At 64.7% G+C, this 115,343-nt stretch carries 103 protein-coding genes, 2 pseudogenes and 1 riboswitch (1 of these 106 running past the window's edge); of the genes and pseudogenes, 61 read left to right on the forward strand and 44 right to left on the reverse strand.

Annotated features, from left to right (window positions below):
* Positions 1 to 801: pseudogene (locus AOT87_RS29135) on the forward strand (hypothetical protein); the annotation flags it as partial.
* 73 nt (positions 802 to 874) lie between these two features.
* On the opposite strand, the gene AOT87_RS00325 reads toward AOT87_RS29135, so the two are convergent.
* Positions 875 to 1,291 carry a type II toxin-antitoxin system VapC family toxin gene (locus AOT87_RS00325; RefSeq protein WP_007168492.1) on the reverse strand — a complete coding sequence of 139 codons (417 nt, stop codon included), beginning with the start codon at positions 1,289 to 1,291 and terminating at the stop codon, positions 875 to 877.
* Positions 1,288 to 1,539, reverse strand: a complete 252-nt coding sequence (locus AOT87_RS00330) for a ribbon-helix-helix protein, CopG family (RefSeq protein ID WP_007168493.1) — start codon at positions 1,537 to 1,539, stop codon at positions 1,288 to 1,290. Before AOT87_RS00330 ends, AOT87_RS00325 begins: the two co-directional genes overlap by 4 nt.
* A 206-nt stretch (positions 1,540 to 1,745) precedes the next feature.
* Between AOT87_RS00330 and AOT87_RS28940 the strand changes: the two genes are divergently transcribed.
* The 4 genes from AOT87_RS28940 to AOT87_RS00355 all read left to right on the forward strand — a co-directional run bounded on the left by AOT87_RS28940 (position 1,746) and on the right by AOT87_RS00355 (position 4,280).
* Positions 1,746 to 1,952, forward strand: a complete 207-nt coding sequence (locus tag AOT87_RS28940) for a hypothetical protein (protein WP_198528444.1) — start codon at positions 1,746 to 1,748, stop codon at positions 1,950 to 1,952.
* 388 nt (positions 1,953 to 2,340) lie between these two features.
* The gene (locus tag AOT87_RS00340) at positions 2,341 to 2,736 is read left to right on the forward strand and encodes a hypothetical protein (protein ID WP_007168495.1); all 396 of its coding nucleotides are present in this window, start codon (positions 2,341 to 2,343) and stop codon (positions 2,734 to 2,736) included.
* Positions 2,733 to 3,404 carry an RES family NAD+ phosphorylase gene (locus tag AOT87_RS00345; RefSeq protein ID WP_007168496.1) on the forward strand — a complete coding sequence of 224 codons (672 nt, stop codon included), beginning with the start codon at positions 2,733 to 2,735 and terminating at the stop codon, positions 3,402 to 3,404. The genes AOT87_RS00340 and AOT87_RS00345 overlap by 4 nt, the downstream gene beginning before the upstream one ends.
* Positions 3,405 to 3,920: 516 nt before the next feature.
* Entirely contained in the window at positions 3,921 to 4,280 is a 360-nt protein-coding gene (locus AOT87_RS00355; RefSeq protein ID WP_234796433.1) for a hypothetical protein, read from the forward strand.
* 22 nt (positions 4,281 to 4,302) lie between these two features.
* Here AOT87_RS00355 and AOT87_RS00360 read toward each other — a convergent pair whose 3' ends face one another.
* Positions 4,303 to 5,757, reverse strand: coding sequence for a PPE family protein (locus AOT87_RS00360; protein WP_057969395.1), 1,455 nt, complete (start codon positions 5,755 to 5,757; stop codon positions 4,303 to 4,305).
* Positions 5,758 to 5,968: 211 nt separating this feature from the next.
* Entirely contained in the window at positions 5,969 to 6,859 is an 891-nt protein-coding gene (locus AOT87_RS00365) for an alpha/beta hydrolase (protein WP_057969396.1), read from the reverse strand.
* 106 nt (positions 6,860 to 6,965) lie between these two features.
* Here AOT87_RS00365 and AOT87_RS00370 point away from each other — a divergent pair, with 106 nt between their 5' ends.
* The 5 genes from AOT87_RS00370 (at position 6,966) to AOT87_RS00390 (ending at position 10,419) form a co-directional block, all read left to right on the forward strand.
* On the forward strand, positions 6,966 to 7,709 hold the full coding sequence (locus AOT87_RS00370; RefSeq protein WP_057969397.1) for a 3-oxoacyl-ACP reductase family protein: 744 nt from the start codon (positions 6,966 to 6,968) through the stop codon (positions 7,707 to 7,709).
* Positions 7,710 to 7,737: 28 nt separating this feature from the next.
* Positions 7,738 to 8,175 (forward strand): SRPBCC family protein, encoded by a 438-nt coding sequence (locus AOT87_RS00375; RefSeq protein WP_057969398.1) that lies wholly within the window; start codon positions 7,738 to 7,740, stop codon positions 8,173 to 8,175.
* A gap of 68 nt (positions 8,176 to 8,243) precedes the next feature.
* Complete coding sequence (locus AOT87_RS00380) at positions 8,244 to 8,843, forward strand: TetR/AcrR family transcriptional regulator (protein ID WP_057969399.1); 600 nt, start codon at positions 8,244 to 8,246, stop codon at positions 8,841 to 8,843.
* The gene (locus AOT87_RS00385; RefSeq protein ID WP_057969400.1) at positions 8,840 to 9,610 is read left to right on the forward strand and encodes a glucose 1-dehydrogenase; all 771 of its coding nucleotides are present in this window, start codon (positions 8,840 to 8,842) and stop codon (positions 9,608 to 9,610) included. Before AOT87_RS00380 ends, AOT87_RS00385 begins: the two co-directional genes overlap by 4 nt.
* Positions 9,607 to 10,419 (forward strand): enoyl-CoA hydratase/isomerase family protein, encoded by an 813-nt coding sequence (locus AOT87_RS00390; protein ID WP_057969401.1) that lies wholly within the window; start codon positions 9,607 to 9,609, stop codon positions 10,417 to 10,419. The genes AOT87_RS00385 and AOT87_RS00390 overlap by 4 nt, the downstream gene beginning before the upstream one ends.
* Here the strand turns inward: AOT87_RS00390 and AOT87_RS00395 are convergent.
* From AOT87_RS00395 to AOT87_RS00425, 7 genes are all read right to left on the reverse strand, one after another.
* The gene (locus AOT87_RS00395; protein ID WP_057969402.1) at positions 10,416 to 11,060 is read right to left on the reverse strand and encodes a helix-turn-helix domain-containing protein; all 645 of its coding nucleotides are present in this window, start codon (positions 11,058 to 11,060) and stop codon (positions 10,416 to 10,418) included. The genes AOT87_RS00390 and AOT87_RS00395 overlap by 4 nt on opposite strands.
* On the reverse strand, positions 11,057 to 11,842 hold the full coding sequence (locus AOT87_RS00400; protein ID WP_057969403.1) for an enoyl-CoA hydratase-related protein: 786 nt from the start codon (positions 11,840 to 11,842) through the stop codon (positions 11,057 to 11,059). The genes AOT87_RS00395 and AOT87_RS00400 overlap by 4 nt, the downstream gene beginning before the upstream one ends.
* Entirely contained in the window at positions 11,839 to 12,993 is a 1,155-nt protein-coding gene (locus AOT87_RS00405) for a thiolase domain-containing protein (protein WP_030094287.1), read from the reverse strand. The genes AOT87_RS00400 and AOT87_RS00405 overlap by 4 nt, the downstream gene beginning before the upstream one ends.
* Positions 12,990 to 14,060 carry a lipid-transfer protein gene (locus tag AOT87_RS00410; protein ID WP_030094288.1) on the reverse strand — a complete coding sequence of 357 codons (1,071 nt, stop codon included), beginning with the start codon at positions 14,058 to 14,060 and terminating at the stop codon, positions 12,990 to 12,992. Before AOT87_RS00410 ends, AOT87_RS00405 begins: the two co-directional genes overlap by 4 nt.
* A complete protein-coding gene (locus AOT87_RS00415; protein ID WP_057969404.1) occupies positions 14,053 to 14,529 on the reverse strand; it encodes a Zn-ribbon domain-containing OB-fold protein in 477 nt (158 codons plus the stop codon). The genes AOT87_RS00410 and AOT87_RS00415 overlap by 8 nt, the downstream gene beginning before the upstream one ends.
* On the reverse strand, positions 14,526 to 14,981 hold the full coding sequence (locus AOT87_RS00420) for an OB-fold domain-containing protein (RefSeq protein WP_030094290.1): 456 nt from the start codon (positions 14,979 to 14,981) through the stop codon (positions 14,526 to 14,528). The genes AOT87_RS00415 and AOT87_RS00420 overlap by 4 nt, the downstream gene beginning before the upstream one ends.
* A gap of 113 nt (positions 14,982 to 15,094) precedes the next feature.
* Entirely contained in the window at positions 15,095 to 16,060 is a 966-nt protein-coding gene (locus AOT87_RS00425; RefSeq protein ID WP_131727287.1) for an ABC transporter substrate-binding protein, read from the reverse strand.
* A gap of 228 nt (positions 16,061 to 16,288) precedes the next feature.
* Between AOT87_RS00425 and AOT87_RS00430 the strand changes: the two genes are divergently transcribed.
* The 6 genes from AOT87_RS00430 (at position 16,289) to AOT87_RS00455 (ending at position 22,375) form a co-directional block, all read left to right on the forward strand.
* Entirely contained in the window at positions 16,289 to 17,278 is a 990-nt protein-coding gene (locus tag AOT87_RS00430; RefSeq protein ID WP_030094292.1) for a hypothetical protein, read from the forward strand.
* Between the two features lie 163 nt (positions 17,279 to 17,441).
* Positions 17,442 to 18,293, forward strand: a complete 852-nt coding sequence (locus AOT87_RS00435; protein WP_234795839.1) for a hypothetical protein — start codon at positions 17,442 to 17,444, stop codon at positions 18,291 to 18,293.
* Positions 18,290 to 19,054, forward strand: a complete 765-nt coding sequence (locus AOT87_RS00440; RefSeq protein ID WP_030094294.1) for a hypothetical protein — start codon at positions 18,290 to 18,292, stop codon at positions 19,052 to 19,054. The genes AOT87_RS00435 and AOT87_RS00440 overlap by 4 nt, the downstream gene beginning before the upstream one ends.
* Positions 19,051 to 20,097 carry a hypothetical protein gene (locus tag AOT87_RS00445; protein ID WP_057969406.1) on the forward strand — a complete coding sequence of 349 codons (1,047 nt, stop codon included), beginning with the start codon at positions 19,051 to 19,053 and terminating at the stop codon, positions 20,095 to 20,097. Before AOT87_RS00440 ends, AOT87_RS00445 begins: the two co-directional genes overlap by 4 nt.
* A 43-nt stretch (positions 20,098 to 20,140) precedes the next feature.
* Positions 20,141 to 21,232 carry a CaiB/BaiF CoA-transferase family protein gene (locus AOT87_RS00450; protein ID WP_030094296.1) on the forward strand — a complete coding sequence of 364 codons (1,092 nt, stop codon included), beginning with the start codon at positions 20,141 to 20,143 and terminating at the stop codon, positions 21,230 to 21,232.
* A gap of 69 nt (positions 21,233 to 21,301) precedes the next feature.
* Positions 21,302 to 22,375, forward strand: coding sequence for an alpha/beta hydrolase (locus AOT87_RS00455; RefSeq protein WP_057969407.1), 1,074 nt, complete (start codon positions 21,302 to 21,304; stop codon positions 22,373 to 22,375).
* Here the strand turns inward: AOT87_RS00455 and AOT87_RS00460 are convergent.
* The 3 genes from AOT87_RS00460 to AOT87_RS28945 form a co-directional block, all read right to left on the reverse strand.
* On the reverse strand, positions 22,364 to 23,542 hold the full coding sequence (locus AOT87_RS00460) for a pyridoxal phosphate-dependent aminotransferase (protein ID WP_057969408.1): 1,179 nt from the start codon (positions 23,540 to 23,542) through the stop codon (positions 22,364 to 22,366). The genes AOT87_RS00455 and AOT87_RS00460 overlap by 12 nt on opposite strands.
* Before the next feature lie 54 nt (positions 23,543 to 23,596).
* Complete coding sequence (locus tag AOT87_RS00465; protein ID WP_057969436.1) at positions 23,597 to 24,004, reverse strand: hypothetical protein; 408 nt, start codon at positions 24,002 to 24,004, stop codon at positions 23,597 to 23,599.
* 106 nt (positions 24,005 to 24,110) lie between these two features.
* Entirely contained in the window at positions 24,111 to 24,548 is a 438-nt protein-coding gene (locus AOT87_RS28945; RefSeq protein ID WP_057969409.1) for a hypothetical protein, read from the reverse strand.
* Between the two features lie 217 nt (positions 24,549 to 24,765).
* On the opposite strand from AOT87_RS28945, the gene AOT87_RS00475 reads away from it, so the two are divergent.
* The 6 genes from AOT87_RS00475 to AOT87_RS00500 all read left to right on the forward strand — a co-directional run bounded on the left by AOT87_RS00475 (position 24,766) and on the right by AOT87_RS00500 (position 35,829).
* Positions 24,766 to 25,974 (forward strand): acetyl-CoA C-acetyltransferase, encoded by a 1,209-nt coding sequence (locus tag AOT87_RS00475; RefSeq protein ID WP_030094301.1) that lies wholly within the window; start codon positions 24,766 to 24,768, stop codon positions 25,972 to 25,974.
* 15 nt (positions 25,975 to 25,989) lie between these two features.
* On the forward strand, positions 25,990 to 28,149 hold the full coding sequence (locus AOT87_RS00480; RefSeq protein WP_057969410.1) for a 3-hydroxyacyl-CoA dehydrogenase NAD-binding domain-containing protein: 2,160 nt from the start codon (positions 25,990 to 25,992) through the stop codon (positions 28,147 to 28,149).
* Between the two features lie 542 nt (positions 28,150 to 28,691).
* On the forward strand, positions 28,692 to 30,083 hold the full coding sequence (locus AOT87_RS00485) for a condensation domain-containing protein (protein ID WP_057969411.1): 1,392 nt from the start codon (positions 28,692 to 28,694) through the stop codon (positions 30,081 to 30,083).
* Between the two features lie 51 nt (positions 30,084 to 30,134).
* Positions 30,135 to 31,334, forward strand: a complete 1,200-nt coding sequence (locus tag AOT87_RS00490; RefSeq protein WP_030094304.1) for a serine hydrolase domain-containing protein — start codon at positions 30,135 to 30,137, stop codon at positions 31,332 to 31,334.
* Positions 31,331 to 32,695, forward strand: a complete 1,365-nt coding sequence (locus tag AOT87_RS00495; RefSeq protein WP_057969412.1) for a hypothetical protein — start codon at positions 31,331 to 31,333, stop codon at positions 32,693 to 32,695. Before AOT87_RS00490 ends, AOT87_RS00495 begins: the two co-directional genes overlap by 4 nt.
* A 2-nt stretch (positions 32,696 to 32,697) precedes the next feature.
* Complete coding sequence (locus tag AOT87_RS00500) at positions 32,698 to 35,829, forward strand: MMPL family transporter (RefSeq protein WP_057969413.1); 3,132 nt, start codon at positions 32,698 to 32,700, stop codon at positions 35,827 to 35,829.
* Here AOT87_RS00500 and AOT87_RS00505 read toward each other — a convergent pair.
* Positions 35,756 to 36,424 (reverse strand): TetR/AcrR family transcriptional regulator C-terminal domain-containing protein, encoded by a 669-nt coding sequence (locus AOT87_RS00505; RefSeq protein ID WP_030094307.1) that lies wholly within the window; start codon positions 36,422 to 36,424, stop codon positions 35,756 to 35,758. The two genes, AOT87_RS00500 and AOT87_RS00505, sit on opposite strands and share 74 nt — an antisense overlap.
* A gap of 65 nt (positions 36,425 to 36,489) precedes the next feature.
* On the opposite strand from AOT87_RS00505, the gene AOT87_RS00510 reads away from it, so the two are divergent.
* From AOT87_RS00510 to AOT87_RS00535, 6 genes are all read left to right on the forward strand, one after another.
* The gene (locus tag AOT87_RS00510; protein ID WP_057969414.1) at positions 36,490 to 37,959 is read left to right on the forward strand and encodes an FAD-dependent monooxygenase; all 1,470 of its coding nucleotides are present in this window, start codon (positions 36,490 to 36,492) and stop codon (positions 37,957 to 37,959) included.
* A 1-nt stretch (position 37,960) separates the two neighbouring features.
* Positions 37,961 to 38,962 (forward strand): LLM class F420-dependent oxidoreductase, encoded by a 1,002-nt coding sequence (locus AOT87_RS00515; RefSeq protein WP_057969415.1) that lies wholly within the window; start codon positions 37,961 to 37,963, stop codon positions 38,960 to 38,962.
* A gap of 246 nt (positions 38,963 to 39,208) precedes the next feature.
* Positions 39,209 to 40,864, forward strand: coding sequence for a PA14 domain-containing protein (locus AOT87_RS00520; protein ID WP_165589996.1), 1,656 nt, complete (start codon positions 39,209 to 39,211; stop codon positions 40,862 to 40,864).
* 42 nt (positions 40,865 to 40,906) lie between these two features.
* Positions 40,907 to 41,392, forward strand: coding sequence for an SRPBCC family protein (locus tag AOT87_RS00525; protein ID WP_030094311.1), 486 nt, complete (start codon positions 40,907 to 40,909; stop codon positions 41,390 to 41,392).
* 23 nt (positions 41,393 to 41,415) lie between these two features.
* Positions 41,416 to 42,765, forward strand: coding sequence for a PA14 domain-containing protein (locus tag AOT87_RS00530; protein WP_057969417.1), 1,350 nt, complete (start codon positions 41,416 to 41,418; stop codon positions 42,763 to 42,765).
* A 27-nt stretch (positions 42,766 to 42,792) separates the two neighbouring features.
* A complete protein-coding gene (locus tag AOT87_RS00535) occupies positions 42,793 to 43,938 on the forward strand; it encodes an acyltransferase (protein ID WP_081343146.1) in 1,146 nt (381 codons plus the stop codon).
* On the opposite strand, the gene AOT87_RS00540 is transcribed toward AOT87_RS00535, so the two are convergent.
* A complete protein-coding gene (locus tag AOT87_RS00540) occupies positions 43,898 to 45,550 on the reverse strand; it encodes a DNA repair helicase XPB (RefSeq protein WP_030094314.1) in 1,653 nt (550 codons plus the stop codon). The genes AOT87_RS00535 and AOT87_RS00540 overlap by 41 nt on opposite strands.
* A 64-nt stretch (positions 45,551 to 45,614) precedes the next feature.
* Here AOT87_RS00540 and AOT87_RS00545 point away from each other — a divergent pair, with 64 nt between their 5' ends.
* On the forward strand, positions 45,615 to 46,013 hold the full coding sequence (locus AOT87_RS00545; RefSeq protein WP_030094315.1) for a DUF2628 domain-containing protein: 399 nt from the start codon (positions 45,615 to 45,617) through the stop codon (positions 46,011 to 46,013).
* Positions 46,014 to 46,034: 21 nt separating this feature from the next.
* On the opposite strand, the gene AOT87_RS00550 is transcribed toward AOT87_RS00545, so the two are convergent.
* Positions 46,035 to 48,260 carry a helicase-associated domain-containing protein gene (locus tag AOT87_RS00550; RefSeq protein ID WP_057969419.1) on the reverse strand — a complete coding sequence of 742 codons (2,226 nt, stop codon included), beginning with the start codon at positions 48,258 to 48,260 and terminating at the stop codon, positions 46,035 to 46,037.
* A gap of 63 nt (positions 48,261 to 48,323) precedes the next feature.
* Between AOT87_RS00550 and AOT87_RS28210 the strand changes: the two genes are divergently transcribed.
* The 5 genes from AOT87_RS28210 (at position 48,324) to AOT87_RS00570 (ending at position 51,302) form a co-directional block, all read left to right on the forward strand.
* Entirely contained in the window at positions 48,324 to 48,497 is a 174-nt protein-coding gene (locus AOT87_RS28210) for a hypothetical protein (protein WP_044104154.1), read from the forward strand.
* Between the two features lie 80 nt (positions 48,498 to 48,577).
* Positions 48,578 to 49,012: a cyclic pyranopterin monophosphate synthase MoaC gene (moaC, locus tag AOT87_RS00555; protein WP_057969420.1), complete on the forward strand. Its 435-nt coding sequence runs from the start codon at positions 48,578 to 48,580 to the stop codon at positions 49,010 to 49,012.
* Positions 48,997 to 49,482 carry a MogA/MoaB family molybdenum cofactor biosynthesis protein gene (locus AOT87_RS00560; RefSeq protein WP_057969421.1) on the forward strand — a complete coding sequence of 162 codons (486 nt, stop codon included), beginning with the start codon at positions 48,997 to 48,999 and terminating at the stop codon, positions 49,480 to 49,482. Before moaC ends, AOT87_RS00560 begins: the two co-directional genes overlap by 16 nt.
* The gene (locus AOT87_RS00565) at positions 49,479 to 49,907 is read left to right on the forward strand and encodes a molybdenum cofactor biosynthesis protein MoaE (protein ID WP_057965687.1); all 429 of its coding nucleotides are present in this window, start codon (positions 49,479 to 49,481) and stop codon (positions 49,905 to 49,907) included. The genes AOT87_RS00560 and AOT87_RS00565 overlap by 4 nt, the downstream gene beginning before the upstream one ends.
* Positions 49,908 to 49,994: 87 nt before the next feature.
* Entirely contained in the window at positions 49,995 to 51,302 is a 1,308-nt protein-coding gene (locus AOT87_RS00570; RefSeq protein ID WP_070940353.1) for a lipase family protein, read from the forward strand.
* Between the two features lie 2 nt (positions 51,303 to 51,304).
* On the opposite strand, the gene AOT87_RS00575 is transcribed toward AOT87_RS00570, so the two are convergent.
* From AOT87_RS00575 to moaA, 5 genes and pseudogenes are all read right to left on the reverse strand, one after another.
* Positions 51,305 to 52,012 (reverse strand): class I SAM-dependent methyltransferase, encoded by a 708-nt coding sequence (locus AOT87_RS00575; protein WP_057969423.1) that lies wholly within the window; start codon positions 52,010 to 52,012, stop codon positions 51,305 to 51,307.
* A gap of 5 nt (positions 52,013 to 52,017) precedes the next feature.
* Positions 52,018 to 52,812 carry a class I SAM-dependent methyltransferase gene (locus AOT87_RS00580; protein ID WP_057969424.1) on the reverse strand — a complete coding sequence of 265 codons (795 nt, stop codon included), beginning with the start codon at positions 52,810 to 52,812 and terminating at the stop codon, positions 52,018 to 52,020.
* A 127-nt stretch (positions 52,813 to 52,939) separates the two neighbouring features.
* Positions 52,940 to 53,870: pseudogene (locus AOT87_RS29460) on the reverse strand (transglycosylase family protein).
* Between the two features lie 10 nt (positions 53,871 to 53,880).
* A riboswitch (cyclic di-AMP (ydaO/yuaA leader) is annotated at positions 53,881 to 54,053 on the reverse strand.
* A 296-nt stretch (positions 54,054 to 54,349) separates the two neighbouring features.
* The gene (locus tag AOT87_RS00590) at positions 54,350 to 54,598 is read right to left on the reverse strand and encodes a MoaD/ThiS family protein (RefSeq protein WP_030094324.1); all 249 of its coding nucleotides are present in this window, start codon (positions 54,596 to 54,598) and stop codon (positions 54,350 to 54,352) included.
* Positions 54,599 to 55,591: a GTP 3',8-cyclase MoaA gene (gene moaA, locus AOT87_RS00595; RefSeq protein WP_057968774.1), complete on the reverse strand. Its 993-nt coding sequence runs from the start codon at positions 55,589 to 55,591 to the stop codon at positions 54,599 to 54,601.
* A gap of 92 nt (positions 55,592 to 55,683) precedes the next feature.
* Here moaA and AOT87_RS00600 point away from each other — a divergent pair, with 92 nt between their 5' ends.
* Complete coding sequence (locus tag AOT87_RS00600; protein WP_030094326.1) at positions 55,684 to 56,097, forward strand: cold-shock protein; 414 nt, start codon at positions 55,684 to 55,686, stop codon at positions 56,095 to 56,097.
* Positions 56,098 to 56,125: 28 nt separating this feature from the next.
* Entirely contained in the window at positions 56,126 to 56,818 is a 693-nt protein-coding gene (locus AOT87_RS00605; RefSeq protein WP_057968775.1) for a DNA alkylation repair protein, read from the forward strand.
* On the opposite strand, the gene AOT87_RS00610 is transcribed toward AOT87_RS00605, so the two are convergent.
* A complete protein-coding gene (locus tag AOT87_RS00610) occupies positions 56,815 to 57,318 on the reverse strand; it encodes a DUF2771 domain-containing protein (RefSeq protein WP_057966606.1) in 504 nt (167 codons plus the stop codon). The genes AOT87_RS00605 and AOT87_RS00610 overlap by 4 nt on opposite strands.
* On the reverse strand, positions 57,315 to 58,982 hold the full coding sequence (locus AOT87_RS00615) for an MFS transporter (protein ID WP_109398628.1): 1,668 nt from the start codon (positions 58,980 to 58,982) through the stop codon (positions 57,315 to 57,317). The genes AOT87_RS00610 and AOT87_RS00615 overlap by 4 nt, the downstream gene beginning before the upstream one ends.
* A 37-nt stretch (positions 58,983 to 59,019) precedes the next feature.
* Here AOT87_RS00615 and AOT87_RS00620 point away from each other — a divergent pair, with 37 nt between their 5' ends.
* Positions 59,020 to 59,757, forward strand: a complete 738-nt coding sequence (locus AOT87_RS00620; RefSeq protein WP_057966604.1) for a DUF3027 domain-containing protein — start codon at positions 59,020 to 59,022, stop codon at positions 59,755 to 59,757.
* On the opposite strand, the gene AOT87_RS00625 is transcribed toward AOT87_RS00620, so the two are convergent.
* Positions 59,754 to 60,215 carry an SRPBCC family protein gene (locus AOT87_RS00625; RefSeq protein WP_046252616.1) on the reverse strand — a complete coding sequence of 154 codons (462 nt, stop codon included), beginning with the start codon at positions 60,213 to 60,215 and terminating at the stop codon, positions 59,754 to 59,756. The genes AOT87_RS00620 and AOT87_RS00625 overlap by 4 nt on opposite strands.
* Positions 60,216 to 60,256: 41 nt before the next feature.
* Positions 60,257 to 60,502: a DUF2530 domain-containing protein gene (locus tag AOT87_RS00630; protein WP_030094332.1), complete on the reverse strand. Its 246-nt coding sequence runs from the start codon at positions 60,500 to 60,502 to the stop codon at positions 60,257 to 60,259.
* 80 nt (positions 60,503 to 60,582) lie between these two features.
* On the opposite strand from AOT87_RS00630, the gene AOT87_RS00635 reads away from it, so the two are divergent.
* From AOT87_RS00635 to AOT87_RS00650, 4 genes are read left to right on the forward strand one after another with little or no spacing between them, the layout of a single operon-like run.
* Entirely contained in the window at positions 60,583 to 61,014 is a 432-nt protein-coding gene (locus AOT87_RS00635) for a MarR family transcriptional regulator (RefSeq protein WP_030094333.1), read from the forward strand.
* Positions 61,015 to 61,048: 34 nt separating this feature from the next.
* A complete protein-coding gene (locus tag AOT87_RS00640) occupies positions 61,049 to 62,371 on the forward strand; it encodes an MFS transporter (RefSeq protein WP_057968772.1) in 1,323 nt (440 codons plus the stop codon).
* Positions 62,372 to 63,184 carry an RNA methyltransferase gene (locus AOT87_RS00645; protein ID WP_057968771.1) on the forward strand — a complete coding sequence of 271 codons (813 nt, stop codon included), beginning with the start codon at positions 62,372 to 62,374 and terminating at the stop codon, positions 63,182 to 63,184.
* Complete coding sequence (locus AOT87_RS00650) at positions 63,181 to 63,492, forward strand: DUF2537 domain-containing protein (RefSeq protein WP_227457819.1); 312 nt, start codon at positions 63,181 to 63,183, stop codon at positions 63,490 to 63,492. Before AOT87_RS00645 ends, AOT87_RS00650 begins: the two co-directional genes overlap by 4 nt.
* 12 nt (positions 63,493 to 63,504) lie before the next feature.
* On the opposite strand, the gene sepH is transcribed toward AOT87_RS00650, so the two are convergent.
* From sepH to AOT87_RS00670, 4 genes are all read right to left on the reverse strand, one after another.
* The gene (sepH, locus tag AOT87_RS00655) at positions 63,505 to 64,317 is read right to left on the reverse strand and encodes a septation protein SepH (protein WP_046252620.1); all 813 of its coding nucleotides are present in this window, start codon (positions 64,315 to 64,317) and stop codon (positions 63,505 to 63,507) included.
* Positions 64,318 to 64,629: 312 nt separating this feature from the next.
* Positions 64,630 to 65,091, reverse strand: a complete 462-nt coding sequence (locus AOT87_RS00660) for a lipoprotein LpqH (RefSeq protein ID WP_057969893.1) — start codon at positions 65,089 to 65,091, stop codon at positions 64,630 to 64,632.
* Positions 65,092 to 65,181: 90 nt separating this feature from the next.
* Entirely contained in the window at positions 65,182 to 65,490 is a 309-nt protein-coding gene (locus tag AOT87_RS00665) for a DUF202 domain-containing protein (protein WP_057966633.1), read from the reverse strand.
* Positions 65,487 to 65,831, reverse strand: a complete 345-nt coding sequence (locus tag AOT87_RS00670; protein WP_046255521.1) for a DUF202 domain-containing protein — start codon at positions 65,829 to 65,831, stop codon at positions 65,487 to 65,489. The genes AOT87_RS00665 and AOT87_RS00670 overlap by 4 nt, the downstream gene beginning before the upstream one ends.
* 106 nt (positions 65,832 to 65,937) lie before the next feature.
* Between AOT87_RS00670 and AOT87_RS00675 the strand changes: the two genes are divergently transcribed.
* Both AOT87_RS00675 and AOT87_RS00680 read left to right on the forward strand, forming a co-directional pair.
* On the forward strand, positions 65,938 to 67,167 hold the full coding sequence (locus AOT87_RS00675; protein WP_057969892.1) for a saccharopine dehydrogenase NADP-binding domain-containing protein: 1,230 nt from the start codon (positions 65,938 to 65,940) through the stop codon (positions 67,165 to 67,167).
* Between the two features lie 67 nt (positions 67,168 to 67,234).
* The gene (locus AOT87_RS00680) at positions 67,235 to 68,095 is read left to right on the forward strand and encodes a PaaX family transcriptional regulator C-terminal domain-containing protein (RefSeq protein WP_057969891.1); all 861 of its coding nucleotides are present in this window, start codon (positions 67,235 to 67,237) and stop codon (positions 68,093 to 68,095) included.
* Here AOT87_RS00680 and AOT87_RS00685 read toward each other — a convergent pair.
* Genes AOT87_RS00685 through AOT87_RS00695 form a run of 3 tightly spaced genes read right to left on the reverse strand, consistent with a single transcriptional unit; the run spans position 68,088 to position 70,594 of the window.
* Positions 68,088 to 68,471 (reverse strand): hypothetical protein, encoded by a 384-nt coding sequence (locus AOT87_RS00685; RefSeq protein ID WP_057969894.1) that lies wholly within the window; start codon positions 68,469 to 68,471, stop codon positions 68,088 to 68,090. The genes AOT87_RS00680 and AOT87_RS00685 overlap by 8 nt on opposite strands.
* A 5-nt stretch (positions 68,472 to 68,476) precedes the next feature.
* Entirely contained in the window at positions 68,477 to 69,535 is a 1,059-nt protein-coding gene (locus AOT87_RS00690; protein WP_057969890.1) for an alpha/beta fold hydrolase, read from the reverse strand.
* 42 nt (positions 69,536 to 69,577) lie between these two features.
* The gene (locus AOT87_RS00695) at positions 69,578 to 70,594 is read right to left on the reverse strand and encodes an AraC family transcriptional regulator (RefSeq protein ID WP_057968329.1); all 1,017 of its coding nucleotides are present in this window, start codon (positions 70,592 to 70,594) and stop codon (positions 69,578 to 69,580) included.
* 71 nt (positions 70,595 to 70,665) lie between these two features.
* On the opposite strand from AOT87_RS00695, the gene AOT87_RS00700 reads away from it, so the two are divergent.
* The 4 genes from AOT87_RS00700 (at position 70,666) to AOT87_RS00715 (ending at position 76,147) form a co-directional block, all read left to right on the forward strand.
* Positions 70,666 to 71,508 (forward strand): short-chain dehydrogenase/reductase, encoded by an 843-nt coding sequence (locus AOT87_RS00700; RefSeq protein WP_057968334.1) that lies wholly within the window; start codon positions 70,666 to 70,668, stop codon positions 71,506 to 71,508.
* A complete protein-coding gene (locus AOT87_RS00705) occupies positions 71,505 to 72,989 on the forward strand; it encodes an NAD(P)/FAD-dependent oxidoreductase (RefSeq protein ID WP_057968328.1) in 1,485 nt (494 codons plus the stop codon). The genes AOT87_RS00700 and AOT87_RS00705 overlap by 4 nt, the downstream gene beginning before the upstream one ends.
* Before the next feature lie 66 nt (positions 72,990 to 73,055).
* Positions 73,056 to 74,279, forward strand: a complete 1,224-nt coding sequence (locus AOT87_RS00710; protein ID WP_078321631.1) for a bifunctional glycosyltransferase family 2/GtrA family protein — start codon at positions 73,056 to 73,058, stop codon at positions 74,277 to 74,279.
* A complete protein-coding gene (locus AOT87_RS00715; RefSeq protein ID WP_057968327.1) occupies positions 74,249 to 76,147 on the forward strand; it encodes a glycosyltransferase family 39 protein in 1,899 nt (632 codons plus the stop codon). Before AOT87_RS00710 ends, AOT87_RS00715 begins: the two co-directional genes overlap by 31 nt.
* A 109-nt stretch (positions 76,148 to 76,256) precedes the next feature.
* On the opposite strand, the gene serC is transcribed toward AOT87_RS00715, so the two are convergent.
* A complete protein-coding gene (gene serC, locus AOT87_RS00720) occupies positions 76,257 to 77,372 on the reverse strand; it encodes a phosphoserine transaminase (protein ID WP_057968326.1) in 1,116 nt (371 codons plus the stop codon).
* A gap of 200 nt (positions 77,373 to 77,572) precedes the next feature.
* On the opposite strand from serC, the gene AOT87_RS00725 reads away from it, so the two are divergent.
* Both AOT87_RS00725 and AOT87_RS00730 read left to right on the forward strand, forming a co-directional pair.
* The gene (locus tag AOT87_RS00725) at positions 77,573 to 78,628 is read left to right on the forward strand and encodes a diiron oxygenase (protein ID WP_057968325.1); all 1,056 of its coding nucleotides are present in this window, start codon (positions 77,573 to 77,575) and stop codon (positions 78,626 to 78,628) included.
* Positions 78,628 to 80,310, forward strand: a complete 1,683-nt coding sequence (locus AOT87_RS00730; protein ID WP_057968324.1) for an FAD-dependent oxidoreductase — start codon at positions 78,628 to 78,630, stop codon at positions 80,308 to 80,310. Before AOT87_RS00725 ends, AOT87_RS00730 begins: the two co-directional genes overlap by 1 nt.
* 3 nt (positions 80,311 to 80,313) lie before the next feature.
* Here AOT87_RS00730 and AOT87_RS00735 read toward each other — a convergent pair whose 3' ends face one another.
* Positions 80,314 to 80,781 (reverse strand): VOC family protein, encoded by a 468-nt coding sequence (locus tag AOT87_RS00735; protein ID WP_057968323.1) that lies wholly within the window; start codon positions 80,779 to 80,781, stop codon positions 80,314 to 80,316.
* A gap of 46 nt (positions 80,782 to 80,827) precedes the next feature.
* Positions 80,828 to 81,964, reverse strand: a complete 1,137-nt coding sequence (locus tag AOT87_RS00740; protein WP_030094350.1) for a citrate synthase 2 — start codon at positions 81,962 to 81,964, stop codon at positions 80,828 to 80,830.
* A 110-nt stretch (positions 81,965 to 82,074) separates the two neighbouring features.
* Here AOT87_RS00740 and pdxH point away from each other — a divergent pair, with 110 nt between their 5' ends.
* Positions 82,075 to 82,722, forward strand: coding sequence for a pyridoxamine 5'-phosphate oxidase (pdxH, locus tag AOT87_RS00745; protein WP_057968322.1), 648 nt, complete (start codon positions 82,075 to 82,077; stop codon positions 82,720 to 82,722).
* A gap of 3 nt (positions 82,723 to 82,725) precedes the next feature.
* A complete protein-coding gene (locus AOT87_RS00750) occupies positions 82,726 to 83,379 on the forward strand; it encodes a GAP family protein (protein ID WP_057966588.1) in 654 nt (217 codons plus the stop codon).
* A gap of 24 nt (positions 83,380 to 83,403) precedes the next feature.
* On the opposite strand, the gene AOT87_RS00755 is transcribed toward AOT87_RS00750, so the two are convergent.
* From AOT87_RS00755 to AOT87_RS00770, 4 genes are read right to left on the reverse strand one after another with little or no spacing between them, the layout of a single operon-like run.
* Positions 83,404 to 85,173 (reverse strand): AMP-binding protein, encoded by a 1,770-nt coding sequence (locus AOT87_RS00755; protein ID WP_081343144.1) that lies wholly within the window; start codon positions 85,171 to 85,173, stop codon positions 83,404 to 83,406.
* Between the two features lie 15 nt (positions 85,174 to 85,188).
* A complete protein-coding gene (gene pe, locus AOT87_RS00760) occupies positions 85,189 to 86,355 on the reverse strand; it encodes an acyltransferase PE (RefSeq protein ID WP_030094354.1) in 1,167 nt (388 codons plus the stop codon).
* Positions 86,356 to 86,407: 52 nt separating this feature from the next.
* Positions 86,408 to 89,428 (reverse strand): RND family transporter, encoded by a 3,021-nt coding sequence (locus tag AOT87_RS00765; protein WP_057966586.1) that lies wholly within the window; start codon positions 89,426 to 89,428, stop codon positions 86,408 to 86,410.
* Positions 89,429 to 89,461: 33 nt separating this feature from the next.
* Entirely contained in the window at positions 89,462 to 90,883 is a 1,422-nt protein-coding gene (locus AOT87_RS00770; RefSeq protein WP_081342987.1) for a condensation domain-containing protein, read from the reverse strand.
* A 300-nt stretch (positions 90,884 to 91,183) separates the two neighbouring features.
* Between AOT87_RS00770 and AOT87_RS00775 the strand changes: the two genes are divergently transcribed.
* The 8 genes from AOT87_RS00775 (at position 91,184) to AOT87_RS00810 (ending at position 110,129) form a co-directional block, all read left to right on the forward strand.
* Entirely contained in the window at positions 91,184 to 102,295 is an 11,112-nt protein-coding gene (locus AOT87_RS00775; RefSeq protein ID WP_057968319.1) for a type I polyketide synthase, read from the forward strand.
* 110 nt (positions 102,296 to 102,405) lie between these two features.
* Positions 102,406 to 103,683, forward strand: coding sequence for an MFS transporter (locus tag AOT87_RS00780; protein ID WP_081343143.1), 1,278 nt, complete (start codon positions 102,406 to 102,408; stop codon positions 103,681 to 103,683).
* Positions 103,684 to 103,693: 10 nt separating this feature from the next.
* The gene (locus AOT87_RS00785) at positions 103,694 to 105,070 is read left to right on the forward strand and encodes a DUF2252 domain-containing protein (RefSeq protein ID WP_057968317.1); all 1,377 of its coding nucleotides are present in this window, start codon (positions 103,694 to 103,696) and stop codon (positions 105,068 to 105,070) included.
* A 62-nt stretch (positions 105,071 to 105,132) separates the two neighbouring features.
* Positions 105,133 to 106,110: a GlxA family transcriptional regulator gene (locus tag AOT87_RS00790; protein ID WP_057968316.1), complete on the forward strand. Its 978-nt coding sequence runs from the start codon at positions 105,133 to 105,135 to the stop codon at positions 106,108 to 106,110.
* Positions 106,107 to 106,874 carry a DJ-1/PfpI family protein gene (locus AOT87_RS00795; protein ID WP_057966580.1) on the forward strand — a complete coding sequence of 256 codons (768 nt, stop codon included), beginning with the start codon at positions 106,107 to 106,109 and terminating at the stop codon, positions 106,872 to 106,874. Before AOT87_RS00790 ends, AOT87_RS00795 begins: the two co-directional genes overlap by 4 nt.
* Positions 106,875 to 106,946: 72 nt before the next feature.
* Complete coding sequence (locus AOT87_RS00800) at positions 106,947 to 108,230, forward strand: citrate synthase (RefSeq protein WP_165589992.1); 1,284 nt, start codon at positions 106,947 to 106,949, stop codon at positions 108,228 to 108,230.
* A 74-nt stretch (positions 108,231 to 108,304) separates the two neighbouring features.
* Positions 108,305 to 109,717 carry a DHA2 family efflux MFS transporter permease subunit gene (locus AOT87_RS00805; protein ID WP_057968315.1) on the forward strand — a complete coding sequence of 471 codons (1,413 nt, stop codon included), beginning with the start codon at positions 108,305 to 108,307 and terminating at the stop codon, positions 109,715 to 109,717.
* Positions 109,718 to 109,745: 28 nt separating this feature from the next.
* Positions 109,746 to 110,129: a MarR family transcriptional regulator gene (locus tag AOT87_RS00810; RefSeq protein ID WP_057968331.1), complete on the forward strand. Its 384-nt coding sequence runs from the start codon at positions 109,746 to 109,748 to the stop codon at positions 110,127 to 110,129.
* Here the strand turns inward: AOT87_RS00810 and AOT87_RS00815 are convergent.
* Positions 110,122 to 111,579 carry an NAD(P)/FAD-dependent oxidoreductase gene (locus tag AOT87_RS00815; protein ID WP_057968314.1) on the reverse strand — a complete coding sequence of 486 codons (1,458 nt, stop codon included), beginning with the start codon at positions 111,577 to 111,579 and terminating at the stop codon, positions 110,122 to 110,124. The two genes, AOT87_RS00810 and AOT87_RS00815, sit on opposite strands and share 8 nt — an antisense overlap.
* A gap of 23 nt (positions 111,580 to 111,602) precedes the next feature.
* Here AOT87_RS00815 and AOT87_RS00820 point away from each other — a divergent pair, with 23 nt between their 5' ends.
* Positions 111,603 to 111,962 (forward strand): FKBP-type peptidyl-prolyl cis-trans isomerase, encoded by a 360-nt coding sequence (locus AOT87_RS00820; protein WP_030094367.1) that lies wholly within the window; start codon positions 111,603 to 111,605, stop codon positions 111,960 to 111,962.
* 2 nt (positions 111,963 to 111,964) lie between these two features.
* Here AOT87_RS00820 and AOT87_RS00825 read toward each other — a convergent pair whose 3' ends face one another.
* The gene (locus AOT87_RS00825; RefSeq protein WP_046255527.1) at positions 111,965 to 113,278 is read right to left on the reverse strand and encodes a HAMP domain-containing sensor histidine kinase; all 1,314 of its coding nucleotides are present in this window, start codon (positions 113,276 to 113,278) and stop codon (positions 111,965 to 111,967) included.
* A gap of 75 nt (positions 113,279 to 113,353) precedes the next feature.
* On the reverse strand, positions 113,354 to 114,088 hold the full coding sequence (locus AOT87_RS00830; protein WP_046255528.1) for a response regulator transcription factor: 735 nt from the start codon (positions 114,086 to 114,088) through the stop codon (positions 113,354 to 113,356).
* A 120-nt stretch (positions 114,089 to 114,208) separates the two neighbouring features.
* Here AOT87_RS00830 and AOT87_RS00835 point away from each other — a divergent pair, with 120 nt between their 5' ends.
* Positions 114,209 to 114,835 (forward strand): hypothetical protein, encoded by a 627-nt coding sequence (locus AOT87_RS00835; RefSeq protein ID WP_044104166.1) that lies wholly within the window; start codon positions 114,209 to 114,211, stop codon positions 114,833 to 114,835.
* Here the strand turns inward: AOT87_RS00835 and AOT87_RS00840 are convergent.
* A protein-coding gene (locus AOT87_RS00840) for an NAD(P)-binding domain-containing protein (RefSeq protein WP_057968313.1) crosses the window boundary here: on the reverse strand, positions 114,815 to 115,343 show its final stretch. Its footprint extends 533 nt past the window's final position; 529 of the gene's 1,062 nt are visible here — the last part of the coding sequence; its start codon lies beyond the right edge, outside the window; its stop codon occupies positions 114,815 to 114,817. The genes AOT87_RS00835 and AOT87_RS00840 overlap by 21 nt on opposite strands.

Consider the following 115,343-nt stretch of genomic DNA (forward strand, 5'->3'; position numbering starts at 1 on the left):
TTTGGTCGGTCCCTCGAAGAATCACGCGATGACCTTCATTCATCCGGCTACGACACGCCGGTCATCACCGGCTCGTACACCACTCTGCTGGACGCAACTGGGGAGAACTGGCACCGTGACGAATTGACCACCAAGATAGAGTTCAACCTACGCCCATCCGCTTACGATCAGAGATCTTCAGGGTCACCAATGTCCGATAAGGCACCGCGGCACAAGCCTGCAGAACGGATGACAGCGGAACAGCTCCGCCGAGCAGCCGACGCTTGCCGAGACCTCGACGATCCGACGTTGATGGCGAAGGCTTGGGACGAGCCACCGCCGCCCGATATGCAAGCTTCAACAAACACACCGCGTCAATTCGGCCAGCTACAGAATCTCTCAGTTTCCGACACCTTCGATAATCCGCTGCCTGACGTGGAAGTCGCTGCGTGGGAAGCCGATTGTCCCCTTAGGTCCCAGACTCCAACGCGGGCGTCCGCCTTACGAAATGCAACGTCGCAATTGTTACTCAATGGCCGGCGCGCCCTTGAACACCCCGGACTTGTCGTTGGACAGGTGCATTGTGAACGTACCGCGCAGCCAGGGCGTGTTTGGTGTTGTAATAGGAGACTCGTTATGCAGCCGGATCAGCAGATGATAGAAGCACTGGTCAATTTGGCGACGAACGGCGTGCTGGACCGCATCGGCAACCGTGCCAAGCGTGCGCGGAATTGCGGCAGTGGGGACTGCACCCGCACCATCCTGAGCCGGGGAGCCCGTTTGTCGGCGACGACGCCGCTTTTAAGGAGGCGTATCCCTTAGTGCCGGCGGGGGATGCGGCGGTTGTCCGTTATCACTGGATCTGGGGCATTCTCAATGAATCTGGGGCACGACGTCAGTCCCAGGGGTTGACCAGGTCGACGCCCGTTCCGTCGAAGTGGCGAGTATTGCGGGTAGCCACAGTTGCGTGCCGGGACGCGGCGATGCCGGCGATCTGCACATCACGAATTTCCACCGCACGCCCACCTCGTTGTTGGGTGGCGGCGATGGTCCCAGCGGCAAACGCAGCCGTCAGGTCGAAGGATTGCACACGACCATCAAGGTCTTCGTCGAGGAGTTGAGAAAAGATCTCGTCGAGCCGCTTGCGTCGGCGGCTTGGCGTCAAAAGTTCAATACCAGTGCGTATCTCGAATACTGTTACCGATGTCGTCCAGATTGATTCGGTGGGCTGATTATCGAGCCATTCCACGACGGCCGGATCGGGTGTGTCCCGCATCAACGCGGAGAGCACATTGGTGTCCAGCACGATCATGATTCGTTGAACTGTGCCGGCTGGACGGGCTGTCCCCGCAGTTCGGGTATGTCCTCGGTCAGGCCCACGCCTTTGAAGCGTGACGCGATACGAGACCCGAGCCGCCCAGGCGGATTATCGACGTGCCGGACTGCGTTCCGTAAGATCTCGCGCACCTCCTCCTCGGTGCTGCGACCGTGTTGACGGGCTAGTCGCTGCAATTTGGCCTTGGTGTCGTCCTCAAGTTGACGGATGAGAATCTGCGCCACAGAGCGATGCTATCACGATATCGTTCAGATAGTGCGTTGACCTCGCCTTCATTGAGAATGCCCCAGATCCGGTTATAACGGACAGCGGTCACCGAGGAGTGTTTGATTCCGATGATGAGCGCCACGGAGAACCTGTACGCGGCCGCGTTGCTCGTAGATCAACGGACGACGACGAGGAACCTCTACGCGTCGTCCATAATGCAACTATGCCGTTCGGCGATGGAGACATCGGCGCGAACCATCTGGTTGCTCAGCGACCCCGACAGGAACGTACGGCGGGATCAACGGGACGCGGATTCGCTCGTGCCCGAGCGCATGGAGCCGACCATCGCACGGTGGATGAGTCTCTACGCCTAGGTGGCTCGGACGCGCTCGCCGATCTTCTCGTGGTGACGTTCGCGGCTTATCTGTAATCGTGTCACCCGCGACGGCTCGCGCCGCGGGTTGCGCATGGGCCCACTTATGGCTGTTGGAATGGCCACGGATTTGGCCACAGAACACGGTGGAACCGATGCGAACAAGAGGGACGGAGCGTCACAGCGGGAACGGCTGAACCTCGCTGACGTGCAGCTATGAGACCGTGCGCACTGGAGGAGACGGTGACCGGTTAGCTCATACCTTAGAGGTCGAATCGTGGCCAGTGAGCGGCGTCGTTGGCGGCATTTTTGCGCGAACATGCTGATTCAACGGCTCCAACCGCGAACCGTAGGCCAGGCCTGGTGGCTATCAGGTGTAGCTTCAGGGTGTGTTCTCAGGTGTTTATGTGGTAGCGTCTCAGGTAGATCAACGTGGAGGTGCGATATGCCAGTCTTGACCGTCTCTGCGGCGCAGCGGCTTGATGATGAGGCAGCGACGCTTTCGATCCGCGAGATCGCCGCGTATCTGCAAGAGGCCGTCGGCCAGCGCGTCGCGGCGGCGATGGCGGGCTTGGCTGACGCCAAGCAAATCGGCCGCTACGCGCGCAAGGGCGGCCCGGAACCTCACGGCGCGACCGAGCGCCGGTTACGTGAGGGCTACAAGGTCGTCAGGATGCTCGTCGATGCTTACGACGACAAGACGGCGCGGGCGTGGCTGTTTGGCACCAACACGCGCTTGGACGATCGCGCGCCGATCGAGGTGCTCGGTGCGGCGGTCGACACCGCGGAGTTCGCGATGGTTGTCCGGGCTGCACGGCAGGTCGCCAGCTTCCAGTCGTGATCGCGGCGCCCGAGCAGGGGCGAACCCTGTGGCGGGTCGGCTATTACGCTGACCCGCTCGGCTTCACTCCGCTGGAGCTGTACCAGTTCAGTCACCGTTTCGACGACGTCTACCGCCGGTTCCGCACGCTCTATTGTGCTGACTTGGCGGAAACGTGTCTTCGCGAGGTGCTAGCCGACTTCCGGCCGAACCTCGGCGCGCTGCGCCGCCATGTTGAGCGCTACGGACCTGAGGCTGCCCAAGACTTCACTGAGAAGCCGGTCACTGCGCAGTGGCGCATACAGCACGCCCTCGTTCCCACAGTCCTGAAGCTCGATGGCCCCTTGATCGATCTCACCGACGTGCCCACACGCCAGGAGATCGAGGATCGCCACGTCGAACTGCTGCTCGAGCACGACCTGCAGCACCTCGATCTGCGCGAGATCACCACCAGTCGCCGCGCCATCACGCAGACGATCGCCGCGGACCTTTTTGACCGAGGCGCCGGCGCCGTCCGGTTCCCGTCCCGCCTGGACGGCAACGCTTGCGTCGCACTCTTCGAGGGGCGCGGCACCGCGAGCTTGGCCGGAGACCCCATCGCGCTCACCGACCCGCCGCCCGAACCGCTCCTCAACGTCACCACGCCGTGGGGCCTAGTGCTTGAGCCAGCGCCGGTGAAACTGCTCTAGATTGGGATGCGCGCGGTGGTGCCCATCGGACCACACGCAAGCAAATTGGACTGCATCCAGCCTTTCAGTTGCGGTCGATAGTTCAGTTGGCGTCTCTATGAGATCCGCCGGGACCGCCGCGCTCTGTTCGGTAAGCGAAAACCATCGCACTAAGACTTCGCCCAAGTCCGCTTCTACCGACCAAGTAACCCGATCGGCTTGCCACGCAGATTGGGTTATCTCATGGGGCCAACATGGGGCCAACGAGCCAGACCGACTGATCCAACACGTCCGAATGCCGGTTGCGCTTCTGGTCTGACCGGCTGAAACACATTGGTGTAGGCCAGAACTCCGCCTGAAAAGCGGAAGGTCGCCGGTTCGATCCCGGCCCTGGCCACCACGAGAGCCCGCCGGAGACGGCGGGTTTTTCTGTATCTGTGGACCAATCGTGTCTATTACCTGAGGCATAGTCACTGCCGTCATAGCCTCACGAAAGCGGTATTGTTAATTAATACTTAACCAGTATAGTATCTAGTTATGGTTAAGTTTGCCCTGCGAGACTGGTCCCATTCAGCGTGGCGGGGGACGTACTGGCGGACTGGACTGCTTGCCATCGCTGCCGTCGGCATGATCGGCACCGTGGGCTCCCCGGGGCTTGCTCACGCGGGTCCTGCGGGGGTCGGTGATGCGAGTGCCGTTATTAACGACCTGAAAGCCAAGGGCTACCGGGTGATCGTCTCCAAGAGTGGCGCTGCGACAGATCTGACTAGGTGCGTTGCTTCTGTGGAGGAGCAGTCCCCGGTCTACTCGGCGCAGCCGGCCCGGGATGTGCGGAATGCTCCGACAACTGTGTCGGTGATCGATCACAAGGTCGCTCTGGTCTCGATCACCTGCTAGGTGCACACCGAATACGGCGCCGCTAATCTTCGTCGGCGCCGTCCGGGACCCAGGTGTTCGGGATCATCGGCGCCTGAGCGCCCTTGCTGAAGTCGTCATCGTGGCCCAATGTGGCCAATCCGGTTGCTGCCAGGCCTGTTCTGGGCACAGTGCCGGTGAACCCCATGGGTCCGGCTCCGCGGTGTGAAGCCGTCGCGGAGGGCTCGCCCCTGTCAAGGGTCACGGTGGCGTCCATGTCCATGTATTCGACGGCGCGGCCTTCTTGCTTGCTCCGATCGCGTCGTCGGCGTGCCTGTCGCGCTGCGGCCGTCGCCGCCGTCCCCGCGCGTTCTGATGCTGAGTTCCTGGCTGACGTACTGGCTCTCGTGTGGACCTGGCTCGCCAGAGCCAATCCGGCGCCGATGCGGGGGCCTCCACCGACCCCGTACGGGAACGAGAAACCTGGATCGCCGACGGGTGGGGGAGGAGACGACGGCGCAGGCGCGGTACCTGGTGCGGATGGCGCTGGTGCGCCGGAGGGGGCCGGTGCGGGAGCCGACGGCGATGAACTAGAGGCGGGGGCTGTCCCAGCAGCCGCCGCGGTAGGAGGTTCCGGGACGGGGTTCGGTTCCGTCGCAACGATTTCAGGCGACGGCTGGATGCCAGCCAGGCCTGCCAACCCGACCACTGAGCTCAGGCTCGCGATCGCTAGAGCAAGCGCGGGCTGGATCAGCACCGGGGCGAACTGGCCGATTGTCGAAGCCAATTGTGCGGCATGAAAAGCGACATCCGCCAACACCAACGGAAGGTTGGTCAACAGTGCTGCCGGATCGGTCAGCAGGTTGTTCCACAGCAGCTTGAGATGCTCGACCATCTCACCGGCCACGTGGACCCACCACTCCGGGTTGGTGGGGTCCAGGTCTCCGTGACCGTGGTCGTCGTCATGGCCGTGCTCGTGGTCGTGATCGTGCAGGATCGACGGGGGCGGCGTGGAAGGCGGTGTAGACGCCAGTGCGACCTCGGACGTGGTCTGGTAGGCCGCCATCGTCGTGGCGGCCTGAACCCACATGCGGACGTAGTCCGCCTCGGTGGCAACGATGGGAATTGTGTTGATACCGAAGAAGTTTGTTGCCAACAATGCCGCGTGCGTGGCGTGGTTGGCGGCCAGCTCGGCAAGAGTGGGCATGATTGCCAGCGCGGTGCTGTATGCGCCCGCGGCGGTACCATGCTGAGCGGCACGGGTATTGCTTTCGATGGCGCCTTGGGTCAGCCATTCCAGGTACGGAATGTGCGCCGCCACATACGTGTCCGCACTGTGACCCTGCCACGTTGCCGTATGGGTGGCGGCCAGAATTGCCCGGAGCTCATCGGCCGTCGCGGTGTAATGCGCCGCCAGCGAGGACCATTCGGCTGCGGCGGCGAGCAGCGGTCCGGGACCCGGACCTGCGCTGAGCAGAGTCGAATGCACCTCCGGCGGCGAAGCCATCCACACCGGCATAGCCACTCCCCACCCTCCACCCGCACTAACGACAACGATAACGATATTCATTTACATTAGCGCGTGGGATGCAAGGTTGTGCCGGTACCCCATAGGGGTTCGGTTTGTTTCGTCCCGGGATCGACGGAGTTGATGCAAAGACCTCAGAGAGCCGTTGTCGGCCAGTCGTATTCAGAGACTTGGTGCGCTAGATCCGGCCGTCAGGTGCCGATCAGATAAGCGCGCCCTGCAGACTTCGGCAGGCCTTGGCTACGAAGTCCTTCGACACCCCGGCCCACGGTACGAATCTGTCGAAGCCGTGGAAAGCGCCCTCCACGACTTCCAGCTCGCAGGGCACTCCGGCGGCACGCAGGCGTTCGGCGTAGAGGAGGTCCTCGTCGTGAAACAGGTCGGCCGTCCCGATGCCCAACCAGGCCGGCGCCACTCCGGCCAAGTCCGACCGCCGACCCGGTACGGCGACATTGCGGTCGGTGTCCCCCAGGTACGAGTCCCAGCCGAACCGGTTGCTTTTGGTGCTCCACATCCGCAGGTTGGTTTCGTCGACGTCGGTGCGCGCGGTGGTGCGGTCGTCGAGCATCGGGTAGACCAGCAGCTGCGCCGCCGGTGCGACCTCGCCTCGATCGCGCGCCAGCAGCGCAAGTGCTGCGGTCAGTCCGCCGCCGGCGCTGGCGCCGCCAATGGCGATGCGTGTTGGGTCGATCCAGCCTTGCACCGATAGCCAGCGCAGCGCCGCATAGCAGTCCTCGATGGGTGTCGGATAGGGATGTTCGGGTGCCAGCCGATAGTCGACCGACACGACGGGAAGCCCCGTTTCCCGCATGACCTTGCGGCAGAAGAAGTCATCCTGACGTGCCGTGCCCATCACATAACCGCCGCCGTGAATCCATAACAGAGCCGGGGACGGCTCGGTCAGGTTCTTGGGAACGTGTGCACGAACCGTCACGTCGTCGTTCACCGCCACGGTCCGCACCCCAAATCTGGGAAACAGCCCCGAGGTGCGGATCAATCCGCGCAGGGTGGAAAGGGTTCGTGGCAGGCCGACCTGTCGTGGAAATACCTTGGCCGCCAAACGGAGGCTGGGGTGAATGTCAGGTGACGACACACAGCGAGTATGCCGGTGGGAGACGCATAACGTGGCGGTTTGGCATGACGGGGAATGTTTCGGACCCGAGTCCACTTGACCCGTGCGTACCTACGGAAGGACCACCATGACTCCACCACTGAAGGGTCGCCGCGCGTTTGTCACCGGCGGATCGCGCGGAATAGGCGCAGCCATCGTGCGCAGGCTCGCCGAAGATGGTGCGCGTGTCGTCTTCACGTTCTCGAGTTCACCGCAACCGGCCGCGGACGTCGTGGCCGATGTCAAGGAGGATGGCGGCTGGGCGCTGGCGGTCAAGGCCGATGTATCCGACCCGGCCCAGCTCACGACCGCGGTCAACGAGGCGGCCGAACACCTTGGCGGACTGGATATTCTGGTCAACAATGCCGGCATCGCATCCTTTGGCGACGTGGATACCGCGACCTTGGAAGACTTCGACGTGATCGTCGCGGTGAACGTGCGGGCTGTTTTCGCGGCCATCAAGGCGGCCTCCCCGCATCTGGCCGAGGGAGGCAGGATCGTCACCATCGGCAGTATCAACGGCGACCATTCGCCTACCCCCAACGCATCGCTGTACTCGATGTCGAAGGCGGCCGTCGCAGGCCTGACGCGCGGACTGGCGCGCGAATTCGGCCCCCGGGGCATCACGATCAACAACGTTCAGCCGGGCCCGGTGGACACGGATATGAACCCAGAGAATGGCGAGCTGGCGCAGATCCTGCTCCCCAACATCGCGGTGGGGCGCTATGGCCAGCCTCGCGATATCGCCAGCTTGGTGAGCTATCTGGCATCGGATGAGGCCTGGTACATCACGGGAACCGCGATCAACATCGACGGGGGATTCACCGTCTAGAGCTCGCGGGGTCGCTAGGGTCAGATCCATGGCCACTAGCGACACCCGGGAAATAGTCATCGAGGCGACCCCCGCGCAGATCATGGATGTCATCGCAGACTTCGAGGTTCTGCCGAAATGGTCTTCGGCGCATCAGAGTTCGACGGTGCTGACCACGGGCAACGACGGACGACCGCACGAGGTGAAGATGAAGGTGAAGACGGCGGGCATTACCGACGAACAAACCGTCGCCTACACCTGGGGCGCCGATACGGTCAGCTGGACCCTGGTGAAGGCCAGTCAGCAGCGCCGTCAGGACGGTAAGTACACCTTCACGCCCAAGGGTGACAAGACGCACGTGAAGTTCGAGCTGACGGTCGACCCGCTGATCCCGCTGCCCGGATTCGTGCTGAAGCGGGCCATCAAGGGCGCCATGGAAACCGCCACCGACGGACTGCGCAAGCAGGTCCTCGCCACCTACCGGTAGACCCTTCCCCCCGCCAAGCCTCACTAGTATCGTTATTTCGAATATCGAAACTAGGGAGTCTTGGGATAGTGGATAGACGCCAGGGGGGACGTCCCCGCGATCCGGACAAGGATGACGCGGTGCGCGAGACCGTGCGCCAGATGTTGGCGACCGAGGGGTATCAGGGCACCACCATCCCCGCCGTGGCCCGCGTCGCAGGCATCGGTGCTCCCACGATTTACCGGCGTTGGTCAACGCAGGCCGCCATGGTGGAAAGCGCGATCGCGGACCGCCCGTGGCCCGCGGCCCTCGCCGATCGCGGCGAATTCCAGGACTATCTGCCCGTTGTGGTGCGCGCTGTGGTCGAGTACTTTGCCGATCCCGCTACCCGCGCCGCGATGCCGGGACTCCTCGTCGAGTACCACCGCGAACCGGGGCAGTATGCGGATTTGGTCGCGCGCACCGAAATGCCTCTGCGCGAAGCGTTCCGGACGGCACACGCCGAGGCTGTCGCCGCTGGCCGATGTGCGGACCGGCCCGGGGCGGATGCGCTCTTCGACACCGTTGTGGGTATGGCCGTCTACCACGGCGTCTTGCGCGGCACCGCCGACGAAGCGCTCATCGAGCAGATTCTTGGTGTGGTGGGCGCGGCGAGCATTGTGGACCAGCGAAAAGTGAGGAAACGATGAACCGAGAAACCTTCTCCAGCCTGTTCGACCTCACGGGGCGTACGGCCATCGTCACCGGGGGCACCCGTGGAATCGGGCGATCTCTCGCCGAAGGTTATGCCTGCGCGGGTGCCAATGTGGTTGTCGCAAGCCGTAAGCCGGAAGCGTGCGCCGATACGGTCGAGCATCTGCGGTCCCTGGGCGGCCGGGCGCTGGGCGTACCGACACACACGGGCGATATCGAATCCCTGCAACATTTGGTGCAGGCCGCCGTCGAGGAGTTCGGCGGTATCGACATCGTGGTGAACAACGCTGCCAATGCACTCACCGAACCGGTGGGCTCCTTCACCGTCGATGGGTGGGACAAGTCCTTCGGTGTGAACCTGCGGGGGCCGGTGTTTCTGGTGCAAGCCGCGCTGCCACATTTGGTGGCCAGTCGACATGCGGCAGTGCTCAACGTTGTCTCGGTGGGCGCCTTCATGTTTGGTCAGGGCGTCTCCATGTACTCGGCGGCCAAGGCCGCACTGGTCTCATACACGCGGTCTGCGGCGGCCGAGCTCGCTTCGCGGGGTGTGCGTGTCAACGCACTCGCTCCCGGCGCGATCGACACCGACATGGTGCGCAAGACCCCGCCCGCCGAGGTGGAACGAATGGCTAATGCCAATCATCTCAAACGGCTCGGACTCCCCGACGAAATGGTGGGTACCGCACTGCTTTTGACCTCCGATGCGGGCAGCTACATCACCGGTCAGACCATCATCGCCGACGGAGGGTTGGTGGCCCGATGATTCGCACGGAGCATCGCGACAACGGAATCCTGGTGGTCACGATCGATCGTCCCGAGCGCCGTAATGCACTGGACCCGCAGACGGTGGCCGAGCTGCACTCCGTGGTCGAGAAGACCGATGGCGACCCCAAGGTGCGGGTTGTGGTTCTCACCGCAGTCGGCGCATCTTTTTGTGCCGGAGCCGATCTGAAGTCGCTGCCCACCGATTTCACCAATATCGGGGCGACCTCCACGGCCGCGCTGCTCGGTGCCACCGACTCGGAGCTGGTGCGTACGCTCGCGGCTCAGGAGTTGATGGCCTCGCTGTTCGAACGGATTCACCGGATGCGTCAGCCCGTCATCGCTGCTGTCAATGGACACGCGGTCGGTGGCGGGTTCGCATTGGCGCTGGCCTGCGATATCCGGTTCGCCTGCCCGGAGGCCTCATTCGGCGCCGTGTTTATCCGTCATGGGGTATCCAACTGCGATATGGGAACCAGCTATCACCTGCCGCGGTTGGTGGGCGCGGCCCGCGCCGCAGAGCTGATGTTGACCGGGCGGGTATTCGGCGCCGACGAGGCGCAACGGATCGGCTTGATCTTCGACGTGGTGCCTACCGAAACCCTCCTTGACGCGGCGCTTGCGAAGGCCGAAGAAATCGCCGTGCACTCACCGCTGGCGGTATGGATGACCAAAGAAACGATGTGGCAGACGGTCGACGCGCCGAGCTTGCGTCACGCGCTGGACCTGGAAAACAGGACTCAGGTGATGTGTACTGCCACCGGCGAATTGCGCCGGTCCTTCGACGCTTTCAGGGAGGGGCGTGCCTAGTTCTCTGCCGGAGGTCCGGCCAGGATGGCGGTCACCAGGTCGATGAGCTGCGCATTCATCTGCCCGTCGTCGAGATAGGTGCCGCTCAGGGACATCAGTCGATTGGTGTGCGCGATGTCGCCCAGAACTACGCAGGTCAGTGTGACCGCCTGGGTGACCCCGAATCGAATTGACGGCAGTGAGGCGTCCGGGCGCAGCCGCACGATCAGCTCCTGTAGTCGCGCGGCCTGAGGCTGAAAACTCACGCTCATCGGGATAAGCGCGGGGTGCCCACTGATGAGGAGCTTGCCGAGGGTGGAAAGCCATGCGGTTCCGCCCTCTTCGCCGATCTCGGACAGCGGGACGACGATCGCCTCGGCAATGGCACGCAGTGTTCCGGCCCTTTCGGCGATGTCCAACAACGTGAACCGGCGCTTTTCGAGCTGATTCAGGTATTTATCGAGCAGCGCCTCGATGAGACGTTCCTTGGATCCGAAGTGATAGTGCACCGACGCGACATTGGTGCCCGCCGCCGCCATGATGGCGCGCAGTGACACCGCATCCACGCCACGCTCGGCGAATAGTCGCTCGGCGGCACTGAGCAATCGCTGATCGGTGGAATCATGTGCAGAGGTGTCTGTTTCAGATGCGATGTCGGTCATTGGCCGGTGAACCGGGCCTCTCTCTTCTCGCGGAATGCGGACAACCCCTCGCGTGCATCGGCAGAGCTGATCACCTGGCGGGTCAGGCGGGCTTCGATGGCGCGTGCGTCTTCCTCGGCGATCCAACCGCTGTGCACCACAGCTTCCTTGGCGTTGCGCACTGCCAGCGGGCCGTTGCGCACCACGCGTTCGGCGAGGCTTCGCGCCTTGTCCAATGCGGTGCCCGCCGGCACCACGTGGCCCACCAGGCCGAAATGATAGGCCTCCTGGGCGGTGAGCGGCTCGCCCGTGAGGATCATTTCCATGGCCTTGGTGTAGGGGATCTGCCGTTTGAGCCGGACCATGGAGCCGGCACCGGGCACCAGCCCACGCTGTACCTCCGGAAGACCGAACGTGGCCTGCTCATCGGCAACACGGATATCGGTCTGCTGCAACATTTCACATCCGCCACCCAGGCACGCACCGTTGACCGCCGCGATGAGCGGTTTGGTCAGGGTATGGGTGAGTAGCAGTCCTTTGCCTATGGCGGCAGGGTCGAGTGGCGGCGCGGAGCCGTCCCGGACCATCCAGCCATCGCTGAGATCACCTCCTACGCAGTAGGCGCTACCGGCGCCGGTGATGATGGCCGCCCGGATGCCGTCGTCCCGATCGATCTCGTCCCAGGCCTGGGCGAGCTGTCCCACCATGTTGGTGGACAGCGCATTTCGCCGATGCGGACGGTTCATGGTCAAGATGACGATCGGGCCGTCCCGCTCGACGAGAAGTTCTCGATCTTCGGTCATGGTTTCTCGCTCCCCACCACCCATAAAGCATGGAACTGCGATGCGCCGCCCATGGCGTGGCCTATCGCGCGTCGGGCACCGTCGACCTGATGTTCTCCCGCCAGCCCCCGCACTTGCAAAGCGGCCTCGGCGAATCGAAGCAGGCCGGTCGCGCCGGTGGGGTTGCCCGAGAGCACGCCACCGGACGGGTTGATCGGGTGTCTGCCCCCGAACGCGGTGTGGCCCTCGTCGACGGCGCGCCAGCCCGCTCCCTCGGGAGCCAGCCCGATGTTCTCCATCCACATCGGCTCGTACCAGCTGTAGGGGATGTAGAGCTCGGATACATCGGCCTCGGTGGCCGGGTCGGTGATCCCCGCCTCGCGGTACGCTGCGGCGGCGCACTCCTGCCCGGCGCGTGGATTCACCTCATCGCGGCCCGCGAAATGGCCTGTCTCGGTTCGCCACCCGGTGCCGTGAATCCAGGCGGGCGGTCGTGGCGCATGCGTCGCGAACAGTTCGGAAGAAACGACGACCGCACACGAGCCGTCGGATGACGGGCACGATTCCAGGAACCGGATGGGATCCCAGAGCATCGGCGAGCTGCGCACCTCCTCGATGGTGATATCGGGCTTATGGATATGCGCGTATGGGTTACGAATGGCGTTGAGGCGATGATTCACCGCGACTTGCCAGCCGATGTGTTCCGGGGCGCCCGAGCGGCGGATGTACTCGCGGATGACGGGTGCGAAATGCCCACCCGCGCCGGCACCCAGCTGGGCACTGAACGGCAGCGGCCGGGACAGCGCCCAGGTGAAGTTGCCCTCTGACTCCTTGGAATACGCGACGACCAGCACCCTTCCGGCAAGTCCGGCTTGCACCAGGTGTGCGGCATAGATGGCTGCGTGTCCTCCGACGCTGCCGCCGGTGAACACCCGGGTGACCGGCAGTCCGCGCGCGCCCATCGCGTCGGCGAGGTATAGCTCCGGATTCATCACGCCGTCGAAGAGATCGGGGGTCTTCGCGAGCACGATCGCATCGATGTCACCGAACGTCAGCTCCGCGTCGGCCAGCGCGCCGTCCACCGCCTCGCGCACCAGCGCCGCGATGCTGACCTCACGCTTCTTGGCCTGCTTGCTTTGGCCGACACCGACTACGGCGACACGGGCGCTCATCCGCTCGCCTCCATGAGACAAACCAGATTGTGCTGCAGTGCAGCGCCGTTGGTGGCGTGGGCAAGTGCTCGAGTGGCGCGGCCCTGCATGATGGCGCGAGCCGATTCGCCGATGCGGATCAACCCGGTAGCGGTAGCGGGCGCACCCGCCAGCGGCCCACCGGATGGATTCACGAGCACGTTGTCGATGCCCAAGGTTTTGGTCAGTAGCGGTTCCACATAGCTGTACTCGGTGTGCAGCTCGGCGACTTCCACACTGGCGGCAGTGAAACCGGCCATGGCTGCTGCCTTGTCGGCGGCGATGCGCGCCGAGTCCACTACCGTGAGATCCCGCGAGCCGGGGTAGTGCGTGTCCATCCGGTGATCGATCGCCCTGATCCACGCCGGACGCCGGGCCAGGCGGCGTGCCACATCACCGGTGGCCAGGATCAGTACCGCGGCGCCGTCACCGACTGGCGCCACATCGTGTGGACGCAGTGGCGAGGCGATGTACGGCTGATCCAGCAGCGATTCGACTCCCGGAGCACCTGCCCTGAGCGCGAAGGGATTCGACAACGCATCGGTCAGCGATTGGTTCACCACATCGGCCATCTCTCGCTCTGTGGTGATACCGGCCTCGACGACGGCCGCCGCCTGCAGACCGGCGATCGCATGCCGATGCGGATGAAGGGGAGTCAGGTAGTAGGGGTCCAGTGAAGCGGGGGCCACCTGGTCCAGGTCGGTGGGCAGCGCGCCGCGGCCGATGCCGTACACCAGGGCGATATCACCGTGGCCCAGTTGGAGCCATGACCAGGCCTCGTAACACGCCCATGCGGCGTCCATTTCGACATGGGATTCCGATATCGGCGGCCAGGCGCCGACAGCGTCGAGGGACTCGATGTACGCGAAGGTACGGCCCTCGAAGAAGTCATGGCTGCCCGATGCGTAGAAGTCGATGTCCTCGCGGCGCAGTCCTACCTGTTCGAGGGCCTCGCGGACCACGGGTAGCAGGATCTCGGCCATATCGTCACGAAGATTTGCTGCAGTACAAGCCGATTGGGAAAAAGAAACCACGGCAACATCACGCATGGGCGGCCTTGTCTGGCACTGGCCGGAAGTAGCGGATGCTCTGCATGCTGGCACCGAGCTCCTCATCGGTCACCCAGACCGGCTCTACGGTCATGCCGATGTGAACGAGGTCTGGCGCGGTGTCTCCGATCATGTGCATGAGTCTGTTGTCGGCGCCGTGCAACCGGATGTGCGCCACTGCGTAGGGCGGCGCGAACACTTGTCCCGGAAAGGGGAAGCTCACGATGCAGAAGGTCTCCACCGTTCCCGTTCCCGCGAGGGGGAACGGTTCACCCAGTTCCGTCAGGCATCGTGAACAGAATTGCGGCGCAGGACAGTACGCGCGTTGACAGCCAGGGCATCGGCGTGCCAGCAGGCGCCTGTGCGCCAGCCCGCGCAGGAAGATGGAACGCCCGGATCCCGCCACATACGTGTAGTCCATGCGGAACGGGCTGGCGATCGAAGAGACTGGTTCGGGTAGTGCGGTCACTGCGGGCCCGCCGGTTCGAAGCAGACGATATCGGTGATGGCGCCGACACGGTCCGGGCGCCATCGTGCGACGACGGGCAGTCCCGTTTTCATGGTCAGGGGATTCCCGCCGACATCGACGGCGTGGAACATCGCGTTAGTGGTTCCGTCGATGCGGATAAGCGCCCATGCGAAATCGTCCTGCAACTCGTCTGCCGGCCGTGACCGTACCCAGGTCCATTGCAGGACAACGCCCTTCGGTTCGAGCTCTACCAGCTCGCCGGTAGGGGCGGCATCGGCCGGGTCGAACTCGAGCGCCGGGCACAAGACCTGACCATGGATTGTCCGCACTCCGAAAAGTCGCGCGTCCCGCAGTCCGCCGAGGAAGGTGCCGATCTTGGGGCCGACGGTGCGCTCGAATCCGAACTCGATCGTGTACGGCGCGCGCAGGGATTCGGAGGATTGGTCGCTCACAGCCCTCCCGACGCGGGGTTCTATCAATTGATTGAATCGAGCGATAGGACCGTAACACGGCAGTGATGGCGGCCACAGATTTACGTGGACACCAATGCGACGAGGGATGGCGGTTATCGCGGAGGGGGTGGCTTCAGGGCCTTTTCGAGCTGGGGTGTCAGTTGTTCGAGGGCATAGATCCGGGCTAGCGGGCCTCCGAGCCGAAGGGCGCTCACCACCGGGCTGTCCGCCGGGATGTAGACAGCGCGCCCCTCGGTGACGGCACGCAAATCGGCGAGACCGTTCGTGGACTTCGCCTGCTGTTCAGTGGCTCCCACCACCACCAGGAGGTCCTCGTCGGCCTTGGCCTTCAGCTCGTTATCCGGCACCGGGCCGGAGTATCGCTGGCTGAGGAACCCCAGACCGTCGAACACCGCGCGGCGTGGGTCGCGGAAACCCAAGAGGAAGGTGCCTTGTCCGTCGGCGACCCAATCGACCACGGCCGTGCGGTTGACCCAATGTTGATGTCCAGTGCGTATCTGGTTGTACCGAGTCCCGACCTCTTCGGATCGCATGCGCGCCCGATCAGACTTGCCCAGGGCTCGCCCGATTGTGAAGAGCTGTGTATACCAAGGTGTTTCGGCGCGATCGACTCGATCTTCCGAGACCACGGTCGGCGCGATTTTGGCCAGCTTGTCGTAACTGGGTCTGTCGATATCGGCGCCGGTGGCCAGGATGACATCGGGTTTGGCGGCCGCGATGGCATCGAAGTTCAGTTCCGAGCCCGAGACGACGGGGGGATAGGAGACCTCCGGAACGACCCAGGGGTACATCGGGTACTCCGGCAGGGTGGACCGGACACCAACGGGTTTAGTGCCCAACGACTGCACCAGATCCTGGTCGTTCCATCCCAGGGTGACGACGCGATTGGGTCGTGTCGCGAGGAACGCACCGCCGTACCGGTGGGGGATGCTGAGCGGGAACCCGTCGGGAGACAATGTCGGCGGGGCGGCGGGTAGCGGACTTTGGTTGCGAGAACACCCGGCAAGTGCCAGCAGCGTCAGCAGCGCGGCAATGACGCGCCATCCGGCAGTTGCCATGCCGAGCAAACTACCATCGCCCGACGTCGATATACGAACGTGATCGCAATCGGCTCGGGGTGAATCGAACGGGCGGGCACCGGGTTGCACGCCCACCACCTGCGAGAACGTCACCAGGCGGGACGCCGTTTGCTGGACGTTGCCATTGACGCTGGGGTGGGACCTTCATACGTTTGCGCCGTTCCCAGCTCGTGCTACGGGTCAGAGCAACAGTCCAATAGGAAGCCGATGATTAAGCATCTCACCCGCCGCGCGACGGTCGCCCTCGTCGTGGCAGCCGCGGCGATGTCGCCTGCCGCCTACCCGGCAGTGGCCGATACGGCCACCCCGCTCAACGGCCTGTTCGCGTTGACTCCCGGCAGCTGCGCGGAGGGTCGCGCCACGGGCTCCTACTTCCGCATGATCTTGCCCGCGGGTGACGCCTCCGGCCCCTACCTCGCCAACGGCGATTCCACCTGCTCGGATAACACGGTCACCCTGCTGGCGCCCGGTACCGATGGTGGCCTGAAGTCCGGTGAGTATCAGCCGCAGCCCGGCAACGCATTCGATGGAAATGGAAATGCGGTGTCCGGCAGTATTACTCAGCCAGTGAAGTTCTACGGCGTGGGCTTTGCCACGGCGTCCAACCAGACCGATCCGCAGACCGGCCAGGGCACTGCCACGCCCCAGATCACCGTCAGTGGCAACAAGCTCGGCGGCGACCTCAGTGCCTTCGGCGTGACCTGGAACAACCAGGTGTTCAACCAGGGATCGCCCAAACCCGGTGGCGCGTTTCCCGGTAAGACCACACCGGTGACCGGCACCTACGACCGCAACACCGGCGCATTCATCGTCGAGTGGACCAGCCAGATCGTGGGCGGTCCTTTCAACGACTTCACGGGACTATGGCACCTGGTCGGCAAGGTCGGGGGCAGCCCCGGTGGCGCCGCGGTGGCCGAACCGCCGCCGCCTCCTCCGCCGGGTGCCCCACCGGCAGCGGCGGATGCGCCTCCCGCCGTGGCCGCGCCCGCGGCCCCTGGGCAGGTTGTCGTGCAAGCTGGGCAACAAGTGGTGGCACCGCCACCGCTGTCGGCCGGCCAGCAGCTCATCGCGCTGCCGGTTGACGACAATCCCCGCACCATCACCCCGCCATGGGTCATTGCCCTGTTGGTGTTCGTGGCGATCGGCGGCGGAATCCTGTTTGTGGTGGGGGAGCGGATCTTCAGCCGTGGCCGCTGAGCGGTTGGCTGAGACGTCTCAGCCGACCCTGCCTTCTTACGCCGACATCGTCGGTGAGGAGGCTGTTGTCGCCGAGGCCGGACCGGCGCCGCGACCCCGGTGGCGGTTTGTCGCGCTCATCGCCCTTGGTGTGCTCCTGTTCGCGTTGCCGGTGGTCACCGGAATGTTCACACGTGCCGCGGGCGGTCAGCAGCTGCTGACCGAGTTCCGGCCCTACGTGTCGTCGGAGGTGATCGCCAAGTTCCGCGGTTACCTCGATACCGTCGACGCCGCCCGTACCGATGTGCAGGCGACCCAGTCGATCGCGGGAGGACATTACGAGCGACTGGATACCTTTGTGGCGCAGTATCCGTCGATCCGTCAGGACATGAACGGTTTGCTCGATGCCGTCGACGGTCAGGTGGGTAATTACGGGCAGTTGCGCGCCGTGGGCCCGTTCGACGTGCTGCCGTTCCTGCTGGCGGTGCCGGGACTGGTCTTGGTAGGTGCCGGTGTGTGGGGACTTCGCCGTACCGGCAACGGTGAAAAAGCTTTCGGTGCGCGGATTCTCGCGATCTTCGCGGCGGCGGTGCTCATCGCCGTGCCCTTCGCGGACGGGCTCTTCTCCCGTGCCCCGGCGGGTGCGCAGCTCATCGACGCATTCACCCCGATCATGACCCACGAGCGGGTGGCCGCGGTGCAGCGGCACTTCGTGGTGCTGGTCGCGGCGGAAGGGGAGTTGGACACCCAGTTCCTGGGTGATTTGCGGCAGCATGACTCGGCCCGCGCGGTTCCGGGTATCGACGCCTTCGTTTCGCAATGGCAGCCCATGACAGCGGATTTCGCTTCGCTGATCGGGGTGATGGCCGACAACGTCGACAATTTCGGCAGGGTGGTGGCGCTCGATCGGATCACGGCCCCGCTGGGATTCCGATCATTCGACTACTTCGGGTGGTTCTTCCTCGTGTCCGGTGTACTGGCGGCCGCTGCCGCTATTGACGTGAAAGGAGCCGCACGGTGGCCCAGAAAACGATGACGCGCGGCACATTTGGTGTAGCGCTGGCGGCCGTGGTGCTGGTGACGGCTCCGGCCTGTGGATCGGAGAAGCCGACCGAGTCTCCGCTCACCGGGCTGCTGGCATTGGAGCCCGGCAAGATCGAGGGGAACAAGCTCAGCGGCACCTGGTTCAAGATGGTGCAGCCGGGCGGTAACCCCCAAGAGGGTCCGTTCATGCCCAATGCGAATTCTCCTGTGCCGCAAGGGGCAGCTACTCTGCTCTCGCCGGGCGCGGATGGCGGTTTGGTACTGGGCGACTACCAGGGTGAGCCGGATCCGGCGTTCGATGAGGCCACCGGGTACTCGCTGGCGGCCCGCGTCACCCAGCCGACGAAGTTCTTCAATATCGAGTTCGGCATCTCCACCAACAAGATCGACCCGCAGACTCAGCGCGAGCTGCCGGCGCCCTCGGCCACGGTGGCGGGTGACCAGATTTCGGCGGACGTGTCCGCATGGGCCGCCTCGTGGAACCGCCAGGAGTTCAACCAGGGCGCGCCCAAGCCGAAACCCAAGGAGCAGGCCCAGATCCCCGGCGAGGCTCGCGCCAAGCAGGTGTGGGAGTTCGTGGCCGGGCGCTGGGTCGGCCGCGATTCCGTGGACGGCGAAAGCCCTAAAGCCACCGGTACATACGACAAGGACACCAAGAAGTTCACTCTCGACTGGACGAGTCTCATTGTGGGTGGCCCGTTCAACAGCTTCACGGGAGTCTGGCACCTCGAAGGCGTGGTGAAAGACCGATGAGTTCGACACCAGCAGAAGAGACCGCTCCGATCGCTGCTCCGATTGCTTCCGTTGGCCGCAGGCCCACCAAGGAACGCGTATTCGGGATAGCCGTAAGGGCATTCGCTGCCATCACGGTGATCGGCAGCGTGGCCGCCATTACCCAGCTCTCGTATTCGCCTGCGCGTGCACCCATCGTCGGATACCAGATCGTGAACCGCGACGGATCGATTCCCGAAGGTGCCATCCCGATCCCGGTACCCCCGCCGGGGCCGCAATTGATTGCGCCGCTGCCGCGGCCTCAGGTGCCTTCGCATCCACCGGGTCAGGCTGCGGGACCGTTTGGTGCACTGCCTTCGGTGACCGACCGCGGGCTTCCGATATCCGTCGCACAGCCCTGCCCCTTCGGCTGGCCGGCGCCCGGTCCGGATGAGCAGGGCGGGTTGGCCTCGCTGATCGATGTGGCTCCGGCCGCGGGTGTGTTCTCGTCCGAGGCGTTCGCTCCGGCTACGGCGTATGAACCGATCCTGAAGATGATGGGTCCGGTGCTGGCCCGGATCTCCCCGCTGCTCTCGCGGCATCCGTGGGCGATCGACCAGTTCGTCACCCGGTTCCAGACCGTCATGGTGCGCGTTCTCGAGGCGATCCTGCCCTACTACGGCCCCTACCGGAACGACGTCCTCAAGGCCGAGGGCGATCTCGCAAAGGCGTTGACTCCCTTCCTGGAAAGCCTGTACAACACGCCGACGGCGCAATGCCTCGTCGCGTGGGAGGCGCAGCGCATTCGGGACGCGCGTGGGGGCCGCCCACCGGCGCTGCGCCTGCATGATCTGGGCAAGGTGATTGATCTGTACCGTTCGACGCACTGGCGTGAGGGCGACGATGATCCGCCACCCCCGCCGCTGCCGGCCTACGAGTTCACGCCGGCGCCCGCGCCCCCACCGCCCTCGGATGCTCCGGCCGCCCCGAGCACGTCGCGACCGGTGATCCCCAACTTCCCGACACCGACCCCGGCCCCGGCGCCCACACAGACGTCGTCACCGGCCATCTCCTCGTCTCTCTAGCCGCACTTCCCAACCAACGGGTTGAGTGGCTAGGGTGACCCTCATGGGTGACACTGGCGTCAAGACAGGCCCTCTCGCGGGCGTAAAGGTGATCGAACTCGGCGGTATCGGCCCTGGGCCGCATGCGGCGATGATGTTGTCCGACTTGGGGGCAGACGTCATTCGGGTGCGTCGTCCCGGTGGTCTCGCCATCCCCGCCGAGGAGACGGACCTGTTTCACCGCGGTAAGCGCCTGGTCAACCTGGACGTCAAGAAGGACCCCGAGGCGCTGCTGGCGCTCGTCGACAAGGCCGATGTCTTGCTGGATCCCTTCCGGCCCGGCGTGTGCGAGCGAATCGGGATCGGACCCGAGGAATGCGCCAAGCGCAACCCGCGGCTGATCTTCGCCCGGATGACGGGCTGGGGTCAGACCGGCCCGATGGCCGACCGGGCGGGCCACGACATCAACTACCTGTCGCTGACAGGCGCGCTGGGGTCGATGGGCTACAAGGACCGCCCACCGATGCCGCCGATGAACCTCGTCGCGGATTTCGGTGGTGGCTCAATGCTTTTGGTGCAGGGCATCCTGGCCGCACTCTACGAGCGCGAGAAGTCGGGCAAGGGGCAGGTCATCGATGGCGCGATGGTCGACGGTGTCAGCCAGTTGGCTCAGATGCAATGGACGATGTACAACAACGGACTGCTGTTCGACGAGCGCGAGTCGGGGCTGCTCGACGGCGGCGCGCCGTTCTACGGCACCTACGAGACCGCCGACGGCAAGTACATGGCGGTGGGATCCATCGAGCCACAGTTCTTCGCGATTTTGGTGCAGGGCCTGGGGCTGGACCCCGAGAGCGTTCCGTTCCAGCTCGACAAGGCGCGCTACCCGGAGATGCGCAAGCTGTTCGACGATGCGTTCAAGACCAAGACCCGCGACGAATGGACCGAGATCTTCATCGGTACCGACGCCTGCGTGTCACCGGTGCTCACCTGGGGTGAGGCCAAGCAGAATGCGCACCTTCGCGATCGCGGCACCATCACCGATGTCAACGGCGTGACCCAGGCCGCGCCGGCCCCGCGCTTCTCGCGGACGCCGAGCGGGCCCATCGAGGCGCCGCCGAAGGACACGACCGAGCTCGCCGATATCGGCTGGTGACTTAGCCGAGATTGTCAGTACTAGGTACTGGTAGTCTCATCCTGAGCAATGACGCTATGAGGAGGCTTGATGACCACTGCCCGACACGCCGCCGAATCCCGGCTGGCCGCCGCCGTCACGTACGCGGGGCCGGAATGGATGGGCAAGGCCAATTGGCATTCGGTGGCCGAGACCTATCTGTTCAAGGCAGTCGGTAAGCCGGGGCTCTATGCGCTGACCCGGCTGATGCTGGCCGTCAACCGCCGGTTCCCTGACGCACTGCTGAATCGGCGATACGACGGACTGGAACGTCTCATGGGCTGGATGCCAGGTGTGTCCGGAACCCGCACGGAGCCTGTGCAATTGCCGAACTGCGCGGCCGAATGGACGTGGAATGCCAAGAATGAGCCGGGGCCGGACGCGCCGGTGGTCATCTACTTCCACGGGTCGGCGTTCATCGCATTGGGGATCAACAGCCATCGCCCGTTGGTCAGTCATATCGCGCGTGACTCCGGTGCACGGGCGCTGAGCGTGGGCTACCGGTTGTGCCCGCGCAATCTGGTCGAAGATGCCGTCGCCGACGGTGTCGATGCGTACCGCTACGTGTTGAGTCAGGGCGTTGCCCCCGAGAACATCGTGCTCGCAGGCGATTCGGCCGGAGGCTTCCTGGCGGCCATGACCGCCATCGCGGTGCGCGATGAGGGCTTGACGCCGCCCGCGGGATGCGTGCTGATCTCGGCGGCGACCAACAACGACATGGAGCCGAAATATGCTGCCGCCAAGCGCGTCGGCGATGCCATGTTCCCCGTCGACTTCTTGAAGATGATCAACGACGTGTTCCTGTTGCGCAACGGCGCACGTGAGCCGGGGCCATGCCCGGCGGATGCCGACCTGACCGGACTGGGGCCGTTCCTGCTGCAGGTCGGCTCGCAGGAAGCGTTGCGACCGGACTCCGAGCTGTTGGCGGAACGTCTTGTCGCTGCTGGAGTTCCGGTGCGGTTGCAGATTTTCGACCGCGCCATTCACGTGTTCCAGGTGTTCGCGGCGACCAACCCGGACGCCCGGCGGGCGGTGGGAGAGATCACCGAGTTCATCAAGGTCCTGCCGGGGCTGGCCAGGGCGCGGCAGCGTCCCGACGCGATCGCGACGGGACTAACCTCCTAGCCGCGCCAGGCGGGATATTGCCTCGTCGATCACCGCATCACGTTTGGCGAAGGTGAACCGCACCAGGTGATTCCATTGATCGGCCGTGTCGGTGCTGGGGTCGCAAAAGGCGCTTACCGGAACCGCCGCTACGCCGACGGTTTCCGGTAGGCGCCGACAAAGTTCTGCGCTGTCGCTGAATCCCAGGGGGCGTGGATCTGCGCAGACGAAGTACCCGCCGTGGCTGCTGTGCACCTCGAAGCCCAGGCCGGTGAGCGCCTCAGTGAGACGATCGCGCCTGCGCTGCAAGGACTCTCGTAGATTCTTTACCCAGGCCTGTTCGGTGTCCAGGGCTACCGCTACGGCCGGCTGAAACGGTGCACCGCCGACGTAGGAAAGGAACTGCTTGGCGGCGCGCACGCCCGTGATCAACTCTGGTGTGCCACAAGCCCAGCCGATCTTCCAGCCGGTGCAGTTGAACGTCTTGGCAGCGCTGGAGATCGTCACGGTGCGATCGGCCATCCCGGGCAGACTGGCCATGGGTGTCTGGGTGCGCCCATCGAAGAGCAATCGCTCGTACACCTCGTCGGAAATGACCAGCAGATCGTGTTCGACGGCCAGCTCGGCGACCCGTGCCAACTCGGAGTCGGTGAACACCTTGCCCGTTGGATTGTGCGGGGAGTTGATGATCAGTGCCGCGGTCCGGGGTGTGATGGCGGCCGCGAGCGCGTCGGTGTCTAATGCGAAGCCCGCTCCGTCGGGAACGAGTGGCACCGGGACGCGAACGGCGCCCGCCATGGCCACCACGGCGGCATACGAGTCGTAGTAGGGCTCGATCAAAATGACCTCGGAGCCGGGTTCGACGAGGCCGAGGACCGCGCCCGCGATTGCTTCGGTGGCGCCGACGGTGACCAGCACCTGCGTATCCGGATCGAGTTCCTCGCCATAGCGGGCGAGTCGGTCGGCGGCGATGGCCCGGCGGAGTTCGGGAACGCCCAACCCGGGCGGGTACTGATTGAGGCCCGAACGGATGGCCTGCTGTGCCGCGTCCAGCATGGATGCGGGCCCGTCTTCGTCGGGGAAACCCTGGCCCAGATTGATTGCGTCGTGTTGGACGGCGAGGGCCGACATCTCGGCGAAGATCGTTGCGCCGAAGGGGCGCAATCGTTTGACGGTCTTCGGGTTCACGCTGGCCCGTGTTCGGTGCTACCCGGCTTCATGCCGGGCAGCCTACCGGCGGACCTAGCAGCTGGGCGGTTCGAAGGACAGGTCGGTATCCGGTATCGGGCAGAAGTAGTGGCTGAATCCGGGATTGCCACGGTCCCGGTTGTCCACGAAGACCTCCACATCCCGGTCCGCCCGGTACACCCGGTAGTAGGTGGTGGTGTCCTCGAGGAAGAAATTGGCGACGGTGGTCGTCAGCTCCGCACCGGTGCCCGCCGCGCGGGCCTGACGCATGCAGTTCAGATAGTTCGGGGGGATCTCGTGTGAGGGCGGCAGCATGCGCAGGCGGCCACAATTCTGCAGCGGTGCGCGCTGCTCGAATGCGGTGTGGGGGGACAGTGGTTCCGGCTCGGCCTGTGCTGCCGGCGGACACACGGCGGCGGCAACCGCCAGGGTCGCCGTCGCGATGCAGAGTCGTGTGAGCATCGCTTCAGGCTTGTCGCCCACGGTGTGAACGCGGGAGGTTTCGGCGAAATCTCGTCGAAGAGCACCGCACAGTGCGTGCCCGCTTGGGGGTCGCACCCCAGACGGCCTATCGGTCGGGCTGGTCTGACGGTGAGTCGCACCTGGGGTCGCCGGGGTAATTGAGCGGTGCGGCCCAGCAGAAGAAGTGGTTCCAGCGGCCATTGCCGAACTGGTCCGCGCTGAAGTTGACGAAGACCTCCACCCTCTGGTCGGGCGAGAGCACTCGGTAATACGTCGTGATGGGATCGCCCTCGGTAGTGGATTCGACGATCTTGAGTTCGCCGCCACGGCCCGAGGCTCTGGCGTTGTTCATGCATTCGCGCTGTGCGGCGGGCAGGTCCTGCCGGACGAACCTGTATGTCCCGCAGCTGGGAAGGGCCGCGCGCTCGGTGAAGGCGGCAGGCGGTGGCGAGGCCGCGGGGCAGTAGATAGTCCTTGCGTCCAGCCAGTACCAGCCCATCCACACCGCGAATATTGCGAGAACTGCAATGGCGCCGATGACCACGCGTCTTAGCGGTAGAGACCGAGTCCGCAGCACACTTCGAGCGTACCGGCATCAGATTCCCAACCAACGGGTTGGGAGGGCTGCTTACCATGGGGCCGCCACCCTGGTCTAACGTAAGGCTGTCTCGGCGAAACTGACCCGGAGTCAACCCGGCGTCACAAGGCTGCGGCACTTGCACCACATGCCCCATACGCACCCCCTATAAGGACGTATACCCATGACTGAAGCATTCATCTACGAGGCCATCCGCACGCCTCGCGGCAAGCAGCGCGGCGGCGCCCTCAACGAGGTCAAGCCGCTGAACCTGGTGGTCGGCCTGATCGACGAGATCCGTCGCCGTTTCCCCGACCTGGACGAGAACCTGATCAGCGACGTCGTGCTCGGTGTCGTTGCCCCCGTGGGCGATCAGGGTGGCGACATCGCCCGCACCGCGGTGCTGGCCGCTGGCCTGCCCGATACCGTCGGTGGCGTTCAGCTCAACCGTTTCTGTGCTTCCGGTCTGGAAGCCGTCAACGTCGCCGCACAGAAGGTCCGTTCCGGTTGGGACGACCTGGTGCTCGCCGGTGGTGTCGAGTCGATGTCGCGCGTGCCGATGGGCAGCGACGGCGGGGCCTGGGCCTCGGACCCGGCCACCAACTACGACGTGTCCTTTGTGCCGCAGGGCATCGGTGCCGACCTGATCGCCACGATCGAAGGCTTTACCCGTGACGACGTCGACGCCTACGCCGCCCGCTCGCAGGACCGTGCGGCAGCCGCGTGGTCCGGCGGTTACTTCGCCAAGTCTGTTGTGCCGGTCAAGGACCAGAACGGCCTGCTCATCCTGGACCACGACGAGCACATGCGTCCGGGCACCACGGCCGCGGACCTGGGCAAGCTGAAGCCCGCGTTCGAGGGCCTGGCCGCACTCGGCGGCTTCGACGATGTTGCGCGCATCAAGTACCACTACGTCGAGAAGATCAACCACGTGCACACCGGCGGCAACAGCTCGGGCATCGTCGACGGCGCCGCCCTGGTGCTGGTGGGCTCCGAGGAAGCCGGCAAGTCGCAGGGTCTGACCCCGCGTGCCCGTGTCGTGGCGACTGCCACCACCGGTAGCGAGCCGCTGATCATGCTGACCGGACCTACTCCGGCCACCCAGAAGGTGCTCGACCGCGCCGGGCTGACCGTGGACGACATCGATCTGTTCGAGCTGAACGAGGCGTTCGCCTCGGTGGTCCTGAAGTTCCAGAAGGACCTGAACATCCCGGACGAGAAGCTCAACGTCAACGGCGGCGCCATCGCCATGGGCCACCCGCTGGGTGCCACCGGCGCCATGATCACCGGAACCATGGTCGACGAGCTGGAGCGTCGCGGCCTCAAGCGTGCCCTCATCACCCTGTGCGTCGGCGGCGGCATGGGTGTGGCCACCATCATCGAGCGAGTGTAGGGAGAACCAGAACCAATGAGTGCAAACACAATTCAGTGGGAAAAGGATGCCGACGGCATCGTCACCCTCACCCTGGACGACCCCAACGGTTCGGCCAACGTCATGAACGACGACTACAAGCAGTCGATGGCTGCAGCCGTCAAGCGCCTTGTGGAAGAGAAGGATTCGATCACCGGCGTGGTGGTCACCAGCGCTAAGAAGACCTTCTTCGCCGGTGGTGACCTCACCAAGATCATCCAGATCCAGCCGGAGAACGCCCAGGAGGCTTTCAACGAGGTCGAGGAGATCAAGAAGGACCTGCGCACGCTGGAGACCTTCGGTCGTCCGGTCGTGGCCGCCATCAACGGTGCCGCCCTCGGTGGTGGCCTGGAGATCGCGTTGGCCACCCACCACCGGATTGCGGCCGATGTCAAGGGATCTCAGATCGGCCTGCCCGAGGTATCGCTGGGCCTGCTGCCCGGCGGCGGTGGCGTCACCCGCGTGACCCGCATGCTCGGCATCCAGAACGGCTTCGTCACCGTGTTGGCGCAGGGCACCCGGTTCAACCCGACCAAGGCCAAGGAAGTCGGCCTGATCGATGAGCTGGTTGGCTCCGTCGACGAGCTGATCCCCGCCGCCAAGGCGTGGATCAAGGCGAACCCGGAGGCCGTGCAGCGTTGGGATGTCAAGGGATACAAGATCCCCGGCGGCACCCCCTCCACGCCGGCGCTGGCGGCCATCCTGCCGTCGTTCCCGTCGAACCTGAAGAAGCAGCTCAAGGGCGCGCCGATGCCGGCCCCGCGGGCGATCCTGGCCGCCGCGGTCGAGGGTGCCCAGGTGGACTTCGATACGGCCAGCCGTATCGAGAGCCGTTACTTCACCAGCCTGACCACCGGCCAGGTCGCCAAGAACATGACGCAGGCGTTCTTCTTCGACCTGCAGACCATCAACGGCGGCGGGTCACGTCCGGATGGCATCGCCAAGCAGGAGATCAAGAAGATCGGTGTGCTGGGCGCGGGCATGATGGGTGCCGGTATCGCCTACGTCTCGGCCAAGGCCGGTTACGACGTCGTGCTGAAGGACGTCTCGCTCGAGGCGGCCCAGAAGGGCAAGGGCTACTCGGAAAAGCTTGAGGAGAAGGCTCTTTCGCGCGGCAAGACCACCGCGGAGAAGTCGGCTGCGCTGCTGGCCAAGATCACCCCGACCGCAGATCCGGCCGACTTGGCAGGCGTCGACTTCGTGGTCGAGGCGGTCTTCGAGAACACCGAGCTCAAGCACAAGGTGTTCCAGGAGATCGAGGACATCGTCGAGCCCAACGCGCTGCTTGGCTCCAACACCTCCACCCTGCCCATCACCGGGCTGGCCGCGGGTGTGAAGCGCCAGGAGGACTTCATCGGCATCCACTTCTTCTCGCCCGTCGACAAGATGCCGCTGGTGGAGATCATCCGCGGTGAGAAGACCTCGGACGAGGCGCTGGCCCGGGTGTTCGACTACGTGCTGGCCATCAAGAAGACCCCGATCGTCGTCAACGACAGCCGTGGCTTCTTCACCTCGCGCGTCATCGGCACGTTCGTCAACGAGGCCGTCGCGATGCTGGCCGAGGGCATCGAGCCCTCGACCATCGAGCAGGCCGGCAGCCAGGCCGGATACCCGGCACCGCCGCTGCAGCTGTCGGATGAGCTGAACCTGACGCTCATGCAGAAGATCCGCAAGGAGACCGTCGAGGCGGCCAAGGCCGAGGGCAAGGATCTGCCGGACGATCCGGCGGGCCGTGTCATCGACACCCTGGTGGAGGCGGGACGCCCGGGCCGTCTGGGTGGTGCCGGCTTCTACGACTACGTGGACGGCAAGCGCACCGAGCTGTGGCCCGGCCTGCGCACGACGTTCAACACCCGATCGGGTGCTGACGCGGCCAACCCGCCGCTGCAGGACCTCATCGACCGCATGCTGTTCGCGGAGGCCATCGAAACGCAGAAGTGTTTCGACGAGGGCGTGTTGACCTCGACCGCCGATGCCAACATCGGCTCGATCTTCGGCATCGGCTTCCCGCCGTGGACCGGCGGTGTGCACCAGTACATCGTTGGGTACGAGGGCCCCGCAGGTAAGGGCAAGGCTGGATTCGTTGCTCGTGCAAAGGAATTGGCCGCCAAGTACGGCGACCGATTCACCCCGCCTGCGTCGCTGCTGGACGCGTAGGTACGGCTCAACGGCACTACAGCCGCTCACCCTCCGGGGTGGGCGGCTGTAGTCGTTTTAGGGCTCGTCTCGACCGGGCGGATGGGCCCGCCCGATACATGCCCCCCGAAGATTCAGCAGATTTAGAGTCGGTTACCAGAAGTCGCCGATACGGAGCAGTGGTCCACGCCACAACGGTGGTGGCTGAGGTAGTGGCCCACAAAAAATCACCCAGATCACGTGGGTTCTCTGATGGCACTACGGACATAGTTAATGAGACTTCGCGTAACCAGATATGAATGGCCAGGTCATACGGTATTTCTATGCGGCAGTTATATTTGCCAGAATTGGGTTACCGTAAGTCTTACGGGAAGTTGCTGTCCTATGGCGTAACACGGCGTTACCCACAGTTCACTAGCTATTTCTTTGACGGAACCTGCCTTTGCGAGATATTTATTCGCTACGCTGCTCGCAATGATTAATGTCTTTGCCGTCCGCACCGTCGCAGGCAAATCGAGCATGGTCGCGCTCGTAGTCCAGACCGCTGAACAGGAATAGGGACGATGGTTGCACTCGGAACGATCCACGATTGGCGTCCCAAGCCGGGAACCGTCATTTCCTGGAGCGCTTCGCCAGGCGCCCGCCAGGCCGCCGCACAGGCCCCTGCCAGCACGGTACCGCCCAGCTATCAGCAGGCCCAGCATGTGCGTTCGTACCGCGATCTGGCCCGTCAGGACCGCGAGATGGCCCGTTTGGGAATCGGCTCCTGGGACGTCCCGGGTGTCTGCGACATCGATGCGATGACCGCGGCGATCAACGCACATCTGCGACGGCACGACACCTACCACTCGTGGTTCGAGTTCGACAGGGCCGACAACATCGTCCGGCATGTGATCGAGGATCCGCAGACCATCGACTTCGTGCCGCAGGATCACGGGCTGCAGGGGCCCGACGAGATCCGCGCGCACCTGCTGCGTACCTCGGGTACTCCGCTCTCGTGGGACTGCTTCACGTTCGGGGTGATTCAACGTGCGGACCACTTCACGGTGTACCTGAGCGTTGATCATCTACACACCGACGGCATGTCGACCGGCATCCTGTACGTCGAGATCCAGTTGATGTACGCCAGCCTGGTGCACGGGGCGGCACTGGAACTCCCGGCTCCCGCGGGATATCTGGATTTCTCCGCTCGTGAGCGTGCGCACAACCAGTCCATGAGCCTGGACTCCTTCGAGGTGCAGACCTGGCTCCGGTACGCGCGGGACAACGGGGGCACCCTGCCCGACTTCGTCCTGCCGCTCGGCGACCGATCTGTGCCGAACGTCGGCGGCATGGTCGCGGCCCAGCTGCTCGATGCCGAGCAGACGGTGGCATTCGAAAAGGCTTGTGAACAGGCGGGTGTGCGATTCAGCGGTGGTGTGTTCGCCTGCACCGCACTGATCGACCGCGAGCTCACCGGCGCCGACGTCTTCTACGGCATCACCCCGTACGACACCCGCAGCACCGCCGAGGAGCAGATGTCGGTGGGGTGGTACGCGAGCTTCATTCCCTTCGTGGTGGATATGTCGGAGGACTCCTTCGCGCGGGTCGCGCGATCGGCGCAGAAGTCGTTCGACGAATGCCAGCCGCTGGCCAAGGTTCCGTTTGAGCGCGCGCTGGAGCTCGCCGGTCCTGAGTCGGGGTTGGCCGCCCCCGAATATGTGGTTCCGATGGTGTCTTTCCTGGATGCGCGCAAGATCCCGGTCAGTGCCGAATGGGACCGCATCAATGGCGGAATCTACGGGGACAGCCGTTCTTCCGATCAGGTGTGTATGTGGGTCAACAGGTTTGAGAATGAAACCAACCTGACCATCTCGTTCCCCGACAACGCTGTCGCCCGTGAATCTGTGTCGCGCTATTTCGATGTGGCTCGCAGGGTGTATCAGCGTGTCGCGCAGTCACAGTTCGTTTCCTGATTCCGCGGCATTGCGGCCGCATTTGAGCAGCAGTGAAAGGTTGGCACCGTCATGAGCACAAGCCTTGATGTCGCGGTGAATGGAACCAGCTCACCGGATTTCGACAATGTTCGGCGCGCGTTTGCACTGAATTTCCTGGAGAACGACGAGTTGGGCGCGGCGGTCGCGATCTGGGTTGACGGTGAGCTCGTCGTCAATCTGTGGGCCGGATGGGCCGACGAGGCCCGCACCCGGCCCTGGACCGAGGACACCTTGGCGCCGGTGTATTCGGGCACCAAGGGATTGATGAGCACCTGCGTTCACATGCTGATCGAGCGCGGTGTGCTCGACCTGCATGCGCCGGTCGCGCGGTACTGGCCCGAATTCGGCCAGGCCGGTAAGGAATCCATCACGCTGGCCATGGTGCTCGGGCACCGGTCGGGTGTGATCGGGCCGCGCACCAGGTTGACGCCGGAGCAGGCCGCCAACTGGGACGAAGTGTGCGAGCACATCGCCAGAGCGACACCGTGGTGGGAGCCCGGCACCGCGCAGGGTTACCACATGGCGACGTTCGGGTTCATCCTGGGCGAGGTGGTCCGCCGGACCACGGGTAAGACGCTCGGGCAGTTCCTGCGCACCGAGATTGCCGAGCCATACGGGCTCGACGTACATGTCGGGCTGCCGCACAGCGAGCACCACCGGTGCGCGGAGCTGGTCAACAAGCCGTTCCTGCGCGATGTGTTCCGCGGCGCGCCTGGGGAGTTCGAGTGCATGAGCGACCACCCACTGGCGGGCCCGCTCATCTCGGGCGACTTCATCCCCGATGACGAGATAGCGCGCAAGGACATCGCGATGTGGCGGGCGCTGGAGTTCCCCGGGACCAACGCCCACGTTTCGGCGCTGGGCATGGCGACCTTCTACAACGCGATGGCGCTTGGCAAGTTGCTCAGCCACGATCACATGGATGTGGTGCGGGTCTCGCAGGGCGGGTTCGATCCCGACGTCGTGCTGGGGCCCCGGGTCGCCAACCATGGATGGGGTCTGGGCTACATGCTCAATCAGCGCTGCTATGCCGGTCCTAACCAGAAGACCTTCGGGCACGGCGGATCCGGTGGCTCCTACGCCTTTGTCGACCTCGAGCACCGCATCGGTTACTCGTATGTGATGAACCAGTTCGATGTGACCAAGGCAGATGCCGATCCTCGTAGTGTGCGGCTGATCAATGAGCTCTACACCACGCTGGGGGTGTCGCCGGCGGGAGAGTCGCTGTGACGGCCACGATCCCGGGCATCGACGCGCCGCCACGCGGCACAACCCTGTCGATCTCTCACCTGGACTTCGTCGATCAGGCGTCCTTCCTAGGGCTGCGGGCCACCGAGCTGTCCACACTGAGTCAGATGGTCTGGATCTACGAGCGCGATATCGACACCGACCGCCTGCGCAGATTTCATGCCAACCTGGGCCGGGGGCTGCTCGGGCGGCGAATCGAGCGTTCCCGCTTGCCTTTTGGTCGCCATCGCTGGGTACTTGATGCGGCGTGCCACCCCATTGATGTCGAACTCGCACCGTTGCCACGCACCGAACTGCAGGATTGGGTGCACCGGCACGCCCAGTTGCCGATCGATCCCGAGCACGGGCCGGCCTGGCGGCTCGGTGTCACCCGATTCACTGATGGTGCGACCGCGGTGAGTCTGGTGATCTCGCACAGCATCGCCGACGGTGTGGGCATGTGCCGGGCAATCGCCGATGCCACCAATGATGCGGACCTCCCGTTGGGTTACGCGGCACCGCAGTCGCGCAAGCGCGTGCGCAGCGTGCGGGAGGACCTGCGGCGCGCCCGGCATGACCTGCCGGATACCGCGCGGGCCTTTCGAAAAGCCACCAAGATGCTGAGCTCGCGGCGCCAGGACATCAAGCACGCGGGCCGGCCCGCTACCGAGGAGCACATCGAGCAGATTCCGGCGGTGACCGTGTATCTGGACGAAAGCCACTGGGACACACACGCACGTGAGCGTGGCGGTACCAGCAACTCGCTGGTCGGCGCGTTTGCCGCGCAACTTGCCACCAAGGTGGGCAGGCTCGGTCCAGACGGCCGGGTCACTTTGTCCATGCCGGTCAACGAGCGCACCGAGGGCGATCACCGTGCCAACGCCATGACATCGGTGATGTTCGCGATCGATCCGGCGGAACTGACCACCGACCTGCGCGGAATCCGCAGAGCCACCAAGGAGGTGCTCTCCCGCCTGCAGGACACCCCCGACGAAAAGTGGGCACTGCTCCCGCTGACGCCATTCATCCCGAAGGCGGCCGCACGCCGGCTCGCCGATGTGGCGCTGGAGTACAACGACTACCCCGTCGGATGCTCGAATGTGGGGCCGCTGGATCCCGATGTGAATCGTCCCGACGGGACCCATGCCGACTACGTGTTCTGCAAACTGGCCGAGCAACGGGTGCGGCCCGACAAGGTGCTGAGCACCTACGGACAGCTCTTCCTCGCGTCCGGGAGGGTCAACGAGAAGATCTTCCTGGCCGTTGTCGGCTACCAACCCGGTGTGATCGAATCACGCGCTGACCTGACCAATCTGCTGACCGAGACGCTCGAGGACTTCGGTATGCGCGGCGTGATCGAGTAGTCGTGGCGGACAACACAGGTGGCATCTACGGACTGATCGCTCGGATCGTCCGGAAGGCTCCTGTCGCCGTCATCGGGGGATGGATCGCACTGGCCGCGGTCTTGGCGCTGACCGCGCCCTCTCTGCAGAAGGCCATCGAGGAGCACCCCGTCGATCTGCTGCCCAAGGATGCTCCCGTCATGGAGACCACGCGGCAGATGGTCGAATCGTTCCAGGAGTCGGGTGCACAGAACATTCTGTTGATCGTCCTCACCAACGAGAACGGGCTGACTCCCGCCGACGAGCAGACCTATCGAGTCCTCGCGGCCCGAATGCGTGAGGACACCCGCGACGTCAGCATGGTGCAGGACTTCATCACCAAACCGATGCTGCGCGAGATGATGTCGAGCACCGATGGCAAGGCGTGGTACCTGCCGGTGGGATTGCAGGGCGAGCTTGCCACCCCCGAATCCGGCAAGGCCTACGTGGGTGCCCTGAAGATCATCAAGGAGGCGACCGCAGGCACCACCCTGAATGCCTTCACGACGGGGCCCACAGCGACCGTCGGCGATCTGACGGTGGTCGGAGAGCGTGACCTGCACAAGGTCGAAATCACCACGGCGGCTTTGGTTCTTCTCATCTTGCTGATCGTCTACCGCAATCCGGTGACGATGATGCTGCCGTTGATCGTGGTGGGTGTCTCGCTCGGCATCGCCCAGGCCGCTGTTGGTGGGCTGGCGCAGATGGGTCTGAGTATCTCGAATCAGACGCTGACCTTCATGACCGCGATGATGATGGGCGCGGGTGTCGACTACGCGGTTTTTCTCATCAGCCGATATCACGAATACGTCAAACAGGGCATGGATTCTGACAGCGCGGTGGCCGCCGCGCTGGAATCCATAGGCAAGGTGGTCGCGGCCTCGGCGGCGACGGTGGCGGTGACCTTCCTGGGCATGGGCTTCACCAAGCTGGGGATCCTGTCCACCATCGGGCCGGCGCTGAGCGTGTCCATCCTGATCGCGTTCGTGGCGTCAGTGACCTTCCTGCCCGCGGTGCTGGTCCTGGTGGGACGCCGAGGCTGGGTGAAGCCGAGAAAGGCCTATGCCAACAAGATTTGGCACCGTTCGGGCATCAACATCGTCAGACGCCCGGGCGCACACCTGGCCGTGAGCCTGGTCATCCTGATCATCCTCGCCACGTGCGGGGCAATGGTGAAGTTCGGCTATGACGACCGCAAGAACCTGCCGCCCTGGGCCGACAGTAACCTGGGCTATGCCGCGATCGAGAAGCACTTCCCGGTGAATTCGACCTTGCCGCAATACCTCTACATCAAGTCTCCGCACGATCTGCGCACTCCGCGCGGGCTGGCCGACCTGGAGCAGATGGCCGCGCGGGTGAGTCAGGTCCCCGGTGTGGACAAGGTGCGCGGCATCACCCGTCCCACGGGTGAGCCGCTGGAGGAAGCCAAGCTGTCCTACCAGGCAGGTGAGGTCGGCGGGAAGCTGGGCGATGCGTCGAATCTGATCGACGCACGCACGAGGGATTTGGACAAGCTCGCCGCGGGTGGACATACGTTGGCGGACAAGCTCGGTGAGGTCCGAAACTCGGTGAAGAACTCACTGGGTACGGCGCGCGCACTGGTCGAGGTGCTGGCGCAGTTGCGCGGCAGCGGTAGGACGGGCACCCTCGCCGATCTGGACTCGGTGGACAAGCTGGTCACCAGCATGCATTCCCTGGGCGAGGCCATCGAGGCCAACGCCCAGGGCGCCAGCGAGGTGTATGGCTGGATCGAGCCCGTCGCCCGTGTGCTGGTCGGCAACCCCGCGTGTGAGATGGACCCCGCGTGCCGCTCCTCGCGAGACGAGATGAACAAGTTCCTGGAGACCAAACAGGATGGCACCAGGGACAGGATCGTCGAGCTCGGCCGTGAACTGAAGGCCGTCGACAATGACAAACAGATCAGTTCGACCATCGCCCGGCTGCGCACCGCGCTCAACGCCATTGATACGAATCTGCGCCGGTTGGGTCTGTCCGACTCTTACGGCATCCAGCAGAAGTTCGCCGAAGTCCTGACCGGAGTCAATTCGCTGGCCGATGGCAGCGCACAGCTGGCCGAGGGTGTGCAGATGCTGGTGGACCAGACCAAGCAGATGGGCGGCCAGTTGGGCGATGCCTCCACGCTCCTGGTCGCCGCCAAGCGCGATGCGGCGCCCGGATCGATGTCTGGCTTCTACATCCCGCAGCAGGTACTTACGCAAGACTCCTTCAAGACCGCTGCGGCGGCGTTTGTCTCGGCCGACGGCCATGCGGTGCGTTATCTGGTCCAGAGCAACCTGAATCCGTTCAGTCCCGAGGCAATGGATCAGGTCCGCGCCATCCAGGATGCGGCCCACAGCGCACAACCCAACACCACGCTGTCCGACGCGTCCATCTCGATGGCCGGATTGTCGGCGATGTACAACGACATCCGTAACTACTACAACCACGACCTGCGATTCATCATCGTGCTGACGGTGATCGTGGTGCTGCTCATCCTCGTCGCACTGCTGCGGGCCATTGTCGCTCCGCTGTATCTCATTGGTTCGGTGATCATTTCGTACGCCTCGGCAGTGGGTATCGGGGTGATCGCGTTCCAGTTCATCGGTGGGCAACCGTTGAGTTGGAGTGTGCCGGGCATGGCGTTCATCGTGCTGGTCGCGGTGGGCGCGGACTACAACCTGTTGTTCATCTCGCGCATCCGTGACGAATCGCCCGACGGTATCCGTTCCGGGGTCATCAAAACGGTCAAGTCGACCGGCGGTGTGATCACCTCTGCCGGAGTAATTTTCGCCGCGTCGATGTTCGGCCTGCTGATCGGAAACCTGCAGTCGATGGTGGAAGCGGGCTTCATCATCGGCATGGGCCTGCTCCTGGACACCTTCCTGGTGCGCACCATCACCATTCCTGCTCTGGTCGTGCTGTGTGGGCAGGCCAACTGGTGGCCCTCTGCGATCGTGGAACCTTGGTTCCAGAAGCATTTTTCGCGCTCGAAGGTTGACGATCAGGATGCGGCAACGCCGGAGTTGGAGGAGTCGGAGTGTTCTAGCGGCGATCCGATACCCGAGGAGCCGCTGATTTCCGTTTCCCGCGAAGCCGAGCTCGCAGGCCGTCGATGACTATCGCGAGTCCGTCCTCGAAGTCGGCATCGAAGTCGGGCTCATAAAGCTCCGAGAAGACCTCCAAGATCGCCGGATACTTCTGCAGATCGAGCTTGGCGATCAGATTCTCTTCGGTGTACGGATTGGGCCCCGGATATTCCGAGCCATCGCGGGCCTGTTGTTCGATGGTGAAACCGATTGTGTAGTGGTGGATCACGGGAGATAGTCGGGCCGCTTCGCGAACAGTGAACCCGGCCGACGTCATGGCATCGAGCATCGGCTCCAGCATGTCGGCGGCGTTGGTCACAAAGGTGCCTGCCAGGATCCGGGCGCCCTGGTGGTAGCGCAGCATCGCCTGCCGTAGTGCACGAGCGCCGTTGGCCAGGAAGATATCCCATGGCGCCGAGGTGTCGTCGAAGGCATCATGGGCATCGCTCATGATCGCCTCACCCATGAGGTCGATGAGTTCGCGCCGGTTCTTCACATGCCAGTACAGCGCCGGTGCCTGCACGCCGAGGGATGCCGCTAATGCCCGCATGGTGAGGCCGTCGCTGCCCTTCTCGTCGAGCAGGGCCAGCCCGGCCCGCGCGATCGTCTCCCGATTCAAAATCACGTTGACACCTTAACATTGTTAAAGTAATTATGGAGTCAATACCAATAACGACGTTAAGGAGAATTATGACCGAGCATGCAGTGGTCATCGCAGGTGGAGGCCCAACCGGGCTGATGCTGGCCGGTGAGCTGGCTCTCGCCGGTATTGACGTTGCGGTGTTGGAACGCCGGAGTAGCCACGAAGAGGTGGGATCACGTGCGGCGGGCGTGCATTCGCGCACCATTGAGGTGTTTGATCAACGTGGGATCGCCGAGAGATTCCTCTCTCAGGGGATGACCGGCCAGGTCACCCATTTCTCGGGGATTTTCATGAGTATCGAGGATTTCCCCACCCGTCACCCCTACGCCCTGGGCCTGCTTCAGCACTACACCGAGAAGACCTTGGCGGCCTGGATCACCGAACTCGGCGTGCTGATCTACTACAACGCCGAGGTCGTCGGGTTTACCCAGGACGACTCCGGTGTCGATGTGGAGCTTGCCGACGGGAGTGCGCTGCGTGGGCTGTACCTGATCGGATGTGACGGCGGGCGCAGCACCATCCGTAAGGCGGCGGGGATCGGGTTTCCCGGACATGATCCGTCGTGTTCGGCGATGCTGGTGGACGCCGAGATCACCGAGCAACCGCTCGAGTTCGGTCTGCTGCGCAAGCCGGGACAATCGTTCCTCGGCATCCTGCCCTTCGAAGAGGGGTGGTGCCGGTTGGTGTTCAGCACCGATCTTGACCGATTGGGTGTCGAGCCGACATTGGAAGAGGCGAAGGAAGCGCTCATCGCCATCGCCGGAACGGATTTCGGGCTGCACAGTCCACGCTGGATGTCGCGGTTCTCCGATATGACTCGCCAGGCCGACCGCTACCGCGACCGTCGCCTGTTCCTTGCTGGAGATTCCGCGCATATTCACTTCCCGTTCGGCGGACAGGGGCTGAACACCGGTGTTCAGGACGCGGTGAACCTGGGATGGAAGCTGGCGGCGGTGATCAAGGGAGAAGCCCCCGACTCGTTGTTGGACACCTACCACTGCGAGCGTCATCCGGTGGCCGAAAGGGTGCTGCACAACACCATGGCCCAAACACCGTTGTCCGACGCAGGGCCGCGGATGGATGCACTGCGTGACATCGTGGCCGACCTGCTGGCGATGGATGAGCCACGCAAGCGCATCGCCGGCATGATGAGCGGCCTGGACATCCACTACGAGCTGGGCGAGGGGCATCCGCTGCTGGGGCGCCGCATGCCGGACCTAGACGTGGTCACCCCGGATGGGCCCACCCGCGTCTACCCCTACCTGCACGCCGCCCGCGCTGTGGTGTTCAACTTTGGCGAGCCACAGAGTCTGAACGTCGACGGATGGGCCGACCGGGTTCAGCTGGTTGACGCGAAATACTCAGGTGCATGGGATCTTCCGGTGCTCGGTGAGGTCTCGGCGCCGGATGCGGTGCTGGTGCGACCCGACGGGTACGTCGCCTGGGTGGGGGAGGGGTCCGATGCGGGCCTCGGCGAAGCGCTCACCCGCTGGGTGGGATCTCCCGCCCCGGCGTAGTGTGGCGCGGGTGGCCGAGACACTGGAGTTCGGAGTCTTCATCCCGCAGGGCTGGCGCCTGGATCTGGTAGGCATCGCGCCCGATTGTCAATGGGACGTCATGCGTGATCTGGTCCGCTATGCGGAGGACGGGCCGTGGGACTCGGTGTGGGTCTACGACCACTTCCATACCGTGCCGGTACCCACCGACGAGGCGACTCATGAGGCGTGGACGCTGATGTCCGCCTTCGCGGCGGTGACCTCGCGAATCAAGCTCGGGCAGATGTGTACGGCGATGGGATACCGAAACCCGGTGTATCTGGCGAAGATCGCCGCGACAGTGGACATCATCTCGGGCGGACGCACCCAGATGGGCATCGGCGGCGGCTGGTACGAGCACGAGTGGCGCGCCTACGGCTACGGCTTTCCGGACGCCGCCGAGCGCCTCGGCCGATTGCGCGAAGGGGTGCGCATCATGCGTGACGCCTGGCGGGATGGGCGTGTCACGCTGGACGGCACCTATTACCAGGTCGACGACGCCATCGTGGCGCCCAAGCCACTGCAGCCCAAGGGCATTCCGCTATGGATCGCCGGTGGCGGCGAGAAGGTGACATTGCGGATCGCGGCACGTTATGCCCAGTACACCAACTTCGGGCAGACTCCCGAGGAATTCGAACACAAATCGAAAATTCTTGCGGCGCACTGTAAGGACATCGGCACCGACTTCGATGCGATTGTTCGAAGCGCCAACATCAACGTCGTCATCGGTGCCGACGATGCCGAGGTGGCGGACCGGCTGGCGGCCATCAAGGCGCGGCTGGTGCCGGTTGTCGGCGAGGACATCGCCGATGTCACGGTCGGCAATCTGACCGCGACCGCCGGAACTCCCGAGCAGATCGCAGAGCGTCTGGCTCAGTTCCGCAGACTGGGTCTGGGCTATGCGATATGCAATTTTCCGGAAGCGGCGTACGACCGTTCCGGGATAGACCTGTTTGTGCGCGAAATAGTCGCCGCCCGTGTGTAATTGAGTTAATTAGACGCTCTGTCTATTACGGATTCATCGCCGGAGAATATCGCTTGAACGAATGCTCTGGCGATTCGAATTAATCCGATAGTACTTTGCGCGTGAATCGTTTTACGCCTGCTATCGGACAGGGTGTTCACGCTCATGAGAGTTCTACGGTTCTTGGTTGTCGTGTCCGTCCTAGTGACCATCGGGATAACATTTCCATCTGTCTCGCAAGCAGATACGGCCATCGAAGCAGAATCGATGTCCTATACCAGCGGCGGCGGGGGAGCCTGGGCGGACGGTAGTGCGTCCGGTGGAACCCTCCTGGGCCTATACGGTCAGAATGCTATTGCCACAAACACGGTGTGGCTCCAAACTTCGTCGAGAATAGTTATTCGGGCGCGTGGGCAGCAATGTCTGGGCGCGCCGGCCATGCGCATCAGCGTCGACAATGCCGAGGTGAGCAATTTCACCGTATCGGCAAATGGCCTGACCGATTACACGGTGGATTTGTCCATCGCCGAAGGGTCGCATTCCATCACCATTACGAACAGCGCGGCGTACAGCACCTTCTTCTGCGGGCGAATGCTGGTGCTGGACAAGGTGACGGTGGTGTGGACCGCGCCCACCACCACGACGCCGACAACCACCACGGCGCCGTCCTCGGACTGTGTCGTGAATGAGTACCAGGCCAGCTACTACAACAACACCGCGTTGAGCGGTGGCCCGGTGGTGCGACAGTGCGAGACATCGGTGGGTGGCTACTTCCGAAGCGCCGCACCGGTATCCGGTGTCAACACGTCGAACTGGGGTGCCCAATATGTCGGAACGATCCACTTTCCGGTCAGTGGCAACTACGTGTTCAGTGCGGACACCGGGAACATGGCGGTGCGGGTGTGGCTTGACGGACAACTGGTGATCGACAAGGGGACGGTGAGCTGGGGCCGAAATCTAGCCGCCAAGAACGTCACCGCGGGTGATCACGCGGTTCAGGTTGCCTTCTGGAAGTCGTCTGGCGATTCCTTCGAGTTCTTCTCCGTCTCGCAAATGGGGCCGGGCCCGGCCAGTACCAATGGCAACTACTTCTCGGCAGACTCCTTCTGGAACACACCGATCCCCGCCGACGCCCAGATCGACTCTCGCTCCGACGGTTGGGTGGCGATGCTGGGAAACCAGAATGGCATCTCGCTGAACAGCAGCACGTGGACGCAACCCATCTATGTCGCGCCAGCGGGCACCCCTACCCGCGCCATCCGGATCACGAACTCGAACAAGTACCTGACGGTTCCGTACCTGCCGTCCTATAGGGCGAGCCCTGACGGTGACAGCGCGCTGATCATCGTGGATCAGGCGAAGGGATGTGCCTATGAGCTGGAGATGTTCAACAATTCCTCCTCGGCGGTGGCCTCCGCCTCCTATCACGCCTACACGGGCACCGGCGGACACACATCGGGGCCGGCCCATGCGGGCGGCGAGCTGTCCTGGCTGGCCGGGCTCATCAGATCGTCCGAGGTGAACGCGGGCGGCATCAACCATGCGCTGCGCTATGCGCTGCCTATCGGCTCACCACGATTCGCCTATCCGGGCACCCGTTCCGACGGCACCACGCCCGGCGGCATTCCGCAGGGGACCAGGATGCGGCTCGACCCGTCTCTGAATCTGGACCAGTTCGCCCTGACCCCGTTTCAGCGGATGGTGGCCATCGCCTTGCAGAACTACGGCGGCTACAACGCCGATACCGCCGGGGTGCTCGCCGTCGCCACCGAGAACACCATGGCCTCAGCGCCTTTCAACCTGCCACTTTCGGGGTTGCCGCAGACCCTTATCCAGCATCTGCAGTTCCTCAAACCCACTGTGGCGTCTACTGACATCCGGTTGGACGAGCAGGCCGACCAGACCTGTGCGCAACAGCAGTAGGGCCCATTGTTTACAACCCAACCGATACCGTAAGTTACGGGAATGCCTTCGCTTGACGCAGTCGATGAAGCCTTCCTGTCCAGTGCTCCCGTGCGAGCCAGTCACACCATCTCGGTACCGGTGTCCGCCGATACCGTGTGGCGTGAGCTGACCAACGACACCACGTTGCGGTGGTTGGCGCCGGGTATCAGGGTTGTGTGGGGTAGCCCGCGCGCCGGCGTCGGAGCGGTGCGCAAGATCGGGCCGGCTGTGGGGCCCAAGGTCAACGAGCACTACTTCCTCTGGGAGGAAGGACGTCGGAAGGCGTTCTACGTGACGAGCATGCCGGTGCCTGCTCCCGGCTTGCGTGCCTTCGCCGAGGACTACGTGGTGACGCCGACGGATCGCGGTGCCGACTTCACCTGGGCATGGGCCATCGACGGCACGGGACCGATTCGTAATGCCACCCCCGCGGTGAACGCCATCGTCGGATTCTCGATGAAGCGCACTCAGCGGTACTTCGACAAGATTGCCGCCGCCGGAAGGTAAGAGTTCGCCCGTACAGTGAATCCGTGCGTGCGTTCGTTCTGCTTACGGTGTTCCTGGTGGTGGCGGCGTGCGCGCCTGCCCGGAATGAGACGGATGCGGCAGCCCAGAATCCTTGCGATGTAGGCCAATACTGGACGCGGTACTACAACAACACCGGGCATTCGGGCACCGCGGTGCTCGCTCGATGCGAGTACTCGGTCGGCGGGAACTTCGCGGGATCTCCAGCACCGGGCGTACAGGCCGACGGATTCTCGGCCGACGCCATCGGCTCGTTGCGATTCCCGGTGACGGGTCAGTATCGGATCGCCTCGATGAGCGGTGGTGTCGTCGCGCGTGTATGGCTGGATGGCGAGCTGATCTTCGATCATGCCGACACCCGTGACTGGGGGACCGATCTCGCCACACGCACCGTAGAGGCCGGTGTACATGCGGTCCGCGTCAGCTATGCCGGGGCCAGCGGGCCTGCGGTACAAGAGTTCTCGGTGTCTCAGGTCGCGCTTGGTCCGGCTTCGGGCAACGGCAACTACTTCGCGGCGAATTCCTTCCTGAATCAGCCCCTCCCGCCCAATCCGGCGGTCGACCCGCGTTCGCCGAATTGGGTTGCCGCGCTGATGCATCACCCGGATGTCAAGGCAATCGACGTCAACGAGGACATCTGGACCACCGCCGTCTACCACGCGCCCGCGGGCACCCCGACCCGGACCGTCGCCGTCCGCAACAGCGGGAAGTCGATCGAGATCCCCTACCTGCCGCATTATCTGCCCACCCAGGACGCCGACGCCCATATCGCGATCATCGACGACACCACCGGGTGTGAGTACGAGTTCCAGTCCTTCAAGCCGGATGCGATGTCGGCCATTGCCCAGGCTACCTACCGGGTGAACACCGGATCGGGCGGACATGTCAGTGGGCCCGCGCATTCGGGCGGCGAGCTGTCCTACCTGGCCGGGCTGATCACGCCGGAGGATGTGCAAGCCGGCGCGATTGATCACGCACTGAGATTCGCCATCCCGATCAACGCCCCCACCTACGTGTACCCGGGTACCCGGTCGGACGGCACGGTCCTCGATGGGGTGCCGGAGGGGATCAGAATTCAGCTTGATCCGGCCCTGGATTTGCGAACGCTGAAACTGAGCCCCTTCCAGCAGATGGTTGCGACGGCGCTGCAGAAGTACGGCGCGTTCGACGCCGATGTCGCCAAGACCTTCTCGCTGACGGCGCGCAGCGTGATCGACGGCACCCGGTACCCGATCCGGGTCGACGATCTGCCGCGCGAGTTGATCGGGCATCTTCGTTTCCTCACGCCGTCGATCAGCTCCACGGATATCCAGTTGGACACCGCTGCGGACCCGGGCTGCCGACAGCAGCGCTAGTCTGGTAACGCTGATACCCTTCTTTCGGTGTCGCGACGGTCTGTGGCTGCTTATGAGTGCTTTCTGGCCACGAGAAAATTCGGGGCTCTGGATGGCCTGCGGGCGTTGAGCGTCCTGGCGGTGATCTGGCACCACACATCAGGGACGCCCGGTCCGAGGATCTCGCACAGCGGATTCATGGGCGTGGACTTCTTCTTCGCGATCAGTGGCTTTCTCATCACCACGCTGCTGATGCGTGAACGAGATCGCACGGCGGACATCTCGCTGCGAAACTTCTATGCGCGCAGGGCGTTACGAATCTTCCCGCTGTACTACGCGGTGCTGGCGCTGTATGTCCTGCTGGTGTTCGCCACCGAACGCGGTACGCCGAAGGGTGAGCAATTCTTCCGGAACCTGCCCGCGTTCCTGACCTACACCGTCAACTGGTTCGTCGACCTGTCCGCCGGTACCTCGGTGCCGTTCTACTTTTCGTGGTCGCTGTCCACCGAGGAACAGTTCTATATGTTGTGGCCGCCCCTATTGGCCGGCGCGCTGCTCCTGGGCAAGAGAAGAATCGGGCCCCCGCTTGCCGTGCTGTTCGTCCTGGTCGCGGTATCGGTGGGCGCAGGCATGTTTCTGGACACCCGGGTGCTGCCCTGGCGCATTCTCGCGAGCCTGTCCCTGCCCATCCTGCTCGGTGCCGCCTCCGCGATCGTGGTGAACACGCGTCGCGGCTACGCGGGCGTCTCCGCGGTGCTGGGGTGGTGGTGGTCGGCCCCGGCCGTGTTCGCGGCGATGATCGGCGCGCTGTGGTGCGGTGCCCCGCCCTGGTCGATACAGGTCATCATGGTCACCGCGGTCACCGCCGTGACCATCCGCGAGGGCACCCTCATGCACCCGGTGCTGACCTGGCGGCCGCTGGCATTCATCGGTGTCATCAGTTATGGGATCTACCTGATGCACATGTTGTGCGCCAACGTCGTTCGCCGCGTGGTGCACGAGGAGCAAGGGTTGGTGCTGTGCGCCGGGACAACGGTTCTCGTCGTCGCCGTTGCCTATGTCAGCTTCCGGTACTTCGAGACGCCTCTACTGCGCATCAAGCGCCGCTTCGAATCACCTGCGGAGCGATCCGGTGACGAACTGTCCCGGACCGCTAACCAATTGCCGGTCCGAGCAGGTCGTCGGCATCGGTGATCCGGTAGCCGTAGCCCTGCTCGGCAAGGAATCGCTGCCGGTGGGCGGCGTATTCGGCATCGAGGGTGTCGCGCGACACCACCGAATAGAAATAAGCCTGCCCGCCGTCTGCCTTCGGCCGCAGCAGCCGCCCAAGTCGCTGCGCTTCCTCTTGGCGTGAGCCGAACGTACCCGAAACCTGAACCGCTACAGCTGCTTCCGGGAGGTCGATGGAGAAGTTGGCTACCTTGGAGACCACCAGGGTGGCGATCTCCCCGCGACGGAAAGCGTCGAAGAGCGCTTCGCGTTCGGCGTTCTTGGTGGAGCCCTGGATCACCGGGGCGCCGAGCTCGGTGCCCAACTCGTCGAGCTGATCGAGGTAGGCGCCGATCACCAGCGAGGGAACTCCCGGATGGCGGGCGAGGATCGACTTCACCACGTTGATCTTCGTGTGGGCTGTCGAGCACAGTTTGTATCGCTCGTCGGCCTCGGCCGTCGCGTAGATCATCCGTTCGTTATCGGTAAGGGTGACCCGCACCTCGATGCACTCAGCGGGGGCGATCCAGCCTTGTGCCTCAATGTCTTTCCACGGTGCGTCATAACGCTTGGGTCCGATGAGGCTGAACACGTCGCCCTCGCGGCCGTCCTCCCGGATGAGGGTGGCGGTCAGTCCGAGGCGGCGGCGCGACTGCAGGTCGGCCGTCATCCGGAACACCGGAGCGGGCAGCAGATGCACCTCGTCGTACACGATCAAGCCCCAGTCCCGGCTGTCGAAAAGCTCCAGGTGACGGTATTCGCCCTTGGTGCGCCGGGTGATCACCTGATAGGTCGCGATGGTGACCGGCCGGATCTCCTTGCGTTCACCGGAGTATTCGCCGATCTCCTCTTCGGTCAACGAGGTCCGCGCGATCAGCTCCCGCTTCCACTGCCGCCCGGCGACGGTGTTGGTCACCAGGATCAGGGTGGTCGCCTGGGCCTTGGCCATGGCCGCGGCACCCACCAGCGTCTTACCGGCACCACAGGGCAGTACCACCACGCCGGAACCGCCCGCCCAGAACGAGTCGGCTGCCATCTGCTGATAGTCCCGAAGCTCCCAACCATCCTGAGCCAGGCTGATCGGGTGCGCTTCACCGTCCACATATCCCGCGAGATCCTCTGCCGGCCAGCCGATCTTAAGCAGCAGCTGCTTGACGCGGCCACGCTCGCTGGGGTGCACCTGCACGGTGTCGTCATCGATGCGGGCGCCGAACATGGGGGCGAGCTTCTTGTGCCGCAGCACCTCTTCGAGGACGGCGCGATCCAGGCTCACCAACGTCAGACCATGGGCCGGATGTTTGACGAGCTGCAGGCGCCCGTAGCGGGCCATGGTGTCGACGATGTCCACCAACAGCGGTTGCGGTACCGCGTACCGGGAGAAGGTGACCAGGGCGTCGACAACCTGCTCGGCGTCATGCCCGGCGGCGCGGGCGTTCCACAGCGCCAGCGGGGTGATGCGGTAGGTGTGTACGTGCTCGGGTGCACGTTCGAGCTCGGCGAAAGGGGCAATCGCCTGGCGTGCCGCGTCTGCCTGGTCGTGATCGACCTCCAGCAGCACGGTCTTATCGGATTGGACGATCAGCGGTCCATCGGTCATTCGGTCCAGGATAGTGATGCCCGGAGACATTGGCGGGTGCTGTATGCCCTGCTAGATTGCTGCGGTGACGACACCACAAGACCGCAGCACCCTGGCCGAGATTTGGCAGCGCCGGTTCGCGTTCTATGACCAGTACGCTGCGGCACCGACGAAGGAAGAGGCCAATGCCATCTTCCGGGCCGGGTCGTTCTGGACACGTATCCGCTTGACCAGTAATTTCCTGGCCTTTTTCTTTGGCCCGATCTACTTCTTCGTCAAGGGGATGTGGCGCAAGGGCCTCGTGCTGCTGGGGATCACAGTGAGTGTCAGCATCGCGCTGGGAGTGCTGGGAGCCTCCGACAGTGTGACGCGCGCGTTCTCCTTTGGCTTTGCTGCGCTGTTCATGGGAATCGCCAACCAGGCCTACTACCTGCACTGGGTGCGCAAGAGTGAGTCCTGGAACCCTTTCGAGGGTGTCCGCTGAGGGGTTAACCAGCCGTCGCGGTCAGGACGGTGGCGAAACCGCGGTGATGCGGTGAATCGCGAAGTCGCGGATTCGCCCGGCGGCGGTATCGAAGGCCGACAGCTGCCCACCGCGCACGCTGATCGGATTGACCACGCGCGAGGACGCCACCCCGGCCGGGTCCACGTACCCGATCAACACGCTGGTTTGAGCCTTGGCGGACTGCTGCAACAAGGCCACCGCATGCGACGGCTCGATGCGAACGCCGTCGTGATCCCCCGCCGCCCGTAATGCCTTGACCACCGCGGCGGCCGCGGGCTCGCTGAGCACGGGTGGCGTCCAACCCATCCGGTGCGGCTGCGGTGTCACCCGCGCGCGGTGCGCCCGCAGCGCCACGATCGTTCCGGTGGCATCCTCGGCGGCGGGGGCGAAGCCCGCCGAGCGCAACCCGGCCACCAACTCGGCCAGGGGAGCCAAGGACACCGCGACCGTCGGCGCCAGCAGCCGCAGCCCCAGATCCTCGGCCACGGCCGATGCCATCACTTGCGTCAGCAGGGCCACGTCATCGCAGCGCAGGAACGAGCTGGCCACCCCGGCCCGAAGCTGCCCATGCCGTCGCGCGACATCGTCGATGAGATATGTCAGCGATTGGGGGACAGGGGTTTTGGAGCGTGAGCCGAAGAAACTGTGTAGCGACGTCGCGGTCCGCCCCGAATCCAGCGCGCGGCGGATGCTTGCCTCGCTGACCCGAAAGACGCTGGCTGCCCCCGCCGATTCGAGGTCCGCCACCGCCGTCAGCTCCAGTTCCACCTCGCGCGTCAGCGGTCCGGGGGCGACGACCGTGAGATCGGCCTGCACCAGGAAGTGATCGATGGGGCTGGGCAGTGCCTTGTCCATCGCGGCCAGCGTCGCGCCCTCATCGCCAGCACTGTCCAAGAAGGTGCGCACGTGCGTCGTCAAAGCGCCGCGTCCGATCACTCCCATTGTCGTCGCCTCGAACAACAGGGCCGTTACCGGTTCCACGCCCAGCCGGCCGCCCCAACGTGGTCGGCGCCACCGCATCACCCGCGACGTTTCCTCGGCCCGCAGTCCTTGCCCGGGCTCCAGCTCGCCGAGGATCTGCAGCAGTAGCTTGCGATCATGTGGCGCTGCGGTCGAGCGCAGCGAATCAGAAAGCGCCGCAATGGGTTTGTCCTCGCTGGTGCGCTTACCTATCAGATCCGGCCGCGCCGCCAGCATCAGCCAGGCCGACATCAGCCGTAACCAGCGGGTTGCGGTGGGCAGCTCGGTGAAACGGTCGGCCTGTACGGTCGGCGCCCAATGCCAGCCCTCGGCATCGGTCTCGATATCGGGGTCACCGACCGCGATCAGCTCCGCTGCCGCCAGCACCTCCAGCAGTAGTCCCATCCGGCTGTCGTCGATCCCCGTCGTCTTGGCGAGCCGTTTGACCTCGCGCACCCCCAAACCGCCGCTGCGCAGCTGCGGCGCCGGGTTGACCCCGAGCTCGTCGAGCAGCAGGCCGACCTCGCGCAGGAGATCGAGGGCGGCACCGGCGGCAGCGGCGTCGGCTTCGGCCTGGGTGGCCGTCGTGATTTCCACGATGGGGGGCTGCAGCCGGTCTGGCTCCTCACCACGGAGCAGCTGTGCCACGAATCTCGGCAACAGCACCGTCTCGTCGTCGATGCGCTGCAGCAGCCCGGCGGCCAGTAGCCGCTGCACCGGGCGATCCGGTGGGGCGTCGGGCGCAGCATCCCGGGTGCGGCCGATCGGGGATCCCGCGATGAGCGCCCGCAGCAGCTCCATCCCGCGTTCATCGGTCGCTTCCAGGGCGGCACGGGCAGCGTCGTAGGAGGCCGGGGTCTGCTCGCTGATCACCTGACCAACAACCCAGGGCAGACCCAACCGCGTTTCTCCCGCCAGGTGCAGTTCGTGATCCCCCCACACCAGCGCCAGCTCGCGCAGCCGATCCAGGGTGGCGCGCACCTGCAGTTCAGTGGCGCGACCGTCGACCTGGGCGAGCACCTCCGAGAGCGGAACACCAGTGATGTCCGCACGCGCCACCAGCAGCGCGTCCAGCACCGCCAGGGTCAAAAAGTCCAGGCTGTCGGTCGCCGCGCGCACCGATTGGCGTGAGAGCGCCCGGCCCGCCAGCGCCGCCAGCGAACCCGGAGGTGGCGAGGCCAAATCGGGTCGCAACTGGACCAGCCGCACCAACTGTTCGTCTGGCAGCTGGCGCAACCAGGTAGCCAATGCCGCATCCTCACTCATCGGTCACCAGCGTAGAGGCGGGTTGGGTTCGCCGTCGGCCCCCCGGCCTGCCACAATGGCTTCGTGGCTGACAAAGAGCAATACGTCGACAACGGCTGGCCCGCACATGTGGACGGTGAGCACGCGGTCTCCGAACTCGCGGCCGACCGCACCGGAGCGCTGTCACCCTTCGGCGACATCGAGTTCCCGGTGGAGTCCGTGCCCTACGTGCACCCCGTCACCGTCATCAACAAGTAACGGTGTCCGACGGTCTTCGCGACAGCGAGGGGTCCCCACCTGACCGTCTCTCCCACATCGACGAGCACGGGTCCGCGCACATGGTCGACGTGTCGGCCAAGCAGGCCACCGCACGCGAGGCGGTCGCGGCCGGATGCTTCGTCACCACCCCGGACGTCCTGAAGTTATTGGCTGATGGCGCGCTCCCGAAGGGCGACGCCATCGCCACCGCTCGTCTGGCTGCCATCATGGCCGCCAAGCGCACCAGCGAGCTCATCCCGCTGTGCCATCAGATACCGCTCACGGGCATCGACGTCGACTTCCAGATCGACACCGCCAACGGGTCCGTTCAGATCACCGCCACCGCGCGCACCCAGGACCGGACCGGGGTCGAGATGGAAGCGCTGACCGCGGTGACGGTCGCCGGACTGACCCTGCACGACATGGTCAAGGCGGTCGACCCGGCATCGCGCATCGACGATGTCCGCGTACTGCGCAAAGAAGGCGGCAAGACCGGAACATGGACCCGACCCTGAGATCTGCGCGGGTTATCGTGGCCTCGACCCGGGCAGCCACCGGCCAATACCCCGACAAGACGGGGCCGGTCATCGTCGAATGGCTTGGTGCGCAAGACTTTCGTGTTGACAAGCCGATCGTCGTGCCGGACGGCGACGCGGTGGGGGACGCCATTCGTTCGGCGTTGGCCGATCGGGTTTCACTGGTCATCACCACCGGTGGTACCGGGCTGTCGCCCACGGACGTCACTCCCGAACAGACCGCCGCGCTGCTGGACCATCAGATACCCGGCTTGGCCGACGCGATCAGACGCTCGGGACTGCCGACCGTACCCACCAGCATCCTTTCCCGCGGCGTGTGTGGAGTCGCCGGTCGCACTTTGGTGGTCAACCTGCCCGGTTCCATCGGCGGGGTGCGAGACGGGCTTGCGGTGCTCGAGGGCGTGCTGGGACATGCACTCGACCAGATAGCCGGGGGTGATCACGTATGAGCGCTAGCGTCACTCGAGCGTTATTGACCGGGGAACGCATCTCACTGATCGAGCACGAGCAACTCGTCGATCACGAATCAGCAGGGGCTACGGTCGGATTCGTAGGGAACGTGCGTGACCACGACGCGGGTAAGACCGTGCTGCGGCTGGAGTACTCGGCGCATCCGTCGGCTCAGCAGGTGCTGACCGATGTGGTGGAACGCATCGCCGCGGAGGCCGAGGGTGTGCGCGCGGTGGCGGTGAGCCACCGCATCGGCGCACTGACAGTCGGCGAGGCAGCCTTCGTGGTGGCGGTGAGCGCCGACCATCGTCGTCAGGCATTCACCACCTGTCAGCGCCTCGTCGACGATGTGAAGGCTGCGCTGCCGGTATGGAAGCACCAGTTCTTCGCCGACGGCAGTGACGAGTGGGTGGGGTCGGCCTGAAAAATCCGGTCACCGATTGGGGTCTGGTACCTAAAAACCCAGATCAGGGCACTGATGGCTCAGTGGGTGCAGTAACTTCCTTGGTTCATGAGCACTCCAGTGCAACCGAGACACCGCAATACGGCTCCTGCACCCCAGATTTTCCCGCACCCCGGTAAACGTCCGGCGCGGCCCGACGACGATCCCTTTCATCTCCCACCTGACGGCTTCTGGGACGCTGAGCCCGGAACAGTTCTGCGTGCCCGCCCGGCAGACGTAGGATTCCTGGGGCTGTTACGCCAGCGAGTGACAGCCTGGCAGTTGCTGTTTCGCACCACCGATCCGCATGGCGCGCCTGAAGTCTCGGTTACCACGGTGCTGGTGCCGGCGACCCATGACCCGCACTCTCCACGCCTGTTGGCGTATCAGTGTGCGATCAACTCCAGTCAGCGATCCTGCTTCCCCTCCTATTGCCTGCTACAGGGTGCACGGGGACCTTTCGCCAACCCACAGATCGAATTGCTGCTGATGGCCGCCGGGTTGCGGCAGGGGTGGATCGTGAGCGTCGCGGACCACGGTGGACAGCCCGGCCGTTATGTCGTCGCGCGTCAACCCGGCTACCACGTACTGGACGGTTTGCGCGCCACGCAACAGTTCGCCGAGCTGCGGCTTCCGTCCGATACGCCTATCGGGCTGTGGGGATATTCCGGTGGCGGGCTTGCCAGTTCATGGGCGGCGGAAATGGCACCTAGCTATGCGCCCGAGCTCAACATCGTCGCGGCGGCGTTGGGCTCACCGGCGTCGGACCCCGGCAAGATCTTGGAGCGGGCCGACGGAGGATTGTTCGCCGGGCTGGGCTTCGCGGCCATTTCTGCCTTGCGCGGTAGCTATCCGGCGCTGGATTCTGTTTTGACGCAACACCTTACGCCCAAGGGTGAGAAGATCATGACGACGGTGCGGGGACTTTCGACGGGACAGGCCGTCGGACGGTATGTGATGCGTAACCTCGACCGCTATGTAGACCTGCCCATCGCCGATCTGATGGCGCTGCCCGATGTCGCGGCCATGAGTGAAGATCTGCGTCTGGGCAAGGCGGCGCCAACCTGCCCGGTGTACATCTACACCGCAGTGCGCGATCAGCTCGTGGGCATCGACGAGGTGGATCGCCAAGCCGATTTCTACGCCACGCACGGCACCGACGTCACCTACCGGCGCGACATGCTCAGCGAGCATGTGTCACTGGCCCTCCTGGGCGCACCTGCCGCCCTGCGCTGGCTGGCGCAACGCTTGGAGGGCATGGAACCAGAATCTGGCACCCGCACTGTGGGATCCATGCTCGCCTCGATACCCGCGCTATGGACCATCTCGGTGATGTCCGCGGCCGCGGCCCGCGTACTTGGGGGCCGCCAACTGTAGGCCTACGCGCGTTCTGCGATCACCGTGTACACGGGGACGTAGAGCAGCGGATCGTCGACATCTTGTTCCAGCCGGTCGAGTACTTCGGGGTCTCCGCGGTAGTTTCCGCGAATCGCGTTGAGAAACTCGGTCTTTGGTGCGGCCATCGTGGTCGGATTCAGCTGCAGCACGGTCCACCCATTGGCGGTCAGCGTCTGTTCGATCTGCTCCGCCCGCAGGGCGTTCTGGAACGGTGTCGGCACGCCGTGTACTCCACCGTGTGCGAAACACCATATGTACCAGCGTGCTCCGGGGCGCGTGGCGCGGTGCAGAGCACTCGCGTACTTCGCGTTTCCCTCATTGTCGAAGCAGTGATAGACGCCGCTGTCGATCACGGTGTCGAATCTCGATTCCCAGCCGTCGAGCTCCGTCGCATCGGCAACCTGGAAGTCGATGGTGATGCCTGCCGCGGCCGCCCGGCCCTTGGCTTGTTCGATTGCCGAAGGTGCGAAGTCCAGTCCGGTGACGTTAAAGCCCTGTTGGGCAAGGTAAATAGCGTTATCGCCGAGCCCGCAGCCGATATCCAGGACCTCGCCGCGGACCGCGCCGAGTAGAGCGAGTTCTTTGATGCGAGGTTTGGCGTCCTTGGAGTCCCACGGGACGATGGGCCCGCCGTCCTTGATGCTCTCTCGGTACAGATCCTCAAATGTGTTCTGGGTGGGTGCGGTCATGACATTTAGCCTCTTTCTGCGACGATACTGAAAAACGGCATGTGGATGATGTCGTCATCCAGCTGCTGGAGACGCTCGAAGGTCTGCTGTGCTTGTTCTGCCACGCCCGGGCGCTGAGAGCGCTCGCGCATATCGGCGGGCATCCGCTCGGGATCGATACCGACCAGCGCGGCACCGACGAATGCCGCTCGCAATCCGAGATAGGTTGTCCGGCCGAAGTATTGGATGTTCCAGTTGGCGTCGGACAGTACCGTCTTGATCTCTTCGGGGTCTTGCACGCCGAAGGGCATCGCGATGCCATTGACGGTGCCGTCGCCAAAGCAGGCGATGAACCAGCGGGCACCTGGCCGGGTGGCCCGGTGCAGTGCACTCGCGTACTGCTGATGGCCTTCGTGATCGAAACAGTGATACACGGCGCTGTCGATCACGGTGTCGAACCGGCCGTCCCAGCCGTCAAGCTTTGTCGCATCGGCGACCTGCAGATCGACGGTCACACCCGCCGCGGCGGCCCGTTGTTTCGCCTGCTCGATGGCGGAGGGAGAGAAGTCCAGACCGGTGACCGACAGGCCTTGCTGAGTGAGATAGATGGAGTTCTCGCCGAGACCGCAGCCGATATCCAAGATCTCTCCGCGCAAGGCGCCGTACGCGGCGAGTTCTTTGATCCGGGGTTGTGCGTCCCTGATATCCCAGGGCACGCCCGCGGCGGGGGCGCCCTCGAACATGGGTTTGCCGTTGTAGACCGCTTCGAATGTCTCTTGACTGGGAACGTCCGGGGGAGTGGTCGATGCCGTCATGCCCACTAAAGTACGCCTCGAAGCTGGGGCGTCAACCCTCTTGACACTGGGCCTACACTTCGCGCCGAAAGGGTTACCCCGCAACGACAATCGCCCCGGCCGTGAGGGCCGGGGCGATTATCTGGTGTACGAGTTAGCGCTGGGCCAGGGCCAGGATTGCGTCGCTGGCCTTGACATCCTGCGTCTGCATGGCGAAGACGATGTCCTTGAGGTACGACACTCCGCGACCATCGCCGGGCGCGACGTCCGTGGTACCGGGGGGCAGGTTGTTCGGATCGGGCAGATGCCGGACGACACCGGCGATCGCTTCGGGGCTGGTCGGCACCCCGTTGGAGGCCACCGGGCCGGCATCGAACGCGGCCTTACCGGCGGCGAAGCCGATGTCCGCGGCGTCCGGGACACCCGCGGGAAGCGGGATTTCGGGAGCAGCAGCCGGGGCCGGCGCGGGCTCGGGAGCTGGGGCGGGCTCGGCGGGCGCCGGGCCGGACTGGAACTCGACGGCAGGACCTGGTCCTCGGCGGCGGGGGCTCTTCGGGAGCCGGTGCCTCTTCGACGACGGGTGCCTCGGGTGCCGGGGCGACGAACTGCTCATCAGCCTCGGGCGCCGGAGCGGGCTCGGGTGCTGGGGCGGGCTCGGCAGCGGCCTGCTCCTCGTGGTGAGCGGCAGGGGTGATGTTCGCCGCGGGAGCGGTCCGGGGGGTAGCGCCGGACAGGCCACGACCGCAGACCGGCCAGGCTCCACGGCCCTGACCCGCGAGCACCTTCTCGGCGATCGCGATCTGCTGCTCCTTGGTGGCTAAGTGAGCGGACGGGGCGTACTGGCCGCCACCGCTGTTGATCCAGGTGCTGGGCGAGAACTGCAGTCCGCCCTGGTACCCGTTACCGGTGTTGATGGCCCAGTTATTGCCAGATTCGCAACGCGCGACCTGGTCCCACTCGCCATCGGTGGCTGCGTTGGCCGTTGCGGCCATCATCAGACCGCCACCGACAAGGCCTGCACCTGCTACCGCGACCTTGGCCGCTTTAGCGCCCGCCTTGGTGGGCTTACTGTGCCGTCCACTCATATGTCCGTCGTATTCCTCTCTGTGACGCACCTGCGAAGTGAGCTGTCGGGTTCGAGCGAGAGGTCGCCCGGCCCGGTTTCCCGGGCTTCACCCCAAGAACCATGAAGGTTCATGCTGGAGATCGAGATCTCCGGCGGTTGGGTTCCCCGCCTCCGTCCCTTGATTTACCGACGAGGTGCCACACCCGAGGGACGGAGCTCGGTGCGCGGGTATGGACTGCGGATGACGGTACGTGTCGATCCGCATCTCGTCATGTTGGACATTTCACGGTGTTTCGTCCACGGCGGGGTGGGTTTATTCCCGTTGCCGGTGAGGTCTGCGCAGGTTATTGCGTAGCTCCACCGCCCCGTGTCTACGCCGTGACCGTACTGTGACCTTGGGATGTGTGTCGCAGATCACCAAATTGTCTAGGTATCTCTATATGCAACTCTCAGAGATGCCTTAGAGCTTCCTTAGGAAATTGGCGGGCCAGCGCTCTTCTAACCGCCAGCGAACGGAGGCAGAACGTCCACGACAGACCCTGATTCTGGCCGGTGGGAGCGGTCGCGGACGGCCACGCCGTCATGAAGGAAGGAACAACGCGCCAATACGCGTTCCAGTTCCGGCCCTTTTGCGGCCAGCTGGCGCGTCAGGTCGTCGAAAGATGCCCCCGCGGGGAGCTCCACGGTCTCTTCTTCGATGCCTGCGGCGTTCGCGGCAGCGGCGAAGTATCGGATTCGGATGCTCACCTAACCGCCGATCGCGCTCATGGGTCGGTCAGGCTGCAGGAACGACGGGTCATTGATCCCGTGGCCCGGTTTCTTTCCCCACATGGCGGCCTGCCAGGCCGAGGCCACCACATCGTCGTCGGCACCCGAGCGGAGCAGCCCGCGCAGATCCGTTTCGGTGGTGGCGAACAGGCAATTGCGTACCTGACCGTCGGCCGTCAGCCGGGTGCGGTCGCAGTCCCCGCAGAACGGTCTCGACACCGACGCGATGATCCCAACCGTGGCGGGGCCCCCGTTGACCAGCCAGCGTTGTGCTGGGGCGCTGCCACGGGGCGCCGGATCCGCGCTCAGCGTGAATTCCCGGCTCAGGGCGGCGTGGACCTCGTCGGCGGTCACCATGTGAGCGCGGCTCCAGTGATGCCCGGCATCCAGTGGCATCTGTTCAATAATCCGCAGCTCGAAACCGCGCTCCAGACTGAACCGCAGCAGCTCGACCGAGTCCTCCTTGTACTGCTCGGGGGTCAGCACCGCATTGATCTTCGTCGGGGTCAGCCCGGCAGCGCTCGCGGCTTCCAGGCCGGCGAGAACGTCGGTCAGCCGGTCTCGGCGGGTGATCGCGGCGAAGCGATCCGCATCCAACGTATCCAGTGACACGTTGATGCGGTCCAGCCCGGCGTCCCGTAGTGCCGCGGCCTTACGGTCCAGACCGATGCCGTTGGTGGTCAGCGCGATATCCGGGCGTGGTGACAGTGCGGCCACCGCGGTGATGATTCGCTCCAAATCCTTGTATATCAACGGCTCTCCGCCGGTGAACCGGACGCTACGGATTCCGAGTTCGGTCACCGCGATGCCGATCAGCCGGATGTATTCCTCGGCAGTGAGCAATGCGTCGCTGCGCAGCCAGTCCAATCCCTCTGCCGGCATGCAGTACGTGCAGCGCAGATTGCACCGGTCGGTCAAGGACACCCGTAAGTCGGTCGCGATGCGGCCGAACGAATCGATTAACGGGGTCATAAGTCCAGCGTAGCGACCACTTGCGTGCGCCGAGTAGGATGACCAGTCACCGCGTCCTATTTGGGGCGCGTTAATCATGTGAGGTGAGTGCAGTGCCAACCGGCAAGGTCAAGTGGTACGACGCCGAGAAGGGCTTCGGCTTCCTGTCGCAGGAGGACGGCGAGGACGTGTACGTCCGGTCCTCTGCGCTGCCTGCTGGCGTTGAGGGGCTCAAGGCCGGTCAGAAGGTCGAGTTCGGCATGGCCGCGGGCCGGCGTGGCCCGCAGGCGCTGAGCCTCAAGTTGATTGACGCGCCGCCCTCCGTGCAGAAGACGCGCCGCGAGAGCAGCGGGCCGGTGAACCACAAGCACACCACTGATGAGCTACACGGCATGATCGAGGACATGATCACCCTGCTGGAGGGCACGGTGCAGACCGAGCTTCGCAAGGGGCGCTACCCGGATCGCAAGATCGCCCGCAAGGTCTCCGAGGTTGTGCGCGCCGTCGCCGCTGAGTTGGACGCCTGACCTGACACTCCTGCGCGCCGAGGATGTGATCGCGGCGCTCGATGCCGCCGGCGACCCCGGCCGGGCTCAGAAATCGGCACGGTTCTTCAAGACCGGGCCGGGTCAGTACGGCGAGGGCGACGTCTTTGTCGGTGTGTCGGTACCCGACCAGCGTGCGCTGGCACGGCAATTCCGTGGCATCGGACGTGATGCGGTGGTGCGGCTACTGGCCAGTGAGGTGCACGAGCACCGATTGACCGGGCTGATCCTGGCGGTATGGGAGTTCGCGCATGCCGAGGGCGCCGAACGTGACGCGTGGGTGCAGATGTACCTGCAGCAGGTCCGCGGCGGCCGGGTGAACAACTGGGACCTGGTTGATTCCTCGGCTGAGCAGATTCTGGGGGAATGGCTTGTCGGTCAGGACTATTCGCTGTTGCTGGAACTAGCGGCAGAAGATGACCTCTGGCGCCGGCGGGTGGGCATCATCGGCACCTTCGCTTTTACCAAACGCGGTGACGCGCAGCCCCTCCTCTCGGTGGCGCCGCTGGTGATCGACGACCGGCGTGACCTCATCCAGAAGGCCTACGGCTGGATGCTGCGTGAAGTTGGAAAGCGTTGTGGAGCCGATATTCTCATCAGTTATCTCGATGCGCACGCCGCGGCCATGGGTCGTACCGCACTCGGCTATGCCGCCGAACACCTTGATGCCGTGGCACGTGCGGAGTATCGCGCTCGGCGCTAGTTCTGCCAGACCGTGGCCACGGACCAGATTGCGTGGGTGACCTCCAGCAGGTCGCCGGTCTCGGTCTGAACCACCGTCGGGAGCTTGATTTCCAGGCCCAACAGCCGCCGTCCCTCGCTGTCGATCGTCGGGATGGTCACGGCGGTCCGATGGTCGCGGTACACGCTTGATTCGGCCCGTTTGTGGTCGACGTCGTCCACCGGCGCATAGATCCTGGACAACATCCATGGCGCCTGGGCGATGCGCCCATCTACCGAAAGCTGCACGGGTTCATGAGCGTTGACGGCCAACTGGACGGTGTGTCCGGGCGGGTCGCACTGGTCCAGCTTGTTCTTGTCGCAGTACTGATAGGGCGCGGCGTGGATGACGGTGCCGTGGGTGAATGCGCTGATCTCGGGCCGCTCGTCTTTATGCCCGTGCAGCTGCCAGGCGATGAACCCCACCATCGCGGCAGCGGTCAACACCAGGACGGCGGCAAGTGCCGCCAGTTTTGCCTTCACGCGACTACCTTGCCACCTTCTTGTTCGGCCATCACCGGGCGGTTACCGCCCAGGCCCGGAACGAGGGAGGCGCCACGGAAGCTGGCCAGTGTCTGCGCCAGGCCGAGGATGAGCACCGCGGATATCACCGTGAACCCCACCCACAGATCGGTGTAGATCATCACGCCGATGGCGCCACCGAGTACCCAGGACAGCTGCAGCAGCGCCTCGGAACGCCCGAAGGCCGACGCCCGGGATTCCTCAGGCAGGTCATCTTGCAGCGAGGCGTCCAGGGACGCCTTCGCGATGGCGCTGACTCCCGATGTCACCAGCGTCGCGAACACCACGACCGCCAGCACCCCGGTGACCGCCGCCGCGAGCGCCACCACCGTGACCGCACCGGCGCACCGCACGACAAGCAGGGCTGGGCGGCCGAGCTTGAGCCGGGCGCTGGTGGCGTTGCCCGCGAAGTTTCCGATGCCGGCGGCGGCGCCGATCATGCCGAGCATCGCGAGCTGTTGAAAGCCGTGCGCGTCATGGGACTTGGCGACGAAGGCGGGGTACAGCGTGAGGAAACCGACCATCACCTTGATGGTGCTGTTGCCCCACAGCGCGGTGATGATGTTGCGGCCCAGCGGCTGGCGGATCTTGTCCTGCTGCTTGTGGGAGCGCCGGAGCAGGATCGTCGGGTGTTCACCGTCGTCGCCGTGGTAGCCGAAGGTGGTGGGCACCTCACCGGCGGTCACCTCGACCCACTTGGGGATGCGCATGGATGACCAGGCGCCCACCGCCGCCGCGGCCATCACGGCGAAAAGTGCTCCGGGCAACTGGAACACCCGGGTGAACGTGAGCTCGCAGGCCCCGGCGATGGCGCCACCCACGATGGTCCCACCGACCAATCCGAAGGTCGTAAGCCGTGAGTTGACGCGCACCAGGTCGATTGTCGGCGGCAGCACCCGCGGTGTCACGGCGCTCCGCAACACGCCAAAGGACTTGGACAGCACCAGCATTGACAATGCGCACGGATACAGCACCCAGGGGGGGAAGCTTCCGCTGGCGCCGTCGTAGTTGGCGATCATGATGACGGCCAGCGCGATGCGCAGCCCGAATGAGGCCGCCAACGCCGCCCGGCGCCCGTGTTGCAGGCGATCCAGCGCGGGGCCGATCAACGGGGCGATAACGGCGAACGGCGCGATGGTGATGAGCAGGTACAGCGCCACCTTGCTCTTGGACTCAGCGGTGGCCGCGGCGAAGAAGAGTGTGTTGGCAAGGGCCACCGCCATGGCGGCATCCACCGCGAAGTTGGCCATCACCGGATAGGTGAGCGCGGTCAGGCCAGATTTGTCGGCGCCGTCGGCGGTCGCGGCCTTGTGGAACAACCCGTACATCCGGGAGCCCATCTCACGGCTGCGCATCGCGGCCACCCGGGTGACCGTCAGCTTTGGCGGGATTTCCCGCTCAGGCCGGGGACGTCGTCGCGACTCGTCCCGGCGTTCCTCGCCCAGGGGCGGTAGATACCGGTTCGATGAGCCGCCAGCACGACGAGGATCCCGCTGGGCACCGCCCGTCGGATAGTTGGCCATACCGGGGTGGGAGTTTGCGTCGCGCGGATCCTGATTTCGGCGGCGAGATGGGGAGTCGCTACTGCCTTGGCGGTTCCCGAACCGCGCGTAGTCGTCCCGCACGCATCGATTGTCCCTCACGGTGAGAAGATGGTCAGCGATGGACATCACTATCTCCGGCCGCGACGCCCTCTACACCTGTATCGACCAGGCTCGTACGGCCATCGTCGAGTTCAGTGGGGAGACCGTGGGCAAGTACCTCGGGGCCTCCTCCGAGAGCACGGATCTGCACGCGTTGACCCACCGCTTCGAAGCCGATCTGCCGGGATACCGCGGATGGCACTGGGAGGTGGTGATGGCCGCGGCACCCGGCGCCACCGTCGCGACCGTCAGTGAGGTGGTGCTTGTTCCGGGCACCGAGGCGCTGCGCGCGCCGAACTGGGTGCCGTGGGAGGAGCGCATCCGCCCGGGTGACCTGGGCCCGGGCGACTTGCTCGCCCCGCCGCCTAACGATCCTCGCCTGGTACCCGGATACACCGACAGCGGAGATGCACAGGTAACCGAGACCGCCGGCGAGATCGGGCTGGGGCGTAAGCAGGTGCTGAGCCTGACCGGGCGTGTCGACGCCGCGCAGCGCTGGTTCGACGGCGACTGGGGTCCGGACACCGAGATGGCGCGCGCCACCCGCCGGGTCTGCCGATCCTGCGGCTTCTACCTGCCACTGGCCGGCTCACTGGGTGTCGCCTTCGGGGCGTGTGCCAACTCGATGTCGGCCGACGGCCGCGTCGTGCACATCGAGTACGGCTGCGGCGCCCATTCCGATACGCCGCAGCCACTCAACTCCGCGATGCCGCTGTACGAGCCCTTCGACGACGGCGTCCTGGATCTGGCGGACTAAACGCCTTCTGCGGCCGCTTTGATCCTGGCCAGCGATGTCCGCATGCCCTCCAGCAATGCCTCGTCGAACACCTCGGTGCCGCCGAGCATCAGATTCTGCAGGTTGGTGGAGATCGCCGAGCGCTTCTCACCCATCACCCGCCGTTCGGTGACCCTGGTGCCACCGGCCGCGGTGGGCTCCAGCTCGTAGCTCCACTCGCTCAGGTTGTCTTTGACGTGCCAGGCCAGCCGCTTGTTGGGCTCGACGGCGGTCAACACGGCGCGTGTCGGCCACACCTTCCAGCCCTTGCGGTTGTAGTTGACGACATTGGTGCCCGCCTGCACAGGACCGCGCACGAACATCTTGCGGGTCTGTGGGCTCCACCGTGGCATGTTGTCCAGGTCGGCGATCAATCCCCACACCTTCTCCACCGGCGCATCGATCTCGACGGCGGTTTCCAGCAGTGATGCGTTGGGCATGAGATTGCTCCTCTTTCTGGGATGTTGCGGGGTTGATTCGGCTACAGGCCGGTTTGCGCGCCGCGTGAGCCGCGCCGCACCGCACGAACTTGTAGCAGGACGATGGTGGTGCCCAGCGCGCCGGTACCCAGTCCGGCAAGCGTGATGGGACGCCAGCTCTCGAGCGCAGGAATGGTGAAGGCAAGGATGTTGGCAATGAGCCACAGCACTGTGCCTGCGACGACAACCGGCCACGGATTGAGCAGTGCGGCCGGGAGCGGGGGCGGTTGGGGCGCGGGGGTGTCCACTAGATGCGCAGCATACGTGGCACGAACTACACCGGGCTAGGTCCCTGTGAAAGCCCTGGACGTGCCGTAAGGTTTGGGCCGTGAGCGACCCCGATGCCCGGTTGGCCAGCGATCTGTCGCTTGTTGTCATTCGCCTGGCCCGGCATCTGCGGTTCCGGCGCGCGGATTCGCCGGTCTCGTTGACGCAGCTGTCGGCATTGGCGACGTTGCTTAACGAAGGGGCGATGACCCCGGGTGCGCTCGCTGCCCGCGAGCGCGTGCAGCCGCCGTCGATGACGCGGGTGATCGCCTCGTTGGCCGAGCTCGGGCTGGTGGAGCGCTCGGCGCATCCGACCGACGGCCGCCAGGTAGTTGTCTCGTTGTCGGAGGCGGGTGCCGATATCGTGCAGGCCGATCGCAGCGCCCGCGAGGAGTGGTTGCGCGAGCACCTGGACGATTTCACCCCTGAGCAACGAGCCGTGCTGCGGCAGGCGACCGACCTGCTGTCGGCACTGGTCAATGAAAACGGTTAGCTGACAATCTCGTTAGTCTCTAAAATGATTCACCGTGGCTGACCGCGGCGGGATATTCGTATCGCTGCGCACACGTAACTACCGGCTATGGATCAGCGGTCAGATGGTGTCGCTCGTCGGCACCTGGATGCAGCGCGTCGCGCAGGATTGGCTGGTGCTGGACCTCTCGCACGGCAACGCCTTCCTGCTCGGTGTGGTGATGGCGCTGCAATTCGGGCCGACGCTGTTGCTCTCGGTGTGGGGAGGAATGCTGGCCGACCGCTACGACAAGCGCCGGATGCTGATGCTGACCCAGGCATTGATGGCGCTGTTCGCGTTGACCGTGGGGCTTCTGCAGGTCACCGGTCTTGTCCGGATCTGGCATGTGATGGCGGTGGCCTTCGCGATGGGATGTGCCGCGGCGATCGAGGCACCCACCAGGCAATCCTTCACCATTGAGATGGTGGGTCCGGAGCATCTGCCCAACGCGGTCGGGCTCAACTCCATGGTGTTCAACCTCGCGGGCATCATCGGGCCGGCGATCTCGGGAGTGTTGATCGGGCTCGTTGGTACCGGCTGGGTGTTCTTGCTGAACTTCGTCAGTTTCATTGGTGTGGGTATCGCGTTGTGGCGGATGCGGCCTGCGGAGCTACACCCGAGTGATCCGGTTCCGCCCGCAAAGGGCCAACTGCGTCAGGGCTTTTCGTATGTATGGCACCGCCGCGATCTGTTCATGATCATGCTTACCGTGTTCCTGGTCTCGACATTCGGGCTGAACTTCTCGCTGACACTCGCGGTGCTGGCGCGAGAGACCTTCGGTCGCGGCGCGGAGTCATACGGGCTGCTGTCGACGGCGCTGGCAGTCGGCACATTGTTAGGCGCCACGCTGGCTGCCCGGCGCACCGAGAAGGTGCGTATGAATCTGTTCTATAGCGCTGCTATGGCTTTCGGGGTTTCCGAGGCTGTCGTCAGCGTGATGCCGACCTATCTGTCGGTGGCCGTCGCGCTCATCCCGACGGGTCTGCTCGCGCTGACGTTCACCACGTCGGCGATGAATATCATTCAGCTGTCCGTGGATTCGCAGCTGCGAGGAAGGGTGATGGGCATTTACATGGTGGCTTTCCTGGGCGGCACCCCGCTGGGCAGCCCGTTGGTGGGCTGGCTGGCCGATCTGCACGGTGGACGGATGCCGCTGCTGATCGGTGGGGTGGTATCGGTGGCTGCCGGGCTGACCTGCGCGGTGTATCTGCGCCGTCATCCGTGTCCGGTTGTGGCCGAGGTGGTTCCGGAAGCCGGCCAGATACGTGCCGGGCTTGTTCCGCCTGCTCCGGTCGCTACCCCGGTGTGCGAACCGACGCCGCTGGCCAGGCGGATGTAGATGCTGGTCATCGATATCGACAACGCTGCCGACCCTCGTTTGGACAGCTTCCGCGATCTCAACAGTGTCGACCGCAGGCCCGATCTGCCCAGCGGGAAGGGGCTGGTGATCGCCGAGGGCGTCTTGGTGGTGCAGCGCATGCTGGCGTCACGATTCGCACCTTTCGCGCTTTTGGGTACCGACCGTCGATTGACCGAGCTCGCAGCCGATCTCGAGCCTGTCGATGTTCCGTACTACCGGGCAAGTCCCGAGGTCATGGCGGAGGCCGTCGGCTTTCATCTCAACCGCGGAGTACTTGCCGCGGCGAGGCGCCCCGTGGAACTGTCGGCGACCGACCTCATGCAGACGGCGCGTACGGTGGCGGTGCTGGAGGGCGTCAACGACCACGAGAATCTAGGTTCGATTTTCCGCAACGCCGCGGGAATGGGGGTCGATGCGGTGCTCTTTGGCAGTGGGTGCGCGGACCCGTTGTACCGGAGGGCGGTGCGGGTGTCGATGGGGCACGCGCTGCTGGTGCCTTTCGCTCGTCTTCCCGAATGGCCGAAGTCGTTGTACAGATTGCGGGACAACGGATTCCGATTGTTGGCGATGACGCCTGCCGGAGACTCGCGGTCGCTGGCCGATGTGATTCCGCCGCTTCAGAACGAGAGGGTGGCGCTGATGGTGGGTGCCGAGGGACCTGGGTTGACCGACGTGGCTTTGCGTGCCAGCGATTTCCGCGTACGCATCCCGATGGCCAACGGCACCGACTCGTTGAACGTGGCCACCGCTGCGGCGCTGGCGTTCTATGAGCGCGCTAGGCTCGCGCCGTGACCGGCGATAAGCAGCCCGCACGGCGGGCAACGAGCTCGGCGGAATCCGACACCCCGTGGGTCGAGGGCATCGTCTCGGCGATGTGTGTGGCCGTGGTGGTCGCGGTGGGCGTGGTGGTGCTGAGCCTCGGTCTTGCGAAGGTACATCCGCTGTGGGCAGTGCTGCTCAATATTGTTGCAGTGGGCGGTCTTTCACCAACATTATGGGGTTGGCGGGAACGCCCGGTGTTGCGATGGTTCGTGCTGGGCATCGCGATCGGGATCGCCGGCGGATGGCTGGCGGCCGTGGTGACCGCCCTAATCACCTAGGGTGCGGTCTCGCTAATTCTGGCCGCTGGAGCGAACCCCGAGCAGCACGTCTTCCCAGGTGGGCACCGCGGGCTTGCTGCGCCGTGAGCGGCGCGGCGCGGGAGTCGGCTGGGCGTCGTTGACTTCCTCGACCGGCTCCGGCTCGCGGACGGGCTCGGGCTGCGGCGCGGGGCGCTCGGTGAACAACTCCGGTTCGGGCTCGGGGAGAAGCGGAGCCACCGGCGCAACAGTGCGCAGGCTGCGGGTGAACGTCGGGTCGATGAGCTCGCGGGCGGAATCATCGAGTGCGGTCACCGTGCCGCCATGTGCCCCGGGGGTGAACCGGAAGTGTGCCTTGTTGTCCGACCGGCCCGCACGCCACTGCAGCTGGACGGTCCATCGACCGTCCTCGACCTTCCAGGCGTCCCACTCGATGGCATCGGGGTCTAGTCCCCGCGCGAACATTGCGCCGGCCACGGTATCGGCGAGCGAGTTGACGGTGGGGCCGTCACTGCGGACGGGGTGGGCCGCGGTTGCCATCTCGGCAGCGCGCTGGCGTTCCAGCAACACGGGATGGGCGAACCGTTCGATCCGCGCGACATCGACTCCTGCGGCCGTGGCGACCTGCTGAACGGTGGCGCCGGCCCGGATGCGGGCCTGAATTTCCCGGGGGCGCAACGAGCTCTCCATTTCGATCTGAATCTGCCCGAGGCGGGACAGATCACCCCGGGCAGCTGCACGGAGCCTGTCGTCGGCGTCGATGACGAACTTGTCGCTGCCGTTGGCGTCCTGGCAGACCACTCGCTTGCCGTCGGCTGATAGGCCGATGACTTTCAGTTCGCGCACGATGTCCTCCTCGCCCTGGTCTGGATGACCCAGTTCTTGGGACCTTAGTGCAGGTAGAGGGCCATTCCGCGGTGACACGCGGGGGTGTGGGCTACTTGCTTTTACTGACAGTTCGCGCTATGTGACGCATGTGGCAGGTGTTGTTTGCCACTGGTATCGATCGCGTTGACCTGGCAGGGCCGGTCTGGGAGGCGGGCCGCCTCGCGCAGATCGAGACGACCGGCACGTGAGAGGCGCCAGAACCCTGCTGTTTGGAGGTCTAGCCGGGTAGCGCGGATCCGTCGCGGTTACCCGGCTAGACGCCCATCTGCCTTATGGGCAGGTGACCTCGATTTCGAATGGCTTGTTGGAGGGCTGCATCGGGTTGGCCATGTCCACAGCGATGGCGGTGCCCTCGATGTGGTACTTCTTGCCGTCCTTGGTGGCCTTCGCGTTCGCTCCGGGGGTGCCTTCGGAGAATGCCAGCGACTGCCCGTTGAGGCTGCCCAGACCGGCGGACTTTACCGTCGGAGAATCGCCTTCCGTCACCACGGCACCGAAGCCCTGAGCGCCGCTGCCGATGACGATGTTGACGTTGCCGTTTGAGGCCTGGCAGACGACGGCCCCCTCGATCTTCTGCTCCTTGCCGTCGATGACGACCTTGGCGGTGCTGTTGGTGGCGACGGCGCCGCCGTTGCCACTCACCGTGGTGCTGGACTTATCGCTCGAACAGCCGACCAGACCTGCGGCGATAATCGCCGCGCCGCCAATGGCGACCACAAGCCCACGCTTCATTGCGTTCTCCTTATGTGTGATGAGGGGTGGAGCCGAACAGGAGAAGTATGAGGTCGTAAGGGGGTGTGGTCTGCGGAATCGCAGGTATACCTACGTACCCAGATTTGAGATGTCGATACCGGCCGACAGCACGATCACCGCGACCACAGTCAGGGTGGTCAATGTGATGGGCCTGCCGCCGTGGCGCCAGTGCCCTCGCGCCAGCGCGTGATGGCGCACGGTGCTGATGGCGGCGATTCCGAGTACAACCGCGGTCGCGATCAATGAGGCCACCGCGGTCTGCTTGTGGATGAGCGCGTGGGTCAGAAATACCGCTGCGGCTCCGGCGGCGGCCAACCCGGTGCGAAGCCAGGCCAGCGCCGTGCGTTCGACTGCGTGAGTCTCGGGGTCGGTTCTCATCGGTAGAACACGGCAATCGATGCCAGGATCGCGACGAGTCCGATGCTGACCGCGAGCAAGGGCACCAGCAGGGTGCCCTTGAGGGGCTGGTCCCGGTCCATCCGGTCTTTCACATCGCGCCAATGAACGTATGCGCCGATGGACACCACCACGGCCAGGGCCAGGCAGGACGCCGCCAGTACATGCCGAACCCCGGCATGGTGAAACGGTTGGACGAGGGTTTGTACCGCTACACCACCGGCGAGTAGACCGAGGGCGGTCCGGATCCACGAGAGGAATGTGCGCTCGTTGGCCAGCGTGAAGCGGTAGTCGATCTCGTGATCTTTGTGCGGTTCCGTCACCCCGACTAACTTACCGAGCCTGATGCCGATATCGGCAGGAGCTGGATTCCCGATATCTATCATTTATTGAACGACAGTATGTAATTCGATAGGTATTGTGGGATGTATGAAAATTCTGGCTTTGGGTGGAGCAGGCGCAATGGGGGCGGTCGCCGTGCGGACCGCTCGAGAAGTACCGGGCATCGAGGAGATCGTCATCGCCGACCGCGACCTCGGCGCGGCTGAAGGATTGGTGCGGCAGTTGGGGGAGGGGTGCGTACCGGTCCGGGCTGTTCAGATCGATGTCACCGATGAGGCGGCGTTGCGCGCCGTCCTGGAACCGGTTGACCTCGTTCTGAATACCGTTGGGCCCTACTTCCGATTCGGACTGACGGTGCTGCTCGCGGCGATCGAGACAAGAACGCACTATCTGGACATCTGCGACGACTGGGAGCCGACGTTGCAGATGCTTGAGCTCGATGAAACGGCGCGCGAGTACGGTGTCTGTGCGGTGATCGGTATGGGCGCGAGTCCGGGAATCAGTAACCTGCTTGCCGCTACCGCCGCAGCGGAATTCGATTCGATCCACGACATCTACACGGCGTGGCCCGTAGACGTCGGCACCGACGGCGATGGCACCGAAGGCAAGGCTCAGTTGCTCGGCTCCGGCGGCAGGCCAACTGCCGCGGCAGTGCATTGGATGGAGCAGGCCAGCGGCACCATCACCGTGGTGGGGGGCGGGCAGCTCGTCGAGCGGCGCCCGCTGAGCCCGGTCACGTTGGACCTGCCCGCCGGACATCGGGGTACCGCATACTCGATCGGTCATCCGGAACCGATCACGCTGCGGCGCAGTCTGAAACCGATCGGTACCGTCCTGAACCTCATGGTCATCACACCGTGGGCGGTGGCCTACCTCGACACGCTGCGTCGTGACATCGACACCGGACTACTCACGCGGGAGCAGGCCGCTGCGGCCTTCGCGGTCCCCGGATGGCGGCGGGCAGTGCGTTCCGCCTGTGCGGCCGTTCGCCTGCGCGGTGCCGGGACCCTCCCGCCGTTCTTTGCCGCAGTCATCGGTGAACGAGACGGCGATCGTCATACCGCGCTTGCGCGTCTGAATCTGACCGGACCGCAGGCGCTACCGATGAGAAGCGCGTTACGTGACATGGCCCGCATCACCGGTGTGCCCCTGGCCCTCGGGATGGCACAGGTGATCGACGGCACCGCGCGCCGCGCGGGAGTTCACCCGCCCGAGGCGGTTATCGAGCCAGGGCGGTTCTTCGCCGACCTTGGGGCGGCGCTGGGGTGTGCCGATGGGGTCTCGCCGTATCTGGTTGAGCATGCGCCGCGGCCCTGATTCGTTCGGCGGTTCACCGAACGTAGGATGATCGAACGCAATACGGCGGCTCTCGTGAGGTGAACGTTTGGACATCCAACACGTCTTGAACTCCGATATCTCCACCCGCAGTGTGGTCGAGAGCATGATCCGTGAGGACGCGACGATTTCCGCCGGCGAGCTCTACGATGTCGCCGGCATCTTGGGCATGAGCGACCAGCAGGTCCGATTGTGTGTCAAACGCCTTGTTGCCGAGGGCCGTTTCACGCATGAGGGGCGGGGGCGCAGGGCGATTCTGTATGCGACGGGGGCGACGAGGAGCTCACTGGAACCGGACCTGGAGTACGTGCGCTACATGTACGAGCAGGATCGCGGCCTCGCACCGTGGGATGGGTGTTGGCACCTCGTCGCATTCGCGGTACCCGAATCGGCCCGTACGGCACGCGATGCCATGCGCGACGCGATCCTGCGGTTGGGAGGTGCGCCGATCCAGGGTGGCTTGTATGTGTGCGCCAATGCCTGGGAAGCCCGGATCGCAGACACCGCAGAACAACTCGGCGTGACCGAACACGTCACGTCGTTCACCACGACCGACCTCGCACTGGGTGGCCGATCGGAAGCTCGCGAGCTGGCCGACCGACTCTGGCCGGTCGACGCAATCGCCGAGCGTCACCGCAGGCTGCTGGCGGTGGCCGAAGCTGTTCTTCCCGCGATTCGCACCGCGTCACGAACCGAACTGCTCACCCTCGCTGTGGCGCTGGCGGCAGAGTTCACACAGGCGGTTGAACCCGACCCCCTCCTGCCGCCGCAGCTGCTCCCACAGCCGTGGGTGGGCGCGGCCGCGCGTGCGGCGGTCGCCGCGTGCTGGGCAGAGTTTGCGAAAACCGAATCCGAACAACCAATTCGATTGTTCGGATGGTATGCCGATGCGATTCGACAGATTATCTGAACGGCGCTGTGCGCCTCATCCGGGCCAGTGCGCCGCTGCCCAGCGCGGCGCCGAGAAAGGTCAGCGTGAACCAGAACCAGCTCCATGACGGTGGCAGCGGAAACAGTAGGAACACCGCCAGGGCGTACCCGCCAACCGCTAGGTGAAGGCGTAGCACATCGTGAAGACTCGTCAATGTCACCGCAGTGATGATGCGCCGCAACACAACCAACTTCGCGGCGAACATTCCGAGCAGAAAAGTGATTCCGAGCAGCTGGACCCACAGCGGTGGGGCGCCCGTCCATGGTGAGGAAAACGGCAGCGTCGCCACCGCGAGTAGTACCCCACCCGCGGCCTCGCAGAACGTCAGCCGTCGTATGAGGACCCCACTGCTCATCACGTTCAGCGCACCGGCTGTTTCGCAACGTAATTCCGTAGGTTGTCCAGATAGCCGGGCGCGTAGAGCGAACGTGGGGATAACACCGCGACCATCGTTGAGCGCCAATTCTGATCGTTGTCCAAATCGGCCTTCACGATGTTGTGTGACGCGTTGGGGTATCGCTGCACGGTCAGCTGCTGCGGAGGCAGGATTCGGCGGTAGGTCTGCTCGGTCTCGTCGACATCGACATTCAGATCGTCGTCGCCGATGGCGAGCAGAACTGGCGTTGTGACGAGCGGCAGGATATCGGTGACATCGGACCGAAAATTCTTGCGGACGAAGTTCCAGCGATCGGCGGACATGGGATCAGAATCCTGCTGCGCCGCAAGGTACTGCTCGTAGGTCGCGTTGTCGCGCAGTAGTCGCAATCCCGTCTCGCGGCGATTCAACGCGGTGGCGATCTCGGATTCGGAGGCTCCACGGTGCCGAAGATCGGCGAGTAGGTTGTATCTCCCCTGCCGTAGCCAATTTATAGCCGCACCAACGATAATCACGAACTGTAGATCTGGTCGGTGGGCGGCGACCTCGGGTACCACCCATCCGCCTTGGCTGATACCCCATATTCCGATCCGCCGCGGGTCGATATCGGTGCGCTGGCGCGCCCAGTCGATCGCGTCCTCTGCTTCATTGGCTCGGTCGTGCATGTTTTGATTCAGCCAATTCCCCGGAGCTCCTTGGATTCCCGGTTTGTTCCAGGATAGTGAGGCATAGCCCGCCTGGGCGAATGATTCCCAGATCGGTTCGTAGAAGCCGTCTCGTGTCGCGTTCGCCGCGCCGTCGCCATGCACGAACACGACCAGCCCGAACGGTCCGGTGCCACGTCGGGGCAAGGCGAGTGTCGCCTGAAACGGCCCGGTCGCACCGGGGATGATCACCTGCTGCATCCTGATCGCGAAGTCGTTCGCGTAGATCACCCAGCCGCTCGCGCCCAATACCAGTGCGATGACGCACGACGCGGCGATGCTGAGCCGCACGTGCCGGCGATTCGACCGGCGGAAGGAGGCGCCAAAACTATCAAACATAATACGATCGTATATGAAGTAATAGTTACGTGGAACGTGTCGTCACGTCAGATGCGCGCGCGGCGGAGCGCCGTGCCAGCGCGTGTATGCGTGCGTGAATGCCGCGGGTTCGGAGTACCCCAGACGGTCGGAGACCTCTTTCACGGTGAGGTCGTTGGCGAGGAGTTCCTTGGCCAGGGTCTCGCGTACCTCGTCGAGCAGTGCCCGATAGGAGGTGCCCTCGCGTGCCAGCCGACGGTGCAGCGTGCGCTCGGCGATGTGCATGCCCGCGGCGATGTGGCCCATGGTGGGCACCTGCCCGGGGACTCGAAGCAGCTGGTGGCGCACCTCACCGGCGATACCGTCACGGGAGCGCCGTTGTTGGAGCAGTTCCTCGCACTGGCGCACGCACAGGGCGGCCGTGTGCGGATCGGCGGTGGGCAGCGGTGCCGCCAGCAGCTCGGTGGGAAACACCAGCGCATTTCGGGGCGAGTCGAATTCGACGGTGAGTAGCCCGGCCAGGAGGCGCAGCGGCGTGTCGGGACCGCTCCGAAGCTGCATGCGTGCTCCTACTGGCATCGCGCCGCCGAACAGGATGGGAACTATGCCGGCGATCGCGGCCAGATCACGTTCCAGTAGAAACCGGCGGACATCGGGCGGGATCTCGCTCTCGTCAAGATCGAAAATACTGTCCGCGTCGCCGATGGTCAGCGTGAAGCGGTGAAATGTCGAACTGAGCTGGCTGAAACGCAACCCGACCGCGAGCGCGTCGCGCATGGTCGGGCTGGACAGTAGGGCGAATCCCAAGATTCCGGCACTGGCGATTTGATAACGGGTACCCACCTCGATCCCGAGTCCCACCGGATCTCCCGTGAGCGCCAACAAGTTCCGCACGATCTGCAGTTCCTGGGCCCCGCTCACGACGGCGTCGGGCCCTACCAGGTCGGCGTCGGTGAGACCCGTCTCCGCCAGGCATGGGCCTGTGCCGAAACCGCGGTCTCTGGCCGCTTCGACGAGGTTCCGTGTCGCGGTGGGTGAGCGCGGATAGTCCCAGAATGGGCGACCACCATCATCGGGCACTGTCCGAATTTATCAAGTGTTTGGCGGATGAAGTCATTCAATGCCGGATGTGCGATCAATACGTTCAGGCCATGGCAAGGACGTCTGATCACATGTTCGGGCAGGTGGCGGTCATCACCGGCGGTGCCAATGGCATTGGTGCCGAGGTGGTGCGGCAGCTATCGCGGCGGGGAGCTTCGGTGGCGGTGCTGGATCGGGACGCCGCCCGGGCGGATGCATTGGCTGCTGAGTTGGGGGACGGGGTGGCCGGGTTCGCCGCCGATGTCACCGATCCCGAATCGATCGCCACGGCAATGGACGCTGTTGTCCAACGATTCGGTGGAATCGACATCGTGCTCGCGAACGCGGGCATTGCCGGCCCCATCGCGACGGTCGCGAGCGTTCGGCCGCAGGAGTGGCAGCAGGTGATCGATGTGAACCTGGTGGGCGTGTTCCACACCGCGCGGATCGCTCTTCCGCACGTTCGGGCGCGACGCGGATACGTGATGGTGGTGGCCTCTGCGGCAGCCGGGCTTCCCGGTCCGACCTTCAGCGCCTACATGGCCGCTAAGTGGGGTGTTGAGGCGCTGGCACGTGCATTGCGAATCGAGCTGTCCGACAGTGGGGTTAGTGTCGGCATCGCGTACTTCGGGCTGATCGACACCGAGCTGGGGAATTCGATAGCAGCTAACCACGGTCTCGGGGCCATCATGTCCACCCTCCCGGATTTTGTTGGCAAGGCCGCTCCCGTCAGCGCCGCAGGCACGGCCATTGTCGAGGGCATCGCACGGCGCAGTCGTCGGGTGTACGCACCACGCTGGGTGCCATTGTTGTTGGACCTAAGGACAGCCGTCTATCACCTGGACGGACTACTCGGTCGAAATAGACGACTGCGGAAGGCGATTCGCGAAGCGGATGCGGGGATGGCGGCATGATGCGCCGGTCACCCTCTGTTGCGATCGTCGGAGCAGGCATGTCCGGTCTGTGTATGGCGGCGATGCTGCACCAGACGGGCGTTACCGATATCACCATTCTGGAGAAGGCGGATGAGGTCGGCGGCACCTGGCGAGACAACACCTACCCCGGCCTGAGCTGTGATATCCCTTCTCGTTTTTACCAATTCACCTTTGCGCCGAAGCCGGACTGGACCAGGTTCTTCTCGCCAGGGGGTGAAATCGGGGAGTATTTCCGGCGTTTCGCCACCGAGTTCGATCTTCGCCGACGGATTCGGTTCGGTACCACGGTCACCGAGGCCCGGTTCGAGGACGGCCGGTGGCGGGTGTGGACCGATCAAGGCGATGTCTTTGTCGTCGATTTTTTGATCTCGGCTACCGGCATCTTGCGGGAACCGCGATATCCGACCATCGACGGGCTCGCCGATTTCCACGGTCCGGTGATGCATTCGGCACGCTGGGACCACTCCGTCGACCCCACGGGGAAACGCGTCGCGGTCATCGGTACCGGATCGACGGGGGTGCAGATCGTCTGCGGCCTCGAACCGGTTGTGGGCGAATTGAAACTGTTTCAGCGCAGCGCCCAATGGGTGGTGCCCGTCCCCAACCCGTCGTACACGAAGCTGGCGGACATGGTGCGTGCCAGGGTGCCGATCCTCAGTGCCGCGGCCTACCACGGCTACCGCAGTGTGTTCGAGTTCCTTGCCGCGGCGTTGGTTCGTCCCGGCTGGCAACGCCGCCTGATTTCGGCACTGTGCAGGGCCAACCTTCGGACCGTGACGGATCCGGACCTGCGGCGCAGGCTCACCCCGGACTACCAGCCGATGTGCCGAAGGCTGGTGATCTCCGCGGGGTTTTATCGTGCGATGCAGCGTCCCCACGTCGCCCTGGTGGACACGGCGATCGATCACGTCGAACAACAGGGGATAGTGACTGCCGGGGGGCGGCTACACGAGGTGGATGCCATCGTGCTGGCCACCGGATTCGATGCCCATGCTTTCATGCGCCCGATGAATCTCATTGGGCAAGAGGGTATTACGATCGATGCGCTGTGGTCCGGCGGCCCCGTGGCACATCTGGGGGTGGGCCTGCCGGGTTTCCCGAATTTCTTCATGCTGATGGGTCCGCATAGCCCGGTCGGCAACTATTCACTCACCGCGATCGCCGAGCACCAGTGCGAGCACATTCTGCGCTGGGTCCGTCGCTGGCAGGACAATCAGATCGACGCGGTGGCACCCTCTGCTGCCGCGACGGCGGCATTCAATGCCGAGATGCGGGCCGCCATGCCGGGCACGGTGTGGGCCACGGGTTGCACCAGCTGGTACCTGGGTAAGGACGGCGTCCCCGAACTGTGGCCATGGACGCCCGATGCATATCGGCATCGACTGGCAGCCGAGCCGAACCCATCCGACTATGACCTTGTGACGCCGGATGCCAGATTGGTCGAACGCCTGCGAAGGTAACCCCTCACAGGAAACTCACAGTGGCGACCCAGTTGTGTCAGAGCGGGGGGCACCATTGTCACTCTTGTGACCAGTGTGATGCAGCCGATCGACACCGCGACGGCACCGACCGCAGTACTCGCGTCGACCCTCGACATCGTGATCCCCGTTTACAACGAGGAGAACGACCTGGAGCGGTGCGTTCGCCGACTGCACGCGTTCCTTGCCAACGAGGTTCCGTACACGGCTCGCATCACCATCGCCGACAACGCCAGTACCGATGGCACCCTGCAGATCGCGCACCGGCTGGCCGCCGAACTCGACCATGTCGACGTGCTGCATCTGGAGGAGAAGGGACGGGGACGGGCGCTGGCCGCGGCGTGGCTGTCCTCGGACGCGGAGGTTGTGGCGTACTGCGATGTGGATCTGTCCACCGACCTCAACGCACTGATGCCGCTTGTCGCACCCCTGATCTCGGGACACTCGGATGTCGCCTACGGGTCCCGGCTCAACCGCAATTCGCGGGTGGTACGCGGGCCCAAGCGCGAATTCATCTCACGCACCTACAACCTGATTCTGCATGCCTCGCTGCAGGTCCGGTTCTCCGATGCCCAGTGCGGATTCAAGGCGATCCGCGCCGACGTGGCGCGCCAGCTGCTCCCGTTGGTCGAGGACAAGGAATGGTTCTTCGACACCGAACTGCTGGTGTTGGCCGAGCGGGTTGGCCTGCGCATCCACGAGGTGCCGGTCGACTGGGTGGATGACCCGGACAGCCGTGTCGACATCGTCGACACTGTCCGCAAGGACCTGCTGGGCATCTGGCGACTGGGCCGGGCCCTCATGCTCGGCACCCTGCCGCTGGAAGAGCTACGTCACAGCCTCGGGCGTGAACCCCTCGTCGAGGGCGTGCCTGCCGGCATGGTCGGTCAGTTGGTCCGGTTCGGAATCATCGGTGTGGCAAGCACATTGGCTTATGCCTTGCTATTCCTGGTCTTGCACGGAGCGGTGGGGGATCAGGCCGCCAATTTCCTGGCGCTGCTCATCACCGCGGTGCTCAACACCTCGGCCAACAGGTTCTTCACCTTCGGCGTGCGGGGTCGGCGCGACGCGGCCAAGCATCAGTTCCAGGGGCTTGTCATCTTCGGCATCGGGTTGGCCCTCACCAGCGGATCTCTGGTGGCCATGCACCACCTTGTCCCCGATGCCTCCAAGCATCTGTTGCTGATCGTGCTGACCGTGGCCAACCTCGTTGCCACCCTCGTTCGGTTCGTCGGATTGCGGTGGGTGTTCCGAAGCGCGAGCATCCGCTAGTGCGGGAACAGTCCCGGGAGCGGATCAGCGTTGCTCTCCTGCTGATCGGCACCGCGGCGGCATATCTGGTTAATCTCGGCTCCAACGGCTGGGCCAACTCCTTTTATTCTGCTGCGGTGCAGGCGGGTTCGGTCTCGTGGAAGGCCGCGTTCTTCGGATCGTCGGATGCCGCCAACTCGATCACTGTCGACAAACCGCCGGCCTCGCTATGGCTCATGGAACTGTCCGCGCGCATCTTCGGGCTCAGTAGTTGGAGCATCCTGGTGCCCCAGGTGCTTTTGGGCGTGGCATCGGTCGGGCTGTTGTACGTGACCGTTCGCCGGTATTTCGGCCATGGGACGGGTCTGCTGGCCGGTCTGGTGCTTGCGGTGACGCCGGTCGCGGTCCTGATGTTCCGCTTCAACAACCCGGACGCGCTGTTGGTCTTTCTGATGATCGCCGCGGTATGGGCGATGATGCGCGGTATCGAGGATGGCCGCACTCGCTGGCTGCTTCTGGTCGGCGCGCTGGTCGGATTCGGCTTCCTCACCAAGCAGCTGCAGGTGCTGCTCGTCATCCCGCCCATCGCGCTGACGTATGTGATCGCCGCGCCGGTGGGTGTGGGGAAGCGATTGGTGCAGCTTGCCGGATCGGCTGCCGCGGCGGTAGTTTCGGCAGGTTGGTGGATTGTCACCGTGGAGCTGTGGCCCCCGGGCTCGCGCCCGTGGATTGGCGGATCGCCCGATAACTCGATTCTGGAGCTCACCCTCGGCTACAACGGGTTGGGTCGGCTCAACGGCAACGAGAAGGGCAGCGCGTCCGGTCCGCGTGACGAGATGTACGGCTTCGGTGGCCATTTCGGGAGCGAACCGGGGTTCGGCAGGTTGTTCCAACCGGCGCTTGGCGGGCAGATCGCCTGGCTGCTCCCGACGGCGGCGGCCCTGGCGGTGTTGGGTCTGGTCTTGCTGCGCAAGGACTCCCGAACGGACACACGCCGCGCGGTGCTGATCGTTTTCGGGTTGTGGGTGCTCACCACCGGCACCGTCTTCAGCTACATGCAAGGAATCTTCCACCCCTACTACTCGGTGGCGCTGTCGCCTGCGGTCGCCGCACTTGTGGGGGCGGGTACGCTCATCGCCTGGCGAGAGCGTGAACGATCTTGGGTGCGTTGGTCTTTGGTGGCCGCGCTATTGCTCACGGTGGTGATGGCCTGGATCTTGCTGGGGCGTTCCCCGGAGTTTGTGCCCTGGCTGCGCTGGGTGATTCTGATCCTGGGGCTCGTCGCTGTCGTCGGCCTGGTCCTGAACAGGTATCCCAAGGCTGTCGCCGCCGCCGCGCTCATCGTGGCGTTGGCCGGTCCGGTCGCATACTCGGTCCAGACCATCGCGACGCCACATAGTGGAGCGCTTCCCTCGGCCGGGCCCGAGGTCAAGGGCGGCGGATTCCCCGACTTCCCGGATATGCCCGGACGAGGGCATCGTCCGGAATTCGAGGCCGGCCCGAAACGTGGCGGAGGTCTGCTCGATGGCAGTGATCCGGGCCCCAAGATTGTTGCCGCGCTGGAGGCCAACGCTGACCGCTACACCTGGGTGGCTGCTGCCGTCGGCTCCAACAAGGCGTCGGGCTATCAGCTGGCCACGGGCCGTCCGGTGATGCCCATCGGTGGATTCAACGGGACCGACCCGTCACCGACGCTGGCGCAGTTTCAGCAATACGTGGCCGACGGGCAGATCCATTACTTCATCGATGGGGAGGGCGGTGGCCATGGTGGCGAGGGATTCAGCCCCCCGGGCAGTGAGACCTCGAAAGCCATCCAGGAGTGGGTGCAGCACACGTTCGCCAAACAGACCATCGACGACGTCGATGTCTACGACCTCACGGATCACTAGCACCCGGTCGAGTGGGAACCTGACGCGGTTTTTGTGGTGTTTTTCCTCGTCAGGTTCCCACTCGGGGCGTAAGGCGTTGAGCGTAAGGCGTTGAGCGTAAGGCGTTGAATCAGAGACGCTCGACGACCCAGTCGATGCACTGCGTCAGCTGGGAGATGTCCTCGGGGTCGATGGCCGCGAACATCGCCACCCGCAGCTGGTTGCGGCCCAGCTTGCGATACGGCTCGGTGTCCACCACGCCATTGGCGCGCAACACCTTCGCAACGGCGGCCGCGTCCACGTCGTCGTTGAAGTCGATGGTGCCCACCACCTGTGAGCGCTGCGCCGGGTCCGCGACGAATGGGGTGGTGAACGACGTCGCTTCGGCCCAGGAGTACAGCCGCGATGCCGAATCGGCGGTCCGCTTGGTGGCCCAATCCAGACCGCCGTTGCTCAGCAGCCAGTCGATCTGATCGGCCAGCAGCAGCAGCGTGCCGATGGCCGGTGTGTTGTAGGTCTGGTTCTTGAGGCTGTTCTCCACGGCGATCGGCAGCGACAGGATGTCGGGCACCCAACGTCCGCTGCCACCGATCTCCTCCACCCGCTCCAGGGCCGCCGGGCTCAGGAGTGACAGCCATAGTCCGCCGTCGCCGGCGAAGTTCTTCTGCGGCGCGAAGTAGTACGCGTCTACTTCCGACAGATCCACCGGCAGCCCACCGGCGCCGGAGGTGGCGTCGATGAGCACCAGCGCGTTCTCCGAGCCGGCCGGACGCTGGACCGGAACCATGACACCGGTCGAGGTCTCGTTGTGTGCCCAGGCGATCACATCGGCGGAAGGATCCGAGACCGGAGCGGGAGCACTGCCCGCATCGGCGACCACCTTGATCGGGTCACCGACGAACGGGTTCTTGGCCACACAGGAGGCGAACTTCGCGCTGAACTCGCCGAAGGTCAGGTGCAGCGACTTCTCGCGGATCAGGCCGAACGCGGCAGCGTCCCAGAACAACGTGGAGCCGCCGTTGCCGAGGATTACCTCGTAGCCCTCGGGAGCCTTGAACAGCTCTTTGAGGCCCTCGCGAACGCGGCCGACGAGGTTTTTGACGGGTGCTTGCCGATGCGACGTGCCAAAGAGGGCGGCTCCGGCGTCCACGAGCGATTGCAGCTGTTCGGGACGAACTTTGGAGGGGCCGCAGCCGAAACGTCCGTCGGCGGGCAGGAGGTCAGCGGGGATGGTCAATTCAGCCACGGCTACCAGCCTAAACGGTGGCCCATTGAGACCTGCCTCACACAAAACAAAGCCTGCAGAGAACGTCACATGGGACGTTTCGTCCCAAACCTAGATTGGGCCTTCTCGCCCTGTTTACACTCGCCCAGAGCTTGTAGACTTTCAAGTAGCCCCAGAACGTAAAAGTTTGCAGGTCCGTTACTTAATCAAAGGAGATAGGCATGTCCCTCCGCGAGAAGTTGCGCGCGAAGAAGGAAGTGCGTGGCGACGCTAAGTACGTCCAGGTGCTGGAGACCCTGTCGCACGGATCGACGAACCGGAACTTCGATCCGTTTATCGACATCGACTGGGACTCGCCCGAGTACGCCGTCGTCCCCAATGACACCCGCTGGGTGCTCCCGCATCGCACGGATCCGCTCGGCCGGCACCCCTGGTACCAGGCGCAACCGCTGGAGAAGCAGATCGAGATCGGCATGTGGCGCCAGGCCAACGTCGCCAAGGTGGGTCTGCACTTCGAGAGCATCCTGATCCGTGGCCTGATCCAGTACGCCTTCAGTGTGCCCAATGGCTCCCCAGAGTTCCGCTACCTCAACCACGAGTCCATCGAAGAGTGCAACCACACCCTGATGTTCCAGGAGATGGTGAACCGCCTCGGTGTCGACGTGCCGGGTATGCCGCGTCTGCTGCGCTGGCTGTCCCCGTTCATTCCGCTGGCTTCCACTGTCGCACCCGAGACCTTCTTCATCGGTGTGCTTGCCGGGGAAGAGCCCATCGACCACACCCAGAAGAACGTGCTGCGCGAGGGCGACAATCTGCACCCGATCATGCGCCGCGTCATGGAGATCCATGTCGCCGAGGAGGCCCGGCACATCTCGTTCGCGCATGAGTACCTGCACAAGCGCGTCCCGGCCATGCACTGGTTCAACCGGTTTGTGCTGTCCATCAGCACCCCGATCATCATGCGGGTGCTGATGGGCGCCATCATGACGCCGCCGCGCAGCTTCGCCCGGAAGTTCGACATCCCGCAGGACGTGATGAAGGAGATCTTCTGGAAGAGCCCTGCCTCGCGCCAGACGATGAGCGAGGTCTTCTCCGACGTCCGGATGCTGTGCCGCGAGGTTGGCATGATGAACCCCATCGCCAAGCTGGTGTGGCGGGTATTGCACATCGATGGCCGTGCGGCCCGTTACCGCAGTGAGCCGCAGCGTGGCCCGCTGGTGAACTACTCGGCTCCCGAAGCCGCAGTGGCTGATTCACACAGCGCTGTTCCCGCCTGATGCCGCACGTAGTTACCCAGGCGTGCTGTAACGAGGGCTCCTGCGTTTACGCATGCCCGGTGAACTGCATCCATCCCACGCCGGATGAGCCTGATTTCCTCAAGGCGGAGATGCTGCACATCGATGCATCGGCATGCGTCGACTGCGGTGCCTGCGTTGCGGCGTGCCCGGTCGATGCCATCAAGCCGGACTCGGTGCTCAAGGAAGAGCAGTTGCCCTTCCTGCGGATCAACTCCGAGTTCTATCCGCGCGAAATCCCCCGCGCCAGCTTGGCTCCGGTCATTCAGGCGCCGCCCGTCCGCTCCAGCGGGCGCGGACTGAAGGTGGCCATCGTCGGCTCCGGCCCCGCGGCCATGTACGCCGCCGACGAACTGTTGACCCAGCCGAACGTGAAGGTCAGCATGTTCGAGAGGTTGCCTGCCCCTTACGGTTTGGTGCGTGCCGGGGTGGCCCCCGATCACCAGCAGACCAAGCGAGTGACCAAGCTGTTCGACACGATGGCCGCGCAGCCCAACTTCGAGTTCTTCCTGAACGTCGAGGTAGGCAAGGACGTCAGCCATGACGAACTGCTGGCGCATCACCATGCGGTGATCTACTCCGTTGGAGCGTCCTCCGATCGGCGCCTGGATATCCCGGGGATCGCACTGCCGGGTAGCGCCACCGCCACCGAGGTTGTCGCGTGGATCAACGCCCACCCCGACTACACCGACTTCCGGGTTGACCTCGATCACGAACGTGCCGTCGTGATCGGTAACGGGAACGTGGCCCTGGACGTAGCGCGTGTGCTCACCGGGAGCACCGACCGCCTCGCCCGTACGGATATCTCGGATACCGCACTGACCGCGTTGCGCAGCAGCGCACTGCGTGAGGTGGTCATCGTCGGGCGCCGTGGGCCGGAACACTCCGCGTTCACGCTGCCTGAGCTGCTTGGTCTCGTGGGGTTGCCCGATATGACGGTGGTGATCGACGACGAAACGGCCAAGCTGGTCGACGAGGCGCTGCAGACGCATCTGGAGCCGCTGACCCGCCAGAAGCTGGAGGTGCTGAGCACCTGCCCGCGCGAGGCGCGGGAGCCGGGCGGTAAGACCATTCGTTTCGCCTACAACCGCACTCCCGTCAAGGTCTTGGGGGAGGGGCGCGTGACGGGCATCGAGTTCCAGCACGGCGACGCCGTCGACACCATCGATGCGGGACTGGTGCTCACCTCGATCGGTTACCGCGGCGTGCCGATGCCTGATGTGCCGTTCGACGATCAGCGTGCGGTGATCCCGAATGAGCAGGGGCGCGTGACGGATCCGGCCACAGGCAAGGCGCATCCCGGAACCTATGTGGCGGGATGGATCAAGCGCGGTCCGACCGGATTCATCGGGACCAACAAGTCCTGCTCGCAGCAGACCGTTACCTCGCTGGTAGAGGATTACAACAACGGATTGCTCGCCGATCCCGTGCAACGGCTGTCAGGCTTGTCCAAGCTGATCCAGCGGCGTCAGCCCACGATTGTCGATCACGATGGCTGGCTGGCGATCGACCGTGCGGAGATTGCGCGCGGCAAGGGCGAAGGCCGTCCGCGTGACAAGTTCGTCTCGGTGCCGGAAATGCTTCGCGTGGCCGCGAACGCCCCACAACCACCGTTGTGGCGCAAGGCAATCCGCGGATCGGCGTTGGAAGAGCTGCTCCGGTAGGGCCTACTCGCCGCCGCCGGCGACGTACTTCTTGAGGTCTTCGGGGTTGACGATCTTCACCGGTTGGCCCAATGACCACAGGTGCCCGAACGGGTCCTTGATGACGCCGAAGCGGTCGCCCCAGAACTGGTCTTCGAGTGGCATCTCGATGCTCGCTCCGGCGTCGACGGCACGGCTGAACCAGTGGTCGACATTGGGCACCGTGAGGTGGATGGTGACCGGGGTGCCGCCGAGGGCGGTGGGCGTGCTGGATTTGCCGTCGTTGTACTCGGGAAAATCGTCATTCATCATGATGGTCGTGCCGTTGATCTTGACGGCGGCGTGCATCACCTTGCCGTCGGGAGTCTCCAGTAGTCCGAGCTCTTCGGCACCAAAGGCCTTCTTATAGAACTCGATCGCCGCGCGCGAATCCTCGACGATGATGTAGGGCGAGACGGAGGGTTCTACTGGGGGGAGGTCGGGAGGGGTCATAGGCCCCACCCAACCACCTCCCGCGTAGTGACGCCAGAAGTTCAGGTTATGCGTCTACCCGAGAGCGCAGCAGCCCGAACCCTTCCACGGACTCGATCGGACGCGGCCCGGGCCCGACATACAGTGCGGCCGGTCGCACCAGCTTGTCGAGACGCTTCTGCTCCAGGATGTGCGCGCTCCAGCCCGCGGTGCGGGCACAGGTGAACATCGCCGGCATCATGCGGGTCGGCACCTGCGCGAAGTCGAGTATGACCGCTGCCCAGAACTCGACATTGGTCTCGATGACACGGTCGGGACGACGTTCGCGCAGCTCGGTGAGGGCGGCCTGCTCAACGGCGGCGGCCACCTCGTAGCGGGCGGCGTCGAGGCGCTTGGCGGTGCTGCGCAGCACGCGCGCCCGCGGATCCTCGGCCCGGTACACCCGGTGACCGAAGCCCATGAGCTTCTCGCGGCGATCCAGGATGCCCTTGATGACGCCGCGGGCGTCGCCGGTCTTTTCCGCCTGCTCGATCATGGGCAGTACGCGGGCGGGTGCGCCGCCGTGCAGCGGACCGCTCATCGCGCCCACCGCACCGGAGAGGGCGGCCGCCACATCGGCGCCGGTGGAGGCGATGACCCGGGCGGTGAAGGTTGAGGCGTTCATACCGTGTTCGGCGGCAGACACCCAGTAGGCGTCGATGGCCTCGACGTGCTTGGGATCGGGATCGCCCTGCCAGCGAGTCATGAAACGTTCTGTCACGGTGGAGCATTCATCGATCAGGCGTTGGGGTACGGCGGGTTCGGCGTTGCCTCGTGCGGACTGGGCGACGTACGAAAGCGCCATCACCGAGGCGCGGGCCAGCTGATTTCGCGCGACTGATTCCTCGGTGTCCAGCAGCGGCTCAAAGCCCCAGATGGGAGCGAGCATGGCCAGCCCGGCCTGCACGTCCACGCGGACGTCCCCGGTGTGAACCGGGATGGGGAAGGGCTCGGCCGGTGGGAGGCCCTGGCCGAACTTACCGTCGACCAACAGTGCCCATACGTCACCGAAGGTCACCCGCTGGGTGACCAGATCCTCGATGTCGACACCGCGGTAGCGCAGGGCTCCGCCGTCCTTATCGGGCTCGGCGATTTCGGTGGCGAAGGCCGTCACGCCCTCCAGTCCAGGTGCGAAATCCGCTGGTAGCGGCGCTGCAACCGTCATGATTCTCGACTCCCTACCTGTGGGTAACAACTCGGTAAAGGCGATTCTTGCACCTGCAAATAAGGGTGATTCTTAGTCACCTTGATCTCTCTTAGACGCTCGCCTGTAGCGTGATTTTCGTGACCGAATGGCTGCGCTCGGACTACCGTCCCGGAGAAAAGGACGGCAGTGGCGATCTGGATGTCGATTGGCTGGCCGACGGCTGGCTTCCCTTGTTGCGCAAATGGTTTGACCTTGCGGTGTCCTCGGGTATCCCCGAACCGAATGCGATGGTGCTTGCCACTGTCGATGGCGGCCGGCCCGTGACGCGCACGGTGCTGTGCAAGGGGCTCGACTCCGCGGGTGTGACGTTCTTCTCAAACTATGACTCCGCCAAGGGGCGCCAACTCCAGCAAGCGCCCTACGCGAGCGTCACCTTTCCCTGGTACGCGCTGGGGCGGCAGGTCCACGTGCGTGGCGCGGTGACCAAGGTCGATCCGGCCCAGACCGCCAACTACTGGACCAACCGTCCGCGCGGATCGCAGCTGGGGGCCTGGGCCTCACAGCAGTCGGCGCCCATCGAATCGCGAGCGGCACTGTTGGCTCAGCTTGATGACGTCACTGCTCGGTTCGCCGATGTGGAGACGGTGCCGGTGCCCCCGCAGTGGGGTGGCTACGTGATCGCTCCGGAGACGGTGGAGTTCTGGCAGGGCCGTGAGAACCGCGTGCACAACCGGATTGTTTTGCAAGACGGGCGGATTGAGCGGCTGCAGCCCTGACATATGTGGATCACATTGCTGGTGATGGCCCTTGCCGTCAGCTTCGAACCGTTCCGGCTGGGCATGACGGTGCTGATGCTGAATCGGCCGCGCCCACAGCTGCAGCTGCTGGCGTTTCTGTGTGGTGGGTTCGTCATGGGGACGACAGTGGGGCTCGTGGTGCTGTTCACCTTCCGGCACGTGTCGACTGGATCGGCGCAGTTCACGTTGCCGCGGGTGCAGATCGGCATCGGGGTGGCGGCACTGCTCGTCGCCGCGTTACTGGCGTCTCGGGTGCGGGGTCCATCGTCAAATGCGCAGTTGGACAAGGTCACCGGGCGTATTCAGTCCATCGCGACGGGCGGATCGCTGTGGGTGGCATTGGTTGCCGGGCTGGGAATCGCCCTGCCCTCGGTTGATTTTCTGGCCGCGCTGGCCGTGATCGTGGCCTCGGGCACCCCGGCGGCCACGCAGGTCACCGCCCTGCTGATGTTCAACATCATCGCCTTCGCGCTGATCGAGGTTCCGCTACTGGCCCATGTTGTGGCGCCGGAGCGCACGGCTGAGGTGATGGCGAGGCTCAACAGCTGGATACAGTCCAACCGTCGCCGCAACATCGCGCTAGTGCTGGCCGTGGTCGGATGTGTGCTGCTCGCCGTCGGGTTAGCCGCGATCTGACGGCATTCGCCAGTCGCGTCGGGGTCAGGAAACCCCTACGCGGGTGTCCGAGTCCAGTCGGGTGAACTCGTCCTGGAGATACTGCTCGACGCAGGCCGCGCGCCGGATTTTGCCGCTCGTCGTGGTGGGAAGTGACCCGGCCGGCACGAGCACAAGGTCTCCGACATTCACGCCGTGCGCGTTGGCTATCGCCGAGGTGACCTCGCTCTTGATCTCATGGAGCCAGTGCGCCACCGACTCGTCAGAATCTGCGCGCTTCTTGAGCTCGATGACGGTCACCAGCTTCTCGGTGCTGTCGAACGGCACCGATATCGCCGCGACTCGACCGCGCGTGATCTCTTGAACCGTCGCCTCGATGTCTTCGGGGTAGTAGTTACGCCCGCGGATGATCAGTAGGTCCTTGATGCGGCCGACGATGAACAGCTCGCCGTCGGAGATGAACCCGAGGTCACCGGTTCTCAGCCAGGGGCCTTCTGGAGTACCGGGCGACGGCTCGGTCACCTTCGCGCCGAAGCACCGCTGCTCCTCGGGTGACTTGCGCCAGTAGCCGGAGGCGACATTCTCGCCGTGCACCCAGATCTCGCCGACCACCTCCGGTGCGCACTCCCGGTGTGTGTCACTGTCGATGATCCGCACCGTGGGGGATTGCGGCACATGGTATTTGACCAGCGCCGTGCCGGTCCCGGCCGGGCAGCGCCGCACGCGGCCCGCAGACAGCTCTTCGACGTCGAAATGAGCAGCAGGCTCGGTCTCGCTCCAGGTGCCCGAGGCCACGAAGACGGTGGCCTCCGCCAGCCCATAGGACGGGCGCATCATGTGGTCCTGGAAGTTGAAGTGCGCGAACCGATCGACGAAGCGCCGCAAGGTGGCCTGCTCGACGCGCTCGGCACCGCTGATGATGCCGAGAACTCCGCCCAGATCGAGCCCGGCCAGGTCGGCATCGGTCGTCTTGCGGGCCGCCAAATCAAAGGCGAAGTTGGGTGCCGAGGACCACGCGTGTGGGTTCTTGGCCAGTGCTCGCACCCACCGCGAAGGGCTTTCCAAGAATGCGATCGGGCTGGTCAAGTCGGCGTGGTAGCCGCCCAGGATCGGGGCGCAGACACCCAGCACCAGACCCATGTCGTGATAGAAGGGCAACCAGGACACGATGGTGGCATCCGCCGGAATCCTGGAACCGGTGTCCACGAAGAAGCTGCGCATCAACTGTTCGAAATTCGACTGAAGGTTGCGGTGGGACAGCACGACGCCGGTGGGTGTTCGGGTCGAACCCGAGCTGTACTGCAGGTACGCGATGTCCGGTACGTCGGCCGGAACGGTGCTCGGCCCGCCGTCGATGTCGAGCCGCAGCGTGTCGATCTCGATGATCTTGGGGGCGATCTCGAGGCGCGACTGGTCGACATAGTCGCCCACATCTGAGGCAACCGCCGAGGTCGTGAGAACCACCGAGGGCGAGGTGTCATCGAAGACGGCACTCACCCGGTCAAGGCTCGAACCGCGGTGTGGCAGCGGGAGCGGCACAGCGATCAGCCCGGCTTGCATGGACCCCAGGAAGGCCAGGATGTACTCGAGGCTTTGTGGAGCCAGGATGAGCGCCCTGTCGCCGGCCGCCGCGTGCTGGCCGAGTTCGCGAGCCACGTTGAAGGTGCGACGCGACAACTGTGACCAGGTGAGGCTTTCGGCGACGCCCGTTGGGCTGTGGCTGTAGTCGGTAAAGGTGAACGCGATGTCATCCGGGCGCAGGCTCGCCCGGCCGTGCAGCATCGACAGGATGGATGACTGGGTTGAAGGTGTCATGGTGTCACGTCCGTACTAATTGGGAGGGGCTGAGCGTGTGCCGTTGCCCAGCACGGCCAGAGCGCCGCTGGTGATCTGTGAAAGCGGATCGGCACCGCCGCCGAATGTCGCTTGCGAGGCCGGCGCCGTGACCTTGGCGGGGTCAAAACCGCGCACCGGGTCCACCGCGATCGGCGCCGTCGCCGGGTCATCGTTACGGGAGTAGCCAGCATCCACTCGAGGCTGCAGTATTGCGTCGAGCCTGTTCAGCGTCTCCTCGGGAACGCCGAGGTATTTGAAACCCAGCACCAGGGGAAGGTGCTGTTCGGGGATGAAGTACGTCGTCGTCGTTCCTCCCCGGGAGTTAACTTCCGTCCGGATGTTCTGCGGCGGAACCATTTTCGGATTGGTGAAGGCAATCGCCGTATGGCCGGTGGCCAGACCCGCGATGGCATTGGCAACCGCAAACAGGTTGTCCGGCCGGTCCGGCCAGTCCGCGATGCTGTCATACGCGGAGATGAATTGGTCGGTGTGGTACTGGCTTTCGACCGGAGCCGGCACGGTGTAGTCCATGAACGGCACCACCGATCCGGGTGCGAAGTTCTGCGTCAGGAAGCTCTCACCGAACGGGTGCCGCGCGACCGGATCGCCGAACGTCGCGAACGTCAGTGAGTCCGGCGCCGGCGCGGTCGGATCGCTTGCCAGTGCTGACTTAACGGCGTTGAGTACGAGCGCCCCCTCGGAGAGACCCATCGCGGTGCCGGGACCGCCTGTGCGAATGGCGTTTTCGAGGTTGGGTTCGCCGACGTCGATCGACTCGCCGATGCTGGGGCCGTCTAGACCCAGGCCGGGCATGATCTTCTCCCCGACCGGGCCGATGCCGGGGAACAGGCGCTCCAGGGTGTGACCCTGGACCTGCCCAGCCGGGTACCAGATGTTTTCCCGCTTCATGCCCGGGAACCAGTCCTTGCCGGTCATCCGGATGTACTCGTCATAGGGGATGCCGAGCACGTGCGCACCGCCCAGGGCATATGCGGTCCGATCCGGCGATACCGGCGCGGCCATCGCCGTCCCGTCTGCCGCGATCCGGGGGATAGGCGGTCCGGGCACCTGTGGGTCATCGGCAACAGCGGACGGGATGCCAAAACAGCCTGTCATGCTGGCGACTACCAGCAGGGCCGCTCCTGCGAGGAGGTCTTTCATCCGTGCTCCTGACCGCTCGGCTTCATTTTCAGTGTCACATACATTTCTGGTGCTAGCCCGCCTGCGCCGCGGGCGCTGCGGGTGGCGGCGACGTCACCGATGGTCTTTGGCGCTTGCTGACCCGTGACGGCCACCAGTTGGCCCATCCCACCAACGCCGCGATGGCGGGCACGGTGATGGTCCGGACGACAAAGGTGTCCAGCAGAATTCCCACGCCGATCACGAAGCCGCCCTGGACCACGATTCCAATGCTAGAGAACAGCAGGCCACCGACCGACGCAGCGAAGATCAACCCGGCCGCGGTGATCACGCCACCTGTGGAATTCAGGGCGCGGATAATCCCGTAGCGCACACTGTTTGTGGACTCGTCCCGCATTCGTGACACGAAGAGCATGTTGTAGTCGGCGCCCACCGCGACCAGCACAACGAAGGCCAAAGGCGGCACCGTCCAATGCAACTGCTGGCCGAGCAGGAATTGGAACGTGAGCACCCCGATACCGATGGCCGCGAAATACGACAGCACCACCGACCCGACGAGATACAGGGGCGCCACGATCGCCCGCAGCAACACCATCAGTGTCAGCAGCACGACGATGAGTGTCGCCGCGATGATGAACTGGATGTCGTGCTGGTAGTAGTCGCGCGTGTCGCGCAGGGCAGTCGGAAACCCGCCCATCGAAATCGTGGCATCGGCCAGCGTGGTGTTGGGCTGAGCACCCTTGGCGACATCGCTGATTTGGTTGACCTGGTCCATCGCCTCGGGGCTGAACGGGTTGAGCTTCGTCTGAACGAGGTACCGCACGGAATGGCCGTCCGGTGAGATGAACGCCTTGGCCGCTCTTTGGAAGTCCGGATTGTTCAGCACTTCGGCGGGAATGTTGAATCCCGCTTGCGACGGGTCCGCGGCATTGGTCTTCATTGTCAGCAGGAAGGCCGATGCCTGGTTGAGTCCGTTGACGATCACCTTGATCTGCCCGACGAGCTGATCCACACCGCCGGCCACCTGCTGGCTACCGCCGGCCAGGCGGTCGGCCCCCTGCCGCAGCTGGTTGAGTCCGGCTTGCGGACCGCCGGGCTTGTCCAGGCCCATGGCCTGCAGCCCGTTCATGACGCTCATGAGCGAGGCGTTGAGCTTGGTTACCGTCGCGGAAAGTGTTGCTTTGTTGCCCGGTGAATTCCCGAGCTGATGAGCGAGCTGATTGATTTCGTCGAGGCGTCCGCTGTTGCGTTCGCCGACGAGTCGCTCGAACTGGCCGCGGGTGGTGGCGCAGGAGACGTCGGCATCGCAGACCGGGTTGGCCTGTAATGCGTTCAACACCGGGTTGATCCACGCGAACATGTCCTTTGCGGCGGAGAAGTTCCACCCCATGTCATTGGCGAGCGCGTTGATGGCATCGACGAGCTTGGCGGCGTTGTCTACATTCCGTACCAGTTCGTCGCCGCCCGATTTGGTCTTCAGCGAGTTGGACGCGTCGAGCAGGCTCTGCAGACCGGGGACGATCTTGTTGAGCTGGGTGCGCAGGTCGCCGAGGCTGCCGGCCAAGGTGTTGGCGCCGGCGGTGAGCCGGTTGAGGTCGCTGCTGCGCTGGCTGATCTGGTTGGAGCCGTCGGCCAGCCGGGTGCCGACGAGCCCTGCCTGATAGGTGGCTCTGAACTCGGGTGGCACCTCGCCGAGCGGGCGGGTGACGCCGCTGACCAGGCCGACGTCGGGAAGCTGAGCGATGCGGGACGCCATCTGTTCCAAATCGGCGAGAGCCTGTGGGGTGCGCAGGTCACGCGGCGACTGGATGAGGATGTATTCGGGAATGGACTGGCTGAGCGGGAAGTGCCGTTCCAACGCGGTGTACCCGACCGAGCTGGGCGCCGACGGCGACACGGCCTTGCGGTCGTCGTAGTTGTAGCGCGCCAGCAGGGCGCAGCTCCCCAGCAGGGCCAGGACCACCACACTGGCCACCAGGTGTGGAATCGGACGACGAACGATACGTATGCCGGACCGCCGCCAGAACTGCGCAGTGAGTTCGCGCCGCGGCCTGACCCAGCCGCGTGGACCGGCCAGTACCAGGATTGCGGGCAGCAGGGTCATTCCGGACAGGTACGCGACACCGATCCCGATGGCCGACGACACTCCGACCGTCTGGAAGACGCCCATCTTGGCAAAGCTCAAGAGCAAGAAGGTGATACCCACCGTCGTGGCGGACGCGGTGATCACCTTTCCGATCGACATCATCGCGGCGCGGACCGCCTGGTCGTAGGTCTTACCCGCCCGCAGATAGTCGTGATAGCGACTGATGAGGAAGACCGCATAGTCGGTGCCCGCGCCGGCCAGGATCGCGCTGAGGAACACGATGGACTGGTTTGAGACGCCGGCCCCGGTGAGCTGCGAGTAGGCCGCCACCACGGACTGCGCGATCACCAGCGAGGACCCGATTGTCACCAGTGGAAGCATCATCGTCAGTGCGCTGCGATAGACCAGCAGCAGCACCGCGAGCACCAAGATGGCGATCGCGAGTTCGATCGGTAGGCGGTCCTGTTGTCCTGCGACGGTGAGGTCGGCGACCGTGGCCGCTGGACCGGTGATGTGGACGGTCGTGGGACTGCCCTGGGCGCTGCGCTGGATGAGGCCGGTAACCCGGTTGTACGAGTCGAAGGCCTTGGGCGTACCCAACTCGCCCGCAAGGCCGATCGGCAGGATCCAGGTTTTGTTGTCCTGACTCGTCAGAAACTTTCGCAGCTCGGGTGTGCCGATGAAGTCCTGGACCGACACGACGCTGGTCAGGTCGTGTCGTACCGCATCCACCACCTTGCGGTAGGTCGCGGCGTCCTCGGGTCCCAGTCCGTTCTCGTTGATGAACACGACCAGGAGCAGGTCGTCATTGCTCGATTCGTGAAACGCCTCGGTCATCTTCTTGGCGGCCACGCTCGACGGAGCATCGGCCGGCAAAATGGCGAGCGGATGCTTCTCCGCCATTTCGGTCAGTGAGGGGAAGGTCAGCGGCAGGGCGATGGCCAGCGCCACCCAGGCGCCTATCACCGCCCATGGCCATCGCACCACGAGATCGGCTAGCCGCCGCATATCTTCCTCACCCTCATTCTGATGTCGCTCAAGCTACGCGACGCGTCCCCAGTGACCGCTGTCCGCGACTCGCCCGCACACCGACTTCATGGCCTCCATGTAGCGCAGCGCCGACTTCTCGGCGATCGGGTTATCGGGATGCATGATCGCCATCGCGGTCCCTTCCCCGTACCGGAATATGTAGATGGTCAACTGGTAGGAGAATCGGCCGTCCGGATAGATGCCGATGTTGTCGGCAAGGCCCAGCTCGCCCGCCGCGAGGATGGCGTTGAGCGGAGCGGCGCCACCGTGGAAGAAGTTCGACACCGGAAAGTTCGGTTCCGGCCACTTCAGCCACGGCGCCAATTCCAGGACCCGGTAGTACGGCACCCGGGACATGTCCAGACTCGAATCGAAGGCGGTCTGTGCGGCGTAGGCCGCATCGTTGAAAGAGGTTGCCGCGATCGGAACGGTGATCGGGATCAGGCCGGTAAACCAGCCTTGCGTCATGAAATTGTCGCTAGCTGTGCGTGAATCCCTCGGAGTCAGACCGTAATAGGTGACCGCCCCGGTGAATTCGTGCTCGACCAGGCCGAGGCAGGCGAAGAGACCACCGACGAACCGTGAGCCGGCAGTCGAGCAGGCGGACTCGAATCGGTCCGTCTGCTCCGGGCTCATCAGCGACAGGGAGGTCATGGTGCTGGTGGTCGCTTCGGCCGGGTTGCCCAGTGGAAGCGGGAACTCGGGAAACGTCCCATTGTTGTTCTCGGCAAAGTCGATCCACGCGCGTACCCCGGGCGAATCCAGGGTTAATGCCGATGTGAACTCGCGCTCGCGAGTGCAGAAGTCGTCGAAGCTGCCGGCATCGGGAAGCGTGAGGGCCTGCCCGCCTCCGCTCAGCGCGGAGTACATTCCGTTGGCTTCCATCATGGTGGTGCCAATCAACGTCGCATCACCATGTACGTGGTCCATGGCAGCGAAGAACGTGAAGTGGTTCTCGCTCTGGATGATTCCAAAGGTGAAGCATCCCCATTCCAGTGGGCTCGGTATGTCGATGACGTGGTTGCGTATTTCATCGACCGTCATATGCCCTTGTGTTACAGGCGCGAACTCGATTTCGCTTGGATCGCTGATGGAGTGCCGTACGAACGTCCCGTCCGCGGCGCGCTCGAACCAGCTGCGGAAGGTGTCATGCCTACGCAGGTATGCGTTGAGGGCATGGTCCATCGCGGCGATGTCGCACTGGCCCGCGACATCGCAGCTGGCGATTATTTGGCGCGAGAAGTTTAGGCCAGCTTCGTTCCGTTCGTAGTAATTTCGCAGATGTTGGCTCTGCATGTAGCTGACTGGCACCAAACTCACAGGTGCTTGCCGGGCGTTCTCGGCCGCGTCTGGGGTGGGGTGCCACGAGGTGACGGAGCCGGGGCTCAACGTCCATTCATCAAGTGCGCCAACAGTTATCGTGCCAATGCGCAAAGCGCCGTCCTCTCGCTCGGCCGGCCCCGCTCCGGCATCTCTCGTCGGTGGCCCAACATACCCTCGGTTTGACCGCACAACGCGCGGTCGGCCAAGACCCGGAAACCCCATGCGCCACATGGCATACCGGGAATAACTAGAACTTACTGTCCTAGTTACCACGAAGTTTGGGAACAACAGTGCGCACGATACTTGTTCGGCTAGAGTCGCGTTCGCACCCGCCGATGTCCAGAGTCACATTCTTGGTCCGACGATGTCGAGGGCCACTCTCCCCACCCGCCGACGCAAGGAGGCCACAGCATGGAATCCGCTGACCATCCGATCAATCCCGCCCCACGTTTTGCAATCATCGGATATGCAGCGCGTTTTCCCGGTGCCGCCAACGCGGACGAGTTCTGGGACGTGCTGCGTGAAGGCCGTGATGCGATATCGGAGGTACCCGCTGACCGGTGGGATGCCGATGAATTCTTTGACTCTGAACCCGGAGCTCCCGGCAAGGTCGTAACCCGTCGTGCCGGCTTCGTCGATGACGTAACGGGGTTTGACGCGCCGTTCTTCGGTATGTCGACGCGCGAGGTCAGACTGATGGACCCGCAGCACCGACTGTTGCTGGAGATGGCATGGCGGGCAGTGGAGCATTCCGGAATCGCCCCAACGGATTTGGCCGAGACCAACGCCGGCGTGTTCGTCGGTTTGGCCACCCATGACTACCTGGGAATGGCGTCCGATGAGCTGACTTTTCCGGAGATCGAGGCCTACATGGCCATCGGCACCTCCAATGCCGCGGCCGCCGGCCGCATCAGCTACCGGCTGGGGTTGCAGGGACCCTCGGTTGCCGTCGATACGGCGTGCAGCTCGTCATTGGTAGCAATTCATCAAGCGTGCCAAGCACTTCAACTCGGAGAGTGCGATCTCGCGCTGGCCGGCGGTGCGAATGTCCTGCTGACCCCGGCCACAATGATCACGTTCTCGCATGCGCACATGCTGGCGCCCGACGGCAAGTGCAAGACATTCGACGCGGCCGCGGACGGCTACGTGCGTGGTGAGGGATCCGGCGTCATCGTCATCAAGCGCCTTGAGGATGCGATCCGCGACGGTGATCGTATCCGGGCCGTGATCCGGGGCAGCGCGATTAACCAGGACGGCGCATCGGGCGGGTTGACGGTGCCCAATGGCGTTGCTCAGCAGCGTGTTATCGCCGATGCGCTCAAGCGTGCCGGTGTCGCGCCGAGTGACGTCGGGTATCTGGAGGCGCACGGCACCGGAACATCGCTGGGCGATCCGATTGAGGCCCAGGCCGCTGGCGCGGCCTACGGCATCGGCCGTGCGGCGAACGATCCGTTATTGATCGGCTCAGCGAAGACGAACATCGGACATCTGGAGGCGGCCGCGGGTATCGCGGGCGTCATCAAGGTCGTGCTGTCACTCGAGAACGAATTGTTGCCGCAGCACCGCAACTTTCAGAATCCGTCGCCGCACATCCCCTGGGACCGGCTCCCGGTGGAGGTCGTCAAGGAGGCCACCGCGTGGGAGCGCAACGGGCGCCCACGTATTGCGGGAGTTAGCTCGTTCGGGTTCGCCGGAACCAATGCTCACGTCATTCTCGAAGAGGCTCCGGTAGCGGCCGAGATCGAAACGGCCGAAGAGCCGGAGTCGACGGGGGACCGGTTCAGCATTCTGCCGCTGTCGGCGCGCACACCCGCCGCGTTGGTGCAGATCGCCGATCAATACCGCAGCTGGCTGAACGGGCACCCCGAGGCCACGTTGGCGGACCTGTGCTTCACCGCCGGAGTGGGGCGCGCACATTTGGAGCACCGCGCCGCGCTGGTGGTCAACTCCCGTGAAGCCGCCGTGGAGCTGCTCGGCGCCGTCGCCGATGACCGCCCGGCCCCGGGCCTGGGGCGTGGAGAATCCCATGACACGCCCAAGACGGCGTGGCTGTTCACCGGCCAGGGCAGCCAGTACCCGGGCATGGCCCGTGAGCTGTTCGACACCGAGCCGGTGTTCGCCGAGACGCTGAAGCGTTGCGCGGCGGCGGTGGCCGATGTTCTCGAAAAGCCGTTATTGGATGTCATTTTCGATGTAGACGGTCCAGATGCCGAGGCGACGCTGCGGCAGACCACCTATGCACAGCCCGCGCTGTTCGCAGTGGAGATGGGCTTGGCCCGGCTCTGGCAATCGTGGGGCTTCGAGCCGGATGTGGTGCTGGGTCACAGCGTTGGCCAGTACGCGGCAGCCTGCGTCGCGGGCGTGTTCAGCCTCGAGGACGGCGCTGCGCTGATGGCCGAGCGCGGCCGCTTGTTCGGCAGCTTGCCCGCCGGCGGGCGGATGGCAGCGATATTCGCCGCCGCCGAGCGGGTGGAGAGCCTGACTGACGATTTCCCCAGTCTGTCGGTTGCCGCTTATAACGGTGCCAACACCGTATTGTCAGGTCCCGCACAGGATCTGGAAAAGGCGGTGGCGGGGCTGGTCGCCGAGGGCATTCGGTGTGACTTCCTGGAGACCAGTCACGCGTTCCACTCGGCCTTGCTCGACCCGATCCTCGACGAGTTCGAGGCGTATGCCGGCAAGTTCAATTACAAGACACCACAACGGATCCTGATCGACAACCGCACGGGCACCGCGCTGGGCAGAAGTGTGAAACTGGACGGTGCGTACTGGCGCCGGCACGCACGTCAACCGGTGGAGTTCGCCAAGAGCGTGCGCACCCTCGCCGACATGAATTGCAAGGTGTTGTTCGAGATCGGCCCGCAACCGGTACTCACCGCCGCCGCGCTCCGCGCCTGGCCCGACCCGGCCACCGCGCCGCGGGCGATAGCCTCCTTGCGTCGAAACACAGCGGATCACAGGCAGATCACCGAAGCCGCTGCCGACGCGTACGTCCTGGGGCACCTGCCCGATTTCGGTGCGTTCCGGCACGGCCCCGCGCGAAAGCTCGACCTGCCCACCTATCCGTTCGAGCATCGCCAGTACTGGTTCAGTGATAAGCGAAACGCCGACAACCGCGACGCCACGAACCAGCAACAGCCGGCTTCCGGGCCGCGCACCGAGGCCGTCCGTCTGCTCGAGGACGGAAAGATCGAGGAACTCGCGAACCTGCTTGGCGGTACAAGCGACGACCAGCAGACTCTGGCGGTCCTCACAAAGCTTGCGGCAAAACATAATCAGCAACGCACCACGCAGACGATCGCGGATGCTCGCTACCAGTTCCGGTGGGACAAGTCGCCCACGCCGCTCGCGGGTGCGGATACCAGCACGGCTACCACCTGGCTTCTCGTGGGTGATGTAACCGGCGCGGCCGCGCCGCTGGTTGATGCGCTCACCGCACGTGGACAGCAGTACCGGGTTCTCGGGTTGCCGACGTCCGACGCCGACGAGCAGCAGCTTGCCGACGCGTTCCGTTCCGCGGTATCAGGCGATTCCGCGCTCCGCATCGTGCACGTCGCGGCCCTCGATGGGGGTACCTCCTCGGCGCGGTCGTTGCTGCGGATACAACACCAGATACTGGGCGGAACGCGACGGCTCTTCCGCGCGGCCGCGGCTGCTGAACTGCGGGCACCCATCTGGGTGATAACCCGTGGCGCCCAGCGAATCACCGAAACCGACACCGTGGCGCCAGAACAGAGTGCCCTGTGGGGATTCGGCCGTGCGGCAGCCCTTGAGCTTCCACAAGTGTGGGGTGGACTTGCTGATCTGGCCGATGCCAGTGCTGCCGAATGGTCACAGTTCATCAGCCGAGCTTCCGCATCGAGCGATGCCGCAGCCAGGGAGGACCAGATCGCATTGCGCGATCAGTCGGTCTACGTTCCTCGGCTCGTGCGGCGGGAGAATCTGCCCAGCGGTACTCCGCTGGAAATCCGCGACAACGGAACCTACTTGGTCACCGGCGGGTTGGGTTCGATCGGGCTGGAGATCGCCGGGTACCTGGCCGCGTGCGGCGCCAAGAATCTGGTGCTGACCAGTCGGCGTGAACCGAACGAGGCGGCACAGCAGCGCATCGACGCACTGGGTGCGCAGCACGGCTGCGAGGTCCGGGTGGTCACCGCCGATGTCGCGGACGCACATGACGTGGCACGCCTGCTGGCAGGCGTGCAGGCCGAGTTGCCGCCGCTGGCGGGCATCGTCCATGCCGCGGGGGAGATCGGCACCACCCCGCTCAGTGATCTCGACGACACCGAGGTAGACCGTGTCTTCGCCGGCAAGGTCTGGGGCGCCTGGCATCTGAGCGAAGCAGCGGCCGATCTGAAGCTCGACTTCTTCATCAGCACCTCCTCGATCGCCTCGGTGTGGGGTGGCTTTGGCCAGACCGCGTACAGCGCGGCCAATGCCTTCCTCGATGGACTTGCCTGGCGTCTGCGTGAGCAGGGTGTCGCGGGGACCAGCGTTAACTTCGGTCCGTGGACGGCAGGCATGGCCGACGCGGAATCCCGGGCGCGACTGGAACAACGTGGAATCAAGACGTTGTCCCCGTCCGATGCGCTGGCTGGCTTGGCGGATGTGGTGGCGGCTTCCCAATCGAATGGTGGGGCGCAGGGCGTCGTCGCCCGCATCGACTGGGCCCGTTTCCTACCGCTCTACCAGCAGGCCGGGAGACGCGCATTCCTGGCGGAGCTGGAGCGTGAGGTGCCTTCGCATCTGGCCACATCTCAGGGTGTCGCGCAGTCGGGCACGACGCAGCTGGTCGAACGGCTTGCGGGAGCTCCGGTACAGCAGCGCAAGAAGCTTCTGACGGACTACCTGCGCGATGCGGTGGCCGAGGTGACGCGCGTGGACGTCTCGGAGATCCGTGAGGACGCGGGGTTCTTCGATCTCGGCATGGATTCCCTGATGGCCGTCGAACTGCGCCAACGCATGGAACAGGGTGTGGGCAAGGAGATTCCGGTCACCCTGGTGATGGATCATCCGCGCATTTCCGATGTTGCCGACTATCTGCTCGGCGAGGTGCTGGGCCTCAGCGAACAAGCCAAGCCGGCGCCACAACAGGTATCGGCTGTCACGGATCGCACCGACGAGCCGATCGCGATTGTCTCGGTGTCATGCCGATTCCCCGGCGCGCCGGATCCGGAGGCCTTCTGGGAGGTGCTTTCCGGAGGCGTCGACGCGATTCGTGAGGTGCCCGAGGACCGTTTCGACATCGACGAGTTCTATGACCCGGATCCGGAGACCGCCGGCAAGACGTACACACGCTTCGGCGGATTCCTGGACGGTATCGATGGATTCGATCCCGAGTTCTTCGGCATTTCCCCGCGTGAGGCCGTCTGGATCGAGCCGCAGCAGCGACTGATGCTCGAAACGGTATGGGAGGGCTTGGAACGCGCCGGATACTCGCCGGCCGCGCTGCGCGGCAGCCGAACCGGCATCTTCGCGGGCGTAGGTGCCAACGAGTACGCGCACCTGCTGTCGTCGGAATCGATCGACAAGATTGAGCCCTACTTCATCACCGGTAACGCGCTCAACGCGATATCGGGACGTGTTGCGTTCGCGCTGGGATTCGAGGGGCCCGCGGTGGCAGTGGATACCGCGTGCAGCTCGGCGTTGGTGGCGGTCCACCAGGCCGTGCAGGCCCTGCACTCCGGTGATTGCGATCTGGCAGTGGCCGGTGGTGTGAACGTTCTGTTGAGCCCGGTGACAGTCATTGCCGCCTCGCGCGCCAGGATGCTTTCACCGGTCGGTCGCTGCAAGACGTTCGATGCGTCCGCCGACGGCTATGTGCGCAGTGAAGGCTGCGGGATTCTTGTGCTCAAGAGATTGAGCGATGCGGAGCGCGACGGGGACCGAGTCCTGGCCGTGATTCCGGGTAGCGCGGTGAACCAGGACGGCGCATCCAGCGGACTGACCGTTCCCAACGGAGGGGCGCAGCAACGACTCATCGGAACGGTGCTTGCGCGTGCCGGTCTGGCGGGCGGGGACGTCGATTACCTTGAGGCGCATGGAACGGGCACCCCGCTGGGTGATCCGATCGAGGTGCAGGCGGCGGCCGCGGCCTACGGTGGCTCGCGCGAGGCAGACCGGCCGCTGCTGATGGGCTCGGTCAAATCCAACATCGGCCACACCGAATCAGCTTCCGGTGCAGCAGGTCTCATCAAGGTGGTGCTCTCGCTCCAAAACGGGGTGCTGCCGCAGAGTCTGCACTTCGAAAAGCCGTCCCCGCACATCCCGTGGGAGTCGCTGCCAGTTCGGGTGGTGGACAAGGCCATTCCATGGGAGCCCAACGGTCGGCCACGGCGCGCCGGGGTGAGCTCGTTCGGATTCACCGGCACCAATGCCCACGTGCTCATCGAGGAGGCACCGCGACGGGCAGTGGTGACGGATGAAGGTGGCCCCGACGACACCGCCGCTACACCAGAAGTTCAGGGCGACAAGGTGAACGTCCTGCCGTTGTCCGCCAGGTCGCCGGAGGCGCTGGCCGCGGTGGCGCAGCGTTATGAGTCCTGGTTGAGCGCCCATCCAGAGGTCGACATCGAGGATGTCTGCGTCACCGCGGGGAGTGGGCGGTCGCACTTCGAACATCGTGCCGCTCTCGTCGTGGACTCGGTGGAGTCCGCGCGCGAGGGGCTGGCCGAGTTGGTTCAGAACCGGCTGCGCCCCGGTGTGGTTCGTGGCGAGCACACGAACCACCCGACAACGGCCTGGCTGTTCACCGGACAGGGCAGTCAATATCCCGGTATGGCGCGTGAGTTGTTCGACGCAGAGCCGGTTTTCGCCGAGACCGTCACACGCTGCGCGGAAGCCGTCAAGGACATCGTCGAGCGCCCCTTGCTGGAGGTGATGTTCGCCACCGATCGCGAAACGGGCGGAGAAGCCGGGAAGGTACTGCGGCACACGTCATTCGCGCAGCCAGCCATCTTCGCCGTAGAGATGGGTCTGGCCCGGCTGTGGCAGTCGTGGGGCATTGAGCCCGACGTGGTGCTGGGCCACAGTGTCGGCCAGTACGCGGCCGCATGCGTCGCCGGAGTGTTCAGTCTGGAGGACGGTGCGCGACTGATCGCCGAGCGCGGCAGGCTCTTCGGCAGTCTGCCCGCGGGCGGGCGCATGGTGGCCGTCTTCAGCGACGCCAAGCATGTCGAACAGATCGCGAGTGATTTTCCGCGTGTGTCGGTGGGCGCCTACAACGGACCGAACACCGTGCTGTCGGGTCCGGGCGAGGATGTGGAACAGGCGGTCGCGCGCTTCGAGGAGGAGGGAATCCGGTGCACCTGGCTGGAGACCAGCCATGCGTTCCATTCCGAGCTGCTGGACCCCGTCCTCGACGAATTCGAGTCGTACGCAGCGCAAGTACAGTTCGCGACTCCCAGGTTGCCGCTGGTGTGCAACCGCACGGGTGCGGTGCTGACGGCACAGACCCCGATCGATGCCCAGTACTGGCGACGGCATTCCCGTCAGCCGGTGCAGTTCGCCGAGAGTGTGCGCACCGTGGCCGCGCTGGGTTGCTCGGTGCTGATGGAGATCGGCCCGCAGCCGGTGCTGACCGGCGCCGCGGTGCAGGTCTGGCCGGAGCACTTGGCCGCTCCGCGCGCGATTGTCTCGCTGCGCAAGGGTGTTGGCGACCGACGCCAGATCGCCGAGGCACTGGCCGCGGCGTACGTCGGCGGTCATCGGCCCAATTTCGCCGCGCTGCGGCGCCACCCGCGTAACACGCTGGAACTGCCGACCTATCCCTTCCAACGCCGCCGCTTCTGGCCGAAGTCGTCCGGCGCCGCCATCGAAGGCGGGGGCGGCTTGTCCGCGGGCATACTGGGTCGAGGCGAGGACCTGGCCTCCGGCGATTGTGTCTACATCAGCCGGTTGTCGGTCAGGTCGCAGCCCTGGCTGTCCGACCACGTTATCTACGGCACCGTCGTCGTACCCGGCGCAACGTACGCCGCGATGGCCCTGGCGGCCGTCGGCACTCCGGCACGGGCGAAGGATGTTTTCTTCTACGAGCCGATTATTTTGCCGGAGAAGAGTTCTCGTGAGGTGCAGCTGACGCTGCATCCGCTGGAGGATGGCAGTGGGTCGAAGTTCCAGGTGCACAGCCGTCCCTACGGCGAACGCGATGTTGACTGGTCACTGAACGCCGAAGGCACCGTCGTGCCTGGTGTCGATGACAGCGCCGACGATGCGGCCGGCCAGTCCTCGGAGGCCGAGCCGGTTGACGCGGCCATCGAGCGGATGGAGCGCATGCGTCCGAACGAGCTGTTCGAAACCTTCGCTGATCTGGAACTGTCCTGGGGCCCAACCTGGTCCGGCTCTCTGAAGTCACTCTGGCTTGGTCAGGGTGAGGCCATCGGCGACGTCCTCGTCGGTGAGGAACTTGCAGAACAGCTCGGTACCGAGCCGATGCACCCGGTGCTGATGGATCTGTGCACCGGTGTGGCCTTCCCGGCGTTCCCGGCCCTGCTCGCGGCTGAGCAGGGCATCAACGATCTGTTCCTGCCCTTGCGGTACGGCCAGGTGACGTTGAAGGAAAAGATGCCACGGCGCTTCTACTGCCGGGCCCGGTGGCATGAGAGCGCGCTGGACAGCGAGACCCAGGTCTTCGATCTCGATTACCTCGATCGCGATGGCCGTCACCTCGGTGGGATTCGCGAGTTCACGGTGAAACGTGCGCCGCGTGAGGCATTGCTGCGTGGGCTGGGCGGCGATGCCACCCGCCTGCTGTACACCCTTGGCTGGCACGAGGTTCCGGTGCCAGCCGCGGAGGACGGCACCGCGACGGCAAGCGGTACCTGGCTGATCGCCGGGTTCGACGAGCTGGCCGCCAGGGTGCCGGGCTGCATCCCGTTCGATCGGACGAGTAATCCGGAACTTCTCGGACAGGTGCTGGCAGAGGCCAAGGAGCGCGGCGTGCCGTTCTCCGGTGTCGTCTGGCGTGCCGCCGCACCGGGCGCGCAGGAGTCGAGCACCGATGAGATCGCGCGTCTGGAGACCGAGATCGCCAACCTGCTCAGTGCTGTGCATACGGTGCAGAACGGCGCACAAAATGGCGTGAAACTTCCCGATGGTCTCTGGATCGTCACCGAGCGCGCCGTGGCCACCGAGTCGGGCGAGCCGGTTGATCCGGTGCAGGCTTCCCTGTGGGGATTCGGGCGCACCACCATCAACGAGGAACCGGCGCTGCGCGCCAAGCTCGTTGATGGTGACGGCTCACCCGAGGCTGTACAGGCGCTGGCGAATCTATTGGTTACGCCGGTCGAGGAGCCGGAAATCGCTGTGCGGCAGGGCAAGCTGCTCGCCTCGCGGTTGTTGCCGTGGTCACGCAGCGGCAATCTCACGGTGCCGCGCGGGAGCGACTACGCCCTGTTGCCCACCGAACGGGGTGCCATCGACAACCTGCGGATCACCGAGAAGGAGGTCGAGGCGCCGGACGAGGGCTACGTGCAGGTGCGGGTGGAGGCCGCCGGTCTCAACTTCCGTGACGTGCTCAACGTGCTAGGTCTGTACCCGGGTGACCCGGGCCCGATCGGCGGTGACTTCGCAGGTGTCGTCACGCAATTGGGTGAGGGTGTTACCGAGGTCGCGGTGGGTCAGCGGGTCTATGGCTCCATGCAGGGTGCCTTCGCCAGCCGGTTCAACGCACCGGCTCAGTTCCTGGCGCCGATTCCGGACGGGATCAGCGCGGTCGAGGCCGCCACGATTCCCGCTGCGGCGCTGACGGTTCGGCTCGCCTTCGACTGGGCGCAGCTGAAGCCCGGCGATCGCGTGCTCATCCACGCGGCCAGTGGTGGTGTGGGATTGGCTGCGATACAGATGGCGCAACAGTGCGGTGCCGAGGTTTATGCGACAGCGAGCACTTTCAAGCGTGCGACCGTGCGCAAGCTCGGCGTGAAGTATGTGTATGACTCGCGTACAACCGATTTCGCCGACCAGATCCTCGCCGACACCGATGGGCATGGCGTTGACGTGGTGCTCAACAGCCTCACCAGCGAAGGGTTCGTCGAGGCGACCGTGCGGGCCACCGCCAAGAACGGCCGTTTCGCCGAGATCGCCAAGCGTGATATCTGGACTTCGGAGCAGATGGCCGAGGCCCGCCCAGATATCGCCTACGAGATCGTCGCGCTGGACACGGTGATGTTCCAAGAGCCCGAACGTATTCGGGGCTTGCTGACGGAGGTTTCGGACGGTTTGGCAAAGGGGGAGTGGACACCACTGCCCGCTGAGATCTACCCGCTGACGGAGGCCAGGACGGCATTCCGCCGCATGCAGCAGGCCCGCCATATCGGCAAGATCGTGTGCCAGATGCCGAATCCACTGTCACCACAGCAGGATCGGACCTATCTGATCACTGGTGGACTGGGCGCGATCGGCCTGCACACCGCGTCGTATCTGGCTCAGCTCGGTGCCGGTGACATCGTGCTGACCAGCCGCCGTGCTCCAGATGTGGACGCGCAACGGTTGATCGAGGAGATCAGCGAGCGCTCCAAGGCCCGCATCCACGTCTTCACCGCCGATGTCGGCGAGGAGTCCGAGGTTGTGAAGCTGCTGGAGCGGATTCGGGCGGAACTGCCCCCGCTCGGCGGCATCGCGCATCTGGCAGGCGTGCTCGATGACGCCCTGCTGGGTCAGCAGAGCGTGGAGCGGTTCCGGACCACCTTGGCGCCCAAGGCGTTCGGTGCCGATTACCTTGACAGGCTGACGAAGGACGAGGATCTGGACTTCTTCATCGTGTCCTCCTCGGTGTCGAGCTTGTTCGGTTCGCCTGGTCAGTCCAACTACGCGACGGCCAATGCGTGGCTCGACGGTCTGATCGCGCGGCGCAGGTCGCAGGGTCTGCCCGCCACCGGCGTCAACTTTGGCCCCTGGGGGCAGGGAGGTATGGCCTCCTCGGAGGCGGCGACCGCGAACATCAGTGCGCAGGGCCTGATTCCGCTGGATCCCTCGGCGGCACTCGCGGCTCTGGCCGAGGTCATTGCCAACGGCACGGGCCAGGCCACCGTCATCAAGGCCAACTGGCAGCGTGCGGCGAAGGTGCTGGGCAGTTCGCGTCCGCCGATCCTGGACCTCGTGCTGCCGAGTGCCGTGGGCGAGGTGACCGGTGACAGCGAGTTGCTCAAGCAACTGATGGAGATACCGGTGCCGCAGCGGGCTGGTTTCGTGACCGAGTTCCTGCAGCGCGAGGTGCAGAACTTCTTGCGTCTGGCGCAGCCGCCGGCCGCGACGAGCCGGTTCTTGGACCTCGGTACGGATTCGCTGATGGCGATCGAGCTGCGTAACCGGCTGCACAGCCAGTTCGGCGGCAAGTTCACCATCAACGCGACGGCGGTGTTCGACTACCCGACCATCGGTGGGCTCGGTGAGTACCTGGTGGCGCAATTGCCGGATGCGGAATCCGAATCGCAGGAAGCACAACCCGCGGCGGAGCCAGCGCAGTCCGAGTCAGAGCCGGACACGGTGCCCGCGCCATCTGACGAAGTATCCGAGCCGGCGCGGTGAACCCGTAGCCGTCCAGGTAAGTTAGCCAGCCTGGACGGCTGCGGTATCTGTTGGCCGGTGACTAGTGGAGCGGGTGCGGTCTGAGTCGATTTTTTGCGGACATCACTCCTCTGCGCAACGCCGATTTCCGGCGTCTGTGGCTGGCCGGGGTCGTCACGGTCATCGGCGCTGGGCTCACGCTGTTCGCGGTCCCGGTTCAGATCTATGCGCTCACCCACAGTTCGGCGTACGTGGGACTGACGGGCGTTTTCGGTTTGGTGCCGTTGGTGGTGTTCGGCCTGTGGGGCGGCGCGCTGGCGGACCGGATGGACCGACGGACCCTGCTGATCATTACGGCCATCGGGCTGGGTGTTTCTTCGGTGCTGTTGTGGCTGCAGGCCGCGTTATCCGTCGACAACGTGTGGGTGGTGCTGTGCCTGCTCTCGGTACAGCAGGCCTTCTTCGCGGTGAATTCACCGACGCGCGCCGCGGCGATTCCGCGGATGCTTCCGCTCGATCAGCTGCCGGCCGCCAACGCGCTGAACATGACGGTTCAGCAGTTCGGGTTCATCGCGGGGCCGCTGCTGGCCGGGGTGCTGCTGAAGTGGGTGGATCTGTCCACCTTGTATCTGATTGACGCCATCGCGTGCTTGGCGCCGATCTGGGCGACAGTCCGGCTGCACAGGATGCCGCCGAGTAGTGCGTCAAAAGATCTGCAAGCCAACACTTCTGGCCTTCGTGACGTCCTTGAGGGCTTCCGCTATCTGGCCGGGCACAAGATCGTCCTGATGTCATTCGTGGTGGACCTCATCGCCATGATCTTCGGGATGCCGCGCATCCTGTTCCCGCAGATTGCCCACGAGGGGTTCGGTGATCCAGCCGACGGCGGCACCGTGATCGCGCTGCTGTCGGCGGCGATATCGGTGGGTGCGGTGATCGGCGGGGTGTTCTCCGGCTGGTTCCGTCGGATCGATCGCCAGGGTCTGGCGGTGGTGGTCAGCATCGTGGTGTGGGGGCTGGCGATGGTGGGTTTCGGGCTCACCGCGCACGCGCCGCTGCTGTGGCTGTCGCTGGTATTCCTGGTGATCGGCGGCATCGCCGACATGGTGTCGGCGGCCTTCCGGACAACGATCCTGCAATCGGTGGCGACGGACGATGTGCGCGGCCGCTTGCAGGGTGTGTTCACGGTGGTGGTGGCCGGAGGGCCGCGGGTTGCCGACTTCACGCACGGTGCGGCCGCCGCAGTCGTGGGTACGACGGCGGCCGCCGCCGGTGGTGGTGCGCTTGTGGTGGTGGGGGTGATCGTTGCCGCGCTCCTCGTTCCGGTGTTCGTGCGGTTCCGGACGTCGGACGAGATCACAGCGGAGGATGCGAGCGAGGCTGACCAGGACAAGGTGCAGCCCCAGTAGGTTTCACCCCATGGACGCTCTGACGCCAGTGGACTTGCGGCGACTTCCGCGGGACAAGCAGCTTGCTCTGGGCCGCGGGCTGCGTGACCAGATGCCGCGGCGACGCCTCGCGGAACTTCCCGATCAACCGCACCGGGATCCGATCGCGGTGCTCGCCGCGCAGAACACGTCCAGGATCCCGTCGCTGGTTCCGGTGCGCCGCGAGCGCATGTCGGAATCGCCGTTCGCGTTCTATCGTGGGGCGGCCGCGGTCATGGCCTCCGATCTTGCCGGCACGGCAACCACCGGGGTACCGATTCAGATCTGCGGTGACGCACACCTTTCCAACTTCGGGCTCTTCGCCTCGCGTGAGCGTGCGCTGCTGTTCGACGTCAACGATTTCGACGAGACCGCGATCGGTCCGTGGGAATGGGATGTCAAACGACTGGTCACGAGTGTGGCGATTCTCGGCCAGGAATTCGGGATGTCGGACGACGCGGTGCGCGCCAGCGCCACCAAGACCGCCGCCGCCTACCGCACCCGGATGCGCGAATTGGCGCAGCTGTCTGCCCTGGAGCGGTTCTATCTCAAGACGACCGCGCTCGAGGTGCTGGATCTGGTCTCGCGACTGTCCAAGAGCGCGTCCAAGCTGGCAACCGAAACGGTCTCGAAGGCCTCCCGCAACACCTCGCATCGTGCGTTGAAGAAGCTGACGGCGACCACCGTCGACGGTCGCTACCGAATCGTGGAGCAGCAGGACATTGCGGTCCGGGTCCCGGAGGTGGGTTTCTCCGAAGCCGCCGCGATGGTGGAGGAGTACTTCGGTTCGGTGCCCGAGGACGTCGTAGCACTGCTGGCATGCCATCAGTTCGAGGATGCGGTGGTGCGGGTGGTCGGTGTCGGAAGTGTGGGCACCCGTTGCTATCTCGCCCTGCTCACCGACGCCGATGGGTCGCCGCTGTTCCTGCAGATGAAGGAGACTTCGGCCTCGGTGATCGAGCCGTATTTTCCGCAGGAGTTGCGGCTGGATCACGGGCGCCGGGTGGTGGCGGGCCAGCGGATCATGCAGGCCAGCGGTGATCCCTTCCTCGGTTACGTGTCCTCGACGCGTCGCGGCAGCTTCTACGTGCGGCAGTTCCGCGATATGAAGGGATCGGTCGAGATCGCCAGTCTCACGGACCCCAACGACCTGGCGCTGTACGGGTCGCTGTGTGCGATGGCGCTGGCGCGTGCCCACGCTCAATCGGGTGTGCCCGGGGTGATTGCGGGCTACCTCGGCGCGGGGGCCGATCCCAATACCGCTGATGCGGCCTTCGCTGACTTCGCCGACGCCTACGTGCGCGTCAATCGTGCGGATCACCAGCGGCTGCTCGATGCTTCTGCGGAGCAGTGGCTGCCGAGCTCCTGATGTCCTAATTTGTGGGATACCCGACCTGGACGCCATTGCCCAGGTGGCGAACACTAAGAGGCGTGACGCGTTCGGTGGTGATCCTGGGTTTTCCGGGAGTTCAGGCCCTCGACCTGGTGGGGCCGTATGAGGTCTTCTCGACCGCATCCCAGTACCTGACCGGTACCCCCGGCTACGACGTGTCGCTCGTGTCCAGCAATGGCACTCCGATCGCCACCGGTTCGGGTATGGAGTTGGTCACCCGTCCGTTGCCTGATCCCGGTGCGGGATGCGACACCTTGGTCTTGCCTGGCGGCGTCGGTGTGCCCGCGGTTCAGCGGGATCCGGCCGTCATGGAATGGATCCGTGCTTCGGCACGCTGCGCGCGACGGGTGGTCAGCGTCTGCAACGGTGCGTTCCTGGCCGCCGAGGCCGGCCTGCTCGACGGTTGCCGCGCCACCACCCACTGGGCTATCGCAGAGACCTTGGCTAGTGAATTCCCAAGCATCACAGTAGATCCTGACCCAATCTTTATACGCAGCTCGGACAAGACGTGGACGGCGGCCGGGGTGACGGCGGGTATCGATCTGGCACTGGCCCTCGTCGAAGACGATCACGGCGCGGAGGTGGCGCAGACGGTGGCGCGCTGGCTTGTTCTGTATCTGCGCCGTCCGGGTGGGCAGTCGCAATTCGCGGCCCCGGTGTGGATGCCGCGGGCCAAGCGCATGCCGATCCGCGATGTGCAAGAGGCCATCGAGGCGCAGCCCGGCGGATCACACCGAGTGCCCGAGCTGGCTCGTCTGGCCGCGATGAGCCCACGGCATTTCACCCGGGTCTTCACCGCGGAAGTCGGCGAGGCGCCGTCGGCCTATGTGGAACGCATCCGTTCCGAGGCCGCGCGCCGTCAGCTCGAAGAGACCGACGACACCATGGTGGTGATCGCGGATCGCTGCGGGTTCGGATCTGCGGAATCCTTGCGCCGCAATTTTGTTCGCCGCATGGGCGTATCGCCCGATCAGTACCGCAAGACCTTCTGTCGCACCGAAAGGGCTTCGTTATGACTCAAATCGCCATCGTGTTGTACCCGGATTTCACCGCACTGGACTTCATCGGTCCCTACGAGGTGTTGCGCTTCATGCCCGACACCGAAGTCCGCTTCGTCTGGCACCAGCCCGGACCCATCACCGCTGATTCGGGCGTGCTGGTCATCGGTGCCACGCACTCGTTCGAGGAGACCCCCGCACCCGATGTCGTGCTGGTGCCCGGTGGGCCCGGAACGACCATGGCGGCCCGCGATGAAGAGCTACTGGAGTGGTTGCGCCGAGTGCACCCGACGACCACGTGGACCACCTCGGTGTGCAGTGGTTCGCTGGTATTAGCGGCAGCCGGTCTCCTCGAGGGCCAGCGGGCCACCTCGCACTGGTCCACGCTCCCGCTGCTGAAGCCGTTCGGGGTGACCCCGGTCGGTGACGAGCGCATCGTGCATGCGGATGACGGCGGTGTGGTCACCGCGGCGGGGGTGTCCGCGGGTATCGATCTGGGGCTGTGGCTCGCGGGCCACATCGCCGGGGAGGAGCGGGCCAAGGCGATTCAGCTGAGTATCGAATACGACCCGCAGCCGCCCTTCGACTCCGGGCACATGTCCAAGGCCAGTGCCGCGACCAAGGCCACGGCGACCGCCGGGCTTGCCAGGGACACGTTCAAGCCGGCGATCATCACCGCGGGCGCGATGTTGTTGTGGGACGGTGCACTCGCGACGGTGCGCCGGAAAGGGAGCCGCCGCCGGTCGCTCGGCACCCGGGTGGACCCCCGACCTCGACCCTGACCAGGCGCCGTGTGGAGGGAGCGACTACCTTCTCTATGAACGTTCTCATGGAGCCGCTGAACCTCAGAAGGGATGCCTGTGGCCGACAACAACGATTTCGCTACTCTCCAGTACCCCGGAGGCGAAACGAAGCTGGATATCGTCCGCGCGACCGAAGGCTCGGATGGCTTCGCGCTGGGGAAACTGCTGGCTGATACCGGCTACACCACGTTCGATGCGGGGTTCGTCAACACCGCGTCGACCAAGAGTGCGATCACCTATATCGACGGCGACGCCGGCATCCTGCGCTACCGCGGGTACCCGATTGAGCAGCTGGCCGACAAGTCCACCTTTATCGAGGTGAGCTACCTGCTGATCTACGGCGAGCTGCCCACCCCGCAGCAGCTGGAGGACTTCACCACCAAGATCCAGCGTCACACCCTGCTGCACGAGGACCTCAAGCGGTTCTTCGACGGCTTCCCGCGCAACGCGCACCCGATGCCGGTGCTTTCCAGCGCCGCGAACGCGCTCAGTGCCTACTACCAAGACTCGCTGGACCCGCATGACGACGCGCAGGTCGAGCTGTCCACGATCCGGTTGCTCGCGAAGCTGCCGACCATCGCGGCCTACGCGTACAAGAAGTCCGTCGGGCAGCCGTTCCTGTACCCGGACAACACGCTTACGCTCGTTGAGAACTTCCTGCGGATGACCTTCGGTCTGCCGGCCGAGCCGTACGAGGTGGATCCGGAGATCGTGCGGGCGCTCGACATGTTGCTGATCCTGCACGCCGATCACGAGCAGAACTGCTCGACCTCGACGGTGCGCCTGGTCGGTTCGTCCGACGCGAACCTGTTCACCTCTGTCTCCGGTGGCATCAACGCGCTGTGGGGCCCGCTGCACGGTGGCGCGAACCAGGCGGTGTTGGAGATGCTGGAGCGCATTCGCTCCGAGGGCGGCGACACCCATGACTTCGTTCGACGGGTCAAAAACCGCGAGGACGGCGTCAAGCTCATGGGCTTCGGGCACCGTGTCTACAAGAACTACGATCCGCGTGCGCGCATCTGTAAGGAGCAGGCCGACAAGATCCTCGGCAAGCTCGGCGGGGACGACCAGCTACTCGAGATCGCCAAGGCCCTCGAGGAAGCCGCGCTCACCGACGACTACTTCATCGAGCGCAAGCTGTACCCGAATGTCGACTTCTACACCGGTCTGATCTACCGGGCCATCGGCTTCCCGACCCGCATGTTCACCGTGCTCTTCGCGTTGGGCCGGCTCCCCGGCTGGATTGCGCACTGGCGTGAGCTCCATTCGGAGCCGGGCAAGATCGGCCGTCCGCGCCAGATCTACACCGGCTACGGGGAGCGTCAGTACCCGTAGCGTTCGCTCGTGAGATGACAAAGCTCACACAAATCTGTTTGCATCGCTAACAGTTGTAGTTTCACAATGGTTGTGTGGAAGCAGCCGTCGGTGCGCTCAGTGAGCGCCGCAAGATCGTCATCCTGGGTTCTTGCTGTCTGAGTCTGCTCATCGTGTCGATGGATTCCACCATCGTGAACGTGGCGCTACCGACCATCCGGGCCGATTTCGGTGCCAGCACCTCGCAGCTGCAATGGGTCATCGACATCTACACCCTGGGGCTGGCCTCGTTGCTCATGCTCTCGGGTGCTGCGGGCGACCGGCTGGGGCGGCGGAAGGTTTTCCACATCGGGCTGTCGATCTTCGCGGTGGGTTCACTGCTGTGCAGCGTGGCGCCCACCGTCGGGTTGCTCATCGCCGCGCGTCTGCTGCAGGCGGTGGGTGGCTCCATGCTCAACCCGGTAGCGCTGTCCATCATTTCGCAGGTCTTTACCGGGCGTGTGGAACGTGCCAGGGCGCTGGGCTTTTGGGGCGCGGTCGTCGGGATATCGATGGCGCTGGGCCCGATAGTCGGCGGGCTGCTGATCGAATGGGTGGGCTGGCGTGCCGTCTTCTGGATCAACCTGCCGGTGTGCGCGCTGGCGTTTACGCTGACGGCTATTTTCGTGCCGGAGAGCAAGTCGGCGACTATGCGTGATATCGACCCGGTGGGGCAGGTGCTCGCGGTGCTCTTCCTGTTCGGCATCGTGTTCACCTTGATTGAAGGTCCGTCGCTGGGATGGGCCACACCCCAGCTCATCGCGGTTCTCATCACCGCGCTGGTGGCGTTCGCGGTGTTCCTCAGGTACGAGTCCCGGCGCCGCCACCCCTTCATCGATCTGCGCTTCTTCCGCAGCGTCCCGTTTGCGTCCGCCACCCTCACCGCGATATGTGCGTGCGTGGCCTGGAGTGCGTTCCTGTTCACGATGTCTCTGTACCTGCAGGGGGAGCGCCACTTCTCGGCGATGCACACCGGTTTGGTCTATCTGCCGATTGCCGTTGGCGCGCTGGTGTTCTCGCCGATATCGGGCCGTATGGTGGGCCGGTTCGGCGCCAGGCCGTCACTGTTGGCGGCGGGCGCGCTGTTCTTCACCGCCTCGCTGTTGCTCGCCCGGGTTACGACGGCGACACCGATCTGGGAGCTCCTGGTGGTCTTCGCCATCTTCGGCGCGGGATTCTCCATGGTGAACGCACCGATTACCAATGCCGCGGTCAGCGGTATGCCGCTGGATCGCGCCGGCGCGGCCTCGGCGGTCACCTCCACGAGTCGTCAGGTGGGCGTAAGTATCGGTGTGGCACTGTGCGGTTCGATCGGTGCACCCGCGCTGTGGTTCATGTGTGCGGGCCTCGGGCTCGCCATCGCTACGCTGGGTATCGTGTCCACGTCACCGTTCGCGCTGCGCTCGGCGCAGCGACTCGCACCGCTCATCGAGAGCACTGCCTCACGGGAGGTTTCTCGTGTCGGATAGGCCCCTCGCGGATGAGGTCTGGCGCACCATGGCGAGCCTGGTACTTGACAACCGCGATGGTTGGCGTCGGACGGTCGTCGAGGCGACCGGCCTGCCGTTCAGTCGCGTGCGCATCCTGAGAAGGCTTGCGCGACACTCCATGACAGTGAAGGGAATCGCGGAGGCCACGGCGCTGGATGCTCCAGCGGCGACGGTCGCGGTGAGCGATCTGGAGCAGCGTGGGTTGGTGGTGCGTCGCATCGATCCCGACAATCGGCGATGCAAGCGTGTGTCGTTGACCGACGAAGGCCAGCGCCTGATGGCGGTCATCGCACAGATGGACGATCCCGCACCGGCAGGTCTGGCGGCGTTGAGTGAGGCCGAACTGAAGAACTTGCGGGCGATCCTGGAGCGGGCGGCGTCCCTCAGTTAGCGTCGAGTACAGCCATTGCGGCGTGGTATCCGCCGAGACCGGACACACCGCCTCCGCGGCGGGACCCTGAGCCGCACAGCAGGATCCGGTCGTGGTCCGTGTCCACGCCCCAGCGTTGTGCGGCGGTCGACAGCGGGTCGTCGTCCTCGGCGAACGGCCACTGCAATCCGCCGTGGAAGATGTTGCCCGCCGTCATGCCGAGGGCGTGCTCCAGATCGGCGGTGGTCTTGGTCTCGATACACGGGTCTCCGTGCGAGTCGGTGGCCAGCACATCGGTGATCGGCTCGGCCAGTACCGAATTCAGCGATGCAAGCACGGCGGTCTGCAGTTCCTCGCGCGTTGCGGACAGTCCGTGCGGTGTGTGCAGCCCGAACACTGTCAATGTCTGCACGCCGGATGTTCGCAGCTCTGGTGACAGAATGCTGGGGTCAGCCAGTGAATGACAGTAGATTTCACACGGCAACGGGTCAGGGGCGGCGCCCGCCTGTGCCTGCCGGTAGGCGTTCTCCAGCTGCGTGTATGTCTCGTTGATGTGGAAGGTGCCGCCGAAAGCCTGCTCCGGTGTGACCTTTTCATCTCGCAGGCGCGGCAGGCGGGTTAGCAGCAGATTGACCTTGACCTGCGCCCCAGGCTGACCTTCCGGTGGATCTTCGCCGAGGAGGCGGGCCAGCACGGTAGGCGTGACGCCGCTGAGTACACGCTCGCCGATTGCGGTGCGCTCATCGTCACCGGCCCGATAGCGCACCTCGCCCTCGGGATTGATCGACAAAACCTCTGCCCCGGTGCGCAGTTCGGCACCGCACCGTCGGGCGGCCGATTCCAGCGAGCCCGTCACAGCGCCCATGCCACCGATGGGGACGTCCCACGGATTCATCTGGTGATACAGGAAGCAGATGTTCTGCTGCAGGGAAAGATCATCGGCACTGGCGAAGGTTCCGATCAATGCGTCGGTGAGCAGGACTCCGCGTTGCAGGTCGTTGGGTGTGGCCGCACGGATCACCTCCCCGATGGGTGTCTCGATCAGCTGCTCCCAGGCCCCCGTGCGGATGTCGCTTCGGCGCCGCAGTGGCTCCAGCATCGAGTCCCACAATGGCCGGGTGACCGAATCGCAGAGTGCTCCGAACTCTGCGAAATCATTTGTGCTGGCGAGAAACCCGCTTCGGCCGCCGTCCTCGGGATCCGGCGTGTACGACGCGTACTTGCGTCGCGCCAGGCGTACATCCAATCCCAGGTCATCGATGATCTGCCGCGGCATCAGGCTCACCAGGTATGAGTAGCGCGACAGCCGGGCGTCCACGCCCTCGAATGCTGGTGCCGAGATCGCCGCCCCGCCGAGCACGTCGAGCCGCTCCAGTAACAGCACCCGCTTGCCTGCGCGCGCCAGATACGCCGCGGCGGTCAAGGCATTGTGTCCGCCACCGACGATTACGGTGTCATACCTATCGGTCATGACCTAACGATAGGGTCGATCGCATGACGAAACCCGAGATCGATTTTCAGCCAGGTCCAGCGCCCACCGAACTGGTCATCAAGGACATCACCGTCGGTGATGGCGCGGAGGCCGCGCCCGGATCGGTCGTCAACGTTCACTACGTCGGTGTCGAGTTCGAGAGCGGCGAGGAGTTCGACAGCTCGTGGAACCGCGGCGAGTCCATCGAGTTCCCGCTCGATGCGCTCATCCAGGGTTGGCAGGACGGTATCCCCGGCATGAAGGTGGGCGGACGTCGCCAGCTCACGGTGCCGCCGGCGCAGGCCTATGGCGAGGCGGGTGCGGGGCATCAGCTGTCGGGTAAGACGCTGGTGTTCGTGATCGACCTGCTCGGCGCGCGCTAGGGCTAGTGCCCGGGGAGGCGCAGCACCAGTCGTGCGCCTCCCAGCGGGCTGGACTCCAAAGCCGCTGTGCCGCCATGGAGTTCGGCCTGCTGTGCCACCAGTGCCAGACCCAGGCCGGAGCCGGTGTGTGATGCGGTGGAGCCGCGGGAGAACCGTTCGAATACCAGTTCGCGCTCGGCCTCGGGGATACCGCTGCCGTTGTCGTCGATGGCGATCTCCACGCCGTGCACGGTGCTGATCGCGGAGAGCCGGACTTCCGATGCGCCTCCGTGGCGGACCGCATTCTTGATTGCGTTGTCGATCACCAGCCGCAGCCCGGCGGGCAACCCCAGCATCAAGATGGTCGACGAGGGGACCAGAGACACCTCGACATTCGGATAGCTGCGGTCCGCATCATGCGCGGCGCGGTCCAGCAGCTCGGTGATATCGACCGGTACGTGGTCGTCCTCGGTGGTCAGGTCGCCCTGCGCGAGCCGTTCGAGCGCAGAAAGCGTTGCCTCAATGCGGGTTTGGGTCCGCACGGTCTCTTCGAGGATTTCGGCCCGCTGGTCCTCGCTGAGGTTCAGGGTGGAGAGCACCTCGAGGTTGGTCCGCATCGCGGTGAGCGGGGTGCGCAGCTCATGTGAGGCCACCGCGGAGAAGTCGCGTGCGGTTTCGAGGGCCGCCTTGGTCTTTTCCTGTTCGGTGTTGATGCGTTCGAGCATTCCCTCGACCGCCTCGGAGATTTCGACGGCCTCGCGCACGCCGCGCACGTTCACGTCGTCCGGGTTGGATTGTGCGTTGATGAGACGGGCCTGCTGCGCCAGCAGCCGGAAGGGGCTCACCACGATGAGGGAGATCACCCAGCCCACGATCACGGTCCCGATCAGTACGCCGCTACAGATCGCGAGGATGCGGATGTGGTACCGGTCGATCTGCCGTTGGGTCTCGGCGATTGGGGCACCCACCGCCACGGGGATGTTGCCCGGGGCGATGAACGACCGGACCCGGTATTCGACGCCGTTGATGGTGGTGTTGGCGTAGCCGGGTTCCAGTAGCGGCAGTTCCACTTCACTGGGTATGGACTTGGTCAGCCCGGCCACGCGGGCGGTGAGCACCAGGCCGTCGGGGGTGTCGATCTTCCCTTCCGAACTGATCACCGAATTCAGCAGGCTGGAGACGGCACCCAGGCTGGACACCGAGTCCAGCCGGCGATCCAGCTGGCTGTTCTGGTCATCTTCCACACCGAGCCACACCCAGGTGCCCAGCGTGACGACGAGTGCCATCACCCCGAGCGCGGCGATCGCGACAAGGGTGCGCAGTGAGAAGACCCGCATGGGCCGCTCCAGCAGTCGGTACGCCAGATCGGTGATCCGCTGGCTGCGGTGCTTACTGGGAGTGGTCATCGAGAGTTACTGCGAACGCAACACAAACCCGACACCGCGCACGGTGTGCAGCAGGCGAGGCGCGCCACTGGTCTCCAGCTTGCGGCGCAGGTATCCGATGAAGACGTCGACGACGTTGGTGTCGGCGGCGAAGTCGTATCCCCACACCAGCTCGAGCAGCTGGGCCCGGGACAGCACCGCGGTCTTGTGTTCGGCCAATACGGCCAGCAGATCGAACTCGCGCTTGGTGAGGTCTACCTCGACGCCGTTGATCCGGGCGCGCCGGCCGGGAATCTCGACCTCAAGAGGGCCGACGGTGATGGTCTCGGTGGACGAGGTCGCCACCGCGCCGCGGCGGCGGAGCAGGGCCTTTACCCGGGCCACCAGCTCGGCGAGCACGAAGGGTTTGGTCAGGTAGTCATCGGCGCCCGCCTCCAGGCCCGCGACGCGATCATCCACCGAGGTGCGCGCGGACAGCACGCAGACGGGTACGTCGTTGTCCATCGCGCGCAGCGCGGTCACCACGCTGACGCCGTCGAGGACGGGCATGTTGATATCGAGCACGATCGCATCCGGGCGATGCTCGGTGGCGCAGCGCAGCGCTTCGGCGCCGTCGCTCGCGGTATTCACCTCAAAGCCGGACAGGCGCAGGCCACGCTCCAGCGAGGCGAGCACGTCGGCGTCGTCGTCCACCACCAGTACCCGCGGGGAGGGGTGCCCGGCATCTGGTGATGAGCCGCTTGCGCGAAGTCCATCAGGCATGTCTGCCATCTTGCCCGATGCAGTGCTCAAAACGTTCCATCTGCGGACGTCGGTGCCGTCCCGTGCGTCGCCAGTATCATGAAAGCTGATAATCCGGCGACCCATACCGAAAGCTTGCGCATGCCAACAAAAGCACCTGTAAAGCTAGTCTCCTCTGTTGCTGGCGTCTGCGCCGTCCTTGGTTTGGGGCTGCTTTCCGGGGGTGTGGGCGTCGCTCACGCCGACCCCGCCTTCCCGGATCTGAACGGGTTCGCCGCGGTGGCACCCGACGGATTCTTCGTGACCAACGAAAACTCTTCGGTCCGCTCGATCCACTTCTCCACCCCCGACGGAATCGGTTGCATGTTCCGTGCCTCGGCGAACATCACGCCCACCTCGCGTCAGCGGCTCAGCTGCGATGGTGCCGTGCCCGGGATTCCGGGCGATGCCCAGAACGCCCCGAACGTGCCTGGTGTCGGTGGCGCGAGCGCCAATGTGCCCGGGCTGGGTGGCGTGAACATCCCCGGTGTCGGCACCTGTCCGATGGGCACCGTCGCGCAGAAGGGTGATGGCGCCTTCGAAATCAGCAAGGGTGCCTGGTCCTGTGGCACCAAACCGGAGGCACCGGTGCTCAACGTCGGGCAGAAGCTCACCTATGGCAACGTCACGTGTGCTGTCGGTGCGGGCAGTCTGACCGCCTGCCAGGTGACCATGGGCGATCAGAAGCATGGTTTCGTACTGCAGCCCTCAGGCAGCACGTCCTTCTAGATAGTTCATCAGCTCGACGACGGCGGCACGCGACGCCCGGTTGGCGCCGATGGTGCTGGCCGAGGACCCGTACCCCAGCAGGTGGACGGCGGGTTGTCCCGCGACCTGAGTGAGCAGGCGGCCGGTCATGGTGATGCCGCCCCGGCTGTTGCGCAGGTGTAGCGGCGCCAGGTGATCCAGCGCGTGCCGGAATCCGGTACACCACAGGATCACGTCGACATCCAGTGTGCTGCCGTCCGGCCAGGTCACACCGGTCGGGGTGATGCGGCTGAACATGGGCCGTCGGGCCAGCACACCGCGCCGCGCGGCGTCGGCGATCTCGGGTGTCCAGGGCAGTCCGGTCGCGGACACCACCGAGCGTTGCGGTTCCCCCTGCCGGGAACGTTCATCGACGCCGGCGACCGCGGCCCGCAGTCGGTCGACGGTGAAATCGGTGACGAACACCGGCTCGCGCCGGGTCACCCACGACGTGCGGGTGACCGTCGATATCTCGGCCAATAACTGGAGC

It is taken from the genome of Mycobacteroides sp. H003 (assembly GCF_001440135.1).
GTDB lineage: Bacteria > Actinomycetota > Actinomycetes > Mycobacteriales > Mycobacteriaceae > Mycobacterium > Mycobacterium gwanakae.

Excerpts from the sequence above, each read along its gene's own strand:
- AOT87_RS00455 (WP_057969407.1), top strand. The coding sequence starts at position 21,302 with ATGACCACTGCCCGACACGCCGCCGAATCCCGGCTGGCCGCCGCCGTC.
- AOT87_RS00475 (WP_030094301.1), top strand. The coding sequence starts at position 24,766 with ATGACTGAAGCATTCATCTACGAGGCCATCCGCACGCCTCGCGGCAAG.
- AOT87_RS28940 (WP_198528444.1), top strand. The coding sequence starts at position 1,746 with ATGCCGTTCGGCGATGGAGACATCGGCGCGAACCATCTGGTTGCTCAG.
- AOT87_RS00660 (WP_057969893.1), bottom strand. The coding sequence starts at position 65,091 with ATGAAGCGTGGGCTTGTGGTCGCCATTGGCGGCGCGGCGATTATCGCC.
- AOT87_RS00620 (WP_057966604.1), top strand. The coding sequence starts at position 59,020 with ATGGACATCACTATCTCCGGCCGCGACGCCCTCTACACCTGTATCGAC.
- AOT87_RS00480 (WP_057969410.1), top strand. The coding sequence starts at position 25,990 with ATGAGTGCAAACACAATTCAGTGGGAAAAGGATGCCGACGGCATCGTC.
- AOT87_RS00435 (WP_234795839.1), top strand. The coding sequence starts at position 17,442 with ATGTTCACACGTGCCGCGGGCGGTCAGCAGCTGCTGACCGAGTTCCGG.
- AOT87_RS00825 (WP_046255527.1), bottom strand. The coding sequence starts at position 113,278 with ATGCGGGTCTTCTCACTGCGCACCCTTGTCGCGATCGCCGCGCTCGGG.
- AOT87_RS00775 (WP_057968319.1), top strand. The coding sequence starts at position 91,184 with ATGGAATCCGCTGACCATCCGATCAATCCCGCCCCACGTTTTGCAATC.
- AOT87_RS00750 (WP_057966588.1), top strand. The coding sequence starts at position 82,726 with ATGTGGATCACATTGCTGGTGATGGCCCTTGCCGTCAGCTTCGAACCG.
- AOT87_RS00785 (WP_057968317.1), top strand. The coding sequence starts at position 103,694 with ATGGACGCTCTGACGCCAGTGGACTTGCGGCGACTTCCGCGGGACAAG.
- AOT87_RS00440 (WP_030094294.1), top strand. The coding sequence starts at position 18,290 with ATGACGCGCGGCACATTTGGTGTAGCGCTGGCGGCCGTGGTGCTGGTG.
- AOT87_RS00795 (WP_057966580.1), top strand. The coding sequence starts at position 106,107 with ATGACTCAAATCGCCATCGTGTTGTACCCGGATTTCACCGCACTGGAC.
- AOT87_RS00755 (WP_081343144.1), bottom strand. The coding sequence starts at position 85,173 with ATGACACCTTCAACCCAGTCATCCATCCTGTCGATGCTGCACGGCCGG.
- AOT87_RS00725 (WP_057968325.1), top strand. The coding sequence starts at position 77,573 with ATGTCCCTCCGCGAGAAGTTGCGCGCGAAGAAGGAAGTGCGTGGCGAC.
- AOT87_RS00625 (WP_046252616.1), bottom strand. The coding sequence starts at position 60,215 with ATGCCCAACGCATCACTGCTGGAAACCGCCGTCGAGATCGATGCGCCG.
- AOT87_RS00540 (WP_030094314.1), bottom strand. The coding sequence starts at position 45,550 with ATGACCGATGGACCGCTGATCGTCCAATCCGATAAGACCGTGCTGCTG.
- AOT87_RS00340 (WP_007168495.1), top strand. The coding sequence starts at position 2,341 with ATGCCAGTCTTGACCGTCTCTGCGGCGCAGCGGCTTGATGATGAGGCA.
- AOT87_RS00490 (WP_030094304.1), top strand. The coding sequence starts at position 30,135 with ATGAGCACAAGCCTTGATGTCGCGGTGAATGGAACCAGCTCACCGGAT.
- AOT87_RS00820 (WP_030094367.1), top strand. The coding sequence starts at position 111,603 with ATGACGAAACCCGAGATCGATTTTCAGCCAGGTCCAGCGCCCACCGAA.
- moaA (WP_057968774.1), bottom strand. The coding sequence starts at position 55,591 with ATGACCCCGTTAATCGATTCGTTCGGCCGCATCGCGACCGACTTACGG.
- AOT87_RS00730 (WP_057968324.1), top strand. The coding sequence starts at position 78,628 with ATGCCGCACGTAGTTACCCAGGCGTGCTGTAACGAGGGCTCCTGCGTT.
- AOT87_RS00550 (WP_057969419.1), bottom strand. The coding sequence starts at position 48,260 with ATGAGTGAGGATGCGGCATTGGCTACCTGGTTGCGCCAGCTGCCAGAC.
- AOT87_RS00390 (WP_057969401.1), top strand. The coding sequence starts at position 9,607 with ATGATTCGCACGGAGCATCGCGACAACGGAATCCTGGTGGTCACGATC.
- AOT87_RS00525 (WP_030094311.1), top strand. The coding sequence starts at position 40,907 with ATGCCTTCGCTTGACGCAGTCGATGAAGCCTTCCTGTCCAGTGCTCCC.
- moaC (WP_057969420.1), top strand. The coding sequence starts at position 48,578 with ATGGTCGACGTGTCGGCCAAGCAGGCCACCGCACGCGAGGCGGTCGCG.
- AOT87_RS00560 (WP_057969421.1), top strand. The coding sequence starts at position 48,997 with ATGGACCCGACCCTGAGATCTGCGCGGGTTATCGTGGCCTCGACCCGG.
- AOT87_RS00675 (WP_057969892.1), top strand. The coding sequence starts at position 65,938 with ATGAAAATTCTGGCTTTGGGTGGAGCAGGCGCAATGGGGGCGGTCGCC.
- AOT87_RS00800 (WP_165589992.1), top strand. The coding sequence starts at position 106,947 with ATGCCTGTGGCCGACAACAACGATTTCGCTACTCTCCAGTACCCCGGA.
- AOT87_RS00830 (WP_046255528.1), bottom strand. The coding sequence starts at position 114,088 with ATGCCTGATGGACTTCGCGCAAGCGGCTCATCACCAGATGCCGGGCAC.
- AOT87_RS00510 (WP_057969414.1), top strand. The coding sequence starts at position 36,490 with ATGACCGAGCATGCAGTGGTCATCGCAGGTGGAGGCCCAACCGGGCTG.
- AOT87_RS00410 (WP_030094288.1), bottom strand. The coding sequence starts at position 14,060 with ATGCGTGATGTTGCCGTGGTTTCTTTTTCCCAATCGGCTTGTACTGCA.
- AOT87_RS00665 (WP_057966633.1), bottom strand. The coding sequence starts at position 65,490 with ATGAGAACCGACCCCGAGACTCACGCAGTCGAACGCACGGCGCTGGCC.
- AOT87_RS00425 (WP_131727287.1), bottom strand. The coding sequence starts at position 16,060 with ATGGCAACTGCCGGATGGCGCGTCATTGCCGCGCTGCTGACGCTGCTG.
- AOT87_RS00375 (WP_057969398.1), top strand. The coding sequence starts at position 7,738 with ATGGCCACTAGCGACACCCGGGAAATAGTCATCGAGGCGACCCCCGCG.
- AOT87_RS00735 (WP_057968323.1), bottom strand. The coding sequence starts at position 80,781 with ATGACCCCTCCCGACCTCCCCCCAGTAGAACCCTCCGTCTCGCCCTAC.
- AOT87_RS00645 (WP_057968771.1), top strand. The coding sequence starts at position 62,372 with ATGCTGGTCATCGATATCGACAACGCTGCCGACCCTCGTTTGGACAGC.
- AOT87_RS00325 (WP_007168492.1), bottom strand. The coding sequence starts at position 1,291 with ATGATCGTGCTGGACACCAATGTGCTCTCCGCGTTGATGCGGGACACA.
- AOT87_RS00520 (WP_165589996.1), top strand. The coding sequence starts at position 39,209 with ATGTCCTATACCAGCGGCGGCGGGGGAGCCTGGGCGGACGGTAGTGCG.
- AOT87_RS00430 (WP_030094292.1), top strand. The coding sequence starts at position 16,289 with ATGATTAAGCATCTCACCCGCCGCGCGACGGTCGCCCTCGTCGTGGCA.
- AOT87_RS00835 (WP_044104166.1), top strand. The coding sequence starts at position 114,209 with ATGCCAACAAAAGCACCTGTAAAGCTAGTCTCCTCTGTTGCTGGCGTC.
- AOT87_RS00485 (WP_057969411.1), top strand. The coding sequence starts at position 28,692 with ATGGTTGCACTCGGAACGATCCACGATTGGCGTCCCAAGCCGGGAACC.
- AOT87_RS00690 (WP_057969890.1), bottom strand. The coding sequence starts at position 69,535 with ATGTTTGATAGTTTTGGCGCCTCCTTCCGCCGGTCGAATCGCCGGCAC.
- AOT87_RS00570 (WP_070940353.1), top strand. The coding sequence starts at position 49,995 with ATGAGCACTCCAGTGCAACCGAGACACCGCAATACGGCTCCTGCACCC.
- AOT87_RS00450 (WP_030094296.1), top strand. The coding sequence starts at position 20,141 with ATGGGTGACACTGGCGTCAAGACAGGCCCTCTCGCGGGCGTAAAGGTG.
- AOT87_RS00370 (WP_057969397.1), top strand. The coding sequence starts at position 6,966 with ATGACTCCACCACTGAAGGGTCGCCGCGCGTTTGTCACCGGCGGATCG.
- AOT87_RS00565 (WP_057965687.1), top strand. The coding sequence starts at position 49,479 with ATGAGCGCTAGCGTCACTCGAGCGTTATTGACCGGGGAACGCATCTCA.
- AOT87_RS00445 (WP_057969406.1), top strand. The coding sequence starts at position 19,051 with ATGAGTTCGACACCAGCAGAAGAGACCGCTCCGATCGCTGCTCCGATT.
- AOT87_RS00705 (WP_057968328.1), top strand. The coding sequence starts at position 71,505 with ATGATGCGCCGGTCACCCTCTGTTGCGATCGTCGGAGCAGGCATGTCC.
- AOT87_RS00810 (WP_057968331.1), top strand. The coding sequence starts at position 109,746 with ATGGCGAGCCTGGTACTTGACAACCGCGATGGTTGGCGTCGGACGGTC.
- AOT87_RS00465 (WP_057969436.1), bottom strand. The coding sequence starts at position 24,004 with ATGCTCACACGACTCTGCATCGCGACGGCGACCCTGGCGGTTGCCGCC.
- AOT87_RS00700 (WP_057968334.1), top strand. The coding sequence starts at position 70,666 with ATGGCAAGGACGTCTGATCACATGTTCGGGCAGGTGGCGGTCATCACC.
- AOT87_RS00400 (WP_057969403.1), bottom strand. The coding sequence starts at position 11,842 with ATGACCGAAGATCGAGAACTTCTCGTCGAGCGGGACGGCCCGATCGTC.
- AOT87_RS00360 (WP_057969395.1), bottom strand. The coding sequence starts at position 5,757 with ATGCCGGTGTGGATGGCTTCGCCGCCGGAGGTGCATTCGACTCTGCTC.
- pe (WP_030094354.1), bottom strand. The coding sequence starts at position 86,355 with ATGAAAGACCTCCTCGCAGGAGCGGCCCTGCTGGTAGTCGCCAGCATG.
- AOT87_RS00740 (WP_030094350.1), bottom strand. The coding sequence starts at position 81,964 with ATGACGGTTGCAGCGCCGCTACCAGCGGATTTCGCACCTGGACTGGAG.
- AOT87_RS00765 (WP_057966586.1), bottom strand. The coding sequence starts at position 89,428 with ATGCGGCGGCTAGCCGATCTCGTGGTGCGATGGCCATGGGCGGTGATA.
- AOT87_RS00815 (WP_057968314.1), bottom strand. The coding sequence starts at position 111,579 with ATGACCGATAGGTATGACACCGTAATCGTCGGTGGCGGACACAATGCC.
- AOT87_RS00385 (WP_057969400.1), top strand. The coding sequence starts at position 8,840 with ATGAACCGAGAAACCTTCTCCAGCCTGTTCGACCTCACGGGGCGTACG.
- AOT87_RS00395 (WP_057969402.1), bottom strand. The coding sequence starts at position 11,060 with ATGACCGACATCGCATCTGAAACAGACACCTCTGCACATGATTCCACC.
- AOT87_RS00355 (WP_234796433.1), top strand. The coding sequence starts at position 3,921 with ATGGTTAAGTTTGCCCTGCGAGACTGGTCCCATTCAGCGTGGCGGGGG.
- AOT87_RS00405 (WP_030094287.1), bottom strand. The coding sequence starts at position 12,993 with ATGAGCGCCCGTGTCGCCGTAGTCGGTGTCGGCCAAAGCAAGCAGGCC.
- AOT87_RS00575 (WP_057969423.1), bottom strand. The coding sequence starts at position 52,012 with ATGACCGCACCCACCCAGAACACATTTGAGGATCTGTACCGAGAGAGC.
- AOT87_RS00685 (WP_057969894.1), bottom strand. The coding sequence starts at position 68,471 with ATGAGCAGTGGGGTCCTCATACGACGGCTGACGTTCTGCGAGGCCGCG.